At 51.6% G+C, this 114,806-nt stretch carries 116 protein-coding genes, 1 tRNA gene, 1 pseudogene, 1 CRISPR repeat array and 2 riboswitches (1 of these 121 cut by a window edge); of the genes and pseudogenes, 88 read left to right on the plus strand and 30 right to left on the minus strand.

All coding sequences use genetic code 11. The features are described 5' to 3' along the window. Positions 1-5: 5 nt before the first annotated feature. The 7 genes from HMPREF0721_RS10315 to glpK all read right to left on the minus strand — a co-directional run bounded on the left by HMPREF0721_RS10315 (position 6) and on the right by glpK (position 9,563). Entirely contained in the window at positions 6-731 is a 726-nt protein-coding gene (locus HMPREF0721_RS10315) for a hypothetical protein (protein WP_156788744.1), read from the minus strand. Then, the gene (locus tag HMPREF0721_RS10320; protein WP_169310237.1) at positions 728-3,436 is read right to left on the minus strand and encodes a leucine-rich repeat protein; all 2,709 of its coding nucleotides are present in this window, start codon (positions 3,434-3,436) and stop codon (positions 728-730) included. The genes HMPREF0721_RS10315 and HMPREF0721_RS10320 overlap by 4 nt, the downstream gene beginning before the upstream one ends. A gap of 520 nt (positions 3,437-3,956) precedes the next feature. Beyond that, the gene (locus tag HMPREF0721_RS10325) at positions 3,957-4,316 is read right to left on the minus strand and encodes a DUF1667 domain-containing protein (protein WP_006599718.1); all 360 of its coding nucleotides are present in this window, start codon (positions 4,314-4,316) and stop codon (positions 3,957-3,959) included. Beyond that, positions 4,317-5,585 (minus strand): NAD(P)/FAD-dependent oxidoreductase, encoded by a 1,269-nt coding sequence (locus HMPREF0721_RS10330; RefSeq protein WP_006599719.1) that lies wholly within the window; start codon positions 5,583-5,585, stop codon positions 4,317-4,319. Positions 5,586-5,603: 18 nt separating this feature from the next. Continuing rightward, positions 5,604-7,085, minus strand: coding sequence for an NAD(P)/FAD-dependent oxidoreductase (locus HMPREF0721_RS10335; RefSeq protein WP_040640506.1), 1,482 nt, complete (start codon positions 7,083-7,085; stop codon positions 5,604-5,606). Between the two features lie 140 nt (positions 7,086-7,225). Beyond that, positions 7,226-7,834, minus strand: coding sequence for a glycerol-3-phosphate responsive antiterminator (locus tag HMPREF0721_RS10340; RefSeq protein ID WP_006599721.1), 609 nt, complete (start codon positions 7,832-7,834; stop codon positions 7,226-7,228). A gap of 220 nt (positions 7,835-8,054) precedes the next feature. Continuing rightward, entirely contained in the window at positions 8,055-9,563 is a 1,509-nt protein-coding gene (gene glpK / locus HMPREF0721_RS10345; RefSeq protein ID WP_006599722.1) for a glycerol kinase GlpK, read from the minus strand. Positions 9,564-9,970: 407 nt separating this feature from the next. Here glpK and HMPREF0721_RS10350 point away from each other — a divergent pair, with 407 nt between their 5' ends. From HMPREF0721_RS10350 to dhaL, 3 genes are all read left to right on the plus strand, one after another. Next, positions 9,971-10,168 (plus strand): hypothetical protein, encoded by a 198-nt coding sequence (locus tag HMPREF0721_RS10350; protein WP_006599724.1) that lies wholly within the window; start codon positions 9,971-9,973, stop codon positions 10,166-10,168. Beyond that, positions 10,165-11,157, plus strand: a complete 993-nt coding sequence (gene dhaK, locus HMPREF0721_RS10355) for a dihydroxyacetone kinase subunit DhaK (RefSeq protein ID WP_006599725.1) — start codon at positions 10,165-10,167, stop codon at positions 11,155-11,157. The genes HMPREF0721_RS10350 and dhaK overlap by 4 nt, the downstream gene beginning before the upstream one ends. A gap of 135 nt (positions 11,158-11,292) precedes the next feature. Continuing rightward, positions 11,293-11,928, plus strand: coding sequence for a dihydroxyacetone kinase subunit DhaL (dhaL, locus tag HMPREF0721_RS10360; protein WP_040640069.1), 636 nt, complete (start codon positions 11,293-11,295; stop codon positions 11,926-11,928). A gap of 307 nt (positions 11,929-12,235) precedes the next feature. Here dhaL and HMPREF0721_RS10365 read toward each other — a convergent pair whose 3' ends face one another. Together HMPREF0721_RS10365 and HMPREF0721_RS10370 are read right to left on the minus strand one after the other, a co-directional pair. After that, complete coding sequence (locus HMPREF0721_RS10365) at positions 12,236-13,240, minus strand: class I SAM-dependent methyltransferase (RefSeq protein ID WP_006599728.1); 1,005 nt, start codon at positions 13,238-13,240, stop codon at positions 12,236-12,238. A 222-nt stretch (positions 13,241-13,462) separates the two neighbouring features. After that, on the minus strand, positions 13,463-14,245 hold the full coding sequence (locus HMPREF0721_RS10370) for a nitroreductase family protein (protein ID WP_006599729.1): 783 nt from the start codon (positions 14,243-14,245) through the stop codon (positions 13,463-13,465). A 172-nt stretch (positions 14,246-14,417) separates the two neighbouring features. Between HMPREF0721_RS10370 and HMPREF0721_RS10375 the strand changes: the two genes are divergently transcribed. The 20 genes from HMPREF0721_RS10375 to HMPREF0721_RS10470 all read left to right on the plus strand — a co-directional run bounded on the left by HMPREF0721_RS10375 (position 14,418) and on the right by HMPREF0721_RS10470 (position 33,212). After that, positions 14,418-15,404, plus strand: coding sequence for a helix-turn-helix domain-containing protein (locus tag HMPREF0721_RS10375; protein WP_006599730.1), 987 nt, complete (start codon positions 14,418-14,420; stop codon positions 15,402-15,404). Positions 15,405-15,693: 289 nt separating this feature from the next. After that, entirely contained in the window at positions 15,694-16,296 is a 603-nt protein-coding gene (locus HMPREF0721_RS10380; RefSeq protein ID WP_006599731.1) for a TetR/AcrR family transcriptional regulator, read from the plus strand. A gap of 78 nt (positions 16,297-16,374) precedes the next feature. Next, positions 16,375-16,974 carry an MptD family putative ECF transporter S component gene (locus HMPREF0721_RS10385; RefSeq protein WP_006599732.1) on the plus strand — a complete coding sequence of 200 codons (600 nt, stop codon included), beginning with the start codon at positions 16,375-16,377 and terminating at the stop codon, positions 16,972-16,974. Further along, on the plus strand, positions 16,975-17,679 hold the full coding sequence (locus HMPREF0721_RS10390; protein ID WP_006599733.1) for an energy-coupling factor transporter transmembrane component T: 705 nt from the start codon (positions 16,975-16,977) through the stop codon (positions 17,677-17,679). Continuing rightward, on the plus strand, positions 17,676-19,169 hold the full coding sequence (locus HMPREF0721_RS10395) for an ABC transporter ATP-binding protein (RefSeq protein WP_006599734.1): 1,494 nt from the start codon (positions 17,676-17,678) through the stop codon (positions 19,167-19,169). The genes HMPREF0721_RS10390 and HMPREF0721_RS10395 overlap by 4 nt, the downstream gene beginning before the upstream one ends. Further along, positions 19,135-20,880 (plus strand): ABC transporter ATP-binding protein, encoded by a 1,746-nt coding sequence (locus HMPREF0721_RS10400; RefSeq protein WP_006599735.1) that lies wholly within the window; start codon positions 19,135-19,137, stop codon positions 20,878-20,880. Before HMPREF0721_RS10395 ends, HMPREF0721_RS10400 begins: the two co-directional genes overlap by 35 nt. Then, a complete protein-coding gene (locus tag HMPREF0721_RS10405) occupies positions 20,877-22,631 on the plus strand; it encodes an ABC transporter ATP-binding protein (RefSeq protein WP_006599736.1) in 1,755 nt (584 codons plus the stop codon). Before HMPREF0721_RS10400 ends, HMPREF0721_RS10405 begins: the two co-directional genes overlap by 4 nt. Further along, the gene (locus HMPREF0721_RS10410; RefSeq protein ID WP_006599737.1) at positions 22,628-23,212 is read left to right on the plus strand and encodes an L-2-amino-thiazoline-4-carboxylic acid hydrolase; all 585 of its coding nucleotides are present in this window, start codon (positions 22,628-22,630) and stop codon (positions 23,210-23,212) included. The genes HMPREF0721_RS10405 and HMPREF0721_RS10410 overlap by 4 nt, the downstream gene beginning before the upstream one ends. Then, positions 23,213-23,956, plus strand: a complete 744-nt coding sequence (locus HMPREF0721_RS10415) for a class I SAM-dependent methyltransferase (protein WP_006599738.1) — start codon at positions 23,213-23,215, stop codon at positions 23,954-23,956. A gap of 20 nt (positions 23,957-23,976) precedes the next feature. Further along, positions 23,977-24,591 carry an MptD family putative ECF transporter S component gene (locus HMPREF0721_RS10420; RefSeq protein WP_040640070.1) on the plus strand — a complete coding sequence of 205 codons (615 nt, stop codon included), beginning with the start codon at positions 23,977-23,979 and terminating at the stop codon, positions 24,589-24,591. Further along, complete coding sequence (locus tag HMPREF0721_RS10425) at positions 24,591-25,286, plus strand: energy-coupling factor transporter transmembrane component T family protein (RefSeq protein ID WP_006599740.1); 696 nt, start codon at positions 24,591-24,593, stop codon at positions 25,284-25,286. The genes HMPREF0721_RS10420 and HMPREF0721_RS10425 overlap by 1 nt, the downstream gene beginning before the upstream one ends. Beyond that, complete coding sequence (locus tag HMPREF0721_RS10430) at positions 25,283-26,683, plus strand: ABC transporter ATP-binding protein (protein ID WP_006599741.1); 1,401 nt, start codon at positions 25,283-25,285, stop codon at positions 26,681-26,683. Before HMPREF0721_RS10425 ends, HMPREF0721_RS10430 begins: the two co-directional genes overlap by 4 nt. A gap of 13 nt (positions 26,684-26,696) precedes the next feature. Beyond that, positions 26,697-28,052 carry an MATE family efflux transporter gene (locus tag HMPREF0721_RS10435; protein WP_006599742.1) on the plus strand — a complete coding sequence of 452 codons (1,356 nt, stop codon included), beginning with the start codon at positions 26,697-26,699 and terminating at the stop codon, positions 28,050-28,052. A gap of 703 nt (positions 28,053-28,755) precedes the next feature. After that, positions 28,756-29,193 (plus strand): Fur family transcriptional regulator, encoded by a 438-nt coding sequence (locus HMPREF0721_RS10440; protein WP_040640508.1) that lies wholly within the window; start codon positions 28,756-28,758, stop codon positions 29,191-29,193. A gap of 42 nt (positions 29,194-29,235) precedes the next feature. Continuing rightward, positions 29,236-29,553: a hypothetical protein gene (locus tag HMPREF0721_RS10445; RefSeq protein WP_006599746.1), complete on the plus strand. Its 318-nt coding sequence runs from the start codon at positions 29,236-29,238 to the stop codon at positions 29,551-29,553. Positions 29,554-29,629: 76 nt separating this feature from the next. Next, entirely contained in the window at positions 29,630-30,655 is a 1,026-nt protein-coding gene (locus HMPREF0721_RS10450) for a metal ABC transporter substrate-binding protein (RefSeq protein ID WP_006599747.1), read from the plus strand. Between the two features lie 35 nt (positions 30,656-30,690). After that, complete coding sequence (locus HMPREF0721_RS10455) at positions 30,691-31,446, plus strand: metal ABC transporter ATP-binding protein (protein WP_006599748.1); 756 nt, start codon at positions 30,691-30,693, stop codon at positions 31,444-31,446. Continuing rightward, on the plus strand, positions 31,443-32,276 hold the full coding sequence (locus tag HMPREF0721_RS10460; RefSeq protein ID WP_006599749.1) for a metal ABC transporter permease: 834 nt from the start codon (positions 31,443-31,445) through the stop codon (positions 32,274-32,276). Before HMPREF0721_RS10455 ends, HMPREF0721_RS10460 begins: the two co-directional genes overlap by 4 nt. Beyond that, on the plus strand, positions 32,276-32,770 hold the full coding sequence (locus HMPREF0721_RS10465; RefSeq protein WP_006599750.1) for a hypothetical protein: 495 nt from the start codon (positions 32,276-32,278) through the stop codon (positions 32,768-32,770). Before HMPREF0721_RS10460 ends, HMPREF0721_RS10465 begins: the two co-directional genes overlap by 1 nt. Positions 32,771-32,933: 163 nt before the next feature. Beyond that, positions 32,934-33,212, plus strand: coding sequence for a hypothetical protein (locus tag HMPREF0721_RS10470; RefSeq protein WP_040640071.1), 279 nt, complete (start codon positions 32,934-32,936; stop codon positions 33,210-33,212). 66 nt (positions 33,213-33,278) lie between these two features. Here the strand turns inward: HMPREF0721_RS10470 and HMPREF0721_RS10475 are convergent, their stop codons facing one another. The 4 genes from HMPREF0721_RS10475 to HMPREF0721_RS11950 all read right to left on the minus strand — a co-directional run bounded on the left by HMPREF0721_RS10475 (position 33,279) and on the right by HMPREF0721_RS11950 (position 35,612). Further along, positions 33,279-33,620: a hypothetical protein gene (locus tag HMPREF0721_RS10475; RefSeq protein ID WP_006599752.1), complete on the minus strand. Its 342-nt coding sequence runs from the start codon at positions 33,618-33,620 to the stop codon at positions 33,279-33,281. Positions 33,621-33,744: 124 nt separating this feature from the next. Beyond that, positions 33,745-34,566, minus strand: a complete 822-nt coding sequence (locus HMPREF0721_RS10480) for a substrate-binding periplasmic protein (RefSeq protein WP_006599753.1) — start codon at positions 34,564-34,566, stop codon at positions 33,745-33,747. Positions 34,567-34,659: 93 nt separating this feature from the next. Beyond that, positions 34,660-35,487: a tyrosine-protein phosphatase gene (locus tag HMPREF0721_RS10485; RefSeq protein ID WP_006599754.1), complete on the minus strand. Its 828-nt coding sequence runs from the start codon at positions 35,485-35,487 to the stop codon at positions 34,660-34,662. Continuing rightward, the gene (locus tag HMPREF0721_RS11950; protein ID WP_006599755.1) at positions 35,460-35,612 is read right to left on the minus strand and encodes a hypothetical protein; all 153 of its coding nucleotides are present in this window, start codon (positions 35,610-35,612) and stop codon (positions 35,460-35,462) included. The genes HMPREF0721_RS10485 and HMPREF0721_RS11950 overlap by 28 nt, the downstream gene beginning before the upstream one ends. A 104-nt stretch (positions 35,613-35,716) precedes the next feature. Between HMPREF0721_RS11950 and hemW the strand changes: the two genes are divergently transcribed. From hemW to HMPREF0721_RS12160, 19 genes are all read left to right on the plus strand, one after another. Then, positions 35,717-36,889 (plus strand): radical SAM family heme chaperone HemW, encoded by a 1,173-nt coding sequence (gene hemW / locus HMPREF0721_RS10490; protein WP_006599756.1) that lies wholly within the window; start codon positions 35,717-35,719, stop codon positions 36,887-36,889. Positions 36,890-37,043: 154 nt separating this feature from the next. Then, on the plus strand, positions 37,044-38,087 hold the full coding sequence (gene hrcA, locus HMPREF0721_RS10495; RefSeq protein WP_006599757.1) for a heat-inducible transcriptional repressor HrcA: 1,044 nt from the start codon (positions 37,044-37,046) through the stop codon (positions 38,085-38,087). Positions 38,088-38,129: 42 nt separating this feature from the next. Next, positions 38,130-38,690, plus strand: coding sequence for a nucleotide exchange factor GrpE (grpE, locus tag HMPREF0721_RS10500; protein WP_006599758.1), 561 nt, complete (start codon positions 38,130-38,132; stop codon positions 38,688-38,690). A gap of 74 nt (positions 38,691-38,764) precedes the next feature. After that, positions 38,765-40,612, plus strand: coding sequence for a molecular chaperone DnaK (gene dnaK, locus HMPREF0721_RS10505; RefSeq protein ID WP_006599759.1), 1,848 nt, complete (start codon positions 38,765-38,767; stop codon positions 40,610-40,612). 168 nt (positions 40,613-40,780) lie between these two features. Next, positions 40,781-41,935, plus strand: a complete 1,155-nt coding sequence (dnaJ, locus tag HMPREF0721_RS10510) for a molecular chaperone DnaJ (protein WP_006599760.1) — start codon at positions 40,781-40,783, stop codon at positions 41,933-41,935. A gap of 660 nt (positions 41,936-42,595) precedes the next feature. Continuing rightward, positions 42,596-43,693 carry an FAD-binding protein gene (locus HMPREF0721_RS10515; protein ID WP_006599762.1) on the plus strand — a complete coding sequence of 366 codons (1,098 nt, stop codon included), beginning with the start codon at positions 42,596-42,598 and terminating at the stop codon, positions 43,691-43,693. A gap of 743 nt (positions 43,694-44,436) precedes the next feature. Beyond that, positions 44,437-46,197 carry a type II CRISPR RNA-guided endonuclease Cas9 gene (cas9, locus tag HMPREF0721_RS12630; protein WP_006599765.1) on the plus strand — a complete coding sequence of 587 codons (1,761 nt, stop codon included), beginning with the start codon at positions 44,437-44,439 and terminating at the stop codon, positions 46,195-46,197. Next, complete coding sequence (gene cas9 / locus HMPREF0721_RS12635) at positions 46,172-48,484, plus strand: type II CRISPR RNA-guided endonuclease Cas9 (protein ID WP_006599766.1); 2,313 nt, start codon at positions 46,172-46,174, stop codon at positions 48,482-48,484. The genes cas9 (HMPREF0721_RS12630) and cas9 (HMPREF0721_RS12635) overlap by 26 nt, the downstream gene beginning before the upstream one ends. Further along, entirely contained in the window at positions 48,481-49,380 is a 900-nt protein-coding gene (cas1, locus tag HMPREF0721_RS10535) for a type II CRISPR-associated endonuclease Cas1 (RefSeq protein ID WP_006599767.1), read from the plus strand. The genes cas9 (HMPREF0721_RS12635) and cas1 overlap by 4 nt, the downstream gene beginning before the upstream one ends. Then, positions 49,358-49,663 (plus strand): CRISPR-associated endonuclease Cas2, encoded by a 306-nt coding sequence (gene cas2, locus HMPREF0721_RS10540; RefSeq protein WP_006599768.1) that lies wholly within the window; start codon positions 49,358-49,360, stop codon positions 49,661-49,663. The genes cas1 and cas2 overlap by 23 nt, the downstream gene beginning before the upstream one ends. Next, positions 49,660-50,337, plus strand: a complete 678-nt coding sequence (gene csn2 / locus HMPREF0721_RS10545; RefSeq protein ID WP_006599769.1) for a type II-A CRISPR-associated protein Csn2 — start codon at positions 49,660-49,662, stop codon at positions 50,335-50,337. Before cas2 ends, csn2 begins: the two co-directional genes overlap by 4 nt. A gap of 59 nt (positions 50,338-50,396) precedes the next feature. Then, positions 50,397-51,165: a CRISPR direct-repeat array (repeat unit 36 nt; unit sequence GTTTGAGAACCTTGTTATTTACGATACTTCTTTAGC). A gap of 126 nt (positions 51,166-51,291) precedes the next feature. Next, positions 51,292-51,365, plus strand: a tRNA-Gly gene (locus HMPREF0721_RS10550). A gap of 361 nt (positions 51,366-51,726) precedes the next feature. Next, on the plus strand, positions 51,727-52,329 hold the full coding sequence (locus HMPREF0721_RS10555; protein ID WP_040640073.1) for a hypothetical protein: 603 nt from the start codon (positions 51,727-51,729) through the stop codon (positions 52,327-52,329). Positions 52,330-52,333: 4 nt separating this feature from the next. After that, positions 52,334-52,570 (plus strand): helix-turn-helix domain-containing protein, encoded by a 237-nt coding sequence (locus HMPREF0721_RS10560; protein WP_006599773.1) that lies wholly within the window; start codon positions 52,334-52,336, stop codon positions 52,568-52,570. Position 52,571: 1 nt separating this feature from the next. Beyond that, positions 52,572-52,796, plus strand: a complete 225-nt coding sequence (locus HMPREF0721_RS11955; RefSeq protein ID WP_156788745.1) for a hypothetical protein — start codon at positions 52,572-52,574, stop codon at positions 52,794-52,796. Positions 52,797-52,995: 199 nt separating this feature from the next. Further along, positions 52,996-54,468 carry a flippase gene (locus HMPREF0721_RS10565; protein ID WP_040640512.1) on the plus strand — a complete coding sequence of 491 codons (1,473 nt, stop codon included), beginning with the start codon at positions 52,996-52,998 and terminating at the stop codon, positions 54,466-54,468. Positions 54,469-54,647: 179 nt separating this feature from the next. Continuing rightward, positions 54,648-55,418 (plus strand): NifB/NifX family molybdenum-iron cluster-binding protein, encoded by a 771-nt coding sequence (locus tag HMPREF0721_RS10570; RefSeq protein WP_006599777.1) that lies wholly within the window; start codon positions 54,648-54,650, stop codon positions 55,416-55,418. Continuing rightward, on the plus strand, positions 55,415-55,846 hold the full coding sequence (locus tag HMPREF0721_RS10575; protein ID WP_006599778.1) for a C-GCAxxG-C-C family protein: 432 nt from the start codon (positions 55,415-55,417) through the stop codon (positions 55,844-55,846). The genes HMPREF0721_RS10570 and HMPREF0721_RS10575 overlap by 4 nt, the downstream gene beginning before the upstream one ends. 343 nt (positions 55,847-56,189) lie before the next feature. Then, positions 56,190-56,438 (plus strand): hypothetical protein, encoded by a 249-nt coding sequence (locus HMPREF0721_RS12160; RefSeq protein WP_050786998.1) that lies wholly within the window; start codon positions 56,190-56,192, stop codon positions 56,436-56,438. 110 nt (positions 56,439-56,548) lie between these two features. Here the strand turns inward: HMPREF0721_RS12160 and HMPREF0721_RS10585 are convergent, their stop codons facing one another. Further along, on the minus strand, positions 56,549-56,776 hold the full coding sequence (locus tag HMPREF0721_RS10585) for a hypothetical protein (protein WP_040640074.1): 228 nt from the start codon (positions 56,774-56,776) through the stop codon (positions 56,549-56,551). A 739-nt stretch (positions 56,777-57,515) separates the two neighbouring features. After that, positions 57,516-57,687, plus strand: a riboswitch (Lysine riboswitch). Between the two features lie 96 nt (positions 57,688-57,783). Here HMPREF0721_RS10585 and asd point away from each other — a divergent pair. The 16 genes from asd to HMPREF0721_RS10665 all read left to right on the plus strand — a co-directional run bounded on the left by asd (position 57,784) and on the right by HMPREF0721_RS10665 (position 74,280). Then, entirely contained in the window at positions 57,784-58,872 is a 1,089-nt protein-coding gene (asd, locus tag HMPREF0721_RS10590; RefSeq protein ID WP_006599784.1) for an aspartate-semialdehyde dehydrogenase, read from the plus strand. A 59-nt stretch (positions 58,873-58,931) separates the two neighbouring features. Further along, entirely contained in the window at positions 58,932-59,822 is an 891-nt protein-coding gene (dapA, locus tag HMPREF0721_RS10595) for a 4-hydroxy-tetrahydrodipicolinate synthase (RefSeq protein WP_006599785.1), read from the plus strand. Beyond that, the gene (dapB, locus tag HMPREF0721_RS10600; protein ID WP_006599786.1) at positions 59,822-60,589 is read left to right on the plus strand and encodes a 4-hydroxy-tetrahydrodipicolinate reductase; all 768 of its coding nucleotides are present in this window, start codon (positions 59,822-59,824) and stop codon (positions 60,587-60,589) included. The genes dapA and dapB overlap by 1 nt, the downstream gene beginning before the upstream one ends. A gap of 49 nt (positions 60,590-60,638) precedes the next feature. Continuing rightward, positions 60,639-61,370 carry a 2,3,4,5-tetrahydropyridine-2,6-dicarboxylate N-acetyltransferase gene (dapD, locus tag HMPREF0721_RS10605; RefSeq protein ID WP_006599787.1) on the plus strand — a complete coding sequence of 244 codons (732 nt, stop codon included), beginning with the start codon at positions 60,639-60,641 and terminating at the stop codon, positions 61,368-61,370. 93 nt (positions 61,371-61,463) lie between these two features. Next, positions 61,464-62,666 carry an aspartate kinase gene (locus HMPREF0721_RS10610; protein WP_040640075.1) on the plus strand — a complete coding sequence of 401 codons (1,203 nt, stop codon included), beginning with the start codon at positions 61,464-61,466 and terminating at the stop codon, positions 62,664-62,666. Between the two features lie 10 nt (positions 62,667-62,676). Next, entirely contained in the window at positions 62,677-63,159 is a 483-nt protein-coding gene (locus HMPREF0721_RS10615; protein ID WP_242821872.1) for an ACT domain-containing protein, read from the plus strand. Positions 63,160-63,243: 84 nt separating this feature from the next. Then, positions 63,244-65,925, plus strand: a complete 2,682-nt coding sequence (locus HMPREF0721_RS10620) for a L,D-transpeptidase family protein (RefSeq protein ID WP_006599790.1) — start codon at positions 63,244-63,246, stop codon at positions 65,923-65,925. 178 nt (positions 65,926-66,103) lie between these two features. After that, a complete protein-coding gene (epsC, locus tag HMPREF0721_RS10625) occupies positions 66,104-67,060 on the plus strand; it encodes a serine O-acetyltransferase EpsC (protein WP_006599792.1) in 957 nt (318 codons plus the stop codon). After that, positions 67,060-67,926 carry a shikimate dehydrogenase gene (locus tag HMPREF0721_RS10630; protein ID WP_006599793.1) on the plus strand — a complete coding sequence of 289 codons (867 nt, stop codon included), beginning with the start codon at positions 67,060-67,062 and terminating at the stop codon, positions 67,924-67,926. The genes epsC and HMPREF0721_RS10630 overlap by 1 nt, the downstream gene beginning before the upstream one ends. Before the next feature lie 148 nt (positions 67,927-68,074). Next, a complete protein-coding gene (locus HMPREF0721_RS10635; protein ID WP_006599794.1) occupies positions 68,075-69,376 on the plus strand; it encodes a phenylacetate--CoA ligase family protein in 1,302 nt (433 codons plus the stop codon). A gap of 12 nt (positions 69,377-69,388) precedes the next feature. Further along, complete coding sequence (locus tag HMPREF0721_RS10640) at positions 69,389-69,826, plus strand: ACT domain-containing protein (protein WP_006599795.1); 438 nt, start codon at positions 69,389-69,391, stop codon at positions 69,824-69,826. 55 nt (positions 69,827-69,881) lie between these two features. Continuing rightward, a riboswitch (FMN riboswitch) is annotated at positions 69,882-70,016 on the plus strand. A 90-nt stretch (positions 70,017-70,106) separates the two neighbouring features. Next, positions 70,107-70,688 (plus strand): ECF transporter S component, encoded by a 582-nt coding sequence (locus HMPREF0721_RS10645; protein ID WP_050786999.1) that lies wholly within the window; start codon positions 70,107-70,109, stop codon positions 70,686-70,688. A 189-nt stretch (positions 70,689-70,877) separates the two neighbouring features. Then, positions 70,878-71,702, plus strand: coding sequence for a nitroreductase family protein (locus tag HMPREF0721_RS10650; protein WP_006599798.1), 825 nt, complete (start codon positions 70,878-70,880; stop codon positions 71,700-71,702). A 111-nt stretch (positions 71,703-71,813) separates the two neighbouring features. Continuing rightward, entirely contained in the window at positions 71,814-72,722 is a 909-nt protein-coding gene (locus HMPREF0721_RS10655; protein ID WP_242821873.1) for a DUF4268 domain-containing protein, read from the plus strand. A gap of 96 nt (positions 72,723-72,818) precedes the next feature. Further along, positions 72,819-73,679, plus strand: coding sequence for a putative ABC transporter permease (locus HMPREF0721_RS10660; protein WP_006599800.1), 861 nt, complete (start codon positions 72,819-72,821; stop codon positions 73,677-73,679). Next, the gene (locus HMPREF0721_RS10665) at positions 73,666-74,280 is read left to right on the plus strand and encodes a GNAT family N-acetyltransferase (protein WP_006599801.1); all 615 of its coding nucleotides are present in this window, start codon (positions 73,666-73,668) and stop codon (positions 74,278-74,280) included. Before HMPREF0721_RS10660 ends, HMPREF0721_RS10665 begins: the two co-directional genes overlap by 14 nt. A 51-nt stretch (positions 74,281-74,331) precedes the next feature. On the opposite strand, the gene HMPREF0721_RS10670 is transcribed toward HMPREF0721_RS10665, so the two are convergent. Further along, positions 74,332-74,904: a TetR/AcrR family transcriptional regulator gene (locus HMPREF0721_RS10670; protein WP_006599802.1), complete on the minus strand. Its 573-nt coding sequence runs from the start codon at positions 74,902-74,904 to the stop codon at positions 74,332-74,334. A 154-nt stretch (positions 74,905-75,058) separates the two neighbouring features. Between HMPREF0721_RS10670 and HMPREF0721_RS10675 the strand changes: the two genes are divergently transcribed. From HMPREF0721_RS10675 to HMPREF0721_RS10765, 18 genes are all read left to right on the plus strand, one after another. Next, complete coding sequence (locus HMPREF0721_RS10675) at positions 75,059-75,409, plus strand: cyclophilin-like fold protein (protein ID WP_040640078.1); 351 nt, start codon at positions 75,059-75,061, stop codon at positions 75,407-75,409. Between the two features lie 269 nt (positions 75,410-75,678). Continuing rightward, on the plus strand, positions 75,679-76,434 hold the full coding sequence (locus tag HMPREF0721_RS10680) for a carboxymuconolactone decarboxylase family protein (protein ID WP_006599804.1): 756 nt from the start codon (positions 75,679-75,681) through the stop codon (positions 76,432-76,434). Between the two features lie 13 nt (positions 76,435-76,447). Continuing rightward, a complete protein-coding gene (locus HMPREF0721_RS10685; protein WP_006599805.1) occupies positions 76,448-77,287 on the plus strand; it encodes an aldo/keto reductase in 840 nt (279 codons plus the stop codon). Between the two features lie 13 nt (positions 77,288-77,300). Then, positions 77,301-77,780, plus strand: coding sequence for a flavodoxin (locus HMPREF0721_RS10690; protein WP_006599806.1), 480 nt, complete (start codon positions 77,301-77,303; stop codon positions 77,778-77,780). 81 nt (positions 77,781-77,861) lie between these two features. Continuing rightward, entirely contained in the window at positions 77,862-78,731 is an 870-nt protein-coding gene (locus HMPREF0721_RS10695; RefSeq protein ID WP_040640080.1) for an aldo/keto reductase, read from the plus strand. Positions 78,732-79,277: 546 nt separating this feature from the next. Next, on the plus strand, positions 79,278-79,955 hold the full coding sequence (locus HMPREF0721_RS10705) for a hypothetical protein (RefSeq protein ID WP_006599809.1): 678 nt from the start codon (positions 79,278-79,280) through the stop codon (positions 79,953-79,955). Between the two features lie 37 nt (positions 79,956-79,992). Then, positions 79,993-81,174 carry a LuxR C-terminal-related transcriptional regulator gene (locus tag HMPREF0721_RS12735; protein ID WP_006599810.1) on the plus strand — a complete coding sequence of 394 codons (1,182 nt, stop codon included), beginning with the start codon at positions 79,993-79,995 and terminating at the stop codon, positions 81,172-81,174. Positions 81,175-81,360: 186 nt separating this feature from the next. Next, positions 81,361-81,858 carry an InlB B-repeat-containing protein gene (locus tag HMPREF0721_RS10715; RefSeq protein ID WP_006599812.1) on the plus strand — a complete coding sequence of 166 codons (498 nt, stop codon included), beginning with the start codon at positions 81,361-81,363 and terminating at the stop codon, positions 81,856-81,858. Positions 81,859-81,864: 6 nt separating this feature from the next. Beyond that, a complete protein-coding gene (locus HMPREF0721_RS10720) occupies positions 81,865-82,527 on the plus strand; it encodes an InlB B-repeat-containing protein (protein WP_006599813.1) in 663 nt (220 codons plus the stop codon). Between the two features lie 267 nt (positions 82,528-82,794). Next, the gene (locus HMPREF0721_RS10725; protein ID WP_040640081.1) at positions 82,795-83,019 is read left to right on the plus strand and encodes an AbrB/MazE/SpoVT family DNA-binding domain-containing protein; all 225 of its coding nucleotides are present in this window, start codon (positions 82,795-82,797) and stop codon (positions 83,017-83,019) included. Beyond that, the gene (locus tag HMPREF0721_RS10730) at positions 83,016-83,741 is read left to right on the plus strand and encodes an ABC transporter ATP-binding protein (RefSeq protein ID WP_006599816.1); all 726 of its coding nucleotides are present in this window, start codon (positions 83,016-83,018) and stop codon (positions 83,739-83,741) included. The genes HMPREF0721_RS10725 and HMPREF0721_RS10730 overlap by 4 nt, the downstream gene beginning before the upstream one ends. Next, positions 83,738-84,478 carry an ABC transporter permease gene (locus HMPREF0721_RS10735; RefSeq protein ID WP_006599817.1) on the plus strand — a complete coding sequence of 247 codons (741 nt, stop codon included), beginning with the start codon at positions 83,738-83,740 and terminating at the stop codon, positions 84,476-84,478. Before HMPREF0721_RS10730 ends, HMPREF0721_RS10735 begins: the two co-directional genes overlap by 4 nt. A 36-nt stretch (positions 84,479-84,514) precedes the next feature. Further along, a complete protein-coding gene (locus HMPREF0721_RS10740; protein ID WP_006599818.1) occupies positions 84,515-85,315 on the plus strand; it encodes an SGNH/GDSL hydrolase family protein in 801 nt (266 codons plus the stop codon). Positions 85,316-85,776: 461 nt separating this feature from the next. Further along, positions 85,777-86,745 (plus strand): NAD-dependent epimerase/dehydratase family protein, encoded by a 969-nt coding sequence (locus tag HMPREF0721_RS10745; RefSeq protein ID WP_006599819.1) that lies wholly within the window; start codon positions 85,777-85,779, stop codon positions 86,743-86,745. Positions 86,746-86,801: 56 nt separating this feature from the next. Next, positions 86,802-87,203 carry a pyridoxamine 5'-phosphate oxidase family protein gene (locus HMPREF0721_RS10750; protein WP_006599820.1) on the plus strand — a complete coding sequence of 134 codons (402 nt, stop codon included), beginning with the start codon at positions 86,802-86,804 and terminating at the stop codon, positions 87,201-87,203. 86 nt (positions 87,204-87,289) lie between these two features. Beyond that, positions 87,290-87,469, plus strand: coding sequence for a DUF6440 family protein (locus HMPREF0721_RS10755; protein ID WP_006599821.1), 180 nt, complete (start codon positions 87,290-87,292; stop codon positions 87,467-87,469). Positions 87,470-87,499: 30 nt separating this feature from the next. Continuing rightward, complete coding sequence (locus HMPREF0721_RS10760; RefSeq protein WP_040640082.1) at positions 87,500-87,913, plus strand: EamA family transporter; 414 nt, start codon at positions 87,500-87,502, stop codon at positions 87,911-87,913. 32 nt (positions 87,914-87,945) lie between these two features. After that, the gene (locus tag HMPREF0721_RS10765) at positions 87,946-88,236 is read left to right on the plus strand and encodes a hypothetical protein (protein ID WP_156788747.1); all 291 of its coding nucleotides are present in this window, start codon (positions 87,946-87,948) and stop codon (positions 88,234-88,236) included. 17 nt (positions 88,237-88,253) lie between these two features. On the opposite strand, the gene HMPREF0721_RS10770 is transcribed toward HMPREF0721_RS10765, so the two are convergent. Next, positions 88,254-89,159: an alpha/beta hydrolase gene (locus HMPREF0721_RS10770; RefSeq protein ID WP_006599824.1), complete on the minus strand. Its 906-nt coding sequence runs from the start codon at positions 89,157-89,159 to the stop codon at positions 88,254-88,256. Between the two features lie 364 nt (positions 89,160-89,523). Between HMPREF0721_RS10770 and HMPREF0721_RS10780 the strand changes: the two genes are divergently transcribed. From HMPREF0721_RS10780 to HMPREF0721_RS10790, 3 genes are all read left to right on the plus strand, one after another. Next, positions 89,524-89,763 carry a hypothetical protein gene (locus HMPREF0721_RS10780; protein ID WP_006599825.1) on the plus strand — a complete coding sequence of 80 codons (240 nt, stop codon included), beginning with the start codon at positions 89,524-89,526 and terminating at the stop codon, positions 89,761-89,763. Beyond that, a complete protein-coding gene (locus HMPREF0721_RS10785; protein ID WP_006599826.1) occupies positions 89,744-90,058 on the plus strand; it encodes a YbjQ family protein in 315 nt (104 codons plus the stop codon). The genes HMPREF0721_RS10780 and HMPREF0721_RS10785 overlap by 20 nt, the downstream gene beginning before the upstream one ends. Before the next feature lie 150 nt (positions 90,059-90,208). Continuing rightward, positions 90,209-91,432: an ImmA/IrrE family metallo-endopeptidase gene (locus HMPREF0721_RS10790; protein ID WP_006599827.1), complete on the plus strand. Its 1,224-nt coding sequence runs from the start codon at positions 90,209-90,211 to the stop codon at positions 91,430-91,432. Positions 91,433-91,712: 280 nt separating this feature from the next. On the opposite strand, the gene HMPREF0721_RS10795 is transcribed toward HMPREF0721_RS10790, so the two are convergent. Continuing rightward, positions 91,713-92,243, minus strand: coding sequence for a helix-turn-helix domain-containing protein (locus HMPREF0721_RS10795; protein ID WP_169310238.1), 531 nt, complete (start codon positions 92,241-92,243; stop codon positions 91,713-91,715). A 28-nt stretch (positions 92,244-92,271) separates the two neighbouring features. Here HMPREF0721_RS10795 and HMPREF0721_RS12165 point away from each other — a divergent pair, with 28 nt between their 5' ends. The 8 genes from HMPREF0721_RS12165 (at position 92,272) to HMPREF0721_RS10830 (ending at position 102,912) form a co-directional block, all read left to right on the plus strand. Further along, the gene (locus HMPREF0721_RS12165) at positions 92,272-92,454 is read left to right on the plus strand and encodes a hypothetical protein (protein WP_169310239.1); all 183 of its coding nucleotides are present in this window, start codon (positions 92,272-92,274) and stop codon (positions 92,452-92,454) included. A 345-nt stretch (positions 92,455-92,799) separates the two neighbouring features. Further along, positions 92,800-95,688 (plus strand): Cna B-type domain-containing protein, encoded by a 2,889-nt coding sequence (locus HMPREF0721_RS10800; protein WP_169310240.1) that lies wholly within the window; start codon positions 92,800-92,802, stop codon positions 95,686-95,688. Between the two features lie 91 nt (positions 95,689-95,779). Then, a complete protein-coding gene (locus tag HMPREF0721_RS10805) occupies positions 95,780-96,634 on the plus strand; it encodes an AP2 domain-containing protein (RefSeq protein ID WP_156788748.1) in 855 nt (284 codons plus the stop codon). Positions 96,635-96,944: 310 nt separating this feature from the next. Continuing rightward, positions 96,945-97,220: an HU family DNA-binding protein gene (locus HMPREF0721_RS10810; protein WP_040640085.1), complete on the plus strand. Its 276-nt coding sequence runs from the start codon at positions 96,945-96,947 to the stop codon at positions 97,218-97,220. Positions 97,221-97,296: 76 nt separating this feature from the next. Continuing rightward, positions 97,297-99,900, plus strand: a complete 2,604-nt coding sequence (locus tag HMPREF0721_RS10815; protein WP_006599833.1) for a Cna B-type domain-containing protein — start codon at positions 97,297-97,299, stop codon at positions 99,898-99,900. 168 nt (positions 99,901-100,068) lie between these two features. After that, positions 100,069-101,199: a hypothetical protein gene (locus HMPREF0721_RS10820; protein WP_006599834.1), complete on the plus strand. Its 1,131-nt coding sequence runs from the start codon at positions 100,069-100,071 to the stop codon at positions 101,197-101,199. A gap of 36 nt (positions 101,200-101,235) precedes the next feature. Then, positions 101,236-101,463, plus strand: a complete 228-nt coding sequence (locus tag HMPREF0721_RS10825) for a hypothetical protein (RefSeq protein WP_040640086.1) — start codon at positions 101,236-101,238, stop codon at positions 101,461-101,463. A gap of 198 nt (positions 101,464-101,661) precedes the next feature. After that, positions 101,662-102,912, plus strand: coding sequence for a hypothetical protein (locus HMPREF0721_RS10830; RefSeq protein ID WP_006599836.1), 1,251 nt, complete (start codon positions 101,662-101,664; stop codon positions 102,910-102,912). A gap of 181 nt (positions 102,913-103,093) precedes the next feature. Here HMPREF0721_RS10830 and HMPREF0721_RS12885 read toward each other — a convergent pair whose 3' ends face one another. The 4 genes and pseudogenes from HMPREF0721_RS12885 to HMPREF0721_RS10845 form a co-directional block, all read right to left on the minus strand. Then, positions 103,094-103,240 (minus strand): rubredoxin, encoded by a 147-nt coding sequence (locus tag HMPREF0721_RS12885; RefSeq protein WP_242821897.1) that lies wholly within the window; start codon positions 103,238-103,240, stop codon positions 103,094-103,096. A 60-nt stretch (positions 103,241-103,300) separates the two neighbouring features. Then, a pseudogene (locus HMPREF0721_RS10835) lies at positions 103,301-104,482 on the minus strand (anaerobic nitric oxide reductase flavorubredoxin); the annotation flags it as partial. Positions 104,483-104,521: 39 nt separating this feature from the next. Continuing rightward, positions 104,522-105,163 carry a cupin domain-containing protein gene (locus HMPREF0721_RS10840; protein WP_006599839.1) on the minus strand — a complete coding sequence of 214 codons (642 nt, stop codon included), beginning with the start codon at positions 105,161-105,163 and terminating at the stop codon, positions 104,522-104,524. A gap of 29 nt (positions 105,164-105,192) precedes the next feature. After that, the gene (locus tag HMPREF0721_RS10845) at positions 105,193-105,957 is read right to left on the minus strand and encodes an SAM-dependent methyltransferase (protein ID WP_006599840.1); all 765 of its coding nucleotides are present in this window, start codon (positions 105,955-105,957) and stop codon (positions 105,193-105,195) included. Positions 105,958-106,216: 259 nt separating this feature from the next. Here HMPREF0721_RS10845 and HMPREF0721_RS10850 point away from each other — a divergent pair, with 259 nt between their 5' ends. Further along, positions 106,217-108,454, plus strand: coding sequence for a Cna B-type domain-containing protein (locus tag HMPREF0721_RS10850; protein WP_207635248.1), 2,238 nt, complete (start codon positions 106,217-106,219; stop codon positions 108,452-108,454). A 150-nt stretch (positions 108,455-108,604) separates the two neighbouring features. Here HMPREF0721_RS10850 and HMPREF0721_RS10855 read toward each other — a convergent pair whose 3' ends face one another. The 9 genes from HMPREF0721_RS10855 to pglZ form a co-directional block, all read right to left on the minus strand. Then, entirely contained in the window at positions 108,605-109,108 is a 504-nt protein-coding gene (locus HMPREF0721_RS10855; RefSeq protein ID WP_006599842.1) for a GNAT family N-acetyltransferase, read from the minus strand. A gap of 34 nt (positions 109,109-109,142) precedes the next feature. Beyond that, positions 109,143-109,508, minus strand: a complete 366-nt coding sequence (locus HMPREF0721_RS11630) for a GNAT family N-acetyltransferase (RefSeq protein WP_006599843.1) — start codon at positions 109,506-109,508, stop codon at positions 109,143-109,145. Positions 109,509-109,711: 203 nt separating this feature from the next. Then, positions 109,712-110,068 carry a DUF1304 domain-containing protein gene (locus HMPREF0721_RS10865; RefSeq protein ID WP_006599844.1) on the minus strand — a complete coding sequence of 119 codons (357 nt, stop codon included), beginning with the start codon at positions 110,066-110,068 and terminating at the stop codon, positions 109,712-109,714. Beyond that, positions 110,059-110,271: a hypothetical protein gene (locus tag HMPREF0721_RS10870; RefSeq protein ID WP_169310242.1), complete on the minus strand. Its 213-nt coding sequence runs from the start codon at positions 110,269-110,271 to the stop codon at positions 110,059-110,061. Before HMPREF0721_RS10870 ends, HMPREF0721_RS10865 begins: the two co-directional genes overlap by 10 nt. A 165-nt stretch (positions 110,272-110,436) precedes the next feature. Then, on the minus strand, positions 110,437-110,946 hold the full coding sequence (locus HMPREF0721_RS10875) for a hypothetical protein (protein ID WP_040640089.1): 510 nt from the start codon (positions 110,944-110,946) through the stop codon (positions 110,437-110,439). A gap of 69 nt (positions 110,947-111,015) precedes the next feature. After that, positions 111,016-112,134 carry a cysteine desulfurase family protein gene (locus HMPREF0721_RS10880; protein ID WP_006599847.1) on the minus strand — a complete coding sequence of 373 codons (1,119 nt, stop codon included), beginning with the start codon at positions 112,132-112,134 and terminating at the stop codon, positions 111,016-111,018. Between the two features lie 13 nt (positions 112,135-112,147). Continuing rightward, positions 112,148-112,348: a hypothetical protein gene (locus tag HMPREF0721_RS10885; protein ID WP_006599848.1), complete on the minus strand. Its 201-nt coding sequence runs from the start codon at positions 112,346-112,348 to the stop codon at positions 112,148-112,150. Next, complete coding sequence (gene brxL / locus HMPREF0721_RS10890) at positions 112,335-113,798, minus strand: BREX system Lon protease-like protein BrxL (protein WP_006599849.1); 1,464 nt, start codon at positions 113,796-113,798, stop codon at positions 112,335-112,337. The genes HMPREF0721_RS10885 and brxL overlap by 14 nt, the downstream gene beginning before the upstream one ends. A gap of 14 nt (positions 113,799-113,812) precedes the next feature. Then, a protein-coding gene (gene pglZ, locus HMPREF0721_RS10895; RefSeq protein WP_006599850.1) for a BREX-4 system phosphatase PglZ crosses the window boundary here: on the minus strand, positions 113,813-114,806 show its 3' end. It continues 1,307 nt past the right edge of the window; 994 of the gene's 2,301 nt are visible here — the last part of the coding sequence; its start codon lies beyond the right edge, outside the window — the gene reads right to left on this strand; the stop codon is at positions 113,813-113,815.

Genomic DNA, 114,806 nt, shown 5'->3' on the forward strand with positions numbered 1-114,806 from the left:
CGTTTTTATTTTTTATGTGAGGCATCGGGCTTCGGATTTTTCGGCCGGAGATTTTTGCAGCCAAAGCCACCCAATAGAGCGCTGGCTGCCAGTAAAAACAGCCAGGGCGCAGCATCGTTAGCATCCCCAGTATGGGGAGATCGAGCTTTTGGGAAGTGAACCGAAGTTGCGGTCGGCCGCTGAAATGGTATTGATGTGTGAGCCGGTGTCAGGGAGATGTTAAAATTGGTGGTAATCACACCGCCTTGATAGGCATCATCCGATTTGAATGCCAAAAACAGGGTGTGCCGGCCGGGTTTTAGAGTCCTGAGATATTTGGGGTCTAACGTGAGGATGGTCGATCCGGATTTTAAGGCGTAATGTTTTGGATCTATGCGATGAGCGGCATCCGTCCCATTCAGATAGGCCGAGGTGAAGTTGCGAAGATTGCTGTTGACCCGAAAGCGCAGTCCGACCGGGTTTTGGCGTGTCCAGGCGTTATTGGGACTTTCAAGCAAGGTCAGCGGTTCCCTTGGATCGTGGCCAGCCGGCACCAGGACGATATCGCCGAAAGCGGGCAGCTCGGCACGGATAAAGCGCGCGAGGCGATTGGCAGTCAGATTGGTGTAATGGTTGCCGTTTTTGAGATAAACGTCGTAGGCGTATTTTTCTTGTTCGGGGGTCAATTCGATAACGGCTTTTAAGGGAGCGTCGGGCTTGTCGAGGGTCTGGCCGTTGTCAGTGGCGCTCACGCGCAAATGGAGGCTTTCGCCGGCATCCGGTTTTTTTCTTTTACTGTGAGGACGAAATGGTGATTTTGATTGCCTGCGGTCAGCAGATTTTCCAACTGCTGAATTTCAATTTTGCGGTTATTTTGGGTGGTTTTCTGATAATCCAGGTCGACAAGCTGAACGTTGTTGTTCTTGGCGAGAGCCGTGATGCTTGCGTTGGGATGGTGGGTGAAGACGGTGATTCGGTGCCCGATATTCAGGGAAAACACATCTCGACCGAGGTTTGTGCCGCCGGGGATATAAATGGAGCGAAGCTGGTTGGCTGATTTAAAGGCCTCATCGCCGACGGATTTCAGCGAAACGGGCAGTTCCAGATGGGTGATCTTCGACCAGGCGGCGAAGCCCTGCATGCCGACGCTTTTGAGGGTTTCGGGCAGATAAAGCTCTTCAGCATTGGGGAAAAAGGCAGAACCGCAACGGGCGACATCGGTGATGTGGCGCGAATAAATCACATGCTTGGCATTATCCAGACCGGAAACCGCGTAGCTGTTAATTTGGGTGACGCCGTCCGGGATTTCGATAGATTTGAGGTTTTCGAGTTCATAGAAGGCCAGACCGCCGATCTTTTTGAGCCGCTTGGGGACATTGATTTCTTTGAGGGATTCGCAGCCGAGAAAAGCGGCGTCATCGATGGTTTCAATGCTGTCGGACAGGTGAATTTTTTCAACTTCAAAGCAGTTGGCAAAGGCGGCGCTGCCGATGCGTTGAACCCCTTCGCTCATGGTTACGGATTTCAGGTGGTCATGGACGCTGGCGACGCCGGGACCGATAGCAGTGGTCCCTTTTTCGAGGCGCAGGTCTTTAATGCCCGGCGCGGCATAGACAAGGGTGGTGCCTTCGTAGACGCTTCCTTCAAAGTCGTGGTATCGGGCGTTGCCCTTGGCAAAGACGATCTGTTTTAAAATGGACGTGTTGTGTGCATCGTTTATATCGAAAAGCTTGGGGAAGCTGCCGTTGGCCGGCCCTTTAAAGCTTGCCGGAAAGGCGATGCGCGTCAAAGCATCGGTGCTGGTAAACGCTTGGGTGTCGACGCTTTGAAGCCCCTCGGGAAGCTCGAGGGAGTGGAGACCGGCGCTGGCAAAGGCCGATCGCCCAATGGTGGTGAGCGCGCTGCCCTTGGCGAAGGTAAATTTAGATAGAGCAGTGGTAAAGGCAAAGGCGTAGTCGCCAATGGTCCGGCATTTTTTTGGCAGGGTGAAGCTTTGCAGCTGGCTGCAGCCCGAGAAGGTGGCCGGTTCAATGCGGGTGACGGGGCTATCCGCGGGAATTGTTACGCGCTTGAGTGCCTTGCACCCTTTGAAAGCGCTGTCGCCAATCGCGGTGACTGAGGCCGGAACGCTCAGACTGGTTAAGGCCGTGCAGTTTTCAAAAGCGCTGCGGCCGATATGGTCGAGTTCCGCGGCATTAGAAGTATCCACCGATACGAGGGCGGTGCAGCCCTTAAAGGCGCCGTCTTCAATAGCGGTTACTTTTTTCCCTAAGGTGATCTGGGTGATGGCTTTACCCTGGAAGGCGGAGGCGGCTATTTTTTTGACGTTGTCCGGGATGGTGATCTTTGTATCGTGGCCGTAGTAATCGAGGAGAACGCCGTTTTTATCGATTTTGAACAGCTCACCTTCAGCAGCTTTGACCGTCACGTTGACCGTGGCGAGATGGCCGTCGGCTGCAGCGGCCATGATGGTGAGACTGCCGGTTTTTTTGGTTTGGATGCGGCCGGTATCGTCGACGCTGGCAATGTCGGGATTGCTCGAGATGTAGTGCACCCGCGTATCAGTGGCATCAGCCGGTGCTTTTTTTAGGGTCAGGGTGTGGCTGTCGCCTGCCTGGAGCGTGAGACTGGAGGTGTCAAAGGCGAAGGTATTCAAAAATCGAAAAGCGGATTTATTTTTAAAGTTGATCTTCGTTTGGTTATTTTGGGCATAAATGGCATCGTATTTGGTTTTGAGCGTGGAGGGATCGCCGCCATAATAGGTGGTGGCCGTCCAGGTTTCGGTGGGATTGGCGGGAATTACCGTCGCGTCATTTTCAAAACGCACCCAAGTAAAAGCGGAACCCATATCGTCGGTCAGGCAATCGCCGATCGCGGTAACGCTGGCCGGCACATTTACCCCGCGCAGATTATAGCAGGAAGAAAACGGAGTCTTGCCGATGGTCTTCAGGCCATCGTTGAGGTGAACGGCATAAAGCTTACTATTGTAATAAGCGCTGTTGCCCAATGTTTGAAGACTGGCGGGCATTTTGGCAAATTCGATGCCGCTGGAATAAAAGGCTTTGTCGCCGATGCTTGTGATTCCTTCAGGCAGCGCGACATATTGAAGGGCTGAACAGCCATTAAAAGCATTGCTGCCGATTGTTTTAAGCCCCTTTCTCATCGTAACCGTTCTTAGCGCGGAGCAATGATAAAAGGCGCTACTGTCGATGGTTGTGACGCTGTCCGGGATTTTAACCTCGGTGATGGGTTTGCCAGCAAAAGCTGAAGCGCCGATGGTTTTAACGCCGTCTGGAATGACGGCGACGGTGCCCGATCCGGTGTATTGGGTGAGTGTGCCGCTACTGTCGATGGCAAAATCGCTGTCGGCCTTTGCTGTGGGCACAAATATCTGGAGCATCGCCAGACAGAGAATCAAGGTGAAGATGCCGATTCGGTTGTGTTTTAATATTTTCATCATGGACCTTCCTTCAAAAAGATTTAGCAGAAAAATAAGCCATGGCTAACAAAACTTAAAATTATATTAACAGCTTGACGGAGGGATGTCAATATTTTCAGGCTTAAAAATTTTAGAGAGGACTACGAATTGCCATTAAAAAACACCTTTGCCAATAATGGCAGAGACGTCAGGTTGAAATCTGCAATTTATCTTTACGACACGCGATTAATGGCCTCCATCTGGACGGGTTTATCTGCGCGGCCGGCCACCGCAGGTGAGTGGATTACAACACTCACACATTTGCCTTGCCGGACCAGGTCCGTTAAAACGTCGCTGATAGCGGCCTGGGTGTGTGCGTCCAGGCTGCCGGTGGGCTCGTATGTCAGGATGATCTCGGACTCATAGGAAAGGGCCCGGGCGATGACGGCGCGCTGCTGACGTTTTAAATTGAGGTGATTGCATAGATCGGCGGCCGCCCAAAAAACTTAAAAAGGCCGTCACAGATTATCTGTGACAGCCTTAAGGATTCACCTTTGACCTAAACCGCGGGCATGGTCTTAGTGGCCACGATGTCGATACCGGTGCCGCACACGTCTTTGAGCACCACGTCGCCCATTTTTACCGGGGCCTTCACGACAACCTTGGCGAGTTCCGTCATGCAGTCGAAGATCTTGCCCTTCGGAATTTCCCGGGCGGTTTTCACCGGCAGGCGGTGAAGCATGGCCCCTTTGATGACCACCGTCGACGGCACAATGCGTCTTGGGTCGGTCATTTCCTGGATGCCGTAGCGTTCGCCGTTCTTGCAGGAGTTGCCCGTGACCGTCCAGTTGTCGCCTTCCCCCTCAACGGTCAGGTGGCAGCCCATCGGACAGGCAATGCAAGTCATTTCTTTTTTCATTTATTTAGCCTCCTTCGGTTCCACGACGAATTTGAGTTCGCCGTCGGGATATTGTTCCAAAACACTCTTCTTGATTTTGAAGTTGACCATTTCCGCCGGCACAAACTTCTGGGCACGCTTGGTGGCAATCTTTTCGCCGCCGATATAGGCGTTGATCACCGAGTCGGTGCAGACATTCCGAACACGCATATAGCAGTTGACGTCGTCATCGAGGTTGGCCACGGTGATTTTTTCCGGCACCACGTTGCCGATGCCGTCGCCGTTGACCGTTTCGAAATTAACGTCTTCTTCCAGATGACCCTTCACGTAGCGGGCCGCGCCTTTGCCGGCAAGGGCCGCTTCCTGGGATACGAAGTCGACCAGATCGTGCACGTGGACGACGTTGCCCGCGGCAAAGACGCCGGGCAGATTGGTTTCGCACAGCTCGGAGATGGACGGCCCGCTGGTGCGGCGGTCGATTTCGACGCCGGCGCCCCGGGAAATTTCATTTTCCGGAATCAGCCCCACCGAAAGCAACAAGGTGTCGCAGGGAACGGTTTCCGTCGTGCCCGGGATGGGCTTCAGGTGTTCGTCCACTTGGGTGATGTCCACCGCTTCCACCCGGTCTTTGCCGTGGATGAAGGTGATGGTGTGGGACAGCTTGAGCGGAATGTCGTAGTCGTCCAGGCACTGAACGATGTTGCGGGTCAGGCCGTTGGAATAGGGCATGATTTCGCAGACCGCCTTGACATGGGCGCCTTCTAAGGTCATGCGGCGGGCCATGATCAGGCCGATGTCCCCGGAGCCCAAGATCACGACTTCCTTGCCCGTCATATAGCCTTCCATGTTGATGAAGCGCTGGGCGGTGCCGGCGGTGAAGACGCCGGAAGGTCTGAACCCGGGAATGCCGATGGCGCCGGCGGTTCTTTCGCGGCAGCCCATGGTGAGGATCACGGACTTGGCCTGAAGCGCCATATAACCGTCTTCTTCGTTGATGGCGTGCACGGTTTTCACGTCGCCGTCCGCCGTCAGGTCGAGCACCATGGTGTTGAGCTTGTAGGGAATGCCGGCTTCCGCGGCCATGTCGATGTAGCGTTCGGCATATTCCGGGCCGGTGAGCTGTTCTTTAAAGGTGTGCAGGCCGAAGCCGTTGTGGATGCATTGATTCAAAATGCCGCCGAGTTCGCGGTCGCGTTCGAGAATCAGAATATTGTCGACGCCTTCTTTTTGGGCTTCAACAGCAGCAGCAAGACCGGCGGGGCCTCCGCCGATGACTATAATATCGTACATAGTAAGACTTCCTCCCCGTTATTGATTATTTTTCGTTTTGCCATTGAGGATATAGCTCGTATCCTTGGCGTCGTACATAATGTCTTCCATGTCGCAGCCGAGCTCGCGGGCGAGAATTTCGACCACGCGGGGCGAGCAGAAGCCGCCCTGGCAGCGGCCGGCCCCCGGACGGCAGCGTTTCTTCACGCCGTTGACGGTGGTGGCGCCGGCGTTGCGGTGGATCACATCGACGATTTCCGCTTCGGTGATGGATTCGCAGCGGCAGATGATCTTGCCGTAGCGCGGATCGGCTTCGATGGCTTTTTTCTTATCTTCGTCGGACAATTCGTTGAAGATGAGATGCGGCCGGGCCTTCGGGTTAAAGCTTTCGTTGATCGCCGGGGTGACGCCTTCCCGTTCGAGCATCGGCAGAATGATGTCTTCCACACAGTAATAGGCGGCAGCCGGGGCGGAGGTCAGGCCGGGGGATTCGTAGCCGGCGAAGTTGACGAAGTTCTTAACCGGGGATTCTTCGATGATGAAGTCGCCGTCGGTGGTGGTGTAGGTGTCGGCCACCGGAGTATTGCGCGTTCCGGCGTAGGAGCGGATGATTTTGTTGAAGTATTGGCCGAGGGCCGGGCAGTTCTTCAGCGCGTTTTCCTTGATGTAGTCGAGGCGGTCCCGGGTGGTGTTGATGTCGCCCTTTTCCACCGGCATGGCATCCGGCCCGATGAGCAGGTTGCCGTGGACGGTCGGCGAGACAAGGATCCCTTTCCCGACTTTGGTCGGGCAGGGGAAGATGACGTTGTGCACCAGATCGCCGATTTCCTTGTCGAAGATGAAGTACACCCCGCGGCGGGCCAGCAGCTTGAAGTAGGGATCGCCGATCATGTTGTAAATATCGTCGGCGTAGACCCCGGCCGCATTGACCACAAATCTCGCTTCGACGTCTTCGGCTGTGGTTTCGATTTTGAAGGTGCCGTCGTCTTTTTTGGCGATATTCGTCACCAGGTGGTTGAGCTTGAGTTCAACCCCGTTGTCAATGGCGTTTTCCGCCACGCGAACACCCAGCTCGTAGGGGGAGACCAAACCGGCCGTGCCTGCGTAAAGTGCGCCACAGATGTCCGGGGCCAGGTTTTCTTCCATTTCGTGGACTTCGTCTTCAAACAGGATGCGCATGTTCGGCACGCCGTTTTCCAGGCCGCGTTTGTACAGCTCCTGCAGGGTGTACATTTCGTGTTCCGTGTGGGCGACGACCAGGGAGCCGGTACGCCTGAAGGGAACGCAAAGATCCCGGCAGACCTTTTCGTACATGATGTTGCCCGGCGCGTTGAAGCGGCCCTTTAATTTGTGGGGCACCGCGTCGAAGCCAGCGTGGACAATCGCTGAGTTGGCTTTGGTGATCTGGTTGGCCACATCATTTTCGCCATCCAGCAAGACGACGTTCAGCTGATAACGGGAGAGCTCCCGTGCTACGTAGGACCCGGCAATACCGGCACCTATTATAGCGATATCATACATAATAAAATCCTCCTTGATGATAAATAAATTTATAAATAAAAAACCGCACAAGACTTCACGCATTTAATCATCCGTGAAAAAAGTGCGGCTCTCCATTGCCCGTTGATTGATTTAGTTGTTGAGGTCGTGCGTCGATGGGGTCAAGACCGCAGGTCTTTCGCGTATGCTAAGAGGGAATTGAAAGCGTCCCACAAAGGCTTATGCGACGTAGAGGACGACAGGCTGCCCGCTTCCAGGCAGGTTCTGACTTCGTCTTCGGTTTCGATAAAGCCGCCGGTGATAATCGGCAGGGACAGTTCTTTGTGGACCCGTTCAATCACCTTGGGAACGAGCCCGGGCAGAATCTCGACGGCATCGGGTTTGATCTTGCGCGCCGAGTTAAGGGTGACATCCATCGCGGACGAATCCAGAAGGAAAAGCCGCTGAATGGTCATCAGGCCCTCTTTGCGCGCCTGGGTGATCAGTGCGTTGCGGGTGGAGATCACGCCGGTGGGGCGAATCTTTTCCCGCAGGTAGCGGATGAAGTAATGGTCCTCCGCATAGCCCTTGAGCAGATCAAGATGCACAAAGGCGTATTTGCCGGCTGCATTCACGAGGTCCACCATGGGTTTCAAGTTGTAAATATTGCCGGTGAGTAGAAAGACGACCTGGCAGGGAGAATCCACCGCGGCGTGAATATCTCGCGGATTGCGAATCGCGGCGATCACCGGATTTGCTTCAAGCAGATGCTGACATTTTAAAGTCGCCACCTCGGACCTCCCGTAAGCTATCAGATAGTGATTTGAATATAAAACCGTGTGAAGGCGGGGAGGTTAGCTCAATCCGTCCTGCGTCTGAGTGATGGCTGCGAGATAGCCTGGGCTAACCCTCCCGTTTCACGCACAAACTCTCCGACAGGAAGCCCCGTCGGAGAGTGATGTCTGTCGTTTTATTGAATACGACCAGAATGATAATTGAAATGAATCGCTTTTATTCTTCGACGTCGTCCGGATCGATCCAGTGCATGGAGCGACCGACGGCCTTGGTCCAGCCCTTATAGAGTTTGGCTCTGGTGTCGGCATCCATCATCGGTTCGAAGGTTCTGTCGATATTCCAGTGATCGATGACGTCCTGCTGGTTGTCCCAGAAGCCGACTTCGAGACCGGCGAGATAGGAAGCGCCTTCGGCTGTGGTTTCGACGATGGACGGACGGTCGACCGGCACGCCGAGGATATCCGCCTGGAATTGCATCAAGAAGTTGTTGTTGCAAGCGCCGCCGTCGACTTTCAGCGTCTGAAGCGGTGTCCCGGAGTCTTTTTCCATCGCGTCCAGAATGTCGCGGGTCTGATAGGCGAGGGATTCGAGGGTCGCGCGGATGATGTGGTTCTTGTTGGCGCCGCGGGTCAGGCCGACGATCGCGCCGCGGGCATAAGCATCCCAGTGGGGAGCGCCCAGGCCGGTGAAGGCGGGAACGACATAGACCCCGTTGGTGTCGGCCACTTTCTTCGCGAAGTGTTCGGAGTCGGGCGAGGTATCGACCAGGCGCAGCTCGTCACGCAGCCACTGAATGGCGGCGCCGGCGACGAAGATGGAACCTTCAAGGGCGTAGTTGACTTTGCCGCCGAGTCCCCAGGCGATGGTGGTCAGCAGACCGTTTTCGGATTTAACCGGTTCTTCGCCGGTGTTCATCAGCAGGAAGCAGCCGGTGCCGTAGGTGTTTTTGGCCATGCCGGCTTCGAAGCAGGCCTGACCGAAGAGCGCCGCCTGCTGGTCGCCTGCGATCCCAGTGATCGGGATTTCGCCGCCGCCGAAGAGGGTGGTGGTCCCGAACATGCTCGACGAGGGCTGGACATCCGGCAGCAGGGACATCGGGCATTCGAAGGTTTCGCAGAGCTTTTCGTCCCATTTGAGGGTCTTGATGTTGAAGAGCATCGTTCTGGACGCGTTGGAGTAGTCGGTCGCGTGGACACGGCCTTCCGTCAGTTTCCAGAGCAGCCAGCAGTCGACGGTCCCGAAGGCCAGTTCGCCGCGTTCGGCTCTTTCGCGGACGCCTTCGACGTGGTCGAGAATCCACAGCAGCTTGGTGGAGGAGAAATACGGGTCGAGAATCAGCCCGGTATTGTCTTGCACGTAATCTGCAAAGCCCGGAATGGCCTGGAAGCGATCGGCATAGGACGCGGTCCGGCGGCACTGCCAAACGATGGCGTTGTAAACCGGTTCACCGGTCTTGCGGTCCCACACGATGGTGGTTTCACGCTGGTTGGTGATCCCGATGGCGGCAACATCTTCGGCAGTGGCGTTGATTTTGGCCATCGCTTCGGCACAGACGGCGTTCTGGGTGGCCCAGATCTGCATCGGATCGTGTTCGACCCAACCCGGATGCGGGTAGATCTGCGGGAATTCGTGCTGTGCGACACTGACAATCTGACCGTCGTGATCGAATAAGATTGCTCGCGAGCTGGTCGTCCCGGCGTCGCACGCCATTACATATTTTGCCATAATATAAACCCCCTATGTTTATAATATATGAATTTATTTAACGCGCATGCGCGGTTAAATCACGGTGACGGAAGACGCATCGGAAGCCTTGCGGCGATGGAGAAATGGGTCGAAATGTCCGCGTCCGAATGGTGAAAAGCGTTCATAAAAAAAGGACAGTACTCAAATAATACAACGCGTCGTTGTTGGTACGGCCCTACTCCATTTCCTCCTGCCAGATTATGAAAGACATCCTCCGTCTTTTTTGTATTCCCATCATATCACATTTAAAAAAGTGTGTAAAGGGTTTACACCTCAAAAAAATTATTTCTAATAATGTTTCTAAATAACCCGTCGGCGCCATCTGCGTTTTGATGCGCGTGGCAGGCCTTCGAGGTGCGTTTTGACGCCGAAGGAGCATTCATCTTTTGGCCGATGCGATTAAAATCAGCGGCCGGAAAAAGCCAAATGCACCGCCGATAAATACGGATGATTTTTGGGGCGCGCAGCGAGAGGAGCGGCGGCGAAAAAATTCGCGGGATTTTGAAAAGAAATCTGCTAAGAAAATGATTACGTGTTATAATGAAATCAAATTAAAATCTCCAAGGAGGATTTTTACGAGATGAAGAAATTTATCAACGACGTCGAAAATGTCGAAAGCGAAATGCTCGACGGGATGTGTCTGGCAGAGCCGGATAAGGTCAGACGCCTGGAAGATTCCAACGTCATCGTTCGCGCCAAGAAAAAGGAAGGCAAGGTCGCTGTGATTTCCGGCGGCGGCTCCGGCCACGAACCGGCCCATGGCGGTTTCGTCGGCACCGGGATGCTTGACGCCGCCGTGCCCGGCCCGGTCTATACCTCGCCGACCCCGGACGAAATCCTGAAAGCCATTGAAGCGGTTGACGCCGGCAAAGGCGTTTTCATGGTGATCAAAAACTATACCGGCGACGTGATGAACTTCGAAATGGCCGGCGAAATGGCCGACGGGGTCGAAATCGCCCAGGTCGTCACCAACGACGATGTGGCTGTGGAAGATTCGCTTTACACCACCGGCCGCCGCGGCGTCGCCGGGACGATCTTCGTTCACAAAATCGCCGGGGCTGCGGCTGAAGCCGGCAAGAGCCTGGCGGAAGTTAAAGCCGTGGCCGACAAAGTGGTCGCCAACACCCGCTCCATGGGCGTCGCCCTGAAGCCGTCCACCGTTCCGGCCGCCGGTAAACCGGGCTTTGAACTCGGCGAAGACGAAATGGAACTGGGCATCGGCATCCACGGCGAACCGGGGACCTCCCGAGAAAAACTCCAGCCGGCCGACGCCATTGTCGATCATCTGCTCGACAAAATCATGAACGACGATGTTGACTACACCGACGGCTCCGAAGTGGCGGTCATCATCAATGGCTCCGGCGGCACCCCGCTGATGGAACTGTACATCCTGAATAAACGCGTCCACGATGTGCTGGCCGGCAAGGGCGTCAAGATCGCCAAGACCTATGTCGGCAATATCATGACATCTTTGGATATGGCGGGCGCCTCCATTTCGCTGTGCAAACTGGACGACGAAATGAAAGCATTGCTTCTGGCGCCGGCGGATACGGTCGCCTTCACCCAGGACTAATCGCCCAATCAAAAACATGACGAATGGCAGGCCTCGGGTCTGTCATTCTTTTTTGGCGCATTGTGGGCCGGCGGCGTTGCAATCTTTCGCCGATGGTTTATAATGGGGTCAATACTCAAGAAAAGAGGTAATCACATGGCAGTGACAAAAGCAGATATTTTAGCATTTATCAAAGCGGCGGACGAACGCATTGAAACCCATCATCAGGAGCTGACCGATCTCGACCAGGCGATTGGCGACGGCGACCATGGCATCAACATGAACCGCGGCTTCAAAGCCGTGATGGAAAAGCTGCCCGGTGTTGAAGATAAAGCCATCGATGCGATTTTAAAGCAGGTCGGCATGACGTTGGTGTCCACCGTCGGCGGGGCTTCCGGCCCGCTTTACGGCACCGCCTATATGCGCGCCGGCATGGCGATGAAGGGCAAGGAAACCCTCGCGGCGGAAGATATTTCCGCGATGTTTGAAGCGGCCATCGGCGGGATTCAGCAGCGCGGCAAGGCCGTCGCCGGCGAAAAAACCATGCTCGACGCCGTGATGCCGGCCAAGGAAGCTTATGACGCGGGGATCGCCGCGGGCAAGAGCATCGCCGAGGCCCTGGCCGACGCAGAAGATGCCGCCTGGAAGGGTGTGGCCTACACCAAGACCATCATCGCGACCAAGGGCCGCGCGAGCTATTTGGGCGAACGCTCCATCGGCCATCAGGATCCGGGCGCGACGTCCATCACCTACATGGTGCAGGCGGCGAGAGCCGTTGCCGAAGCCAAATAATTTTTAACCGATGCAAGTTTTAAAGCCGCCTTTTCAGGTCTTTTGCCAATCGTCAGGCCTGAAAGGGGGTTTGTTTTGTGTTGGGGCAGCGCTTTGATTTCATCCCTGATGCAGTCGCGCAGCACAAAGAATTCAGACCGGCATCAAAATACTTTGGTTGTTTGTGAGTTTTGATGGATTCGGTATGGATCGTTTTTTAATTTCATCTTGCTTTGTTCCGTCCAGGTTGTCGGCACCAAAAATCCATGTGTGGTATTTTTTATCTTAAATTGATAAATCTCTTCATAAAAATGGCAAATTTAATCTGCTATTCATTTCTCAAAATATGGATATCGTGCATTCCGGTACTAAGAAGTGCGCTGCGATTTTCCACAGAATGAAACCCGCCAATTTTTGCTGCATCGGCAACTTGACCTTTTATGACACCTATCGGCATTCCCTGTAAATTAAATGCCATATAACCTAAAATCATATCCCATGGTTCGGAATAATCCGGTTCAATTCCCTCATTTAAACACACAACAACGCCTCCGGGATTTAATGCCTTTTTTAACTTTGCGAAGAAATCCGCACCGCCTGCAATGGCAAACAGCATAACGGCGGAGCAAATTATCAGATCATACCCGTTGCCGATATCATCGTTTATAAAGTCCCCGGTTTTAACGGAAATGCTATCTTGCAGATTGGAAAGCTTTACACTTTCTTCGATAAGCGGCTGCATATCCGGTCTATCAAAAAGAACGCCGGTACGATTACTTTCATCCTGTATAACTGCAATTCCAAGACAACCTGCACCACAGCCCAAATCCAATATTTTGTGAATAGATTTATACTCGGGAAGGGATCGAAGAATTTCTAACAGTTCATATTGACGTACCCCCGATTGAGCATCACGCATCGCATTGCCATAAGCTGCAAAATCCATAGATTGTTGTGTCTTTTCCTGCGGTTTGGGACCTTCCTTCACCTGCTGTGCCACATTTCCAAGGCTCATTCCTTGATTATTGCAGAAAAACATCAGCACGCTTCCCATATAGGCAGGCTTTCCCTTGATAAGATATTTTGCAGTCTCCGGCATATTACAAAATGTATCTCCCTTTCGTTCAATATAACCAAGGCTGTACAAGCCTTTCAAAAGATTGAAGGTGTTGCCTTCATCCCAATTCATTTTTTCAGACAACTCTTTTGCAGTGATAGGCTTCTCTAAATTAGAAAAGACATCTAATTCGATAGCACCCTGTATCAGTTGCTGATAAGCTGAGAGATACGGTAACGCTGTAAGCTGTTCATAAATATTTGTTTTGTTAATCATAGTAATTTACCTCTTTCTTTATTTATAATTTTTTATGACATAACTTTTTCATTCTATATTATTTGGCAAATACCGGTTTATCAGTAGATGGCAGATTGTGGGGTTTCAAGCTCTGCAAAACCGTCCGAAAGTCTCTTTCTTGCAACTTCAATATATGGATGTACAATGGCTTTTGCAGGACAGTGATGATAACACTCGGCACATAAAATATAATTCTTAGGATTACGCACCATTTGTATTGTGTTGCTTATCACTTTCCTTCCGTTTATCATCAAAATAATAATGACCCTCATTGCCATACTCCCAGCTTCCACCTCCTGCTCCTAATTCAAAATGCAATTTAGCAATTCCAAGATCAATCATCGCGGTTTCCGTCGGCATTGTAATGGAAGCAGTTACCTGTCCATCCTTATATTTGAATACAAATGGGCGTAAATTTCTTGCTGTCGGTGCAAGATAAACGGCATCCATACCTCGCAAAAACCACTCCGGCACAGGCTCCTCCGCTTCTATTAATGCCTGCTTTGTTTTATGCTGCTTGTTCATCCCATATTCCATCATTCGTTCTTTCAGTGAATGCTTTTTATCCGAATATCCGATTGCTATCACACAATCTAATGTGTCGTTTCCCTTGCATAATGTCATCGCGGCTTTTTTGTCATAACTGGTTCCCACCCAGCAGGTAGATAGTCCCATTGCGGTTGCTTCAAGAATTATTTTTTCGCCGAAACGACCTGCTTTTTCCATACGATCTGGAAGATCGTCACTTCCAATCATGGCAATGTAGTTTTGAACCCCCACAAATAGACCATAGCTTTTACGAAATCCGTTAAATAGTTCTCCTCCGTTTCCAATGACCAATTTCATATTCAGTCCGGATTTTCTATTGTACAAAGCAATGCTATTTTCAAGCTGTTTCACATACTTAAAGTTAATAGGAACATCTTCGTATTTTCTGCGGGAACATCTTTTTTCCATGGCGGAAAGATATTTTTCGATTTCCATAGTTGATCTCCTTTCACACAAAAGCTTGAAATGTCTTATTTTTAATATATAATTTGATTAGCCATGTCTAATTTTGCTTTATGTTACGCATCCGTGTCCTCAGTGTCAACAAAAGAATGTAACGGTTAGCTATCAGCCTAAAGGATTTGCCGAATGGAGAAAATATAATTTTATGAGCAAGCAATTAGAAAAAATGTACAGAGATATTTTTGCAGGCAGGGGTGTTATTCCATGTGAACCCGTACCGGGATTTAATCCGAACGGCGAATTTTATAAAATGAATCCGGAACTTGGTAAAGGACACTGCTGGGTATATCAATGCAACCCATACGTGACTATCACCATTATGAATCAGATTCACTATGAAGATACCTGTTGTGCTTTTAATCAACCGGAATATATTTGTGTCGGTTATTTCTACTCCGTTTCCGGTGAAATACTGACGCCTTACCGTCGTTTGACATCCGGAGCAATTCAGGCGTATGTAGGGAAAAAAAGTGAATATCGTATGATACTTCACAAACAAATTCCTATCAATAGTGTAAGCATTACCTTTATGCCCGAATATTACAAGAAACATTTAAGTGAACAATATCCTGACATTTATGAAAATCCTTCAGAAGCATTCATGCAGATAGACGGCTGTCCTGATTTTCCCGAACTGGTCATGGTTTTTAATCAAATCAAAAGCTATGTGGGAGACGGTATATCTGCAAAACTGTTTTATGAAAGCAAAGTGAATGAAGCACTTTCCATAATTTTCGAAAAAGCAAAGAACCGGAATAGGGAACGTATTAGACATAGATTTTTAATACTCAATGATGATTTGGATGCCGTCGTATCTGTGGCTAATTATATTAACGACCATTACGCTGCGGATATTAGGATCGATTTTCTTGCACAAATTGCATGCATGAGTAAAGCTAAGCTAAAATACATATTCAAGGATGTATATCATATGAGTATTCAACAATATATTGTTACACGCCGTATTACATATGCTGAACATCTCCTTAGAGATACGGTGCTTCCGATATCTCAAATTGCTGAAATGGCCGGTTACAAATATATAAGCAGCCTGTCCGATATGTTCAAACGGCATACAGGCATGAAACCTACCGAATACAGAGAAAAAATGCAAATGATAATAGGTGATTGATCAGGTTATGTCACGACATGCGCCATTAAGGAGAATGGACAGATATCGTTACAGTGAAAAATATAAAGGAAACCGAGGAAATAAGCGTATAAAGCGTCGGATACTAATTGAGCAGGGCTTATGAAAAAGCGTCACAGTTATAAAATTGCGGCGCTTTTTTCTTTTGCATTTTTAAAGAAAAAAGATAATAAAATAGACTCATATAGTCCGAACTATATTGACCAAAAATAAAAAACATGTTAATATACCAGTGGTATATACCACTGGTATATTAACATGGAGGTATTCAATGAAAATATCAGAAACACAACAAAATATATTGAAGGTCGGCAAGCGTGAGTTCTTGGAAAAGGGCTTTAAGGATGCATCTCTTAGAAAGATTGTAGCAGAAGCAGGATTTACAAAAGGAGCCTTTTATGGATATTATCCGGACAAAGCAGCTTTATTTGAAGCACTTGTTTCCGATGCAGCAGATGGTTTAATAGAGCAATTCAAAGCCGCACAGGATGCTCATTTTGATTTAATTCCTGAAAATAAAACTGATAAGAGCATGGAATTATCTACAAAATATCTTCTGCATTTTGTGAATTACATCTATGATCATTTTGAAGAATTTAAACTTGTCATTTGTTGCTCCGAAGGTACAAAATACGCAGATTATATTCATGAACTTGTAGAACTGGACGTATCTCGCACAGAAAAATATCACGCTCTGCTTAAAGAGAAAGGCAAGATGACAGGAAGTGTTAGTCATGAGCTTCATCACATGATTACCAGTGCATATTTTACAGCTGCATTTGAAACAGTTGTTCATGACATGACAAGAGAACAGGCAATTAAATATGTTAAAGAACTTGCTGTTTTTTTAATTCCGGATGGGAAGGACTTTTAAGGCTTACATAAGCCTTAAAAATTTTTACACTTTAGTTAGTTGATACTAATATTATTATTTGAAAGGATGTAGTTAATTATGAAGAAAAATGAAAATATACTATTAACAAGAGATTATATTTCAATAGGCATTTTTTCACTTATCTATTTTGTAATTGCATTTGTTATAGGTGGAATTGCACAGATGACGCCTGTAACTTTTCCGTTTATGCCTATGATAGTTGCTTTATTTGCAGGCAGCGTTTTTATGCTTTATACCGCTAAGATTCCAAAACGAGGTTCGCTCTCTATCCTTGGTATACTTGCCGGCATCTTGTTATTTGTTACCGGTATGTTTTGGATGATGTCTGTCTTCTTCGTTATATTCGGATTTATCGCGGATTTTATTTGCTCTACAGGAAATTTCAAATCATTCCGAAAGAATTTACTTGCATATTGTATATTTGCGCTATCTCCAATGGGTGCCTATATCCCTATGGTTATAATGCCTGCACAATTTGATGAATTTATGCGGAGAAAAGGAGATGTTTCTTCTTTTGAAGGAATCATCAACGCTATTAGGGGAAATTGGTGGATTATTCCTTTGATGATTTTAGGAACCATTATTTGTGCCGTAATTGGAGGCTTTATCGGTAAAAAATTATTAAAAAAGCATTTTGAAAAAGTGGGGATCATATAAATGGTTTTGGATCCCAGAACAAAGCTTCTAATTTTAGCAATAACAAGTATTTCCGTTTTTCTGAATGAAAGTATGGTCATAGAATGCCTTTTTACAGCAATACCAATATTGTTACTCTTACAGGCAAAAGAGTTTCGGACTGCTTCAAAGTACGGCTTATTTTTTGTCGCGTTATTGATGATACAGTTATTTGTGATATTCAAATTGCCTGTTACAGTAGGAGGCATCATATATATGTTTGATGTCTATATAAGAAAACTGATTCCTTGTTTTATGCTTGGTGCGTTTTTAATACACACGACAAAGGTAAGCACTTTTCTTGCCGCACTCAGTCGATTGCATTTATCTAAGGGTTTTACGATTTCGCTTTCTGTTACATTGCGATATTTTCCGACCATGGCTGAGGAGTGGAACTACATCAAGGATGCGATGGCTCTTCGAGGTATAACTGCCTCATTAATAGGATTTATGCGTCATCCTATCAGAGTAATGGAGTATGTGTATGTACCAATGCTGGTATCTGCCTCCAAAATTTCTGATGAAATCACACAGGCAGCGATTACAAGAGGCATTGACCATGCAGGAAGACGTAGTTGTATGGAAAAAGTTTATTTTTCAATTTGGGACGCTCTGATTGTAACGATATATATAGGAATTATTTGCATGATGTTTTTTGATTTTTTACGAGGAGGTGTATTTCTTTGATTGAATTTATAAAAAGCTCTTTTTCCTACAAGGATTTGGAAAAAAGCTCTTTACGGGAATTACACTTAAACATTCCAAAAGGTCAGTGTGTTCTTTTATGCGGTGCATCAGGATGTGGAAAGACAACTCTTACAAGGTTGGTAAATGGACTGATTCCCCATTTTTTTGAAGGCAGACTTTCAGGAAAAGTAACTATAAACGAAATGGATATTGCTGAAACTGAAATTTCAACTATTTCTGATGTCGTAGGTACCGTTTTTCAAAATCCGCGAACACAATTTTTCAATACAGATACAGACAGTGAAATTGTTTTCGGACTGGAGAACAGAACTCTTGATTCTAAAGAATTAAAACAGCACTTTGAAAAAGTTGTCAAGGATTTGCATATAGAAAAATTAAGAGGACGCAGTATTTTTGAACTTTCCGGCGGAGAAAAACAAAAAATTGCATTTGCATCTGTATATGCTACAAACCCGGATATTTTTGTATTAGATGAGCCTTCTTCTAATTTAGATTTTCATTCAGTGATTGAATTAAGAAAGCTGATTGAAAAAATAAAGAAACAGGAGAAAACGATTATTATTGCCGAACATCGCTTGTGGTACCTAATAGATATTGCAGACAGAGTTATTTTAATGAAGGACGGTCAAATTTTCAAGGACATGAGTATGCAAGATTTTAGAAAACTTTCTTCTGAACAGATACAAAATATGGGGCTTCGGTGTCGGAATTTTTCTGAAATAAAAACAAATATCAGTGCTGAAAAAAGTTCCGAACGCATTTTAGAACTGAAAGATATCAGTGTTAAATATAGAGATCGTATAATCCTGCAAAATATTTCCTTTGCTGTAAATGGCGGAGAAATCATCGCAATTACCGGTGCAAACGGAGCGGGAAAAACCACGCTGGCACGTACTATATGCGGACTGATAAAACAAAATTCAGGAAATATATTTATAAACAGCAATAAGTTGCCTGCAAAAGTACGCACAAAAAAATCTTACATGGTTATGCAAGATGTCGGGCATCAACTGTTTACAGATAGTGTAAAAACTGAATGCACACTTGGAACTAAAACCATAGATGATGCTTACGTTGATGAAACGTTATCGATGTTATCTCTTTCAGAATTGAAAGACAGACATCCCTTGTCACTCTCAGGAGGGCAAAAGCAGCGGCTCGCAGTAGCCATCAGTTTACTCTGTGATAAAGAAGTTCTTGTTTTCGATGAACCGACCAGCGGTCTCGACTTAAAAAGTATGCAAGAAGTAGGAGCTATGGTTGAGCGACTTTCCGAACAGGGAAAAATTTTGCTCGTTATTACACATGATATTGAATTTATAAAAACAATATGTTCAAGAGTTCTGGTTTTGTCAGGTGGTCAAATGATTGCTGATTTAAAGGGAAAAGAAAAGGAAAATATAGAAAATTATTTTTTAACAGGAGGATATCGGAATGAATCAAAAAAACACATTACATCGCTTGTTTGAGTTTGCCGAATCTTGCAAAGGATTACTTACTGGCTCAGTTGTTTTTGCTGTCCTTGGAGCAGGTTTTGGTATCATTCCGTACATTGCGGTTTCACGAATTATTATTCAAATATGTGCTGGTGATTATAGTTTGAAGGCAATCATATTGATGGCGGTAATTGCACTTTTGGGTTATCTCTTACAACTCTGTTTATCAACCATTTCTACAATACGATCTCACAGAGCAGCGTTTACTGTATTGAAAAACATTCGTTCTGCACTTACGAAAAAACTGTCACGAGTACCTATGGGATTTGTTTTAGATACGCCTTCCGGAAAATTCAAAACTATGATTGTTGATACTGTTGAAAAATTGGAATTGCCTCTTGCACACATGATACCGGAATTGACTGCTAATATCATGATTCCTGTTTTGATGTTTATCTATTATATGGTACTTGATTGGAGACTGGCACTTATTGCCGTGGCAACATTTCCAATCGGAATGCTTTGCTATATGGGTATGATGAAGGACTATGAAATGCGTTATTCGAGAGTTCTTGCAGCAGCCAAAGCCATGGATGCCGCTACCGTTGAATATATAGGAGGGATAGAGGTTGTTAAAGTTTTTAATCAAAGCAGTGCTTCTTATCGCAAATATGCTGAAGCGGTAAAAGAAAATGAAAAATCCAAATCGGAATGGTTCAAAAAGACAAATCCATACTATGCTGCAGGTATTGCAATAGCGCCTTCAAGTTTGATTGGAGTTCTCCCTGTCGGAAGCTTATTTTATATAAATGGAAGTATAAGTGCGGGAAGTTTTATTTCTTGTATTATTTTGTCCATGGGGCTAATTTCTCCGCTTATTCAGGCATTACGATATACAGACAGCTTCGCTATGGTAGATGCCACAGTTAAAGAAATCGGCAATCTTTTAGATACGGAAGAAATGAATCGACCGGAAAAACGAGTACAGCTTGATGGAGAGAAAATAGAATTCTCAAATGTCTCCTTTTCTTATAACGATAAGGAGGTTTTGCACAACATTTCATTTTCAGCAAGTGAAAATGAAATGACAGCTCTTGTAGGACCGTCAGGATCAGGTAAATCAACCGTCGCACGATTGATTGCATCTTTTTGGAATGCAGGCAGGGGAATTGTAAAAATAGGTGGTATTGATGTACAAAATATACCGCTTTCACAGATCATGGAACATATTGCATATGTCTCTCAGGACAATTACTTGTTTCATCTTTCCATACGGGAAAATATAAGGATTGGAAAGCCTGATGCTACAGATAAAGAAATAGAGAATGCAGCGAAAAAAGCAGCCTGCCATAATTTTATTACATCTCTTCCAAATGGTTATAACACTGTCGTGGGAGACAGCGGAAGCAGCCTTTCGGGAGGAGAAAGACAGCGCATAGCTATTGCAAGAGCCATATTAAAGGATAGTCCTATAGTAATTTTAGATGAAGCTACAGCATTTACAGATCCTGAAAACGAATCGATTATCCAGCATTCTATAAGCCAGCTTGTAGCCGGAAAAACACTGATTGTTATTGCGCATCGTCTTTCCACTATTACAGCGGCGGATAAAATCATCGTTATGAACGAAGGAAATATTGAAGCTGATGGAAAACATCATGAGCTTATTGAAAATTGTGATCTCTATAGAGAGCTTTGGAATGCACATATAACTACCCTTGATACTAAGGAGGTGTCAGCATGATTAATATGTTCAAACAACTCTTAGCTTTTTCCGGTACGGAAAGAAGAAATTTGATCCTGTCATTTGTTTTTCATATGTTTAATTCTTTATTTGAGATGCTTCCTATCATGGCTGTACTTACGGTTTTGAATGGAATACTGTTGTCGCTTTCAAATGGCATCATGCCGGTTAAAACGATATGGATTTCCTTTTCGATTATGCTTTTAAGTATTTTAGGACGCATTTTCTTTACAAATCTTTCCTCGGTAAAAAGAACTCTCGGAAGCTTTTCTATGTGTTCCGGATGGCGCATGGAGCTTGGTGAAAAATTAAAACGAGTCCCTATGGGGTATTTCAATGAGCATAGACTTGGAGATATCACGGCAGCAGTTACTACAACACTTGGAGATCTTGAAACCAGCGCAGTTACCGTTATGGAGGCGGTAGCGGGAGGATTTATTCATGCTGTAGTGATAGGAATATGGCTTTTGTTTTATGAATGGGAAATTGGCGTCCTAATGTTTATTGGACTTATTGTTTCCCTTTTGATATATGCAGAAACACAAAAAGCCGGTGTGAAATATTCTCCGCGCAGGCAAGCGGCACAGGCAGGACTGGTGACAGGTATTTTAGAGTATATACAGGGAATGACTGTGGTGAAGGCGTTCGGACTTGCCGATCGTTCGGACAAATCCGTGGACGCTACAATCAATGAAAGTGCAGAGGCAAACATTGCATTGGAAAAAGTTTTCTCCAGCTTGGCTGCCGTCTTTCAAATGATATTCAAATTTGCCAGATTTGCGATTCTCGTTGCTGCTCCGTACTTACTTATGAAAGGAGAAACGACACCTGAAAAGTGCCTTCTTCTTATTATCGCAAGTTTTATGATATATACGACCGTAGAGCTTGCCGGAAGCACCTCTGCTGTTGCAAGAGTTGTAGACGCCTCTTTAGATAGATTGGAAACTGTATCAAGAATGCCGTTTATTGATGAACATGGAACAGATCTTACGCCGAAAACTTACGATATTTCCATTTCGAACATCTCTTTTGCATATGACGAAAAGGAAGTTATACATGACGTGAGTTTTTATATCCCTCAGGGGACAAGCTGTGCAGTAGTGGGTCCTTCAGGCTCAGGAAAGACAACTCTTTGCAGTTTAATTGCACGTTTTTGGGATGTAAAAGAAGGTGAAATTCTTTTGGGCGGCGTTAATGTCAAAGACTATACTTGCGACAGCCTTCTTAAGAATTTCTCTATTGTATTCCAAAGAGTGTATCTTTTTGAGGATACAATCGAAAATAACATTCTTTTTGGAAAGCCGCAAGCAACAAAAGCCGAAATGATTTCAGCGGCAAAAAAGGCGTGTTGTCATGATTTCATCTCTGCACTTCCTGACGGTTATCAAACAAAGATTGGAGAAGGAGGTTCGACACTTTCCGGCGGTGAAAAACAACGGATATCTATTGCGCGAGCAATTTTGAAGGACGCCCCTATTGTGATTTTGGATGAAGCCACGGCGAGTGTAGATCCTGAAAATGAACGAGAATTGCAGCAAGCTATTTCGGAACTGACAAAAAACAAAACGCTTCTTATGATTGCTCACAGGTTGAATACAGTACGAGGAGCAGATCAGATTCTTGTTCTTGAGGATGGAAGGATTGTCCAAAAAGGGAAACATCATGAACTTATGCAGCAAGAAGGGCTTTACCGAAACTTTGTGGAGATCAGGGAAAATGCAATCGGATGGGAATTAGGAGGCCGGGCATGACATACAAAAGGTTTTATTCAGAAAAATTGGACTCACATATTTTGGAGAATATCGATGCCGAACACAAAGCAAAAATGAAGCTTCTTATGGAAGAAATCAACCGAGGAACATGGACAAAAAAACAAAAAAAGAGGCAACAAAACAGCATAATTTCAAATATAGCTTTATACAGATGCTTTATAGATAATGGAGTATCAAAAAGCAAAGCAAAGGAATTGGTAAAAGAATATTCATTTCATATTGCCCGAAAGGCCCATAAGCTTTTGGAAACGTTTTTTTGTATGCCGGGTTTTTTTGGATTATTTCGCTTTTTTATGAAAAAAGGAATGTCTGGTGATGAAATATGGGAAAGTAGAATTTTATCGAATGACAACAAGTACTATCGCGTGGATGTGCTTAAATGCCTTTGGGCAGATACTTGCAAGTTTTTTGAATGTCCGGAACTATGTGAGATTTTCTGTTTATGTGATCATATTGTATTCGGAAATATAAAGGGATTTGCATTTGAACGAAGTCAGACTTTAGGTATGAACGGTGAAAAATGCGACTTTTGTTTTATAAACAAGAAAAGGAACAATTAGATGAAAAAAGCTGAAAAAATATGGTCTAAGGACGCCCCAAAAATGAAAGCATTTCTTCTGCAAGAAATAAAAGAAACAGGATTGGCATGGAAAACTTTGATAGAGCAGTACCTTGAAGATTATCAAAATGGAAAAATTTTAGATGTCGGCTGTGAAACCGGATTTATCTCATTGCTTCTTGCACAAATAGGTTTTGAGGTCATCGCAATAGACAATAATGCCGCAATGCTCAAGGAGGCTGAAAAAACATCTGAGGAGTTGGGATTTTCAAATAAAATCACTTTTATGCTTAAAGACGCAGCGTCAATGGATGATTTTACCGTTAATACTTTTGATGCAGTGATTTCAAGACATGCTTTTTGGCTGTTTAATAATCCGAAAAAGGTTTATGCGGAATGGTACAGAATTTTGAAATCAGGAGGTTGTATGTTGAACTTAGATGCTAATTGGCTTTTTCCATTTTGGGGAGAGGAACAGGCAAAACTCTTCCGGTCAGATGAAAACATTTTAAAGGAACGCTATGGCGAATTTCAGGATTATTATCATGATACAGATATGATGGAGGAATTGAAAAAATTACCTTTGAGTTATACGAAACGTCCTGAATGGGATTTGAAAATATGTAAGCAGATAGGATTTAAAGACATCAAAATGGAAATTCTTTCTCAAGAAAAGTACTGTAATCCCTTTATGGCACTCAGATATCGTACTATGCCGACATTTTTGATTAAAGCAAAAAAGTAACATTTATGGAGGAAAAACAAATGACAAATGAAAAAAAACAAGTATTAAAATGGGAAATTAAAGATGTGATTACTGTGGTTCTTTTGAGTCTCTTTCTTATTTTTATTCAATTTCTTGTAAATATGGTATGCATGGCGAATCATTTCGTCAGTATGGTTTTATCAATCGGCATTACGATGCTTTTGTGTGCACCGGTGTATTATTTGCTTTTGTGTCGGGTAAAAAAGCACTTTGTTACCATTATTTATATGAGTATCATAGGCATTATATATATTCTGATGGGAAACTGGTATCTTTTTCCGTATTTTGTTGCAGTCGGCGTTATATGTGAGATTATCCTGTGGAAAAATTGCTCGAAAAGAAATCCAAAACAAGTTATGGCGGCATGGACTGTAGCGAGTCTTTTGTATAATGGCGTCAATTTACTTCCTATTTGGTTCTTTTGGGAAACCTATTACAGCTTTGCAAAAAGCAGCGGAATGGATCAAAGCTATATAAACTCATATGTCCACTACTATAAAGAGCCGGGATGGATTATATTCATTGCGATTTTCACTACAATATGTGGGTTAATCGGAAGCCTGATAGGTAAAAAAATTATTGGAAAGCATTTTGAAAAAACAGGAATCTTGTAATGAACGGAATTTCATTATCTGTCATAACAAAAATATGGGGGTTCCTTTGCGTGATGATTGCTGTTTCCCTGGGGAAAAATGTCATCCTTAGTTGTATGCTTACAATTATCGCTTGTTTGTATCTTGCTGTACAGGGAAAACTGAAAATCATATTTAACTATGGCGTATTTTATATGATACTTGGGGCTTTACTTTACACTATAAAGTACTATGGCTTTCATTTATTTATTTTTTCTGAATTTTATGTACTGATGCTCTGGAATCTTTCACCTGTTATTTTGATATCGTGGGACTTGGTTACAACACCCCCTGGAAAGATTTCAGCATTCCTAAGCAGCATTCACATTCCTACCTCTGTTATTCTGGGGGTACTTGTGGTATTCAGATTTCTCCCAACCATAAAATCGGAGCTGAGGAGTGTGTTTTTGTCCATGAAAAACAGGAATTTAACAAATATCAAACAAATAATTAAAACACCTGCAAAGACATGCGAATATGTGCTGATTCCTCTTCTCGTCAGAATTTTAATGATAGCAGATCAGCTTTCTGTCTCTGCCATTGCAAGAGGTTGCGAATCTCCGGGAATACGAAGTAGCTATTATGAGAATAGGGTCGGAATAGCAGATATATTCTTAATGATTTTATGGGGAGTTTCGGTATCGTGTTATTTGTGGATTGGAGGCATTAAAATATGATCGATTTAAAGAATGTTTCCTTTCGGTATTCTGATAGTAATTATGGTGTTACAAATATAAATTTAACGATAAAAGCTGGTGAATGCGTGGTTATTACAGGGAAATCCGGCTGTGGAAAAACGACAATGACACGGCTTGTCAACGGTCTTGCTCCAAAATATTACAAGGGAACAAAAACAGGTAATATACAAATTGCAGGCAAAAATATTGAAATGATACCGGTCTATGATATCGGCAGAGCTGTCGGCAGCATATTTCAAGACCCGCAAAGACAATTCTTTTCGTCAGAGCTTGAAGGAGAAATTGCATTTGGTTGTGAAAATTATGGTTTCTTAAAATCCGACATTCAAGAAAGAACCAAAGAGGCCATTCATAAGATGAGATTAGAAAGTATAGGAAATATATCTCTAGATTTACTTTCAAGCGGTGAAAAACAACGAACAGCCATAGCCTCTGTATATGCTTTGCATCCACAGATTTTTGTATTTGATGAATCAACAGCGAATCTGGATAAAGGTGGTATCGCTCAAATGAAAAATATTCTTGTGGAGTTAAAGCAAGCCGGACATACATTGCTAATTGCAGAACACCGCATAAATTGGATAGGAGAACTTGCAGACAGATATTTATATATGGAGGACGGGCAGATACAAGGGCAGTATTCATCCTTGGAACTTAGTACAATGAATGAACGTGAACGCATTGCAAAGGGTCTCCGGTGTTTTTCAAATACACCTTTTGCAAAAATACCCGCCCCGTCTCGAACAGATAATATTGCAATAAGAGCAGAAAATATATCTCTCAAAAAAAGCAAAAAACAGATATTGAAAAATGTAAACATTTTTGTTAATGAAAAAAGAATCACTGCCATTACAGGAAGTAATGGTGCTGGAAAAACAAGTTTAGCTTTAATTTTGAGCGGATTGGAAAAATTAAAAGAGGGTAGCATTTACCTTTATGGAGAAAAAGCAAGATACCGAAAGCTTCGTACAAATATTTATTATTGTTCAAATGATACAGGAACACAATTTTTCACTGAAAGCGTTTCAAAGGAGCTGTTGCTTGGCTCGAAACACAGTGCGGAGAACTTGGAAGCGGCAAAAAAACTGCTTAAAAATATGCATCTGTACGACTATAAAGATTCCCATCCGACCTCATTATCGGGAGGACAAAAGCAACGACTTGCAGTATGCTGCGCACTGCTGTCAGGTGAAAAAATCTTGATACTTGATGAACCTACCAGTGGTTTGGATGCGGAAAATATGTGTTTAATAACAGAGGCATTAAAAACAGCAGTAAAACAGGGAAAAACAATTTTGGTCATTACTCACGATGAGGAATTTATAGCTGCCTGCTGTGAGTACAGAATAAATATGGACAAAATATTAAAAAATTAAGGAGGGTTTTAGAATGGATGTTCGTGATAAATTACTTACGGAAAATCCTTGGAAATTGATGATTCATCTTAGTTTACCGGCAATTTTAGGTCAACTAATTGTAGGGCTATACGCCTTTGTTGATTCAATCTATGTTGGGCAAATGGTGGGAACTGATGCTATGAGTGCAGTTTCGGCGGCATCACCGTTTGTGCTTATCAATAACGCGATTGCAGTACTGTTGGGAATAGGCTCAGGCTCTGTACTTTCACGAGCAATCGGGAAAAAAGATCAAGAAATCGTTGATAAGATTATAGGAAATCTTACTTTTTTGGTAATTGTGTTGTCATCAGCAGTCATGATCATAGGCATTACATTCGCTCCTGAATTTTTGCGATTATCTGGTGCCGATGGTGATGTGTTGCAAATGGGGGTTTCCTATTTAAGAACAGTATATCTCGGCTCAATATTTGTAAATTTTATGCAAGGTGCAAATATGGTAATTCGGGCAGAGGGGCGTATGAAAGTTGCGATGGGAATTATGGCAGCCGGCGCTATTATCAATATTATATTAGATCCTATATTCATTCTTCTTATGCCTTCTCGGGGACCACAAGCTGTTGCGGTCGCAACTGTGTTTTCTCAATTAATTCAAGCTTTGGTAACCTTAATATACTTCTTGAAAAAAAGCCCGGTGGTTCGTTTTCATGGAATAAAGCCTGCAAAAGACTTAGTACCTGAAATATTTTCTGTAGGGATGAGTGCTATGCTCATGCAAATTATGATGCTTGTTCAAATGACAGTTGTATATAATACGGCGGTGCAATTTGGTGGAGAAAAGCAAATAGCACTTATGGGAGCAGCTCAAAGAGTGATGCAGCTTGCTTTTGTTCCGATATGGGGAATGAGTCAAGGAATGCAGCCTGCTGTTGGAACGAATTTCGGAGCAAAAGAATTTATACGAGTTAAAAAGCTTACGAATGTATTTATTATAGGTTCTACTTGTCTTGCGGGGTTTTTCTTTGTTATAATCGAAATTTTTTCAGCACAAATACTATCTGCGTTCATTACAAATATATCCATTGTAAATGTAGGATTATCTAACTTTCGACTTATGTATTGCCTATTTCCTACTTATGGAGTGCTCATAATGACAGTTACTTATTTTCAGGCTATCGGAAAAGCAAAACAGGCGGGAATAGTAGTCATGTTGAGACAATTTGCACTTGTAGTTCCTTTAGTGTTGGTATTGCCTCGTTTACTAAAGGGTAATGTCCTCGGAGTATGGTTAGCCTTACCTTTGAATGATATCATTATCATTTTAATTACAATTATATTGCTAATTGGTGAATATAAGAATCTTATGCAGCTTGCACAAGGATCTGTATAATGTCGTGAAAAACAATTTCCTTCAAAATCGGTACAACAATTTGCGGTCCAGGGCATTTTTGAAGTTAATCGCATTGCGTTAGGAATACCGACCGCGAAACGATATCCCTCAAAAACAATGAACCCCCAAATAATCCGCAGGATATTTTTTGATGGATTTCTTCGTTAATAATAAAATCGGGAATCTCATTTACATGCTTATTCCAGAGCCAAGCCATTCGCCCGTCGCCTGATACTTAACCTAATTCTTTTCAGTCAAGAGTTTATAATTATTCATACTTTATTTCCTTACTCCACCCATAAAAATTCTTTACAATAATTTTTTGCCATTTTTTTGTATTTTCGCCAGATATTTCTATTTCTGCGATGCCTTGCAATGTGTCATCGTCGATTTTTTTTAAAAGATGCTCTACAAATACGCTTTCCCTTCTCCATTTGATGATGGCGGCCACAATATGAGTAAATATTTGCCCTATGATTATAAGATTTTACAAATAAAATGACAGCATTAAATGTTAAATCGATCTAAAATTTCATTGCGGATTGATTTGTAAGCTTTAAAAGCGGTGCATATGCGTTAAGATTTTAAATGTGCAAAAATCAATTTGAAATTAAATTTCATATTGACAAATGACGGCGCAGCGCTTAAAATGAAACATATTTTCAAATTCAAATTGAGACGGATTGGAAGCTTGAGGGCCGATATGGGGAGCAGAGGACAATACAAAACCAGACAGCGGGATGAGATTCTCGCAGCGCTGAAAAGTTTGGGGACCGGTCATGTGACGGCCGGCGATGTTTATGCCTATCTTTGTGCGGCGGGTCGGCCGATCGGGCGCACGACGGTTTACCGCCAGCTGGAGCGTCTGGTGGACGAAGGCGCGGTGGAAAAATACAGCGGTGGGGGCCGGCATTCGGCCTGCTTTGAATACGTTGGCGAGGGAGCCCACGCGGCCGGCGGCACCTGTTATCATTTAAAATGCGAGCGCTGCGGTAAGCTGATTCATTTGAACTGTGACGCGCTGGAGGTGATCTGCGACCATCTCTCTGCGGAGCACGGCTTCGCGCTGGATCCGAAGCGCACGGTTTTTTACGGGTTGTGCGAGGCGTGTCGGAGTCAAAAAGAAAACGGCGCGCCGTAGTCCGGGCGCCGGATTTGGGATTTCACAGGAAAGGAGCACACGATGACAGCAAAAGCGTCCGAAAGAACCGTTTTAAGCGCGCGCCGCATCGTCAGCCTGCTGATCGCGGCGACGGTCGCTGCCTTTTTGTTTTTTGTCATCGCGGAAGCGGGGCACGACTGCAGCGGCGATCATTGCCCGATTTGCGCCTGTGTGGCCCAGTGTGAGCATCAGCTGGCCCTTTTGGGTGCCGGCGGCAGCATCGCGGCTGCGGTGACGCCCTGTGGCCTTTGGCTTTTGCTCGTGCTGGCGATGCGGGCGGCGGGGCGCCCCGCCGCAGGTCAGACCCTGGTGACGGCCAAGGTGCGCCTGGACGATTGAGCTTCGGAGGTTCAAACGAAAAAATCAAATCGAGAGCAGCAGACACCATTCATTTTCAATTTCGGAGGTTTAACAAATGACAACAGCGAAACAAAAACGGGGCATCAGAGCCCTGATCGTGCTCGTGCTGATGGCGGCGCTTTGCTTGCCGCTGCTGGCAACGGGCTGCGGCAAAGCAAACGAATCGAAAAAAAGCACAGCCGGCGGTAAAAAGTTAAAAGTGGTCGCCACCGTTTTCCCGGAATACGATTGGGCGAAGCAGATCCTGGGCAAGCGGGCGGCTGATACCGAACTGACCCTGCTCCTGAAGAACGGCACGGACCTGCACAGTTATCAGCCCAGCGCCAAGGATATCGCCAAAATTGCCAACTGCGACGTGTTTATCCACGTCGGCGGCGAATCCGACGGCTGGGTAAAGGACGCGCTGAAGGAAGCCAAAAATAAAAACATGCAGGTCATCAACCTGATGGAGGTCATGGGCAAGAACAAAAAGCAAGAGGAAGTGAAGGAAGGCATGCAGGCCGAGAAGGAAGACGAAAAAGAGGGCGAGGAAGGCGAAGAAGAAGTCGAATACGACGAACACGTGTGGCTGTCGCTGAAAAACGCCAGAACGCTCTGTGCGGCCATCGAAAAGGCTCTTGCCAAGGCCGACAGCGCCCACGCTGACACCTATGCGAAAAACCTCAAGGCCTACGACGCCAAACTGGCGGGGCTCGATAAGGATTACGCCAAAACCGCGGCCTCGGCGAAAAATAAAACCCTTGTCTTTGGCGACCGTTTCCCCTTCCGCTACATGGTCGACGACTATAACCTCGATTATTATGCGGCGTTCGTCGGCTGCTCGGCGGAATCCGAGGCGAGCTTTAAGACCATTGCTTTCCTGGCGAAGAAGGTGGACGCGCTGAACCTGAAATACGTGATGACCATCGAAAACAACGACCACAAGATCGCCAAGACCATCATCAAAAACACCAAGAAGAAGAATCAGAAAATCCTGACCCTCGATTCCATGCAGTCCACCACGTCGAAGGACATCAAAGGCGGGGCCACCTACCTGAAGGTGATGCGGAACAACCTCAAGGTTCTGCGGAAGGCTCTTTGATTTTTAACCGATTTTGATATGGACAGGAGAAACGGATGAACCGTCAGAAAGCAATCATTCCAACAGCGCCAGCGGCGGCGCCGGCGCGGCAGATCGTCTGCGAGGACGTGACGCTGGGCTACGGCTCACAGGCCGTGGCATCCCACATCGCCTTTGAAGTCCGCGCGGGAGATTATCTGTGCATCGTCGGGGAGAACGGCGCCGGCAAGTCGACGTTGATGAAAACTTTGCTGGGGCTTGTGCCGCCTCTCGGGGGCCGCATTGTCTTTGCTCCGGGGCTGAGCAATCGGGACATCGGTTATCTGCCTCAGCAGACCGAGGTGCAGCGGGATTTTCCGGCTTCGGTGCGGGAGATTGTGCTTTCCGGCTTTCAGCGGCGGGGACTTCGCCCTTTTTATACCCGGGCCGAAAAAGCCCGGGCGGCAGCGAACATGGCGCGCATGGACATCGCGGATATGGCGCGCCGCTGCTATCGGGAGCTTTCCGGCGGGCAGCAGCAGCGGGTGCTTTTGGCCCGGGCCCTGTGCGCTGCCGGCCAGATGCTCCTGCTGGACGAGCCGGTGGCGGGGCTTGACCCCAAGGTTACGACGGAAATGTACGCCCTGATTGCCGAGCTCAACCGTCAGGGGCTGACCATCATCATGATTTCCCACGATATCGATGAGGCGGTGACCTATGCGAGTCATATTCTCCACGTGGGGAGCCGTCCGTTTTTCGGCACCCGGGAGGCGTATCTGGCCAGCGATATCGGCCGGCGCTTTGTGGATTGGCGGGGAGGTGAAGCCCGATGATGACAACCATCAGCCTGTATATGGGCCACGCCTTTGTGCGCTACGCACTGGTGGTGGGGGTGCTCATTGCGCTGTGCTCGTCGCTGATCGGCGTGACCCTCGTGCTCAAGCGCTTTTCCTTTATCGGCGACGGGCTTTCCCATGTGGCGTTCGGCGCGATGACGGTGGCCACCGTCATGAAGCTGACCAACAACATGGTGCTGATGATGCCGGTGACCGTCATCAGTGCGATTCTGCTGCTGCGCACCGGCCGGAATGCGAAGATCAAAGGTGATGCGGCCATCGCGATGATCTCGGTGGCGTCGCTGGCCTTTGGCTATCTGGTGATGAATGTTTTCTCCACCTCAGCCAATCTCTCCGGTGATGTGTGCAGCACGCTTTTCGGCTCCACGGCAATTCTGACCCTCTCCCATGAAGAGGTGGCATTGTGCGTGGGGCTGTCGGTGCTCGTGACGGCGGTCTTTATCTTCTTTTACCATCATATTTTCGACGTGACCTTTGATGAGGCCTTCGCCCGTTCTGCAGGCACGCCGGTGGATGCCTACAACCTGCTCATCGCAGTGGTGATCGCGGTGATCATCGTGCTGGGGATGAACCTGGTGGGCTCGCTGCTCATTTCGGCGCTGATTATTTTTCCGGCACTGTCGGCCATGCGGGTGTTTAAAAGCTTTCTTTCGGTAACGATCTGCTCGGTGGTCGTCTCGGTGGTCGGCGCCTTTTCGGGCATTTTGATTTCGGTGTGCGCCGGGACGCCGGTGGGCTCCACCATCGTGGCCGTCGACCTCGCGGTGTTTGCCGTTTTCTGGCTGGTCGGGAAGGCGGTGGGCTGATGAGATGGATGAAAGGCGCACGGCGAAGAGGGGCGGCCCTGTTGCTGCTGTCTGTGATGTTGACGGCGGTGCTCGCCGGCTGCGGCGGTGCACCGTCCGACACTGCCGGCGCGGCCAAAGGCGGTGAGACCGACAGCGTCGCCGCGGCCAACCGGAAAAAAGAAACTCTCGACCTTTCGGTGATGAGCAGCACCGCGGTATACGCCGAGGTGTCCAACATGATGCAAAAGCCCAAGGCCTACGAAGGACGGCGGGTTCGCATGAAGGGCCGTTTTAATGTGCTGGAAGAAAACAAGCGGGTATACTTTTCCTGCATCATCCAGGATGCGACGGCGTGCTGCTCTCAGGGCATCGAGTTTGTCCTCGCCGGCAAGCACGCCTATCCGGCGGATTATCCGGCCAAGGACAGCGAAATCACCGTCGAAGGTCGGTTCAAAACCTATCGGGAAAAGGGCGCGCTCTATTGTCACCTAGTGGGTGCCAAGCTTTTGTAGGGCGCTACAAGTGAAACAGAAACACAGAATCATTAAAAAAGAAGGCGCAGGCCTTCTTTTTTGATGACCAGGGATCTTTAAAAATACCGGCGCCAATCTTGACGTCATTTGTGGCAGCGATATAATGATATCAACAATACACGAAAATAAGGAGGGGATTGTCATGAGAAATCAAAATGAGCGAAAGGACCAGAAGGACTCATTAGAAAAGCGGGTGACGGCAACGTCTGACGGGGCGGCCAGACAGGCAGCCGAAGCCAATCCGTCGGCTAAGATGCCGGAGCGATTTGGCCGGGGCGCGGCGGAGGAACAAAAGTGCGAGGAGGCGACGACGCCGGCTGAACGTTTTGAACATGGCAGTGAAAATCCAAAGTCAGACGAAGCTCCAAAGACGAAAGGCGTGACAAAGCCCAGACGCTTCGGCCGGGGACCGAAATCCTGAAAGACCGGCAAAAAAAAAACGATCCGCTCACTCAGTGAGCGGATCGTTTTTTTGCCAAGCCCGGATTTAAAAAGTTTCGTTAATCCAGGGGGAAATCTGCCAGACGTAGCGGGTATCTTCCGGATCGTTGAGCGCTAAAATGGCGTAGTTTTTGCCGATGAAAACGGCCTTGTCCCCGGGCGCTTCCTGATATTCCACGCCGGTATCGCCGTAATAAACGGCCTCGGTCATATCCTTCAGCGGGACGACGGATTTCTGATCGTATTGCCGGAAGCGGTTGAATTCGCGAAAGGCTTCCGCTTGCATCGCCTCGCTCAGCAAATGCTTCTGAGATTCTTCCTTGACATCGATAATTAAAACATCGGTGGCATCTTCGGTTCTGCGGACCAGTGCTAAAACGTATTTCATGATGAGGCCTCCCCTCCATGCGATCGTTTTTTAAATTATAAACTATTTTAAAAGGCTTGTCACGAAGGGCGGATTAAAAATTAAATTAAAAAAGCCCTGCATCTGCAGGGCCGCCAATGAGGGCTTAGTCGTAGGTCTTGATCTTGTTGTTGATCTTCTGACGGGTCAGGTCTTTGCCGAACCATTTTTTGGTCAGTTTGCCGTAGGTGCCGTCTTTTTTGAGGGCTTTGAGCGCGTCGTTGATTTTGTCGCGCAGGGCGGTGTCCTGCTTGCGGCAGACAACGGCCACCGGCTCGTTGGACAAAGTGCTCGAAGAGACCTTGTAGGTATTCGGCTGCTGTGCCACATAGAAGTTGGCCACCGGTTCATCGGTCATGATGTAGTCGATCTGGCCGCCCCGCAGCGCGGTGAAGGCGTCGATCATGGAGTCGAATTCCTTGAGGGTCATTTTGTTGCCGTCCTTTTTGAAAGCCTTGGCCGCGTAATCCGCGGTGGTTTCGAGCTGGACGCCGACTTTCTTGCCGTCAAGCTGCTTGATATCCGTGGCCTGGGCGCCGCCGGCCGGGGAGACGATCACCACGCCGTTGCCCAGATAGGAATCGCTCATGGCGAAGCTCTTCTGGCGCTTGTCGGTGTTGGAGACGCCAGCGATGATGCATTCATACTGGCCGGAATTGAGCCCGTTGAAGATCCCGTCGAAGGAGGTGTTGGTCCATTTGGCCTTCACGCCCATTTTCTTGGCGAGGGCGCGGCCGAGGTCCACGTCGAAACCGACGAGCTTGTTGTTTTTATCCTTATATTCGAAGGGGGTGTATTCGGCGTTGGTGCCGATCTGCAAAACCCCGTCGTCCAGGGCGCTTTTTTGTTTGCTGCCGCAGCCCGTCGCAAAACCGATCACCGCGACGAGGCAAGCGGCGAGGGCAATCACTGTGAGTTTCTTTTTCATGAATGAACTCCTCTCTTAAAACTCTCTTGATTATAAAACAAAGGCCGGCAAAAGACCAGCCTTTTATGGGTAAATATGCAGGAAAATTTTATTTTATACAACGTCGTCGACCGGCGCGAGCAAATTGGTGCGGATGGCGGCGAGATCCGCCGAGGCGAGGTCCGTCTGCTCGGTCAGGTAGCGCTCGACATCGCCGAAGTGCCCGCGGATAAAATCGAGCTGAGATTTAAGCCAGGCCGGCCGCACGCCGAAGAAGTCCCGCAGCTTGGCCCGTTCCTCCGGCGCGGCCATGTTAAAGCCGGTGGCCATGATGGTGCCCAGGCTTTCGTAGGCCCGCTCGAAGGTGAGGTTGCTCAGGGTGTAATCGGAGAGGATCACGGACTCCGGAACGCCGCAGATCAAAAGGATCAGCGCCGTCATAAAGCCGGTGCGGTCTTTGCCGTTGGTGCAGTGATAGAGCAGCGGAAAGGCCGCGGGGTCTGTCATCAGGTGGAGCACCCGGGCAAAATCCCGGGCCTTGTGTTCGACCTGGTAGCGGTAAATCTCCCGGAAGAAGCGGTCGATGCCGTCGGGATCGTCAAAATCGATGTCCCGGGCGGAGACCGGAATGCCCTTCAGCACCGGCAGGTTGATGTAGTCCGCGGTGGCGGGCAGACGGTCGCGCTGTTCGCCCGCCCGGCCGGTGTCGCGGAAGTCAATCACATGGCGCAGGCCGATGGCCTCGAGGGCGGCGATGGCGTTGTCATCCCAGTTTGAGAGCGCCTCGGCGCGAAATACCAGCCGCCAACGCAGCTTTCGGCCGTCCCGGCCGGTATAGCCGCCGATATCCCGGAAGTTGATGGTGGTCTCGGGCAGCAGGATGCGGCGGTCGAGCTGAGACTCGTCGCAAAGAATCAGGTGCTCGGCGTCGTGATAATCCACGGGCGCCGGCGGCTCTTGGTTTTTCCCTTTTTAAAACGGGTCCGCCGGGCGAGCATGGCGGCGCCAAAGGCCGCCGGACCAAACCCGGCGAGGGCTGTCGTGATTTTGCGGATGATTTTTTTCACAGAGGGTCTCCTTGGGTGCGTTGCAATGAATGGTTGTTTTCATTATTATAGCATAAACCGCGCCGGGGCCATCGGGGCCGCGGCGCAAAATTTTGGAGGTGCCCATGCAGAAGGATCGACAGGGAATCGGCGTTTATGTGCACATTCCCTTTTGTGTGCAGAAATGCCGGTATTGCGATTTTTGTTCATCCCGGGAGAATGCGGCAGCCATCGGCCGGTATTTTGACGCGCTCGTCGCCGAGATCCGGGCGGATGCGGCCGCGGCGGACCGGCGGGTAGCGAGCCTTTATGTCGGCGGGGGCACCCCGTCCTTTGTGGACGCGGCGCAGATTGCCCGGGTGGTGGCGGCGCTGGAGGCGCGCTACGCTTTTTCCCTGCGGGATGCCGATATCGAGGCGACCATCGAGGTGAACCCTGCCTCGGCGATGGCCGATAAGCTTGCGGCCTATCGCAGGATGGGCTTTAACCGGCTGTCCGTCGGCTGCCAGAGCACCGATGATCGGCTGCTTGCGCTGATGGGGCGGGCGCACCGCGCGGCGGATTTTTTCGCCACGGTGGACGCGGCAAAGGCTGCCGGGTTTGAGAACATCTCCGCCGATGTGATCTTTGGCCTACCGGAGCAGCATTTGGCCGACGTTGCGGCGACCATGCGGGACCTGCTCGTCCTGCCGCTGACCCATCTTTCGGCCTACAGCCTGATCGTTGAGCCGGGGACGGTGTTCGACCGCTGGGAGCGGGAAGGCCGGCTCGCGCTTCCCCCGGAGGACGAGGAGCGCGCGATGTATGAGACGGTGCGCCGGATGGCGGCGGATGCCGGGATGGCGCCCTACGAAATTGCCAATTTTGCCCGTCCGGGCTATGCGAGCCGGCACAACAGCCGGTATTGGAGCTTCGAGCCCTATCGGGGGTATGGATTGGGCGCGGCTTCTTTTGTACGGCCGGCGGCCCTGCCCCTGGGGGACGGAGATTGCCGGCGCTTTGCGAACACATCGGACTTGGCGGCTTATGGTCTCGCGCCGGGTCGGGCGCTGGCGGAGGATCACCGGCTGTTTCTGGCCGAGGCCAAGGGCGATTTCATGTTTCTCGGGCTCCGGCGCACCGCCGGCGTGCGCGACGCGGTTTTTCAGAAGCTTTTCGGCGCTTCCTTTTTTGAAGAATACGGCGCGGCCATCGCCGGGCTGCGGCGGCAGGGACTTGTCGAGGTGGCCGGTGATGCGCTGCGGCTGAGCCGCCGGGGATACGACCTGGCCAATCAGGTGTTCATGGCCTTTGTGTGAGCCGGCTTAAATTAAACTGTAAATTTTTCAGAAAAAACGTCGGAAAGGGAAATTTACGCCGGAATCTTGTTGACAATTCAAAATCCCGGTGCTATATTAAACACAGATATTAGCACTCATACAAAAAGAGTGCTAATAAAGAGGCGGTGATAAGATGAAGCCCAGAAAAAAGAAAATACTCACGGCGGTGATTCAGGAATATATCAATACGGCCGATCCGGTCGGCTCGCGGCCCCTCTCCAAGCATCACGAGCTCGGGGTCAGCCCGGCGACCATCCGCAACGAGATGGCCGACCTGGAAGAGATGGGCTATTTGATTTCACCCCACACCTCCGCCGGGCGCATCCCGACGCAGAAGGCCTATCGCTATTATGTGGACGAGATCATGCAGATCCGCAAGCTCGCGGAGAGCATGCGCCGGGACATCCATCGGGGGTATCTCAAGGCGGGCCGGGAGATCGATCACGCCATCGCCCACACGGCCGATGCCCTGTCGACCATCACCAACTATACCTCGGTGGTGCTGTCGCCTCGGGTTTCGCGGTTCAACTGCAAGCATGTGCAGATCGTGCCGCTGATTCGCAACCGGGTGCTGATGGTGGTGGTTACGGTGGAGGGCATCGCCAAAAATGTGGAGGTCACCCTTTCCCAGAATGTGGATAATGAAATGGCCCTGCGCCTGTCCAACGCGCTTAACAGCATGCTCAAAAACATCGCACTGCAGGATTTCGGCACGGACATGGTGGACAGCATTGCCGATTTGACCCGGGCAGAGACGGCGGTCCTTCGCGAAATGCTTCCGGTCCTTCAGGAGACCCTCCTCGAAGAGGAGACCGAAGTCACGGCGACGGGGTTTAAAAATCTGCTCAACTACCCGGAATTTAACGACGTGGACAAAATCAAGAATCTGGTGGATGTGGTCGAGGCTAAGCCCCTTTTGGCGAAGGTGATGGTGAACAGCATCACTCATACCGGTGACGACCGCAATCAGATCATCCACATCTCCATTGGCGACGAGAACGATAACCAGCATCTGAAGGAATTTTCGATCATCACTTCGACCTACGAGATGAACGGCAGCCCGATGGGCGCCTTTGGCGTGATCGGCCCGACGCGGATGAATTATTCGCTGGTGTCTTCGGTGCTCGACGCCATCCGGGAGGAGCTCAACGACAACATCAACAAGCTATTGGAATAACCGCGGCGATGACCGCGGCGCAAACACACAAAGGCAGGAATCATGGCAGAAGAAAAAGAACCATTAACTCAGGAAGCCGAACCGACAACATTGGAAGCGGAACCGACGGTGGACACCGAGCAGACGGCCCGGGCCGAAACGCCGGAAGCACCGCAGGAGCCCTCCAAGGCGGACACGGCTCAGGAAGAAAATTACAAAGATCAACTGATGCGGCTGCGGGCGGACTTTGACAATTACAAAAAACGTACGAGCCGGGAAAAGGCCGACATCGCAGCCTACACCACCGAAGGCCTGCTCAAGAAGCTCTTGCCGGTGGTCGACAATCTGGAACGGGCCCAGGCGGCGGCCGAATCAGACGAGGACAGTCAGGTGGCCGAAGGGGTCAGGATGGTCTTTGACGAGCTGATGGGCGTGCTCAAAGACGAGGGCCTTGAGGAAATCGAAGCCGAAGGCCAGCCCTTCGACCCGAATTTTCATCACGGCGTGGCCGTGGCAAACGATCCCGAATCGGACGACCAGGTGGTGCTAAACGTCTTTCAGAAGGGTTATACCTACAAAGACCGGGTGGTGCGCGCCGCGATGGTGCAGATCAATCAAAAGTAAGTGAAAAATCCGGTGCTTTTCAGCGCGATTCACAATAAAAAATATCCATTCAGACCATTTCAGGAGGCAATCAAATGAGTAAAGAAAAAATTATCGGTATCGATTTAGGAACAACCAATTCTTGTGTGGCAGTGCTCGAAGGCGGCGATCCCGTCGTCATTCCGAATGCGGAAGGGGCCAGAACCACCCCGTCGGTCGTGCAGATCAAAGACGGCGAACGCTTGGTGGGCCAGGTGGCCAAGCGCGGCGCCATCTCCAATCCGGACGGCACCATCTCGTCCATCAAACGCCACATGGGCTCGGATTACAAAGTTAATGTTGAAGGCAAGGAATACACCCCGCAGGAGATCTCCGCGATCATTCTGCAAAAACTGAAGGCCGACGCCGAAGCCTATCTGGGCGAGGAAGTGAAAAAGGCCGTGATTACCGTGCCGGCCTACTTTAACGACGCCCAGCGTCAGGCCACCAAGGATGCCGGCAAGATCGCCGGTCTCGAGGTGGAACGCATTATCAACGAACCGACGGCCGCATCGCTGGCCTATGGGCTCGAAAAGGACGCTTCCCAGAAGATCATGGTCTTCGACCTGGGCGGCGGCACCTTCGACGTCTCCATCCTTGAGCTGGGCGACGGCGTGTTTGAAGTCATGGCGACCTCCGGGAACAACCATCTCGGCGGCGATGATTTTGACAACAAGGTCATCGACTGGATGGCAGCTGAATTCAAGAAGGAAAACGGCGTCGATCTGAAGGCCGACAAGATGGCGCTCCAGCGTTTGAAGGAAGCGGCAGAAAAGGCCAAAATCGAACTGTCATCCACGCTGAAGACCGAAATCAACCTGCCCTTTATCACCGCGACGGCAGAAGGGCCGAAGCATCTGCAGATGGATCTGTCCCGGGCCAAGTTTGACGAACTGACGGCCGATTTGGTGGACGCCACCCGCGGCCCGGTCAACCAGGCGTTATCCGACGCCGGCATCTCCGGCGCCGATCTGGGCCGGGTGATTCTCGTCGGCGGTTCCTCGCGGATCCCGGCGGTGCAGGCGGCCGTGAAGGGCATTACCGGCAAGGATGCGGATAAATCCGTCAACCCGGACGAATGCGTCGCCGTCGGGGCGGCCATTCAGGGCGGGGTGCTCGCCGGCGAAGTCAACGATGTGCTGCTCCTCGACGTGACGCCGCTGTCGTTGGGGATTGAAACCCTTGGCGGCGTGAGCACCAAGCTGATCGAGCGGAACACCACGATCCCGACGAAAAAATCCCAGGTGTTCTCCACCGCGGCAGACAATCAGACGGCGGTCGACATCCACGTGCTCCAGGGCGAACGGGAAATGGCCAGAGACAACAAAACTTTGGGCCGCTTCCAGCTGACGGGCATTCCGGCGGCGCGCCGCGGGGTGCCGCAGATCGAAGTGACCTTTGATATCGACGCCAACGGCATCGTCAACGTGTCGGCCAAGGATATGGGCACCGGCAAGGCGCAGAACATCGTTATTAAATCCACATCCAACATGAGCGAAGCTGATATCGACAAGGCCGTGAAGGAAGCGGAACAGCACGCGGCGGAAGACAAGAAGGAAAAGGACCTCATCGAGGCGCGCAACAACGCCGATTCCGCCGCCTATCAGGCCGAGCAGTCCCTGAAGGACATCGGCGACAAGGCCACGGCCGACGAAAAGGCGAAAGTCGAAACGGCGATTGCCGAGCTGCGGGAAAAGGCCCAGGGTGACGACCTTGAAGCCATCAAGACCGCGACCGACGCGTTAAACGAATCCCTTTATCCGATTGCGCAGAAGATGTATGCCGATGCGCAGGCGGCGCAGCAGCAGGCCGGCCAGGAAGCGCCCCAGGGCGGTGCCCAGGATCAGGGCGCGGCAGGCGGCGACGACGTCGAAGACGCGACCTATGAAGACGTCACGGACTAACCGAACGGCATTAATCACAACAAAAGATCTGCCGCAGGGCAGGCGGAGAAGGGCAGCTTTTTCAGGGCTGCCCTTCTTAAACAAAGGCGATTTTAAAATGCCGGCTTTACAGATGCGGCCGGATGGCATAAAATGGGGCGGCAACAAACGACGTGAGGTGAGAACGCGATGAGTAAAGAAAAACGCGATTATTATGAAGTGCTGGGCGTGGATAAAAACGCCAGCGCAGACGACATTAAAAAGGCCTACCGCAAGCTGGCTTTAAAATATCACCCGGACCGCAATAAGGGCGATAAAGAGGCGGAAGAAAAATTCAAGGAGGCCAACGAAGCCTACGAGGTGCTCAGCGACGACGAAAAGCGCCGCAACTATGATCAGTTCGGCCATGCCGGCGTGGACGGTCAGGGCTTTGGCGGCTTCGGCGGCGGTGCCGGTTTCGGCGGCTTCGAGGATATTTTCTCCGATATTTTCGGCGGCGGTTTCGGCGGCTTCGGCGGCTTCGGCGGCAGTGCGGGTTCGGCCCGGCGCGGGCCGAGCCGGGGCGCCGATATGCGCATCAATCTGCATTTGAGTTTTAAAGAGGCGGTGTTCGGCACCACCAAAAAGATCAAGATCAAGCGGCGGGAAGCCTGCACCCATTGTCACGGCACCGGCGCGAAGGACGGCTCCGGCGTGAAGACCTGCGACCGCTGCGGCGGCACCGGCCAGGTGACGATGCGCCGCCAGACGGCCTTCGGCATGATGGCCCAAACCACCGTATGCGATAAGTGCCACGGCGAGGGCAAGATTATCGAAGAGCCCTGTGATTATTGTCACGGCAGCGGCCTGGAAGAAAGGGAACGCACCATCGAGATCAAGATACCGGCCGGGGTCAACAACGACTCCGTGCTGCCTCTGCGCGGCCAGGGCCACGCCGGGGCGAACGGCGGCGGCAAGGGCGATATTCTGGTGTATATGAGCATTGCGGCGGATCCGCTCTTCAGCCGGGAAGGCGACGACATTTATCTGGACATGCCCATCACCTTCAGCCAGGCGGCCCTCGGCGGCAATGTGGATGTGCCCCTGGTGGATGGGACGACCAAAAAAATCAAAATTCCCGAAGGCACCCAGACGGGCAAGATTTTCCGCATGCGGGGCATGGGCGTGCCCAATGTCAACGGCTATGGCAAGGGCGACCAATACGTTACCGTCAAGATCGAAACCCCCCAGAAGCTCAATAAGCACCAGCGCGAGCTGCTTAAGAAGTTTGACGATTCGCTGGAGAGCAAAAACAAACAGCGGGGCAGCAGCTTTTGGAATAAGGTCAAAGAAGCGTTTCAATAATTGGGCAAGCAATGAAAAGCGGCGGCGAATGAAAGATATTTCCCCTTTACTGAACTATCAGTAAAGGGGATTTTTTATGCCCGATAGTTATGAACTTAGGATTGAACGCATTGAATAGTAGTGAACAATAAAAATGGTCGGAGACATCAAGCAGGATAAAGGAAAACGACTTTCATCAGATTCACGAGTGGGTCAGCGTCGGCGGCGTCTGATATCATAATAGAACAAAATACGATGATGGATGCGCATGTTATAATCATTAAGGTTTTTAAGAAAGATCCGTCATAAAATTAAAAAAGATCGGATCAATCAGGCCTTAATTCGCGCCATGCGATCAATTGGCCTATCGGGGAATCCTTATTGGAACGCATTTTGTTATTGACGATGCTTGTTTAAGAATTTTGGAAGATCCTATAATGGATCCCGGAAATCGGAGCTATTCATCTTTGCGTTGCCCCTCCTTGAAGAGGATAGGCGTTGGGGATTTCGGTATTCCGATGCAAAAATGGTTAAGACCGACTTCTTTGGAGCAAGACCAGCGATCTGCGCCAAAAGCAGTCCCATCGAGATGACCTGCAAAGAAACTTAATCTGGCGGCATTAAAGGTAAATTTCGGCTTGAGATAGAAGGCTTAAATTTTAATAATCGAAAGAATAAATTATGAAAAATCATGAAGGTATGAGCTACGATATCGTAATCGTTGGAGCGGGACCTGCAGGTTCTACATTTGCAAGAGAAATTGGCAATAGGGGATTAAAGGCTGCGATCATAGATGGACAAAGCGTTTCTCCAAACAAACCTTGCGGCGGACTGTTGGCCCCTGATGCCCAAAAACTTATGGCGGGATACGACCTTGTGCTTCCCAAGGAAGTTTTGGCAGATCCACAGATTTTTTCAGTAAGAACGATCGATCTTGAGAAGAATATTGAGCGCTTTTATCAAAGATATTATCTTAATATGGATAGACATCAGTTTGATGCCTATCTTCTGTCATTGGTTCCCGAAGAAGTTGAACGGATTAACGGAAGAGTGATGAAAATAACTAAAATGAAGGAAAGCCATCAGCGCAGGGAATCCGACGACGGAAGATTTAAATTTGATGTAATAACGGAAGGCGGAAAAGCGGCTACCCTTACTTCCAAATATGTGGTAGGCGCAGATGGGGCGGCTTCAGTGGTACGAAAATCATTTTATAAGATTCCTATATTACGATATATGGCCATTCAGCAGTGGTTTAAAATCGATATGCCTCCTAAAACATATTATTCTTGTATATTTGACGAAAAGACAAGCGAAAGCTGCTCATGGACCATACACAAGAACGGCTATTTTATATATGGCGGCTGCTTTAAACCCAAGGGCTGCAGACCGGCATTTGAAACGCAGAAAAAAAGACTTTCAGCGTATTTGAACTACGATTTTGGTGAACCAATAATGACGGAAGCCTGTTTGGCGTGCAGACCGAGGCGCATGAAAGACTTTGTCACCGGAAAAGACGGCGCATGGTTAATTGGCGAGGCGGCAGGTTTTATCAGTGCCAGTTCATTGGAAGGAATTAGTTTCGCCATAAAGAGCGGAAGCATGCTTGCAGACGCTTTTAACCGAGGCAAAGGCTCCCGTGAAATAACGTCAATCTATAAGAAAAAGGCCCTTTCTTTAAAGTTAAAACTGTTGACCAAAGTGATTAAACATAAAGTGATATTCACCCCTTGGATTAGGAAAATAATCATGAAAAGCGGCATCCAATCGATAAAATAGGGTTGTCTTTGAGTCCGCCTATTTAAAGCGTGCCGGCGTGCACAATGACCGGAATAAAGGCGATGCTGCGAAATCGGTTTTTGTCCTTTGCCAGTTGATTGCAAGGGACTTTTTTTATTTGGCGAATGGCCAAGCCAATGCCAGGGCTTTGAATCGTACACTTCGCATGGAATTTTATGACCAGGGCATTTGCGATGTCGACGGTTCAGTTGATCGAATGCCTTTTGGATGTATTCATCTGGAATGTTTGTGAGATCTTTCCCTTTTGGAAAATACTTTAACCCATTGACTGACGTTTTCGTTGAAAGCGCGTTTTGAATTTTCCTGATTTTAGGACGGCCTTTGCAAACACGATTGCAGCAGAAGGCCAGAGGTCGTTTTTTAGTTCTGGCAATCGTCTGTATATTCGGGATAAAGAAAACCATGCGATGGCTGCGGGGTTCAGCAAAGCTTAAACGGTAAACGGAAAACTGCGCTATTTTATGTTTTGACGGTTAAGAAAAAATATTTTTCATAATATAAAAGAAACAATATAATGATTGATAAAAATGATATAATAATAAAGGTTTTCATAAAAGCGTATAAAGTGCATAAAAAAATCTGCATTAGCAGATCTTTATTCGCACAATGCGATCAACTGTGATGTCGGATAATCCTTATTTGAACTCACCTTGTTATTTACGCATTAATTTTAGCATATAAAATAAAAAGATGTCAATTAGAGATAGAAAGGAAAATTGAAAATGACATACTATCTGGGGTTGGATATGGGAACGGGTTCTGTCGGCTGGGCCGCAACTGATAAAAATTATAAATTGATTCGCGCGAAAGGGAAAGATCTTTGGGGCGTTCGCCTTTTTCAAACAGCGAAGACAGCAGCGGAAAGAAGGAGTCATCGTGTTGCAAGACTGCGAAGACAGCGGGAGAAAGTGAGAATCGGGTATTTAAAAACTATTTTTTCCGATGCAATTAATAAAGTGGATCCCGGTTTTTTTCAACGTTTGGATGACAGCTTCTTTTATGCGGAAGATAAAAATATCAATCAACCGTACGCTTTGTTTGCGGATACCGGATATACAGATGTGGATTATTACCGTGATTATCCAACCATTTTCCATTTAAGAAGTACCTTGATTCATGATACATCGCCCAAAGATGTGCGACTGGTATATTTAGCCGTTCTCAATATGTTTAAACACCGAGGACACTTTTTAGCATCTAATTTGTCGGAAAATGGTGTTGATGATTTTGGAGACATCTATCAGCAGTGGTGTAAATCTGTGCCGAAGCCTGTCCAGATATCGGATCCCGAAGCGAAGACAGAAAAAATCGAAAATATTCTTTCCAAGGCTGGCATTTCCAATACCAGGCGGTTGGAAGCACTCTTAGAAGTCTTTGGTATCAAGAGAAGAGATGCTTTTGCAGAAGTTTTAAAGCTGTGGTGCGGTCTCAAAGGGAACCTCAGTAAAATTTGGTCAGAGACTGATTTTAGTGATTTGGACAACACAAAACCAGCATTGTCATTTAAAGACAGTAATTTAGATATGGTTTTGTCCCAATTAGAAGAAATTCTTCCAGACGAAGATTATTCATGGTTAATGCTAACAAAACAGATTTATGATTGGTCTCTATTGTCTGGAATGATGAAAGATGCAAGTGGCAAAAGTTATGATTATCTGTCGGATGCGCGGGTTGCGTCCTATCAAAAGCATTCGGAAGATTTAAAAACACTGAAACGGTTTTATCATGATAATCATTTATCTGCGGCTTACGATCAGATGTTTCGGGTCATGGGAAAAGATAATTACAGTGCCTATGCGGGATCGGTTCAGTCAAAGAAGGAAGTCGTTCGTCGTGGTGCATCATGTGGCATCGAGGAACTTTATAAGCGAATAAAGAAAGATTTAAAACCGGTACCAGACTGCGAAACAAAACAAATCATTTTAGAAAATATTGAACGCGGAACTTTTTTGCCGAAACAGTTAACCCGAGATAATGGAGTTATTCCGAATCAGATCCATGTGCATGAGCTTAAAGCAATTTTAAAAAATGCAGAAAATTATTTGCCTTTTCTTAAAGAAGGCTCGGAACTAACGAATAGTGAAAAAATATTGCAGCTGTTTCAATTTCAAATTCCTTATTATGTTGGACCGCTCTATTCGGATGAAAATAATTATGCTTGGGTCGTTCGAAAAGAAGGGGGGCGTGTTTTTCCTTGGAATTTTGCTGAAAAAGTTGATGAAAAAGCTTCAGCGGAAGGTTTTATATCGGAATTGGTTGCCCGTTGTACTTATTTAGATAATGAAAAAGTACTGCCTAAGGCATCTTTGCTTTATGAAAAATTTATGGTCCTTAATGAACTCAATAATTTAAGGATAAATGGTGAGCGCATTTCGGTCGATATTAAACAGGAACTTTATCAAAATTTGTTTACACGCGGCAAAAAAGTGACCCTCAAAAAAAGTGAGGGATTATTTGGTGGCCAAAGGATATTTTGCCTCTGATGAAGAAATCGATTTTTCCGGCGTGGACGATGGATTTAAAAATACGTTGAGCAGCCACCAAAAGTTTAAGGAGATTTTTGATGTTGAAGTGCTGAATGATTGGCAGAAATCGATGTCAGAAAAAATTATTTTCTGGGCAACGGTGTACGGTGACTCGAAAAAGTTTTTAAAAGAGCGATTAGAAGATGCTTATGGCAATGAGCTTGATCAAAAGCAAATCAAACGTATTTTAGGCTTGCGATTCAAGGATTGGGGACGTTTATCAGAAGCCTTTTTAAATCTCGAGGGAAAAAATTCAAAAACAAATCAGTCTCAAACGATTATAGAGGCGCTTTGGAATGGCGATGGGACAAACAATTTTAATTTGATGGAACTGCTTAGCAGCCAATTCACCTATCGAGACACGCTTAAAAAAAGAGCACTAAAAGGCGAAAAGACTTTAACGAATATTACCTATGAAGATCTGTCAGATCTCTATCTTTCACCATCCGTAAGAAGAATGGTGTGGCAGACAATTTTAATAGTCAAAGAATTACGGCAAGTATTGGGGGCCGGCCCTGCTAAAATTTTTATTGAAATGGCACGGGACGTCACGTTGAAAGCGGGCACTCGGACAACCAGCCGGCGTCAGCAATTACTTGATTTGTATAAAAATGTTCAAACGGAATCCAGAAATTGGGTGGAAGAAATTGAAACACAGGAAGAGAGCCGATTTCGCTCCAAAAAAATATTTTTGTATTATACTCAAATGGGCCAATGCATGTATACGGGTGAACCGATCGTTTTTAAGGACTTGTTTAATCGGAATCTGTATGATATCGATCATATTTATCCCCGACACTTTGTAAAAGATGATAGCTTGATCAATAACTTAGTGTTAGTTAAAAAACAAGCTAACAGCCATAAAAGTGATACCTTTCCCATTGAAAACAGCATTCAGCAAGCGCGTCGCGATTTTTGGAAATGGTTATCGGAAAAGGGGCTGATATCTCGGGAAAAGTTCAATAGACTGACGCGGCGAACCAGCTTTTCAGACGAAGAACTGGCGGGTTTTATCAGCCGCCAAATAGTTGAAACACGTCAAGGAACGAAAGCCGTTGCCCAGATTTTTGAGAATGCCTTACCGGACAGTGAAGTTGTTTATGTGAAGGCGGGAAACGTCAGTGATTTCAGGCATCATTTTAATCTATTAAAATGCCGGGAAATTAACGATTTGCACCACGCGCAGGATGCTTATCTGAATGTGGTGGTGGGGAATGTATACCACACAAAATTCACGAAAAATCCGATTAATTTTATTAAAGGCTATCGAAAGGACCGCAAGGCATATGCTTATCATATGGATCAGATTTTTGATCACCCGGTAAAACGTAATGATATCATCGCCTGGCAGACCGATAAAAATCAAAGCATTGCGACGGTTAAGAAGGTGATGGCCAAGGGGACCCCGCTGGTCACCCGGATGAGCTATGAAGAACACGGCGAGTTGTCGAATCAGAATATTTGTAGCGCAAAAGCAGCCCAAAAAGCAGAAGGAAAAGGCTATTTACCCATCAAAAATTCGGAGCGGTTGTCAAATACGCAAAGATATGGCGGCTATAATAAATATGCAGGCAGTTATTTTTTCCTGGTCGAGCATACTTTAAAAAAGAATCGGGTCAGAACGATTGAAACAATGCCCTTATTTTTGCGAGATACGATTAAAACTTCGAAAGACTTGTTGAAATATTGTTGCGAATCTTTAAAATTAGAAGCCCCCTCCATTCGCGTAATGAAAATAAAAATGGGTTCACTTTTAAGCGTCAATGGAGCTTTTGTGTATTTGACGGGAAGAAGTGGGAAGAAACTAATCACGCCTAATGGCTTTCAACTGATACTCCCTCAAAAATGGCAAGATTATATTCGATTATTGATTAAAACAAAAGATTCACCTGACGATGTAGAGGGAATAAGCGGGGGAAAAAATATCGAGTTCTATGATATTTTGGTGGAGAAGCATACAAAGACATGCTTAAAGAACAGACCTAATCCCATAGGGGAAAAATTACGAGAATGGCGGAACGATTTTATAGCTTTAGACAATCAGAAACAATCCGATATTTTGCTGGAAATTCTGAAATTGACAACATTCGACAATTCGGGTGCTGATTTGAGAGCGATTGGCGGGAAGAATCAATCAGGAGTGAGTACGATCGGTAAAAAAATATCAAGTCAAAAATCCGTGGTGCTTGTTCATCGGTCTGTCACCGGAATTTTTGAAAAACAGGTGGATTTATTAAGCATATGAGTTGGCGAACCATTGTCATCACTAGTAATGCCAAATTGGACTATCAAATGGGTTATTTAGTGGTGAGAAGTCAGAAAACGACAAAAATATTATTGTCAGAAATCGGCACCCTGGTCGTGGAGAGCACAGCGGTTTCCATGACGGCTTATCTTTTGAGCGAGTTGACCAAGCACAAAGTTAACGTCATTTTTTGCGACGAAAAGCGCAATCCGTCATCGACCTTGCAAGCATTTTATGGCTGTCATGATACCAGTGAAAAAATTCGCAAACAAATCAAATGGACAGATTATATCAAGTCAGCCGTATGGACAGAAATCGTCACGGAAAAGATCAGAAAACAAGCAGCATTACTGAATGCGCTTGAAAAACCGGAAGCCAAAATACTCAAAGGCTATGTCGGTCAGGTGACATTAAAGGACGCAACGAATCGGGAAGGGCACGCCGCAAAAGTATATTTCAACGCATTATTTGGGAAAAAGTTTACCCGTTCGTTGGAGTGTTCGATTAATGCTGCATTGAATTATGGTTATACACTTATTTTATCCGCTGTTTGCAGGGAGATCGTGTCGAATGGCTACATGACACAAATTGGCTTATGGCATGACAACATGTTCAATCCCTATAATTTGGGTTCTGATTTGATGGAGCCTTTCCGACCATTGGTGGACCACGAAGTGTATAATATGCAGCCTCAACAATTTGAAAAGAATGAAAAACACAAAATGCTGGATTTATTAAATCATACCGTACAAATAGATCGCCGCGATGTATTTTTGGGAAATGCAATTAAAATTTACGTTAAATCGGTGTTCGATGCCATTAATGATAAGGATATTGCCCTGATTAGGTTTTACAAAGATGAGTTATCGTTTTATGCGCGTGATCATTTTATTTGATTTACCAACGACCACGGCTGCTGATCGGCGAGATTATGCACAATTTCGAAAATTTTTAATTAAAAACGGTTTTTTTATGATGCAGGAAAGTGTGTATTGCAAATTGGCCCGGAATACGCCGGCGGCAAATGCCATTATTGAGGGAGTGCGCAAGCATAAACCCACCTCAGGATTAGTGCAGGCCATGAAAGTAACAGAGAAGCAGTATGCCGCAATGGAATATATTGTAGGATCCAGCTCAAGCGAGGTGCTTAACACAGATGAACGATTGGTATTTTTATGATTTTAGTGAATGAAAAATATGATTTAAAAATAGAGATGCGGGAAAATAGATCATGCTGCCTTGTTGTGGAAAAACCCGAATACCTGGCAGATATGATGATGGATTTAATCGCACAAAGCCAAGGAGATGAAGGCGGTTTTGTGCTATCGGATCATGGCAGCCTTTTGCCAATAAAACATTATTTGGATTTGCAAACAGATATTTTTCATTTGGATTTAAATCAGCGCAAAGTGATGAAGGGGATCTATGCCGCATTAGAAGAGGTAGCTCAAGAAGAAGTTGAAGCCAAAGGTGAAATTACAACTGCGATTATTTCTGTATTGGAGCGGGTCACCAGCCGTGCGGCTTATGATAATCTGACATTTGATTTTGATTTTGAATGGGAAAATTTATTTAAATTTTTTCATCTCCGCATTGAGGAACAATCGTTATCTTTAGAAGAGAAACTTGCAGAGTATTTTAAAATCCTTTCTTTAGTCCTTCGGAAGCCGATCTTATGTTTGCTTCATGCACATATCTATTTTTCAGAAAAGCAAATCCGTGAATTGATTCAACTGAGCAAATATCAAAAACTTCAGTTGTTATTTATTGAAGCACGGGAACCTAAAAAAATTCCGGATGAAGATGAAGATATTTATATCTTAGATCAGGATCGGTGTGTTATTATTAAATAAAGAGATCGTGAATAAGCTGTTACCTGCAGTCATAAGGTTCGGTGAGAATCGATTTTGAGGTTTGAGAACCTTGTTATTTACGATACTTCTTTAGCTTCCTGGATCATGATGCACAGCGGATCGATGGTTTGAGAACCTTGTTATTTACGATACTTCTTTAGCGGCGCACCATGATACAAAAATATCACACCAGTTTGAGAACCTTGTTATTTACGATACTTCTTTAGCAAAATCATGGCTAAGTATAATTCATACACGCGTTTGAGAACCTTGTTATTTACGATACTTCTTTAGCAAATGAGAACCGTGGTAAACATAGACTCCGGTTTGAGAACCTTGTTATTTACGATACTTCTTTAGCTTTTCAGCGTCGCTGATATCCTCATTGGGCGTTTGAGAACCTTGTTATTTACGATACTTCTTTAGCAAAAGGTCTTTGAAATCATCAATAAGACATGGTTTGAGAACCTTGTTATTTACGATACTTCTTTAGCCCACATAACGGGCCTTATCTTCCGGCAACAGTTTGAGAACCTTGTTATTTACGATACTTCTTTAGCGTACATGCGCCACGAAGAAGTGAAACAAGAGTTTGAGAACCTTGTTATTTACGATACTTCTTTAGCCAAGGGATCCGCGGCTGCGGCGTGCCCCGGGCGTTTGAGAACCTTGTTATTTACGATACTTCTTTAGCCCTGACACCCACAAGCGAGCTTGAAAGCTTCAGTTTGAGAACCTTGTTATTTACGATACTTCTTTAGCGATGGCCAGTGTTTTAACCGGCACCTGCCGGTTTGAGAACCTTGTTATTTACGGTACTTTTTTGACATAAGAAATATTTATTTGATGATATGTTGTATTGTACTTGTAAAACGGATCAAAACCCGCCCTGCGAAAAAATTTAAATTTTGCTTGATGCCCGCTCGATTCTTTGCTATAATCGTTCGTGTTCAAGCGGGTATAGCTCAGTGGTAGAGCCCTGGCTTCCCAAGCCAGTCGCGAGAGTTCGATTCTCTTTACCCGCTCCATTTTCTGAAATTTGAAACCCGCATTTGTTGTAAGGCTTTGCGGGTTTTTAATTTATACAGATTGTGCATTTGCTGGCAATAAATATAAATTATTTTAAAAAGATAATTTTTATCATTATTTACAATCTTTTTTTCAAATAATTTGTTTTTAACTTCCGAGTTCAATAAAAAATCAGGATCATGTCTCAAATCCCGAAGTATAATCTTTAACAAAGGGAGCCTTAAAGGGCTTTTTTATGTGTAGTGCTATCTTATTATTTTATCATCATCTGCGTGACATACGAAAAAATTATCGTTTTTCGATAAAATAATGATGATAATCGTTAAAATATATGCTATCATTAACAAAAGGGAGGCTCGTATGAAAAAACGCAGGGGAAATGTTATCCGATATGAAACAATAGGGATTTGCATCAAAGCATTGACGTACGCACTTTTGATTGCATTGATAATAAAATTGCTTGTCGGAATTTGGATAATGACAAAATCGCAAAACAATTTTATGGTAAGAAAACAATTTAGATTAACAATGATATTCTTGCCGCCTGTCTTTTCACAAAATTTGTTAGGCTATCTTTTCACTAAAAAAATCGATATTTATCCCAAGACGGTTTTTATAATTGCATATATGGCCCAGATTGTCCGAATAGGAATTCTTTTCTGCATCTGTCATTCGATTTCAAAATGTTTTGATAGAGTATTGAATAATGAGACGCCATTTTATTTGGGGAGCGAAAAGATGTTTTTTAATGTTGCCGTGCTTGTAGTTTGTTACTGGATAGTGCCGTTTCTAATTAAATATTTATCATTTTTTATAAGTGGATATATTAAAGGATATGTGTACGTGGATGTAGGGAATAATCATTTAATATTCATTTTCATAATGATAATGTTACTGGGGTTTTTATTTAAAACACAAGAATTTGGGAAGTTTTTGCAAAATGAATCAGACGAAACGTTGTAAATAAATGGGAATTGTTTTGAGATTAGACCGAATTATGGCGGATAGAAAGATTTCTCTATCGGAATTGTCAGAGAAGGTTGGCATTACCAATGTTAATCTCTCAAAAATCAAGACGGGAAAGGTAAAAGCAATTAGGTTTTCGACATTGGATGCTATTTGCAGAAGTTTGAATTGTCAACCTGGGGATATTTTAGAATACCAAGATGACGAGGAAATAAAAAAAGGATCAGGAGGGAAATGAAATGCAATGGATCAGCAATCCAGAGAAGAAAAATGTTATTTTTAGAGGACCTTCTTGGTGCCCTCGTATGGGCGCAGCATGCCGCGGTAATAATCCGCCTTTTTGTAGTATAAAAACATCACACTGCAAAAAATTACAGGCCTGTGCGATATATTTCCACGGCAAGCAGGAGAAGCAAATGGAATGGTTGAATCATCCAGTTCTCAAGGTCTCGCATCCATTGTAAAGCTACAAATAAATTATTTTAAAATTTATTATATACTTTATCATAAGGGAAAAATTTATGGCATGGAATGTTTTAATTCAAAAAAGGGACAAAATTATTATTGTGGTAACATATGATGATTCTATATATCCATTTTTTGATGAGATAATAAAATCAAAATAAAATGAAAAAAACAAAAAACAAAAAGTGGGATTCAAACATGGGCAAAGGATCCATAAAAAGAAATTTTCTGCTGAACAGCCTTTTGACGATTTCGTCTTTTATTTTCCCGATGATCACGTTCCCATATATTTCTCGGATATTGTTACCGGCGGCCATCGGCAGGGTCAGTTTCGCCACGTCCTTAGTGACGTATTTTAATTTGATAGCGCAGCTGGGGATTCCGACCTACGGCATTCGGGCTTGCGCTCAGGTTCGCGATGATAAATTGAAATTAACGCGGGTTGTTCAGGAGCTTTTGACGATCAATTTGCTGATGAGCGGGCTGGTGTATCTTTTATTTTTCGGGTTGCTGATTTTGGTGCCGCAGCTACAGGACGATCGAACGCTTTATTTGGTCATGGGTTCAGCCATTTTATTTAACGCGCTTGGAATCGACTGGATGTATCAAGGATTGGAGCAATATGCCTACATCACAAAGCGGTCGATCCTCTTTAAATTTCTCGCCCTCATCATGATGTTCGCTTTCATTCATCAGCCGAAAGATTATATTATTTATGGCGGCATTTCCATTTTTGCCGCTTCCGCTTCAAATATTTTGAATTTTATCAATGCGCGGAAATTCATAGCGATGCAGTACGTCGGCGGGTATCGATTCAAAAGGCATTTTAAAGCGATCGGCATCTTTTTTGCCATGTCGTGCGCGACGATTATTTATACCAATTTAGATACGATAATGCTTAAATGGCTGACGACCAATACCGACGTCGGCTATTATAATACGGCGGTAAAAGTCAAGACCATTTTGGTGGGCGTCGTGACTTCTTTGGGCGCCGTTTTATTGCCCCGGGCATCTTATTACGTTGGAAATCACATGCTAGAAGATTTTCGCCGGGTTAGTAAAAAGGCCATTAATTTCGTTATGGTTTTTGCCGCGCCCGTCAGTCTTTATTTTATTCTTTTTGCAAAACCGAGCATTTATTTAGTGTCGAGCGGCGCTTTTGCCGGTGCGATTAAGCCGATGCAAATCATTATGCCGACGGTGATGCTGATTGGCATCACCAATATTCTGGGAATTCAAATATTGGTGCCCCTGGGGCGGCAAAAGACCGTCATGTGGTCAGAGATAGCCGGCGCAGGCGTGGATTTTCTGGTCAATTGGCTTCTCATTCCCAAGTATGCATCGGCCGGCGCGGCATTCGGAACCCTGCTGGCAGAAATCGTTGTTTTAATCGTACAATTTGTTTCGCTGCGCCGCGAAATTAAATTGATGGTTCGGCAGATATATTTTGGAAAAATAGGTTTGGCGTTGCTGGCCGGCTGTATTTTTTCTTTTTGGATCTTGAAGATTAGCCCGATCTTTACCGCGCATTTTGGCAACATCGTGGGAAATCTTATCGTTCTGGCCCTATCCGTCAGTCTGTTTTTTGCTGGGTACGTCATGATCCTTTTGTATTACAGAGAGCCGATGACCCTCTATATCAAGGACCAGATCACGGGCTTTCTGCCCTGATTGGTCCTGGCTGGGAAAACCGACAGAGCTTGCCTTACAACTTTAACGGCTCAAAAAATTGATTTTTTTGTGCGGAGTCTGCCGGCGTAGGCGGGAGGCGATCGGCGGCTTCAAAATAGTTATTGACATATGTCGAAAATGTGCTATAATCAAAGACAAGAAAACCAAGAGGTGGCAAAATGGCGAGACCCTGCAAAAAAAGACGCATCGGCGGCACCCCCGGCTGCAGGCGCTTCGGCCCCGGCCGGGGCGGCTGTCCGGCCGAAAGCGCGGTGACCCTGAGCGTGGAGGAATACGAAACCCTGCGCCGCATCGATTACGAGGGGCTGAGTCAAGCCGACTGCGCGGCGGTGATGGCGGCGGGGCGCACGACGGTGCAGGCCATTTACCGTTCGGCCAGGAAGAAGCTCGCGACTGCCCTTGTGGAAGCCCGACCGCTGATCATCGGCGGCGGCGATTATATTCTAACGTCGGTCGCAGCGCCGATCAGCAAAGGAGAAAACATGGAACAACGCATTGCAGTCACTTATGACGACGGACAGATTTTTCAGCATTTCGGGCACACCAGCCAGTTTAAGATTTACGACATTCAGGATGGGGCGGTGGCGGAAACCGCCGTGGTGGATACGAACGGCCAGGGGCACGGCGCCCTGGGCGGTTTTTTGAAGAACGCCGACGTGGACGCGCTGATTTGCGGCGGCATCGGCGGCGGGGCGCGCATGGCGCTGGCGGACGCCGGCGTCGCGCTTTATGCCGGCGTCTCCGGGGAGGCCGACGCGGCGGTGGCGGCCCTGCTGGCCGGCACCGCCGCCTATCAGACCGAGGCCAACTGCGATCATCACGGGGAAGGCCATCACTGCGGGCACCATCATCGCCACGGCGAGGGACATCCCCACGACGGGCAGCACCATTGCGGGCACGCCGGAGCCCATCGGGAAACGCAGGCATGATGAGCGAAGACACAAGGATCCGGGCAGAACGGGCTGTGACCTTTAAGCACAGCGGGCATAATTGTTGCCAGGCGGTGCTTTTGGCTTATGCCGATCGGCTTCCGCTTTCGGAAGCCGTGCTGGATAACATCGGCCTGCCCTTCGGCTCGGGCATGGGCACCGGGGAAGGCACCTGCGGGGCGCTTTGCGGCGCCGAGATGGCGGCCGGGCTTTTAGGCCTCGGTTCGGCACGGCAGGGAATTTTCAGACGGTTCGTCGACGGCACCGGGACCGGGGCCAGCGTGTGTCGGGATTTAAAGGGAATCGCGACCGGCCGGCCCTTGTGCAGCTGCGACGATTGCGTGCGCCAGGGGGTGACGGCGCTGGCGGCTGTTTTGAACGATGCCGAGGATGCGCCGCAGGCCTCCCCTCCGATTAAAATCAGATAACCAATGGTTCAAAAGCCGCGTTTCGAATGAACGCTGAACTTGCAGGACGAAAGTAGACACGAAAAAAGCGTGTCTACTTTTTTCATGCTAAAATATTTTGAGAAGGGAGATCCATCTGAACGGAAAAAAGAAATGGGTCGCGGGCACTGGCCGGCAGACGTGAAACTCAAAGCGGTTAAGCAGCATTTACAGGCGCATCGTTTTATCCGGTCGACGCCTTCAGCAATGAGCTCCCCGCTCATAGTGTTGCAGACAGACCCGGTCACAGCAAACCATGCGATGGCTGTCTTGCTGTCCCCAGTAAGCTTGCGGACACTAAAAAAGAGCAGAGCTCCCAATTGCTTTGCACGCCGCCCAGGAAGCCGTCTGTTCATCCCAGACCCGCTGCCCGGCGCATAAAGATTATGGCATCATGCGGTCCATGTCGCGAGGCGGCACGCCGTCAGCCGACACCCCCGCCATCGAAGCGTTGAATGGTCGGATCAAGGAAGAACTACACCGGAATTTTGATCTTGCTCATGCCGATAATGTCCCGGCGCTTCTGGCCAGTATGCTGCCTGCCGCAACGAAGAACGGGCTGCATCTGCCCTGAATTACAAAAGCCCTGTTCAATACAGAATCGAACAAGGCTTTTGATGCTTTTTTAGGGTCTACTTTTTGTTGATATGTTCACCGCAAAAAGGCTGCGAGGCTTTTGTTATTTTAATCGTTTGAGAATGTTTTTTTAAAAATACTTGCAGCCATGACTGCGTTCCAAAGAAGAAAAATCGCAATTATTTCCCGCAGGTTAACAGCCGAGTGCCAGACGAAAACGCGCAAACCCATTAAAATTGTGAGTACCGCGTTGAGCAGTAAAAATCCCGCGATTCTAAGCCCTTTTTCATGCAGATTATTTTCGGCGAGGGCGGTGAACACGCAAACTAAAAGCATGAGTCCCTCGAAAACAATCAGGTGCCGGATCCAGACGGACCAATGCACCGGCGCATGCAATAAGAAATTGCCGACCGCAGGAATGAGCAGACAAAATCCGGCGAGAAAGATAAACTAGTTCTTTCGAGCGGCCAATAGTTGTTTAAAACGGGGTGATAACATGGGCATTTTCATCAGTGCCTCCAGCGACGGGACCAATGGGCGCGGCCGTAATATTTCTTCTTCTGAGCGTTTTTGTAGAAGTTGCAATAATAATGGTGATAAATGCGGCCGCCAGATCGTTGAGTGGTTATTGTTCCAGCATAAAAATATGAATTTTTCACTGGATCAATTTTTTTATGTATTTAATGAAGTCACCTTCCCCTGAATATGTAAGATGCAGGGGACGACTCATCGAGTGATGCTTTATTTTTCAAGCATTTGAACGCGAATGACCCTATCCCGCCCTCTTACAAAAATCGATGCTTTTTGTATAAACAACCTAACTTTAAAAAATAATAAAATAATAACGGCGATACGTCAACAAAAAGATAAAAAAATGCCCACAAAAGATAAAAACACGTTAAGAATTGATGAAAGCAAACATGAAAAAGCAGTCTGTCCGCAGAAGTCGATGGCGCCGGTTTTAAACGACCGCACATAAGCGTTTGCCCAAAGTTGTAAACTTTGATTTAAATTTTTCTTCCGGGGCTTTTCAAGGCGGGGGCTTTCTGATAGAATAAAAACCATCAATCGAATATGGAAAGATAGAGGCGCGTTTTTTAAGAGTATGCGGGGTGATCGCGGCAGGGCGAAGGGATCACCGCGGAAAGGAAAAGACGCCGAAGTGTCATCTGCCTGCTGTGGTGATTGCTGGGTCCGTCGAGAACATCGCCGGGACTGTCGCCGTCAGGCGGGGGGCTGTCAAATACAAACAAACATAGGATTTGATTTTGTGCGGCCGGTATCTTTACTGGTCTTTTTTTACGAAGGGATTTAAATTGGGATCACAGGTAAGGAGGATCGCCATGAAAAAATATAAAGTCGGAATTTTGGGCGCCACGGGCATGGTGGGCCAGCGTTTTGTGACGCTTTTGGTCGGGCACCCGTGGTTTGAGATTGCCGCGCTGGCCGCGTCGGCCAGGTCCGCGGGGAAATCCTACGGCGAGGCGGTGGCCGGCCGCTGGAAACTTGAAGGGCCGATGCCGGAAGCCGTGGCGGCCATGCCGGTGGCGGACGTGCAGGACATCGACACCATCGCGGCGCAGGTGGATTTTGTCTTCTCTGCCGTCGATATGAAAAAGGACGAAATCCGCGCCGTTGAAGAGGCCTATGCCAAGCGGGAAATCCCGGTGGTTTCCAACAACTCGGCCCACCGCTGGACGCCGGACGTGCCGATGGTCATCCCGGAAATCAACGCCGATCACTACGCTGTTATCGGCGCGCAGAAAAAACGGCTGGGCACGAAACGCGGCTTTGTCGCTGTCAAGCCCAACTGCTCCATCCAGTCCTACACGCCGGCGCTGGCCGCCTGGCTTGAATTCGAACCCACCGAGGTGATCGTCTCCACCTATCAGGCGATTTCCGGCGCGGGCAAAAACTTTGAAACCTGGCCGGAAATGGCGGGCAATATCATTCCCTACATCGGCGGGGAAGAAGAAAAATCCGAGCAGGAACCGCTCAAGGTTTTCGGCCGGGTTGCCGGTGACCATATCGAAAAGGCCGACGGCATGGTGATCACCTCCCAGTGCATCCGCGTGCCGGTGCTCGACGGCCACACGGCCGCTGTCTTTGTGAAGTTCCGCAAGCATCCGACGAAAGACGAGTTGGTCGGCGCGCTCAGAAACTACAGCGGCGAGCCCCAGACGCTTAAGTTGCCTTCGGCGCCGGCGCAGTTCATCCAGTATCTGGAGGATGACGACCGACCGCAGGTCGCGAAGGATGTCGGCTTCGAGAACGGCATGGGCATTTCTATCGGGCGGCTGCGGGAAGACCGCGTTTACGACTGGAAATTCGTCGGCCTTTCCCACAACACGCTGCGCGGCGCGGCCGGCGGCGGGGTTGAAGCGGCGGAATATCTTTGCGCGAAAGGCTATATCGAACCCAAAGAAGCGTAACGAACGCGTCGGGCATCGACCGCACGGCCGATGCCCCATCACGAATTAAGGAGGAAGCAATGGCTACTATTTTCACAGGTTCCTGCGTCGCCATGATCACCCCGTTTGATGCAAGCGGGCAAGTGGATTACGACGCGATGAAGGCCAATATTGAACGGCATATTGCCGAAGGCACCGACGCGCTGCTGATCTGCGGCACCACCGGCGAAAGCTCGACGCTAAGCGACGACGAGCACCGCGAAGTGCTCCGGGTGGCCGGGGAATGCATCGCCCGCCGGGTGCCCTTTATCGCGGGCACCGGCTCCAACGACACGGCTTATTCCGTCGGGCTGACCCGATACGCGAAGACCGTCGGCGCCGACGCGGCGCTGGTGATCAACCCGTATTACAACAAAACCACCCAAGAAGGGATCTACCGGCACATCAAGGCCATCGCGGACAGCTGCGAGCTGCCGCTGATCATCTATAACGTGCCCAGCCGCACGGGCTCCAATATCCTGCCGGCGACCACGGCCCGTCTGGCCAAGCTGCCGACGGTGCAGGCCATCAAGGAAGCCAGCGGCGACATCAGCCAGATTGCCGAAGTGATCGAGCTGACGGAAGCCGACGATTTCGACGTGTATTCCGGCAACGACGACCAGACGCTGCCCATCATAGCGCTGGGCGGCAAGGGTGTGATTTCCGTGACGGCCAATATCGCGCCGAAGGCCATGCATGAACTGGCCGCGGCCTGCCTGGCCGACGACATGGCGAACGCCCGGGCCCACATGCGTGAGACCAATATCCTCAACCGGGCGATGTTTTATGAAAACAATCCGATTCCGGTGAAGACGGCCATGGCGCTGATGGGGCTCGACACCGGTGTGATGCGGCTGCCGCTGGTGCCCATGGGCGAAGCCAACAAGGCCCGCCTGGTGGAAGCGCTCAAGGCGTACGGAGGGCTGATCTGATGATGAAGGTGATTATTTCCGGCGCCGCCGGCCATATGGGCCGGGTGGTGGCCGATTGTGCGGCTGCGGCCGACGACGTGACCGTGGTGGCGGGGCTCGACCAGAAGTCTGGCGATGCCGGCGCCTTTCCGATTTACGCAGATTTCGACGCCTGCACGGAAGACGCCGATGTGATCATTGACTTTTCGCACTTTTCCGCTTTTCCAAAGGTGATTGCCTTTGCCGAAAAACGCCGGCTGCCGCTGGTCATTGCGACCACTGGCCTCACGGACGAAAACGAGGCGCGCATCGCCGAAAAGGCCAAGCTGTTCCCGATTTTCAAAACGGCGAACATGTCCCTCGGGATCAACGTTATCGCGGACGTGCTTCAAAGAATCTCGGGGCTTCTCACGCCGGGCTTCGACATCGAAATCGTCGAGAAGCATCACAACCGCAAAGTGGATGCGCCCAGCGGCACGGCCATTTTGCTGGCGGACGCCGTGAATGCCGGCATTGAAGCGGACGGCGGCGCTCCGAGGCGCTACACCTATGGCCGGAGCGGCCGCGACTGCAAGCGCACCCCGGACGAGCTCGGCATTCACGCCGTTCGCGGCGGTACCATCGCCGGCGAACACACCGTGCTTTACGCCGGGGATGACGAGCTGATCGAAATTAAGCACACGGCACTTTCCCGAAAAATTTTCGGCAACGGCGCTCTGACGGCAGCCCGTTTTCTCATCACGAAATCCAACGGCCTTTACGATATGAGCGATGTGATCGGCGCGTGACCTGCGGATCACCGGCAAGACAGAAAAACCATTTTGGAGAGCAGCAACATTGACCAACGAAGAAATTAAAGCAAAATACGATTTAAAAGATCCCTATCAGATCGCGAAATACATCAAGGAAGTGCAGAAGAGCACGCCGGTCAAGGCGTACCTGCGCGGCTATCTGCGGGAGCGGGACCTCGACGGATTCAATTATTTTGGGATTCCCTCGGCCTGCGTGGTGCTGGGCGAAAGCGACGCCGTGGCCGAACTCATCGAGGCGACCGCGTCCAGGCTGACCTTCTGCCAGGTGGAAAACGCGGCCCGCAATTCCGCGGTGCCCTTGCTCGACATGACGACGGTGGACGCCCGAATCGAACCGGGGGCCTATATCCGCGAAGGGGTGCAGATCCACAAGAATGCGGTCATCATGATGGGAGCGGTGATCAACATCGGCGCCGTCGTGGGCGAAGGGTCGATGATCGACATGAACGCGGTGCTCGGCGCGCGCGCCACCGTCGGCAAGAACTGCCATATCGGCGCGGGCACGGTACTCGCCGGCGTGCTGGAGCCGCCCTCCAGCGATCCCGTCATGATTGAGGACGGGGTGGTCATCGGCGCCAATGCCGTCGTGCTCGAAGGCGTGCGCGTGGGCGCCAATGCCGTGGTCGCCGCCGGGGCCGTGGTCACCGAAAATGTGCCGGCCGGCGCGGTGGTGGCCGGCAGTCCGGCGAAGATCGTCAAGGAAAAGGACGAAAAAACCGAATCGAAAACCGAATTGCTCGGCGATCTGCGCGGCTAAGCGCCCGGTCGCCGGCCTTTTAAAGGCGGTGCTTCGGCGCCGCTTTTTGTGGTGTTAAGGAAGAAATCAAGACAAACGCAAAGGGAAAATCCGATGAATACGATTGTTCAAAAATACGGCGGCACGTCCATGGGGACGATCGACCGCATCAAGAATGTGGCCAGACGCATCATTGCCAAGAAGGAACAGGGCAACCGCATGGTGGTGGTGGTTTCGGCGATGGGCAAGAGCACCGATCAGCTGGTGGCCATGGCCTACGCCATCAACGACAGGCCGCCGAAGCGCGAAATGGACATGCTGCTCGCCACCGGCGAACAGGTTTCCATCTCCATGCTTTCCATGGCACTGGCCGAAATGGGGCAGAAGGCGATCTCCTTCACCGGGCCCCAGGTGGGCATCAAAACCAAAGGCGTCCACGGGCGCGCCCGCATCATGGACATCGACACCACCAAGATCACCCAGGCGCTGGCCGACGACAGCGTCGTGATCGTCGCGGGCTTTCAGGGGGTGAACGAGAACGACGACATCACCACCCTGGGCCGGGGCGGCTCCGACACGTCGGCGGTGGCGCTCTCCTGCGTGCTGCACTGCCCCTGCGAAATCTACACCGACGTGGACGGCATTTACGGCGTCGATCCAAGGCTTTATCCCCCGGCGAAAAAGCTCGACGTGGTGAGCTACGACGAGATGCTCGAGATGGCCAGCCTCGGCGCCGGCGTGATGCACACCCGTTCCATCGAGCTCGGCCGCAAATACAACGCGGACATTACCGTGGCGTCGAGCATCCACGATGTGCCCGGCACGCTGATCACGGCCAGTGCCGCCGCGACCCAAAAACCCATCACCGGGATGGCGGTCTATAACGACGAGATGATGGTCTCGATCAAAAATGTGCCCTACGACGTGAACATCTCGGCCCGGCTTTTTTCGGCGCTGGCCGCGGCGGGCATCAACGTTGACATGATCAGCCAGACCTCGCCCATCGCCGATCGGATGCACATTTCCTTTTCGGCCTCCCACGACGATATCGACGCGCTGGAAAAGGCGCTGGCCGAATTCCAGGCGGCTTATCCCCAGACGGCCGTCGACCTGCGCGAGGACGCGGTGAAGATGTCGGTGGTCGGCAGCGGCATGAAGGCGCATCCCGGCGTCGCCAGCAAATTCTTCAGGCTGCTGTCGGCTCAGCACTTCCCGATTTTGATGGTCACCACCTCGGACATCCGCATTTCCTGCATGATTCCGGCGGAGGCCAGAGAGCGGGCGGTCATGGCGGTGGCCGACGGTTTTGAATTATAAGGAGGGCGATGTGGTTAATATTGAAAAACATCCGGTGGACAGCCTGTCCATCGACTGCGAAAGCCTGATGATTTCCCTGAAGGCGGTGCCCTTCAACAAAAATATCATGAGTCGTCTGCTGGACGATCTGGCCGCGGCCGGCGTCAACGTGGATGTGATTTCCCGGACGGCACCGGTGGGCGAGACCTTTGACGTGTCGCTGCTCGTGCCCGAGCGGGATATGGCCAGCGTGCGCGAGATCGCCAATGATCTCGGCAGCGATTTCAAGATGATCGGCATCACGGTCAACAAGAACATCACCCGGCTCAACCTGCACGGCATCGGCATGCGCACCCAGTCCGGGGTGGCGGCGCGCTATCTGCAGGTCTTCGCCGACAATGACATCCAGGTGATGATGGTTACCACGTCGGAAATCTGCATCTCCTGCATCGTCCGCAACGAGGACGCCAAAAAGGCGGCGACGGCGATTCAGGCCGCCTTTCAGTTACAATAATGTTACAGAATTTGGCCGCTGACGTCGTGCAAAGCGGGATGGGGTATGGTATAATTTTTCCAATTTTGAAGTAGGAGCAGAAAGATGGCTCAAGATGAAATGAAAAAAAACCCGGCGGCCGCCGAGGCGCCGGTCGAAGCGCAGGCAGAACCCACGCCCGTTAGCGAAGCATCTCCTCCGGAGGCCGGCGGCGACACCGCTCGGTTTTTGGAAGAGGGGGACGCGACGGAAATGCCTGACGCGGGTGTCGAAGCGGCCGACGCATCAGCAGATGATGCCGAAAGTGCCGCCGATGAGGCAAACGCCGCCGATCGTGAGGACGCAGCGGCGGATGTCCCCGATGCGGCGGATGAAGAAACGCAGATCGCGGAGGCGGTCACCGAAGCGCCGGACGAAACGGCGTCGGAGGCGGCGGAATCGGCCGATGAAACGGTGCCAGCCGAAGAGGAAGCGCTGCCGGAAGAGACGGCAACTGAAGCTGAAGCGGTAGACGCATCGACGGGCGGCGAAGCCACCGTCGAAACGGCAACAGAAGAAGACACGGACTCCGACGGCGCGGGCGCGCCTGAAGAAAGCGCGGATAAGGCCGCGGATTTAGACGAAAGGGCCGGCGGCACCGACGCGGCGAATGAAACAGCTTATGACGAAGAAACATTGGCAGAAGATTCGGACGCGGGCGACACCGACGCTGACGAAAGCGCGATAACCGAATCGTCAGACGCGGAGGCGGTTACCGAAGAGCCGGACGAAACGCCGTCGGAGGCGGCGGAATCGGTCGATGAAACGGTGCCGGCCGAAGAGGAAGCGCTGCCGGAAGAGACGGCAGCTGAAGCTGAAGTGGTAGACGCATCGACGGGCGGCGAAACGGCAACGGAAGAAGACACGGACTCCGACGGCGCGGGCGCGCCTGAAGAAAGTGCGGATAAGGCCGCGGATTTAGACGAAAGGGCCGGCGGAACCGACGCGGCGAATGAAACAGCTTATGATGAAGAAACATCGGCAGAAGATTCGGGCGCGGGCAGCACCGACGCAGACGAAAGCGCGATAACCGAATCGTCAGACACGGAAGCGGTCGCGCCATCGGAGATGCCCGGGACCCCAGCCGACGCGTCGGAAGAACCGGCGGCGGCCGAGGTTTTGGAAGCCGGCGAAACCACCGCATTCGATGCGGAAGCAATTGCGAATAACCGCTTGCGGGAACAGGCGCAGGATTTAACCGAGCCGGAAACGGCCGAGTCCGCTGCGGAAGCCGTTTCCGCCGAACCGGCAGCGGCCGATAATGCCGAAGCGGTTGCGGCCGACGACGCAGGAACGACCGAAACACCTGCGGCTGAAGGGCGGACCATCGATCTCGGCGCGGCCGAGACACCTGCACCTGCGCCGCCCGTGAAAAAGCGGAAAAAAGGCGGATTGATCGCCGGCGTGGCGATCGCCGTGCTCGCGGTGATTTATTTTGCCGGCGCAGCTTTTTATCACAGGCATTTCTTCGCCGGGACGACGATCAACGGCGTGGCGGCGGGGAACCGGTCGCCGGCGGCCGTGCAGGAAACGGTTCAGAACAAGGCAGCGACCTATCGCCTGGTGCTCAGGGGCAAAGACAACCATGTGGAAAAGGTGACGGCGGGTGCGCTCGGCATTGCCTATAAGGGGGATGCGGCCCTGCAAAAGCTTTTGACCGGGCAGAACAGCTTTGCCTGGCCGGCGATGTTCTTCAGGAAGGATCAGCATGCGGTTTCCGCGCTCCGCTATGACGAAACCAAGATGGACCGGGTGGTCTCGATGCTCAATCTGGTTACCGGCGATCAGGTGACCGACGCGCAAAACGCGCGGCCGGTGGTTGAAGAAGACGGCGATGTGCGCATTAAAGCCGCGGTGACGGGCAACCGGCTGGATAAAGCCCGGCTGAAGACCGCCATCCTTAAAGCCGTGGCCACCGGCGATGAAACCATCGACCTGAAAAAGGACCGCTGCTATGTCGAGCCGAAGTATCAGAAGGATTCGCCGGCGGTCAAGCGGGCCGCCAAGGTGATGAGGCGATACGCCAAGGCCAAGATTACCTATCTTTTCGGCACGGACAGCGAGGTGGTGGACAGCAAGGTGTTCGGCTCCTGGCTTACCGTGGACGGCGACATGCACGTGACGGTGGACGAGGCCAAGGCGGCGGATTATCTGTATCAGCTGGCGCTGCGGACCAACACGGCCTACGGCAAGCACACCTTCAAAACCACCGGCGGCAACACCATCACGGTGAACGGCGGCAGCTATGGCTGGCGCATCGACCGGGAGGCCGAGTTGAGGCAGCTCGTCTTTGATATCAAGTCCAGCAAGGCGGTCAACCGTGAGCCGGCTTATAAACAAAGAGGCAAGACCCGCAAAAGCATCTACGAGGACATCGGCAGTTCCTATGTGGAGGTGTCGATTGCCCAGCAGCACATGTGGGTTTATAAAGACGGCCGGCAGGTGGTGAGCACGGCGGTGGTCACCGGCAACACGGCTGCCGGCCACGGCACGACCCCCGGCGTGTACTACATCGCCTATAAGGCGCGTCACGCGACGCTTAAGGGGGAGGATTACGAAACCCCGGTGTCCTACTGGCTGCCCTTTAACGGCGGCCAGGGCATTCACGATTCCTGGTGGCGCGGCGCCTACGGCGGCACCATTTATCGGGGCGGCGGCTCCCACGGCTGTGTGAACACCCCGCCGGGCCAGGTGCCCGCGGTCTACGCCAATGTGGAAACCGGCACGCCGGTGGTCGTCTATTATTAAAACGCAGACAGCGCTCCGGCGCTTACCCCGCAATGCGGGGTTTTTTTAATGGCGGCGAATGCCATTGACGCCGCCGGTTCAGAAAGGTACAATAAAAATCAAAACGACAAACGGCAGCCGGTGCCCGGCTGCCCGATTGAAGGCATTGAATGCAAGGCGAAAATAAGGAGAAAATGCGGTGAGCAGAAAATTTAACAGGCAGATCACCCAGCTCAACAAAGAGATGGTGGCGATCTATCGGGAAGATGACGCCTATATGTCTTACACCTCGGCGGCGCTGCCCCGGCGCAGCGAAGTCATTTTGCTGATTAACGAAGTGCGCGAGCTTTTTTATCCCAGGCATTTCGGCAGGCGGGAGCTTTTTGACTGCACCCTGCAGTATTATATCGGCGATCTGATGATGACGGTGGAAGAGCGGCTGCACCGGCAGGTGCGTCTGGCCCTGATTCGGGCCAACGACACCAAGGATCCGGCGCTGCGGGTGGACAAGCCCCTGCTGGAAGACCGGGCGGAGGAAGTCAGCTGCGAATTCATGAACCGGATTCCGGCGGTGCGGGAGATGATCACCCTGGATGTGCAGGCTGCCTACGACGGCGACCCGGCGGCCAAGGATCTCGACCAAATCGTGTTGACCTATCCCGGGGTCTTCGCGATGATGGTGTTTCGCCTGGCTCACGAGCTCGAGCGGCTCGAGGTGCCGATAATTCCCCGGATGATGACGGAATACGCCCACAGCCGCACCGGCATCGACATCAACCCCGGAGCGACCATCGGGAAATCCTTCTTTATGGACCACGGCACCGGCATCGTCATCGGGGAGACCACGGAAATCGGCGACGAGGTCAAGCTCTATCAGGGGGTGACCCTCGGCGCGCTGTCCACCCGGGGCGGGCAGTCCCTGCGGGGAGCCAAGCGCCACCCGACCATCGGGGACCGGGTGACCATCTATTCCGGGGCGTCGGTGCTCGGCGGCCGGACGGTGATCGGCCACGACTCGGTGATCGGCGGCAACTGCTTTATCACCCAGCCCATTCCGCCGTGCAGCAAGGTCTCCATCAAGGACCCGGAACTGCAGATGGATAACGGCACGATCGAGGCCTACCACGACGATTTCAACTGGGCGGAGGATCATTGATGACGGCGCGCCCGGCCATTGACGGCGCGACCCGGCTGATCGGGCTGCTGGGCAGCCCGGTGGCCCACTCCAAATCGCCGGCGATCCACAACGCGGCCTTTGCCGCGACGGGCGTGAACGCGGCCTATCTCGCTTTTGAGGTGGCGCCGGAGAAGCTTGCGGCGGCGGCGGCGGGGCTTGTGGTCCTGGGGGCCGCGGGCTGGAACGTGACGATGCCCCACAAAACCGCGATGGCGGCGCTTTGCGATGAGCTGTCGCCGGCGGCGCGCATCGTCGGCGCGGTGAACACCGTGGTGGTGCAGGACGGCCGGATGACCGGACATATCACCGACGGCTCCGGCTTCACCGCGGCGCTGACCGACCGCGGTTTCAATCCGGCGGGCAAGCAGGTGGCGCTTTTCGGCGCCGGGGGCGCGGCCCGGGCCGCGGCGGTCCAGCTCGCCCTTGACGGGGCGGCGCAGCTTGCGATTTTCAACCGGACGGTGGCCAAGGCCCGGATGCTGGCTGAGACGATTGCGGCCGAAACCGGCTGTGCGGCGCGGGCCTATGCCCTGGATGACGCCGAGGCGCTCCGCACGGCGGTGACCGAGGCAGACCTGGTGATCAACGGGACGAAGCTGGGCATGGCGCCCCACTCCGAGACCTGCGTGCTGCCGGACGCCCGCTGGCTGGCCCGCCGGCCGGTCGTGGCGGATTTTGTCTATAACCCGGTGCAGACGCGGCTGCTCGCCATGGCGGCGGCGGCCGGATGCCCGACGCTGGACGGTTTGGCGATGCTTTTGTGGCAGGGCGCCCAGGCCTTCGCCCTGTGGACGGGCCGCCCGATGCCGGTGGCCGCGGTGCGGGCGCAGGTCTTCGGCGCTTAAGGCCGCCGGCCGGCTTGACATCTTTCGGACTTTTAAGTATTATGGATACAATGTTACGCGTGGAATCCCTGTGGCAGAAGTCACGGGGATTTTTTAATGACAGGCGCCAGCTTTTGGCGGCAGGTTTGCATCAGCGGAGGAGGAAAGTGTGAAATATTGGAATGAAACCTTTGAGTGCATGCCCCGGGAGCAGCTCCGGGCGCTGCAGCTGGACCGGCTGAAGAAGACGGTGGACAAGGTCTACGCCCGGGTGCCCTTTTATCGGGAAAAGCTGCAGGCGCTGGGCGTCGGGCCGGAAAGCATCAACAGCCTGGACGATATCCGCCGGCTGCCCTTCACCACGAAGGAGGATCTGCGAAACAGCTATCCCTACGGCATGCTGGCCGAGCCCCTGTCGCAGATCGCCCGGGTGCAGGCCTCGTCCGGGACGACGGGCAAGCCCGTCTGCGACGGTTATACCCATAACGATCTGGCCATGTGGGCCGAATGTGTGGCCCGGGGGCTCACCGGTACCGGCGCCGACGAGCACGCCGTCATCCACAACGCCTATGGCTACGGCCTGTTCACCGGGGGCATCGGGATTCACGGCGGCGCCGAGCGCATGGGCGCGTCCGTGATCCCCATGTCCAGCGGGAACACCGCCCGCCAGATCATGCTGATGCAGGATTTCAAGGCCACCCATCTGACCTGCACCCCGTCCTACGCCAGCTATCTGGGCGAGGCCTTCCGGGACGCGGGCATCGATACGGCCGCGCTGCCGCTTAAGGCCGGAATCTTCGGCGCGGAACCCTGGTCGGAAAACATGCGTAAAACCATTGAGGAAAGCCTGGCCATCAAGGCCTTCGATATTTACGGTATGTGCGAAATCTGCGGGCCGGGCGTCGCCATCGAGTGCGAAGAGCAGGACGGTCTGCATTTCTGGGAGGACTTTTTCTATTTTGAAATCGTCGATCCGAACACCGGCGAACCGGTGCCCGACGGCGAAGAAGGGGAGCTGGTGATCACCACCCTGGCCAAGGAGGGCATGCCCCTTTTGCGCTACCGCACCCACGACCTGACCCATATCGTCGACGAGCCCTGCCGCTGCGGGCGCACCCACCGCCGCATCGCGCGCCTCTCCGGCCGCACCGACGACATGATGGTGATTCGCGGGGTCAACGTCTTCCCGACCCAGATCGAATCGGCCCTGCTCGACACCGGCGACGTGGAACCGCACTATCAGCTCATCGTGCGGCGTGAGGGCGCCCTCGATACGCTGGAGATCAAGGTGGAACTCAAAGAAGACACCGATATCAACTCCGTCACCGAGCTGGAGGCCATGAAGGCGAAGATCGCCGACCGGGTGAAATCCATCATTCAGATCAAGTCCAAGATTACGCTGGTGGAGCCCAAGAGCATCGCGCGCAGCGAGGGCAAGGCCAAGCGCGTCATCGATCTGCGCAAAATCTGAGGAGGTGTCAAAATGATCAGACAAGTTTCGGTTTTTATGGAAAATCAGGCCGGCCAGCTCGGCAAGGTGCTGCGGGTTTTGGCCCGGGCCGAGGTGAATATCCGCTCGCTGACCATCGCGGAAACCTCGGACTACGGGATTCTGCGGCTGATTCTGCAGGACACCGACGCGGGCCTCGCGTCGCTGAAGCGCGCCGGCATCCTGGCCAACGTGACCCGGGTGCTCGCGGCGGAAGTGCCCGACAGCCCCGGCGGCATGAGCGCCATCGTCGACGTGCTGGCGGAGGCCGGCATCGGCATCGCCTACGCGTATTCGTTTTTGCCGAAGAACACCAAGAACGCGGTGATTGTGCTCAAGGTGATGGACGCCGACAACGACGCCGCGGCTAAGGTGCTCACCGAGGCGCCGGGCATCATCCTGCTCGAAAGGGACGAGCTGCTCGATCGCTGACGCGTGCGGTTGACAAGCGCCGAGAAAATGACTATACTGAAACCAATCAAATATCAGTCTGTTTCAGGGCGGGGTGCAATTCCCCACCGGCAGTGATGCGAAAGCGAGTCTGCGCGCCGGGGCTTCGGCTCCCGGCTGATTCGGTGCAAATCCGAAACCGACGGTATAGTCCGGATGAAAGAAACGGTGCACGACCTTGTTTCCCATGCCCTGGTTTTTTGCCGGGGCTTTTTTGCGGGCGGGTTTTTCTGCGCTTCGAGACAGACAACAGGAGGATCCAATGACAACCCAAAATCGCAAAACAAATTTTCTGGTTAAAACGGCCATTCTCGCCGCCATGTCGGCGCTTTTGGTCTACCTGATTCACTTTCCGATCATTCCGGCGGCGCCCTTTCTGGAATACGACCCGGCGGATATTCCCATTCTCATCGGGACCTTTATGTTCGGGCCGCTCGGCGGGCTCGTCATCACGGCGGCGGCCTGTGTGGTGCAGGGGCTGACCGTGTCGGCGTCCAGCGGGATCATCGGCATCCTGATGCACTTTTTTGCCACGGGCAGCTTCGTGATCGTGGCCGGCCTGATTTACGGCCGCTTCCATACCCGCCGGGGAGCCGTCGCCGCGCTGCTCGCCGGCATCGTGACGATGACGGCGGTGATGTGCGCCTGGAATCTGATCATGACGCCGATCTTCATGGGCACGCCCCGGGCGGCGGTGGCGGCCATGCTGGTGCCGGTTATCATTCCTTTCAATCTGATTAAGGCGGGGATCAACGCGCTCGTCACCTTCGTGGTGTACAAATCCGTGTCCCGTTTCGCCGATGCGGATTTTAACCGCAAAAAATCTCAGAAAGCAAAAGCCTGAAGGACCGGGCTTTAAGGGAACCGCCCCCGAAACGCTCGGAGGCGGTTTTTTTGCGCTCTGTTTTCAGGCGAAAGAGGAAAGCGGGATTGAGGGCGTGCGATGTTTTTTGAAAATTTGGGTTGGCAAAAGCGGAAATCATCGATAGACTGGAGACATGACAAAAATACCGATTGAGGAACGAGGTTGAATATGGCGGAAAATAAGCGATGGACAGACGTGATCCGCGCGCGCAAAAGCGTGCGCACCTTTGACGGGCGGGATTTGAGTCCGGCGCATCGGGCGGCCCTCGAACGCGCCATGGCCGAGGCGCCCCGGCTGCTGACAATTCCGGTGCGCTTTCAATGGCTCGATGCCGAGGCCGATAAGCTGAGCAGCCCGGTGATTGTGGGGGCCAGAACCTATCTGGCCGGCAAAGTCAAAAGGCAGCCCCTCGCGGCGGCGGCCTATGGCTACAGCTTTGAGCATCTGCTTTTGAGCGCGACGGCGCTGGGGTTGGGCACGGTGTGGATCGCGGGCACCCTCGACCGGCCGGCTTTCGAGGCGGCCGTGGCGCTTCAAGCCGACGAGGTGATGTCGGCGGCGAGCCCGGTGGGCTATGCGGCCAAGCGCTCGATCCGGGAGCGGGCCATGCGAAAGGCCGTAAAAGCCGACACGCGCCTGCCCTTTGAGCGGCTGTTTTTCGCCGGTGACTTTGCGGCGCCCCTAACCCCGGAAACGGCGGGAAACTGGGCCGATCCGCTTGAGATGGTGCGCCTGGCCCCGTCGGCCGTCAATAAACAGCCCTGGCGCGTCGTGACCGACGGGCAGCGCGTTCATTTTTATGAATGCCGTTCCCGGGGGATTTCCAAGGGGGATGTCCTGGACATTCAGCAGGTGGATCTGGGCATTGCCCTGTGCCATTTTGAGCTGGCGGCAAGAGAAGCCGGTCTGAGCGGACATTTTGCCGCGGCCGATCCCGGCATCGCCTGCCCGGATCACACAACGTATGTTTTAACGTATGAAGCGGACGCCTGATCAATCTGTTTTCTGCGGCGGCCTGTGATAAACGAAGCGCATGCATATCGGGATGAAGCGGTTTGAAAAATGAATATGAGAAATGGAGCGGTGGTAATGCATCTGAGAAAATTGGAAGCGATTGAGAATTTGCGGGAAGTCTGGCCGCATGAAGCCTTGGACTTTACTCCGTGGCTGGCAGAAGACGATCATATCGTCATTTTATCGGAGGCAATCGGCTTGGAGATCAGCGTCGATGAAATAGAATCGGCCGTCGGAGGTTTCAGCGTGGATATTTTGGCATCGGAAACAGGAACCGAGCGCACCATTATCATTGAAAATCAATTAGAAGATACCGATCACGACCATTTGGGAAAACTCATCACCTATGCGTCTGGAAAGTCGGCGGATATTATCGTCTGGGTGGTCAAACATGCTCGGGAAGAGCACCGATCGGCAGTGGAATGGCTGAACCGCCATACGGACGATCAAATCGGGATTTTCCTTTGTGAAATCAAGTTGTATCGCATTGGCAATTCCGATCCGGCGGTTAAATTCGAGGTAATCGAAAAGCCAAACGACTGGACTAAGGAAATTCGAAAAATAGCGGCTACCAGCAAAACGGAGCAACTGAGGCTGGAATATTGGCACGCGTTTCAGGATTATGCCTTTCAGAATGATGATTTTTCCAAACAATTTAATCGAAGAAAGCCTTCAAAAGATAACTGGATAGATTACAGCATTGGCAGCGCAGCCTGTCGCATAGTGGTTTCCCAGGTGCGTACCAGTTGTCAGTTGACGGTTTCGCTTTATATTGATGATGATATGGCCCTTTTTCAAACATTGTTTGAAAATAAAGACAGCATTGAAGCCGAGACAGGTTTGTCACTTGATTGGCGGCCACTGCCAGGGTATAAAGCCAGCCGGATTCTCGCCACAAGAACTGTTGACTATGACGACCGTATGCAATGGTCGAAGCAGTTCGATTGGTTGATGACCGTCATGGTAAAAATGAAAAAAGCATTTGCCAAATATTTATAAAAAATTCCTGTTTGCTAAAGGATTGGCCACGGACCCGGGGGATCAAAGAGGGGATGACCCGGCCCATGCAGGACAGCGAGGAGAAACCATAATAAGATGCCGATTTCACAATATTTTGTCGAATTTATTTTTTTCAGTTTTTTGGGATGGGTCTGGGAATCCGTTTACTGCACCATCAGTGAGAAGCGCTGGCAGGACAGGGGCTTTCTCTTCGGGCCGGTGTGCCCGATTTACGGCGGCTGCGTGGTGGCGGCGCGTCTGGTGTTCGGCGGGCTTTCCCAGATCAGTCCGGGACCGGCGCCGCTGTGGCAGATTTTTGTCATCTGCACCGCGGGCAGCGCCGTCGCGGAATACGTCACCTCCTGGGTGCTGGAGTGCCGCTTCCACGCGCGGTGGTGGGACTACAGCCGGCTGCCCCTCAACCTGAAGGGGCGGATCTGCCTGCCGGTGAGTTTGTGCTTTGGGCTGGCGGGGATCGCCGTGGTGCGTTATCTGCTGCCCTGGACGTCGGGCCTTCACAGCGCGGTTCCGCCGATGGTTTACGAGGGGCTGGCCATTGGCTTCGCCCTGCTTTTCGGCGCGGATTTTGCCTTGACCGAGGCGAGCCTTTCCGCCCTCATCGAGGACGTCGAGCGCATTCATGCGGAATTTAACACCAAAGCCCAAAAGACCTACGAAACCGTGAGCCGCGTGCCCCAGCGTCTGGAGAACGCCGGCATCGAAAAGCGGGAAGCCATCGAGGCTCGCATGCGAAACGGCGAAGCTCGCCTTCGGGAGGCCGTGGAGCACAATGCGGCCCGGCTCAGCTGGGCCCAGCGCCACACCCTAAGCCGCATCCACAGCTTTAAGCCCCGTCGGCCGGAATTCAATTTGGGCGAGGGGCTCAAGGATGCCGCAGCACGCCTGAAAAAACAGCGCCGGGCCGTCAAAGGGGAGGATGCCGATGAATCACGTTAAAACGATGGCGATCCGCATGGCGACCCCAGCCGATGCCGAGGCACTGCTTGCGGTTTACGCGCCCTATGTGCAAAACACGGCCGTCACCTTTGAAACGGCAGTGCCCGTGGCGGCCGATTTTCGCAGGCGCATTGCGGCCACCCTGCCGCGCTATCCCTATCTGGTGGCCCAGGACGCGCGGGGCGTCGCCGGCTATGCCTATACCGGAGCGTTTGTGGGACGCGCGGCCTATGCCTGGTCGGCGGAAGTTTCGATTTATCTTGCGGCCGACCGCCGGGGCCGCGGCTGGGGGCGAAGACTTTACGCTGCGCTCGAAACCCTCAGCCGGGCCCAGGGCATCACCAATCTTTACGCCTGCATCGGAATGCCGGCCGATCCGAACGATCCCTATCTCACCGATGCCAGCGCGACCTTTCACGCGCATCTGGGCTATCGGCGGGCGGGGACCTTTCGCCGGTGCGGCTATAAATTTGCCCGCTGGTACGACATGATCTGGATGGAAAAAATCATCGGCGAACACCGTTCGCCCATGCCGGCGCCCGTCCCCTTCGGAAAACTTCCGGCCGGGACGGTGACGGCGGCCCTGCGCGAGGCGCTTTAGCCATCAAAAAAAGTCCTGAGGCTTCAGGACTTTTGGCGTTTTTTTGGCGCCTTATTTTTGGCGGATTGCGTTGATGTCGTCGTAGAAGAGCTGTCCCGAGAGCGCGATCAGGCGCTCGAGGGGAACGCGCTTGCCGTCGGCCACCCACTGGCGGTAAAGGTTGAGGGAGCCGATGCACAAATAGGTATTGATCAGGTGCTGTTCGTCCTCGGGATAGGCGGCGTAGGGATTGTGCCGGGCGCGGTTGTGTTCCCGGATCGCGGTGAACAGCGTATCGGTAAAGGCCTGGTAGGCCGGGGTGCAGACCATTTTTTCCACATAGGGTTCCTGGCGGGCCATGAAGGTGAAGAACACCCGGTTGACCTCGGCGAAGGGGGCGTCCGGCGGCAGGGTGTCGATGGCGGCGTAATAATCCTCGGCGAGGCCGAGGAGCAGATCTTCGAAGAGCGCCTCGATGCAGGTGTAGTGCAGATAAAAGGTCTTGCGGTGGATTTGGGCGCGCTCGGCGAGCGCTTTAACGGTGATGGCGGCAGGATCCATCTCGAGGATCATCGCCTTGATGGCGGAGTGAATGGCGGCAAGTGTTTTTTGGACCCGCAGATCGCGGGCGGTGGTTTCCGGCATGGCAGCCTCCTGAAAAATGTCCAGTTTTTAAAATCCGTGGCATAAACCCCGGCAGCCAAAAACTGGTCATGGTATTTGGGAATTATCGCTATTATAATGAAGACAGATCAAAAAAGCAACGCGCGGACAGCGCGCGTGTGAAAGGAGGCGCGCGGTGACGACCATCACCATTAAAGCCGGGCGGATCACCCTGTGCGCGGCCCTCGGCGATTCGGCGGCGGCCCGGGAATTTGCAGGACGGCAGCCCTTCACGGTGACGATGCGCGATGAACCCGCGCGGCTGGCCGGCCGGGTGCCCCGGGGACGATTCGATCCAGAGAACTGCTGCCGCAGCCCCAGGCGCGGCGATCTCGTGCTTGGCAGCGGCGCGCTCTATCTTTATCGCGAAGACGCGCCGCCGGAGCCGGGCTTTTGCAGGCTCCAGCGCATCGGGCGCGTGACGGCCGAAACGCTGGCCCGGCTGGACGCGCTCGAGGCAGGCGCGCTCACCTTTGCCCGTGCTTAAGCCGGCATCGTGCCGGGATTCAATCAGGAGAAAAAACATGCGTCCACAAAATCAATCGAAAAAAATCGTTCAGACGGCCGGGCGGGAGGCCCTTGGGAGCTCTGCGCCGGCCTTTGCCCATGACGACGAAATGTCCTATGCTTGATGGATACAAATACAATTTGACGCACCTCAAAAAGGATGCCTTTCGGGGTATTTGGCACCCTTGCAGGGGGGAGTAGCCCGGAAGCTTATAAGATACAAAGAAGTGTGAAAGGAGCAAATACGATATGAAAGAGCAAAGAGCAGGCAGAGATAACCTCGGAGCGATAGCTCCATTCTTCGGAGAGTTGAACGATCTCACGCTGTTCGGGAAGGTCTGGGCAAGGGAAGATAAACTTTCTGCCAGAGATAGAAGTATGATTACAATCGCGGCACTGTTTGCCGCTGGACTTTACCCGCAGTTGAGAGCACACCTGCAACTTGGCAAAGAGCACGGAATTACCAGAGAGGAAGCGGTTGAGGCTGTCACCCAGTTGGCATTTTACTGTGGATGGCCGAAAGCATGGAGCACTTTCCCGATGATAGCTGAAGTATGGCCGGAGGAAGAGGAAGCAACCGGCGATGCGGTAAGGGACGCATATCAGAAGACCATCATGTTCCCGATCGGTGCGCCGAACGATGCCTATGCTAAATATTTTGTTGGACAAAGTTATCTGGCACCGGTTTCCGGGAAGCAGTTCCCGATTGCAAATGTAACCTTTGAGCCGGGCTGCCGGAACAACTGGCACATCCATCATGCCGATAAGGGCGGCGGGCAGATGCTGATCTGCATCGGCGGACGCGGATGGTACCAAGAGGAAGGCAAAGACGCAGTCGTCCTAACACCCGGAACAGTTATCGAGATCCCGCCGAACATCAAGCATTGGCACGGTGCAGCTTCTGATTCATGGATGAGCCATCTGGCATTTGAGATTCCGGGAGACAATCCAAGTAATGAATGGCTGGAGCCGGTAAGTGACGAAGCCTATAACAGGCTGAAGTAAGGAGGAAAATGCTATGCAGTACATTACATTGAACAATGGCGTAAAGATGCCCCAGTTAGGATATGGGGTTTACCAGACACCGCCGGAAGAGACAGAAAGGTGCGTCAGTGAGGCTATCGAGGTGGGATACCGCAGTCTCGACACCGCGCAGGCGTATGATAACGAGGCAGGCGTTGGAGCGGCATGGAAGAAGAGCGGGATTGCCCGCGAGGAATTTTTCATCACGACAAAGGTGTGGATTACCAATGCCGGACAGGAAAAGGCGGCAAAGTCCATCGACGAGTCGCTAAAAGCGCTTCAGACTGATTATGTAGATCTCCTTTTGATTCATCAGCCTTTTGGGGATTATTACGGAACTTATCGTGCAATGGAAGAGGCTTATAAGGCGGGAAAGACCAGAGCCATCGGTGTATCCAACTTTTATCCGGACAGATTCCTTGATATCGCGCACTTTGCCGAAGTGAAGCCGGCTGTGAACCAGATGGAGACCCATGTGTTCCAGCAACAGAAAGTCCTCTCCAAATATCTCAGAGATACCGACACAAAGCTGATGTCATGGGGGCCTTTTGCAGAGGGAAAGAATGACTATTTTAACAATCCGGTGTTAAAGGAAGTAGGTGCATCCCACGGAAAAACTGCGGCGCAGACTGCACTCAGGTTCCTGCTTCAGAAGGATGTTATTCTGATTCCGAAATCCGTGCATAAGGACAGGATGGAGCAGAACTTTGACATTTTTGACTTTGAACTTAGCGCAGATGAGATAAAGAGAATCGAAGAACTGGATGGCGGAAAGAGCCTGTTCTTTGACCACCATGACCCGGAAACCGTATCGTGGTTCATGAGCATTTTATAAGGAGAACACGATCATGAAAAAGATTTTAGTCAGTTACTTTTCGGCGACGGGCACGACGAAGACCCTGGCAGAAAAAATGGCCGCGGCGATCGGCGCCGATACCAAGCCCATCGAGCCGGCGGTGCCCTACACCGCGGCGGATCTGCAATGGACCGATCCGAACAGCCGCAGCAGCATCGAGATGAAGGCCGACAAAGCCAAAAGGCCGGCCCTGAAAGCGGCGGCCGATGTCGCGGCCTACGACGTGATTTTTCTGGGTTTTCCCATCTGGTGGTACACGGCGCCGACCATCGTGAACGCTTATTTGGAAAGCGGGGACTTCGCCGGCAAGATGGTGATCCCCTTTGCGACCTCCGGCAGCAGCGGCATGGGCCGGGTGCTGGATGATTTAAGGCCCTCGGCGCCGGATGCCGACTGGCGCGCGGGGCGGCGTTTTGACGCCGGCACTTCGGAGGCGGCCCTGGCCGACTGGGCGAAGATCGTGCTCGGCTGACTTTGCCTGTCAGGCGATGATGCGCGCTTTAATCCGTGCATTCGGACGGCACAGCAAATGGAAATTAAGAAAGGAAATGCGATGAACGTTTTTGAAGAAACTTTGACATTAAACAACGGTGTGGCGATTCCCAGGCTCGCCCTGGGCACCTGGCTGATCGACGACGCGGCCGTGGCCGACGCGGTGAAAGCTGCCGCGGCCATCGGCTACCGCCACATCGACACGGCCCAGGCCTATGGCAACGAGCGGGGCGTGGGCGAAGGGATCCGCGGCTGCGGCGTGCCCCGGGAAAAACTTTTCGTGACGACCAAGGTCGCGGCAGAGCACAAAACCTACGACGCGGCGGCGGCCTCCATCGACGCATCCCTCGCCAAGATGGGCCTCGCCTATTTGGACATGGTCATCATTCACAGCCCCCAGCCCTGGAAAGCGGTCAATCAGTCGGACGACCGGTATTACGAAGGCAACCGGGAAGCCTGGCGCTCTCTGGAGGATGCGCTTTCGGCCGGCAAGGTCCGGGCCATCGGCGTCTCCAATTTTGGCGAAGGCGATATTGATAACATCCTCGGCGCCTGTCGGGTGAAGCCGGCGGTCAATCAGGTGCTGGCCCACATCGCCAATACGCCCAAGGCGTTAATCGATCGCTGCCAGGCCCAGGGCATCGCGGTGGAGGCTTATTCTCCGGTGGCCCACGGCGAGGCGATGAAACGGCCGGAGATTGCTGCTATGGCCGATAAATACGGGGTGAGCGTGCCGCAGCTGTGCATCCGATACGACTGGCAGCTCGGGCTCATCGTGCTGCCCAAGACGGCGAACCCCGACCATATGCGCGATAACGCGGCCATCGATTTCGCCATCAGCGATGCGGACATGCAGACCCTGCTCGGTCTCGAGACGATGACGGATTACGGCGACGCAGGCTTCTTTCCGGTTTTTGGGGGCAGGCTTTAGGCAGCGGCCGCAGGCAAAAGCAATCAGCAATTTTCCCCCGCCCGGTGCGGGGATTTTTGATGACCGCAAAAAAGCGCCGGCGGGATGCCGGTGCCGGCTGGCCGTTTCAGGCGCGGCGGCAGCATCAGCGGTGTGACTTTGAAGGAAGAAGACGGCACCCGTATTTATCAGCTGAGGATTTAGCCGCGTGCGCGTGTTCGATACGGAATGAAAGGTTCGCAGCTTGCGGACGACAGCCACGGTTTCCGGCGGATTTTTGACGTGCAGGGACCAAAAGAACGGCGGAAGCAAAGAAGGGAAAAACCGAAGCGCCGTCGCAGCGCGACACCTCAAAGCGGCAAGTCCGAGAAGGGATTTGCCGCTTTTTGTTGTCTGCGCGTGCGGGCATCGCGTTCAAAGGGGCCGGCGGCCTTGCTGCGGACAGAGACTTAATTTGTCATGAATTCTTTAAACGAAATGCTGAAAAACTTGATTAAATTCAAAAAGTCAGTATAATCAAAGTACAATAAAAACGTTTTCAAAACGTCTTGAAAGGGGTGAGTAGTTATGAAGCGCAATGGGTGGAAACTGATGATAGCCCTGCTGCTGGCGTTCGCGCTGGCGGGATGCAGGGTCGCGGCAAAGCCGGAATCGGCGGCCGAAAACACCCTGGCCCAGGTTTTTAAAGCCTTGAAATCCGGAGATGCGGAGAGGCTCGAACGGCTGACGGACGATGACGACGTGGATATTGACGACGATAAGGCAGATGACCCGGACGATGACGGCCCGGACGATGATTCGGACGACGATATCGACGAATTCGATCTTGACCTGGACGATGATGACGAAGCGCCGCTGTTAAAGGTGCTGGGGCGCCACGTCAAATACAGGATACGCTCGAAGAAGAAGGTGGCCGACGACCATGTACGGATCAGGGTCACGGTGACCAATGTGGACATGACAAAAATCGTGCCGGCATGGTATCAGAAGAGCGTGGCCTACGCCGCGGCGCATCGGGGCAAGGATCACGACGAAGCGGCTATCCGCACGCGGATGGCCAAATCCCTGCAGACGGCCGCGGACCGGCAGGCGAGGGATCCGAAAAATATGGCGACGCGCCGGGTGACGGCCGATCTGCAGAAGATCGGCGGACGGTGGCGCCTGGTCGATCCCCGGGATACCTTTTTGGACGCGGCCCTCGGCGGCTATATCACTGCGATGAACAAGCAGCAACCATATGATTGACGAGGCGCAAAAATAAAAATCAGGAAGAGAGGCGGCAGTGAAGACGAGCCAGATGATTCGGGAGGCCTGCCGGCAGCAGCAAATGCCCCTGGCAGAATTGGCCAGACGCATCGGCCAGAGCCGGCAGAACCTTGACAAGAAACTGCGCCGGAACACGCTGACCCACGAGGAAATTCTTCGGATCGCGGCGGCGCTCGGCGTCGTCTTCCGTCAAAGCCTGTCCAGCCGGGGGCCGTCCTTTCTGCCGCTGTTAAACACGGCCTTTGCGCCGGGGGAAGCCTGGGCGGCCATTGAAAGCATGAACGGGGCGATGGGCGCCATCGCCCGGGCGGAGTATTATTATTTCGCCAGGCGGCATCGGGAGGCCGCGCGCCTGGCGGCGTGTCAGCTGACGGCCAGGGAGCGGATGGTCACCCAATCGGCCAACATCATTTACGGTTATGCCAATTTGACGGAGGGAGATATTTCCGCGGCCAAGTGGGGAATGCGCCAGCTTCGGGAAGCGTGCCGGATTCTGAAGGGAAGCGATATGCCGGAGATGCGGGCCGTCGGTGTGATGGCGGCCTACACCACGGCGGTGCTTTTGCATCTGCCCGTCGCCGATGAGGTGCCCATCGAATCGGCAATCGGCCCATTGCCCGTCGGGCTCAAACTCTTTGCGTATTATGCGTGGGCGCATCAAAAATATCTCGAGGAGGCCTATTGTGAATCCCTCGGCATCGCGGCGGCAGCATTGATGATGACGGACCAGCCCTATCCCATCGCGCAGATTTATTTGCATCTGATCTGCGCGATGAATTTGATCAGTCTGAAGCGCGGAGCCGAGGCGAAGGTCCGGTTTGAGGCGGCCTGGGAGCTGGCCGAAGGCGACGGATTCATCGGTCCCTTTGGGGAGCATCACGCGCTTTTGGGCGGTCTGGCGGAAACGTGCCTGAAAGAGCGGCATCCCGAGCATTATAAGGCGGTGGTTGCCTTTGCCGGCGCCTTTGCCCGGGGATGGCGCAAGGTGCACAACGACGTTTCGCCGGTGCCGGTGACCGAATCGCTGACCGTCGTGGAATTTGCTGTTGCGATGCTGGCCAGCAAGGGCTGGCAGAATGCGGCCATCGCCGAGCACATGGCCATCTCGGTGAATACGGTTAAAAGCATGCTCTCGGTGGTGTATCAAAAGCTAGCAATCAGCGGCCGGGGGCAGCTCAAACAGCACTTACTCAAATAAACGGCATAGGCTTGGAAATTTACAATAAAAACGACCTGATCTTTTTGCATTTTGAGTGATGACCGTCAACAAAAGTTATGAAATAATAAAGAAAAGATGGGGCGTTGTGACGAACGACCGAGCAGGCGCGGTGCGGCAAAGGGCGGCACCGCCGAACGATGCGCATGTGCAGGAAAGGAGTAAGTGATGAAATTGAAGAAAAAAATGGCGATCCTGGCGATTGTGATGATCGCCGTGCTGGCGCTGCCGCAGTTGGCGTTCGCTGCAGAACCGGCGGCGCCGGACAGCGGGGCCGCCCAACCGGCCGTCGAGCAGTCGGCTCCGGAAACCCCGGCGACCCCCGCCGTCGCCCCGGCACCGAAGAACGACACGGCTGTTCAGCCGGCGGCAGAAAAACCGAAGACATCCGCAGAGGCAGAAGCGCCGGCCGCGGCGCCGAAAAAAGGACTGCCGGAAGAGCGGTCAGCGATGACTTACAAGGTTCAATTTGATTCGCGCGGCGGCACGCCGGTGCCCGATCAGACGGTGGAGCATGGCAAGAAAGCGGTAAAGCCGGCCGATCCGACCAAGGAAGATCACGTTTTCGACGGCTGGTATTGGGGCGGCAGAAAATTCGATTTTGATATGCCGATCACGACGAATCTGAAGCTGACAGCCCATTGGAAAGAACTGAAAAATGTGTAGATTCCGGTGAACCTGGAAGTTCGCCAGGGCGGCAATGTGAAGCCGCCGGCCAGAACCTTTCACGTGAACGTGATGTCAGGCGGCGAAACGATCACGGCCACCGGCACCGCCGTTGCGACCGACGGTGTGGGCATTTATAAGGGCACCCTGCATCTGAAGGTGCCGGAAGATATCAAAAAAGTGCATCTGGTTTTAGCTGAGAAAAGCGGCGAAAACTGGGAGGTGGACGATCGGAGTTATACGGTTGATTTGACGGCGGAAGATCTCGCGGATGTTATCTGGGTCAATACCTACACCAAAAATCAAATGATCATGCACACCATCATCTTCGATCTGAATGGCGGCGTGCTCGAAGGCAAGACCGGCACCCTCGTCTTTAAAATGGAAGACGGCACCATCATGACCATTCTCGATGCGCCGACGCGCAAGGGCTATCGTTTCCTGGGATGGGAAGGCTCGTGGTATCACCCCGGCGATCACTACAAGGTGACGGGGGACCACCGCTTTGTGGCCCGCTGGCAGCGCATCCATCCGGCAAGGACGGTAAGCTGGCATTTCCGTGCGCCCCGCACCGGCGACACCCAGCCGCCGATGGTGCTTTGGGGCGGCGTGATGGCTTTCATGGGGATGACGGCCTGGGCGCTCTATTGTGAAGGCAAACGGCAATAATTCGGGATTAAAAAGCAGCCTATTCCGGGCTGCTTTTTTCTTGGCGGCAGGGTGCCGCCGCCGATGCAAAATCATTTCGCCATGGCCGCATGAGGCTGAAAATGGAGACCGGGGATTTCCCCGGCTTGGGATACGGCGCGTCGCGTCGTTTTTTTGATGCCCGGCGTGAAGTGGTTTGTCGAGTGTTTTTTATTGACATAAAAGTGAATTATGTTATATTAATAGTATAAATCATACAAATCATATTTTATGTTCGGAGGTAGGAAAATGGATCACCCGAAAGGAAAGTACGCTTGGACAGTTAAGGTGGGGGAAAGGGGGCAGTTCGTGATCCCCAAGGAGGCCCGCGATGTTTTCGACATTCACCCTGGGGACACCTTAATCGTGCTGGGGGATATCCATCAAGGCATCGCCATTCCGCCTAAAAGCATGTTCGCCCATATCATCAACACGGTTTTCGGCGGTGAGGCGCCAAAGGAGGATGAAAAATGAATGCAATTGCTGCGGCGCAGCTCACAAAAAGATACAATCGTATCGCGGCCGTCGATCATCTTGATTTGACGGTTGAACAGGGCGAGCTATTCGCCTTGCTGGGCGTGAACGGCGCGGGGAAAACCACGACGATTAAAATGCTCTCCTGCCTGATAAAGCCCACGGGCGGCGATGCTTTGATGCTTGGGGACAGCATTCTTTCAAAGTCCCGTGCCGTCAAGAAAAAGATCAATCTCTCGCCGCAGGAAACGGCGGTCGCCGCCAATCTGTCGGTTTTGGAGAACCTGGAGCTTACTGCGGGAATATACGGACAGGACGGCAAAACGGCAAGGAAAAACGCGTGCGAAACAGCGCAGAAATTCGGCCTGGAAAATGAATTGAGCAAAAAGGCCAAACACCTGTCGGGCGGGATGCAGCGGCGCCTTTCCATTGCCATGGCGCTGATTTCGGATCCGCAGATTTTATTTCTCGACGAGCCGACCTTAGGGCTGGATGTGCTGGCCCGCCGTGAATTATGGGCATCCATTAAAGCCTTAAAGGGAAAAGTGACGATCATCCTCACGACGCATTATATGGATGAAGTGGAAATGTTATCGGACCGTGTCGGCATCATGGCGCGGGGCAAATTAACGGCGATCGGCACGGTGGCGGAATTAACGGCGCAGACCGGCACGGACAGGCTGGAGGACGCCTTTGTCATTCTTTCGGGAGGTGCGCGATGAGGATGCTGTTATTCGCAAAACGCAATGTGAAAGAGGTCCTGCGTGACCCCGTCAATCTCTTTTTCGGTCTGGGATTTCCGCTCGCGTTGCTGGCGCTGCTGTCCATGATCAATGCCGCTATTCCCCCCGAAGCGGAAAATCCGATGTTTCAAATAGAAAATCTCGCGCCTGGTCTGGCCATGTTCGGGAGCGTGTTCATGGCGCTGTTTGCGGGGATGCTGTTATCCAAAGACCGCACTTCCTCTTTTTTAATGCGGCTGTTCGCCTCGCCCATGACGTCCGGGGATTTTATTTTAGGATACACGCTGCCGATGCTCGTTATAACGATCGGGCAGGCGGCGATCACCTTATTGGCGGCGGGCGCTTTGGGACTTGAAATAAATATCCATATCCTGTTTGCGGTGGCCGTGACCGCGCTGACCTCTCTCCTGTTCGTGGGAGCGGGGCTGTTTTTCGGCAGCCTTTTGAACGATAAGGCCGTTGGCGGCGTCTGCGGGGCGCTGCTGACGAATGTCGCCGGGTGGCTGTCCGGGGTGTTCGTTCCGATTGATTTAATAGGCGGCGCCTTCAAAAAGACAACCAACGTCCTGCCCTTTTATCACGGCATGGAAGCGATACGGGCAGCTTTAAGCGGCAGCGCCGGTCAGATGCTTCCCCATTTGGCGGTTGTCATGGGCTATGCCGTCGTCATTTTCGCGCTTGCGATGATCGTTTTTAAACGTAAAATGAGCGGCTAAAAATAAAAGGCTTTTATTCGGGAGCAGGTGGGGAAAATGAAAATAATTTGCATAGGAGACAGTTTGACCTTTGGGAATGTTGGTTACTCATACATTCATTTCCTGAATAAAAATTCAGGCCGTCAATACAGCAATAAAGGCAGAAACGGGGATACGGTAAGAGGAGCGTATAACAGGTTGAAAAGCCTGATGGGCAAGTCCAAAGATGATTCGGAAATGTATATTCTCGGCATTGGCACGAATGATGTGCTTTTGCCATACCTGAGGTCCGTTTCCTTGTTCTGGTTTTTACAGATGAGCTTGCGCTGCAGGCTGATGAGATGCATTGAAGATGATGCGGTATTCTGCCGGGAATACCGTAAGATTTTGACGCTTTTGTATAAAAAGAATAAACGGGTGATCCTCTTTGGGATGCCCTTTATCAATTTAAAGAACTTTCCGCATGAGCGCCTGATAAAAAGAAATAAATGCATAGAAGCATTGGCTGAAAAATATCACTGCCCGTTTGTTGATGTGTACAGACTTCAAAAGGAAAAGATCCGCGCCGACCGCCGCATATATACGTGGAAATACAGATTCATAGTAAGAGTTGCCGATGCGGCGATCATGACTTTATTGCCATTTACGAAAGATTATTTTGCCAAAATCAGAGGGTTAACGACCAGCGTGGACGGCGTGCATTTCAATTCCGAATCAGCGAGCGTTTTAGCCGCGGAAATAGAAAAGCATATCCTTGCGAATAGCGGGGGGAGCATGAAGAAAATAAAAAAAGGGTATTTTACGAGCGGCTGGAGAGATAAGGCTGTGACAGATGGGAGAAACTCAGATGATGCTTAAAACGGAAAGATTGATTCTGCGTCCGTGGGAAGAGAGGGACGCGGAGCACTTGTAGAAGCACGGCGATTCCCGGAATATGGGACAAGGATATTGGGGACGTTCTCGCTGAAATTTTTAAATGATAGCAATATGGAGACGGTCGCACGGATGATTGAGGACGGCGGATTTCTGCGGATGTTCGCAGATTATTGATGAATGGTTAAGAAATAGCAGTCCTCATACAACAAGAGCAGTTACAGAGGCTTTAAGAATTTGGACAAGCAGTCAGTATTTTAAATTTAAGCTTCTATATTATATCGCCGCTTTTTCGGGGCATCGATTTTGTTGCCGCCTCTGCCGGGAACGGTCTCTTTTGCGTGCGTATCTTTTGCCCTGCAGTTGAAAGGATGATATAATCATGTTAACGATAATGTCGAATGTCACCACAGGAAGCCCGAAGCGGGCAGTGAAGGAGGTGCGGGATGAAGCAGCGTTATCTGGTAACGGGAGCCGGCGGACACCTGGGCACGATGGTGGTGCGGCGGCTGGCGGACCGGGGCATGGCCGTTCGGGCGCTGGTGCTCCCCGGCGAGCGGGTCCCGGCGGGGGCCGAGCGGATCGTCGGCGATGTGCGCAGCCGCGAATCTCTGGCGTCCTTTTTTGCGCGGACGGACGGCGAAGCCCTGGTGCTCGTCCATTGTGCGGGCATTGTGACGATCGCGTCCAGGCCGGATCCGGCGCTTTGGGCCGTGAATGTGACGGGCACCGCCAATATGTTGGCGCTGGCCCGGACCCATGCCGTGTCTCGGATGATTTATGTGAGTTCGGTGCACGCGATTCCGGAGACGCCGGGGGTGATCGCGGAGAGGCGGGACGTCCTGCCGGAACAGGTGACGGGGCCCTATGCAAAGGCCAAGGCCGCGGCCACCCGCCTGGCTTTTGAGGCCGCAGACGCGGGGTTTGCGGTCAGTGTGGTGTATCCCTCGGGAATCATCGGCCCGGGGGACAGCCGCGGCAGGAATCATTTGGTGCGCACGGTGGCGGCGATGGCCGCGGGCCGGATGCCCGTGAGCGTGGTGGGCGGCTACGATTTTGTGGACGTCCGGGATGTGGCGGCGGGAATTTTGGCCTGCGCGCAGCAAGGAGCGCCCGGCGAAGGCTATATATTGAGCGGGCACGCCGTGTCGCTGGCCGGCCTTCAGGCGAGGGTCTGCGCGCTTTACGGCAGGCGGCCGCCGCGGTGGGTGATGCCGGCACCGGTGGCAAGAATCGGCGCCGGCCTTTTGGAGCGGCTGTCCGGGCGGCGGGCGGTGTGCACGCCCTATGCCATCGATGTGCTGCAAACCAACGGCCGCTTTTCGCATCAAAAGGCCACGGCGGCCTTTGGCTACGCCCCGCGGCCACTGATGGCGACGCTGCGGGATACGCTGGCGGACAAAGGTTTGCTTTAAGTATTTGTGATAGGCTGGGGCCATTCAAGTGATTGAGAGAAAGGCAGGATTATCAAATGGCAGATTTGAAACAGGTTGAACAATTTTTAAACGATGCGGGCGTGTATTTTCTGGCGACCCTCGACGGGGATCAGCCCCGGGTGCGGCCCTTTGGCACCGCTCATCTTTTCGAGGGCAGGCTCTATATTCAAACGGGCAAGGTGAAGGCCGTTTCCCGCCAGCTGCACGCCAACCCGAAGGCGGAGCTTTGCGCATTTAAGGACGGCAGGTGGCTGCGGGTGGCCGCGACCCTCGTGCCGGACGAGCGGCGGGCGGCCAAGGCGGCGATGCTCGACGCCTATCCGGATCTCAAGGCGATGTATTCGGCCGACGACGACAACACCGAGGTCTTTTACCTGAAGGCGGCCAAGGCGACCTTCTGCTCCTTTACCGCCGCGCCGGAAACCGTCACCTTTTAGGGCGGCGCTTCGGCGTCGGCTCCGCAGTTTTGAAATGCGGCCGGCGCCAATCAAACGCCAATCAAAATTGAAAAGAGGCGAATCCAATGAAAAAGAACGATCGTTTCGAACGGGTTTATCAGCAGGGCAAGCTGACCACGGCAGAAATCTGGGTGGATCTTGAAACAGGGGTGAACTATCTGTATATCGGCGAGGGTTATGGCGGCGGCCTGACGCCGTTGCTCGACGCGGCCGGCAAGCCGGTGGTAACCCCGGTCCGGGCGTGAGCCATGCATCGGCAGAAGGGAGGCGCGCCTATGTGGCTGTTGTTTGCGGTGCTGTCGGCGGTGTTTGCCGCGCTGACATCCATTTTGGCTAAAATCGGCATCGAAGGGGTCGATGCCAATCTGGCCACGGCCATCCGGACGGTGGTGGTGGTCGTGCTGGCCTGGGGCATGGTGTTTTTAACGAACGCCCAGGGCGGCATCGGCGCCGTCAGCCGGAAGAGCTGGCTGTTTTTAATCCTGTCGGGCCTGGCAACCGGCGCGTCCTGGCTGTGTTATTACCGGGCGATTCAAATGGGATCGGTCTCCAAGGTGGTGCCCATCGACAAGCTGAGCGTGGTCATCACGCTGGCGCTCGCTTTTGTGTTCCTGCACGAGCAGGTGACGGTCAAATCGGTGGCGGGCTGTGTGCTCATCGGCGCCGGGACGCTGCTCATGGTGCTTTAGCGGTGCCCCGGATGGGCGAAAGGGCGTTATTTTTGAAGGAACGCTTGTGGAACGGGCTGCTCACGCTCGGCTATCTGGCCGGTTTCGGTCTTGTGGCCTGGCGAACGGCCGGGGTGATGGCGCTGGCTTTCGCGGCGCTGCTCGCCGGTTTGCGGGATGCCCGCCGTTTTGAAAACGAGGCCGCTGTGTTGGTGCACCTTTTGATGGCGGCGGCCATTGCTGCCTTTATCGACCGAACGGCCGGCTTCATTCTGTTTGCCCTGGGCGCGGCCGTCGCCGGCGTGATTTTGCGGCGGCTTTCCCGGGCGTGCCGGTCATCGTAATCGGCCGTCAAAAAAAGTCAGTCTGCGGACTGACTTTTTTGATTGGGGCGTTTCGCGTCCCAGAGGAACGCCGCGAGGTCGCGGTCGACGGCGAGATTTTCGTGCAGGCGGCTGTGCTGGCCGTCTTTGCCGGTGATTTTCACCTCGCGGTAGGCCCGCGCGTCGGGACCGGCCAGGTAGCGCATCGAGCAGGAGGACGCATTGGAGACGACGCCGTCGGAATGGGTGCCGTCGTCCAGATCGCCGTAAATATTGAGGACGGCGGTTCGGGTTTTGGGATAGATGGCCCGCAGGGCCAGAAGCTCGCGGTAGTAGGCGGTCATTTTTTTCGGTTGGCCATCGGCCAGCAGCCGCATTTGATTGACGGCGTCGTCGGCGCCGAGCACGCCGTTAAAATGGGCGCCCAAAGCGGCTTGCCGGTCGAGCCTCGGCAGGGCGGGATCGCGACCGTATTGCAGCAGATAATAGGCGATGGACATGTTGCCCACCGAGTGCCCCACGGCGTTAAACCGCTCGATGTGATAGGCCTGCTGCAGCGCGACGACGACGTTTCTCATCCACTGGCCCAGAATGTAATAATTATTCTGCCGGGAATTGAGATAATTGACTTTCACGATGGGATTGCGGGGATGCTTTGGCAGCCGGCCGCGCAGATGCACCTTGCCCGAAGGCATGACGTCCGCGCGGATAACGGCATTGGTGATACCCTGGCGCTCCATATAGCGAACCATTTGATTTTCGGTGAAGCTGCCGCTGCCCCAGCCGTGGAAAAAGAGGGTGGGCGCGCTTGAAACAGTATAAGATTGAGCAGGTTCTTTTCTTCGGGAAGCCGCTTCAGACAGCTCCAGACGGCGGGAGCCCAGGGCGTAGCCGGCGACGATCAGAAGGAGGATCAGCACGAAAAAAATTTTTCTTTTGGTCATGAATGGGATCCTTTCGTGGAATGCTGTTAACAGCATAGCCTTTTCGGCCGCAGAGTGCAATGAAAATTGACAATCGGCTCCCGGGCATCGGGCAGAGAGGCGCCGGGCTTTTCAGGAATTAAGCTGGGATTAAGCGTTCGCGGTCACAATGTAAACGTCAAGCTGCCGGTCGCGGGGCAAATGCCGAGGGGCATGTTGTTACTGTTTGCCGTGCTGTCGCGGCAGCCGTTTTGGCGCTCTTCGGAGCGTCTTTTTTATGGCGGGCAGCGGCCGGCAGGGGGCAGCGGCTTAAAACTTTAAAAATTTTTAAGGAATGCTTGCTATGCTAAATATATAAGCTGCTTCGCGGCATAAGGAGGCTGCCATGATGGATAAACGGCGTGTGCACCGCCGCAAGATGATCGCACCCATCGTGATCACGGCGATTTTTGTGGCGTATTTTATTTTATATTTCGCATTGCTGGTGACCTGGGTGCCGGGCTTCTGGCCAAAGGTTTTGCTGGGGGTGTTTCCCCTGGGGCTGGTCATTGCCCTGATCGGCGTCTGCGTGTCGCGGATCCGCGAGATTCAAGGAGGAGAAGAAGATGATCTTAGTCACTACTGATTACATCACGGGAAAAGATTTGGCCATGCTCGGCATGGTGAAGGGAAGCACGATCCAATCGAAGAACATCGGCCGGGATATTTCCCAGAGCCTTAAAACCATCGTCGGCGGAGAACTCAAGGCCTACACCAAGATGATGGACGAAGCCCGGGCGCTGGCGACCAAACGCATGGTGGCCGAGGCGGAAGCTTTGGGGGCGGATGCCGTCGTGAACGTGCGTTATGCCTCGTCGGCGGTGATGCAGGGCGCGGCGGAAGTCATTGCCTACGGCACGGCGGTCCGCTTTGCCGGATAAGTGCGGACGGCACACGAACACCCTTCGGGGTGTTTTTTTGATGGCATTTTGACCGGAACGATAAAAAAATCCCGCACGATAATCCATATAGTGGTAAAATATAGAGTCATAAGCCTATAAATATCCATAAAAAGAAAGGAGGGCGAGCCAATGGCTGCCGATCGAGCGGGCGGGACACCGTCATTTACGCGCTATGCCCGGACGCATTTTGAACTGCTGGTCGCCCGGGCGATGGCGTCGGTCGCGCCGGGCCCCTTTGCCATCGAAAAGGCGAAGGCCTGCGCCGCCGGTGCGCGGATGCTGGTGGATCTGCGGGTGAGGGCGCGGGCGGGGTGCTATATTGTGAGTTTCTGCGGAGATATCCGCCGCCATTTCGCCGATGCGGGCCAGATCGCGGTGCGCCCGGGCGAAACCCTGCCCTGGCGCCTGGGGCATCTTTCGGACGAGCTGTTGCCCCGGCTTTCTCCGGCGGATATCGAGGCGGAGGGCCGGGCCCTTTCGGCCAGACTTTGCCGGGGAATGCGCCGGCTGCCTGTACGTCCGGCAGGGATGCTCGCAGGCGAGGCGCTTCACTGCATCCAGGCGCTTCTGCCGGGGGACGGCCGGGTGCTGGGCATGATCGCCCTCCTGCCCTGCGCGTTGGGAGGCCGAACGCTGCCGGCGGGCACGCTGGTGGTGGATCCCCGGGCGTCGGCGGCGAGCCGACGGGTGACGGTGCTGCACGAATGGGTGCACTGGCATTATCATCAGGCGGCGGCCTGTCTCGCCCGGGATCAGGGATGTGGGGCCGCATCGCGCTTTCGCCGGCGGGCGGCACCGATGGACGCGGCGGAGTTCCAGGCGGAGGGCATTGCTCTGGCCGCGCTGATGCCTCGGGATGACCTGGCGGCACAGATAAATGCGCGCTCCCGGGCCCTTTATGCCAGGCGAAAAGCCCGGGCGCCGGGTGTGCCGCTGGGGCGCCGCCAGATGATCGGCTGCCTGCTGCCGGAGCTGGCCGCCCATTACGGGGCGGATCCCCGGGATGTGCTGCCCCGGCTGATGGCCTGGCGGGAGATGAACGACGGGGAGCTGGCCGAGGCCTCCTGGGTCTCGGCGGATTATATCCACCAGTTGTGCAACGAGAAAAAAATGCGCCGGCGCGGGCGCATACGGGTGGGTTCAGAGGTGGCGGTGAAGCTGGCCATCGGGCTGCGCCTGCCGAGGCGGCTGGTGACGCCGTTTTTATCGGCCTGCGGGGTGCGCCTGATGGCGGACGATCCGCTGGAGGGCTGGTATCACGATTTTCTCTTTGAGTTTTCCGGGCTTTCCGTGGCCGACTGCAACGCGATTTTAAAAGCGGCGGGGCTTAAGCCCTTCCGGGAAAGCGCGTGAAGGGCTGGGTCGTCTGCCCGTTTTTTCGCCGCCGTCCGCGCGGCGGAGGAGGGCGCGCGCCCTTTGTTCTCGCAAAAGACCGTTAGAAGACCGCTGAGGCGCGCTCCCAAGCGCGCAAGGCTAAGACGCCGCTCAATTGACTGAAGGCGGATTATCATCAAATAGGCAGGACGCGTTTTCATGACGCCCCGTCCGGGCTGCAGGTTTCGCCCAATCAAAAAGACAACCGAGAAAGGCATCTCGGTTGTCTTTTTTTACTTGGCCTCGGGTCGGGTTGGCTTTAGGTGCGCCGGCCCGGCAGGGGAGGCGTGCCGGTCAAGCGGGCCGGGTCCATGGCCAGATAGTCAAACAGAGGCGTTCGAACCAGTTTTAAAAAATCGTCTTTAAAAACCTCGGGCGGCGCGGGGTTTTCCCTGCTGATCCAGATTTTGATGATGGACATGATCGAATTGACGAGAAGCTTCAGCAAATCCTCATCGGAAAGATTAAAGGCCTCGCTCCTCGTGGCAACCCGCGGCAGTGCCCATTCCAAACAGACATCCACCATAAAACTTTCCCATGTCGGATCGATGGACGTGATATAAAAACAGCGGACTAACTTTCGCTTTTTATAAAAAACGGGAATGATGGTGTTGGCGACGAGGACGAAAGGATTCATGGTCTGCTGTGCCGAATGATATTCCTTATAGGCCTGATGGAGGTCGGCGTCAATCAGCTGCCGCAAATAGAGAACAATTTCACGGGGATTTTTGAAATGCTTTTGGTAGATGGCCTGCCGGGAAACGTGGGCCCGTTTTGCGATTTCACGCATTGTAAAATTTGTTTTTTTAGGATGCTCCATGGCTAAATTTAAAAATGCATTGAGGATGTTTTCACGTGTGTTTTTCGGCACATTGTTCAACTCCTCCCTGCAATTAAACGATTTATTAAAATATAATGCAGATAGAGCCATCGAACAAGTTAAAAAACTTTACACACTGTCAAGTTATTTGGGTTGTTCAACAAGCCCTAAGATGATTTAATAGAAATTAAATATTTTAGAAACAATAAAGAATAATAGGTGATAAGAAAAAAAGTAAAAGAAGAAAAATTGATGAAGGTATTTTTAATGTAGATCAAGCAGCGGATTTAAAGAAAATTGTAGTGATCGTAGTGTGTATTGAAGAAAGGAGCAGAATGTGAAATATCTAAAGCGCACAAGTATTCTATTGTTCGTTATTATGGCTTTTGGGTTATTGGCAGGAGGGGCGGCAACGGTTTTTGCAGAGGCTAAACCCGTTAATGTTAAAATTACGAAATTTGAGATTCAGAATTCTGATCATACGACAGCCACAAAGCTTTTTCATACGGATCGCTTTTTATTAAAGATGAATTGGGACGCGACGCATCTTGGCGCCAATATCCATGAAGGTGACTATTTTGATGTTACGTTGCCGGACAACATGCGATTCCCGTCAGATACCACCGCAAGAGATTTTGACCTTAAAGATACCGACGGCACGGTGGTTGCAAAGGCGCATGTCACGCCGGGGCCGAACGACGAGGGCGGCAAAATTCATGTGACATTCACCAATGCGATGGAAAACAAATACAATGTTAAAGGGACCATGTATTTGGCTGCCAAATTCGCAAAGGGCAAAATCAAATATGATGAGAAAAACACATTCAGTATCACAGTTAATTCAGATGTATCAGGACAATCCCATACACTTAATGGCGGCGTTATCATTCAGGGGCCGACAGTAGCAAAAGACGAATATATCAGTAAATGGGGAGGTTCTGTCGAGGGCAAGCCGAATCAGGCAAGGTGGCATGTACGCCTCAACCACCTCAAGGCGAATATGCATAATGTCGTTATAACAGATACGATGGGAGCTTCCGGAGAATCCCTTATTCCGGGAAGCTTTAAGCTCCAAAAAGTTACATTTGACAAATATGGCAATATCCTTTCTGTAGATCAGAATGTTGAAGTTGGCGACAAACTGAAATTTGGCGCGGGCAACAAGTCCTTTGAACTCAAACTGGGCGATATAGGGACCCAGCAGTATCACCTTGAGTATGATACGACCTATACACCGGGAACAAAGCTCAAAAATAGTGCAAGGCTTACTTCTACCGAAAAGAACGCTGTGGCTGTGACTACTTATCAGTCGGCTGACTCCGGCGGGACGGGCAGCGGCGATCTTGCCAGCAAGATCAAGCTGAAAAAGGTTGATGCGGATAATAGTAGTATTCTGCTTGCAAATGCCGTATTTACTGTAACGGCTCCGGACGGTTCTACCTTTGATTTGACAACGGGGGCCGACGGAACGGTGACTTCCGGCGTTCTGAAACAGGGCAGTTACAAAGTAAAAGAAAAGACGCCCCCTGTTGGATATAAATTGAATGGCCAGGAATTTACCTTGAAGGTCACGCCAACCGGCGGCGCGCTGCAAACCATCACCGATAAGAAAAAAAACATAGAGATCAGCGGTGAAAAAACCTGGAACGACGCCGGCGATCAGGATGGCATCCGGCCGAAGAGCGTCACCGTGAATCTGCTGGCCGACGGCAAAGAAGTGGATCAGAAAACCGTGACGGCGGCCGATAACTGGCAGTATCGTTTTGCGAATCTGCCGGAATATAACGCCGGAAAGAAAATCGTTTATACTGTGACCGAAAATTCGGTGAGCGAATACAACACAAAAATAAGCGGCTATGACATTACCAACAGCTACACGCCGAGCAAGACCAGCGTGACCGTCACGAAAAGATGGGACGACGCTGGCAATCAGGACGGCATCCGGCCGAACAGCGTTAAAGTTCAGCTCTATGCCGACGGCCAGAAATCCGGCGATGAAGTCGAGCTGAACAGCGGCAACAACTGGACGACCACCTGGGGCAGCCTGCCGGAAAAGGCGGCGGGCAAAACCATCGAATACACGGTGAAGGAAGTCGGCACCGTCAATGGCTATACCACCGCCACGGGCAAGGACAGCAGTAATGGCAGCATCATTATCTGCAATAAACACATGCCGGAGAAAACAACGATTTCCGGAAAGAAAACCTGGGACGATGCGGGCAATCAGGACGGCAAGCGGCCGAGCAGCATCACCGTGAACCTGCTGGCCAACGGCACCAAGAAGGCTGAGAAAAAAGTAACCGCAGATAACGGTTGGAAATATGACTTTAAGGATCTGCCCAAATATCAAGACGGGAAGAAAATAGTCTACACCGTGACCGAAAATTCGGTGAGCGAATACAATACCAAAATATGCGGCTGTAACATTACCAACAGCTACACGCCGAAGAAAACCAGCGTGACCGTCACGAAAAACTGGAACGACGCCAATAATCAGGACGGCAAACGGCCGAACAGCGTTAAAGTTCAGCTCTATGCCAACGGTCAGAAATCCGGCGACGAAGTCGAACTGAACAGCGGCAATAAATGGACGACCACCTGGAACAACCTGCCGGAAAAGGCGGCGGGCAAAACCATTCAGTACACGGTGAAGGAAGTGGGGACCGTCAGCGGCTACACCACGGCGATTGACGATCAAAACATCGGGGATATCCGGATTACCAACAGCCACACACCGTCGGTGACGTCGGTATCCGGGACCAAAACCTGGAACGACGCCGGCGATCAGGATGGCAAGCGGCCGAGCAGCATCACCGTGAATCTGCTGGCCGACGGCAAAAAAGTGATGTCGAAAAAAGTGACGGCCGCCGATAACTGGCAGTATCGTTTTGCGAATCTGCCGGAATATAACGCCGGAAAGAAAATCGTTTATACCGTGACGGAAGATGCGGTGAAGGATTACAGCACCAGCATTGCCGGCAATGACATCGTGAACAGCTACACGCCGAAAAAGACCAGCGTGACTGTGACCAAGCACTGGAATGACAGCAACAACAAGGACAAGATCAGACCGACGAGCATTCGGGTTCAGCTTTATGCGGACGGCGAAAAGGTCGGCGACGCCGTCAAATTGAACGCGGATAATCAATGGACCAAGACCTGGGCAAATTTGGCGCAGAAAAAGAACGGGAAGCCCATCCGATACACCGTTAGGGAAACGGGGGTTCGCGCGGGCTATTCGGTCAGCGTCAACGATCAGGATCATGGGAATATTGTCATCACCAATTCGCACACACCAAAAGCCATCGTGCCTGAAACGGGGGATCATAGCCGAACGGCCCTTTACCTGAGTGGCGTCATCGCATCCGCCGTTGCCCTGCTTGCTTTGGGCATTAAACGTCGTGTGATTCAGTAAACGGGCTCTGTAAAATGACGGATGTGTAATCAAACAAAAGGGGTAGGCCGAGCGATGGCTTACCCCTTTATTTGTGAAAGGGGTGGAACAGGTGGCGAAGCGAAAAAAAATAGCGGCCGGCGATCGCTTTGGGCAGTTGACCGTCATGGCGCCCCTTCGGGATGAGAGGGGCCGCCGCAAATGGCGGTGCCGCTGCGACTGCGGCCGGATCACGGAAGTTTATCAGTCCAATCTGACGTCCGGACGGACGAAGAGCTGCGGCTGCCTCGGCGAAAGGCTTCGCCGTCAGCACGTGGATCTGACGGGCAGACGCTTCGGAAAGGTGGTCGCGCTGGCGCCGACGGACAAACGGCTGAACGGCTCGGTGGTGTGGCACTGCGTCTGCGACTGCGGGACCCATTTCGAGACCTCCGAACGAAATCTGGTGCGGGGGTTCACGACGCACTGCGGCTGCAGCCGGAAGAAAAGAAAGAAAGTATGGAAGAAGGATTTAACAGGGCGTCGGTTTGGCGAGCTGACCGTTTTAGAGCCGACCAGCCGGCGCACCAAAACCGGATCCATCTATTGGCGCTGCCGCTGCAGCTGCGGAAAGACGTGCGAGGTGTCGGAGAATGCCCTGGTTCACGGGCGCACGATCAGCTGCGGACACGTCCGGCAGCAGATTCGCGAAAGCGTGCACGACCAGCTGCATTTTATAGACAATACCTGCGTTGAGGCGCTGATCCGCAAAATCAGAAGCGACAATACCACCGGCCACACGGGGGTTTATCGCAAGAAAAACGGCAGGTACTGCGCAAAAATTACATTCCAGGGAAAGACCCATTACCTCGGCACCTACGATAACCTTGAAGAGGCCGTCGCCGCGCGAAAACGCGGAGAGGAAAGCTACCATCAGCCCTTTTTGGAAGCGTATTACCATCAGAATGCGCCGAAGAGCTCCGAGTGAAATTTGAAAGGAGAAGCGGCGGCCGGGTTCGCACGCGCCCAAGCGCGACCGATAGGAACAATTGAAACCAGAGTGCTGTAAAATTGAAAGACAACGGCTTAAGAATCGGGCGGCGACAGCCGCTGCCAATGGTTTGAACGGAAAGGGGCGGAGAATTTTTCACGATTTAAAGAGTAAATATTTGTACATTGCTAAATTAAAGAAATCTTTATGATATACTAAAAAAAATTACTAAAAAATCTCAAGCAAAGATCGGACTGAAAAATGCAGGAATAACGGCACCAGTGTCTCACGAATGGAGAGCGTAAAAGTGAAAAAATCAGAATTTGTCAGCGCAATGGCAAAAAACGCGGGCTTATCTAAAAAAGATACCAGAAAGGAATTGGATGCTCTGATTAAGATCATCATGGAAACGGTCAAAGAAGGCGAAAAAGTTTTATTGATGAACTTTGGCACCTTCGATTGTTATTATCGGCAGGGAAGACCCGGAAGCAACCCCAGGACCGGCGAGCCGATTGACGTCGCCGCCTGTTATTCCCCGCGGTTTAGGGCCGGCAGGGCTTTTAAAAGAGCGTTGAAAGAATAAAGGAAGAATAAAAGCGGCGTAGGAAAATGTGCGGCTGTCGTTTGGACGGCGCGTTGTTTGGCAGAAGGGATGAATTATGAATCGATCGGAAACCGAAAAGCGGATGATCATCATCGGACTTGCTTTTCTGATATTTTTGAGTTTTGGATTACTGAAAGCAACGGTCAGAGCTGCTGACGCGCCGGAAAAGACAGATGTCACCATCACGGATCTTAAATTTTTAGATCAGGATCAATCGGCGGTATCGCGGGGATGCGATTCAAGGCCTTATTATTTGGAAATCGGCTGGGATGCCAGCCGGTACGGCACCACGTTAAAAGCCGGAGACGCGTTTACCATCGCGCTGCCGGATCAGATCCGGATTCAGGACAGCGCGGCTGCGACGCATTTCAAGCTCTACGCTGCCGACGGCACGACGGTTGTGGCCGATGCGGCCGTGACGCCGGGGAAGGACGGCGGCGGGACCGTCAAGATCACTTTTACAAATTATGTTGAAAGTCATTATCAAGTGAAGGGCACAATCCGTCTGCTGGGGAGTTTTATCGCCGATAAAATTCAATGCGATAAAAATAATGTCTTCAAGGCGGCGATTGGCCAATCCTCGAAGGAAACGACGCTTTGCATGATTAAAACGGAAGCCGATGTGAAAGAAACGCTTTCCCAGTCGGCCGCCTGCGCAAAGGACGATACGGCGCAGTGGACGGTTCGGCTTAATTGTGCCAAGCGGGAAAATAAGAACGTGACGCTGGGCGGCACGCTGAACAAGGATCAGAACCGCGGGGTTCATTACATGGACCGTTCCTTTGTGCTGCAAAAAGTGGCCGATTCGGAAGAGGAGAAGACTGCGCAGGGAACAGAGTCCGTCAACATTTCCGATAAAGTTAAACTGAGCGGGGACAAAACCAGCTTCACCTGCGATTTGGGAGAGCTGGATGCGTCGCGCTATCAGCTGACCTATCAAACGGGCGGCCAGGCGGACCGGCCGGTGAAAAGCACCGTCAAACTGGCGGGGGAAGATGTCGACACCCAGGTCAATAACGTTTATCAGCCGGCCTCCGGCAGGGGAACGGGCGAAAAAGATGCGCAGATCACCCTGGAAAAAGTCGATGCCGAAAATAATAACAAATTGGAAGGGACCGTCTTCCAATTGACACGGCAGGGCGATCCGCAGGTGACAACGATCACGACACAGGCCAATGGGGAAGCCGTTGCCGGCCAATTGACGGCCGGGGAGTACGTTGCTCGGGAAATTGCCCCGCCAAAGGGCTACGCCGCCAACCGTCAGACGACGGTGTTTCGCGTTGCGTCCGGGCAGCGGGTCCGGAAGGATTACACCGGGGAGCGCATCAGAACGAGCCTTCGCGTCATGAATACCTTTGTCGGGCCCCGCTCGACCCGGGCCAATGTTCGGCTGCTGGCGGACGGCCGGCCCTATGCCTCGGCGACGCTCACAAGAAGAAATGGCTGGCAGCATCAATTTCGCCGGCTGCCCAAATATGACACCGGAGACGGCCACCAGATCAGATACCGGCCGATCGGGAACGTTCCGGGCTATGCCTCGCAGACATCCGGGAGTCACGAAAGGGGCTACACGATCAAAAACATCAACACGGCGAAAAAGGACGTGTCGGCGACGACGAAGTGGCACGGCAGCAGGACCGGCGACTTTGCGACGATCCACCTGATTGCGGACGGCGGCGAACAGCGGGAGACGAAAACCGTCACGGCGAAGGAGCATTGGCGGACGGCGTTTACGGGTCTGCCGAAATATGACGGCAACGACGGCCATAAAATTAAATACACCGTGCGGGAAGAGCCCATTAAAAATTACAACGTCGCCGTTTCCGGCTCCGAGGATACGGGCTATGTCATTAATAACACCCTCACGGGGCAGCTGACCATTCCCGTAGCGGAAGTTTGCCAGGGCGGCAGCAGAAAGAAAATAAAGGTGCATCTTTTAGCAGACGGCAAAAAGAAGCGCAGAAAAACGCTTTGCAAAAAGAACCGCTGGCAGACAACATTTAAGAAATTGCCCCAGTATGCCAAGAAAGACGGCCATCGCATCAACTATACCATCGCGGCGAGCAAGGCTCGGGGACACCGGCCGATCATAACCTATAATCCCGTCTATGGCTATTCGGTCACCATGGTCAGCAGGGAAAAAATAACCATTCCCGTGAGGAAGAAATGGGTCGGGCCGGCCACCAAAAACGCGACGGTGAGATTGCTGGCCGACAATAAAATCATCGCGGCAAAAACATTGACGGCCAGAACGAATTGGCGCACAGAATTTCGCGGGCTGCCGAAATACAGCGTCATTGACGGTCACAGGATTATCTATACCATTTCAGAAATACCTTTAAAAAATTATACGAACAATATCTCCGGAACCATGTCAAAGGGCTACACGATTACGAACACGATGAAGGGAAAAGCCTCCATTTCGGTGACAAAGATCGATGAGAAAATTGAGCGGCGTTCCATAAAGATATATTTGATGGCCAATGGGAAGGTGGTCGCGATGCGCCGGCTGACCCGGGCCAATCGCTGGCAGACGGTTTTTACCGGATTAAGGGCCCGTCAGGGAAAATCCAGGATGCGTTATACGATCAAGGCAGGCGCGGGCGCCCGCTACCGCATAACGGGCAATGCACGAAACGGTTATTGCCTGACACGTTAGACTTTTTCAGAGAAATCACGGCGAGGTCATCGGGTGGCCGTGCTGTATTTCTAAATAAATCCTCTTTATAATTGCTCGCTTTATGCGAAAGCAGCCTCCTTCTCGGCGATTTTTCGGGGAGGAGGTTTCCGGGCGGGTAAGCAATCAAAAAGAAAGGGAAAAAAGAAGATGATGGGTATAAAAAAAATTCAAAAGTATGCGGTGCTGATAGCGTTGACCCTGGGCATGGGGATCGCCCTGTTGGCGGGATGCGGCCTGAAGCCGCCGACCTTTGGCACGGAGGCCAAGGGCTATGACAAATTTGAACAATTGGAAGAATCGTCCATCGGGCTTAAAAGCGGCGGCAAAATCCAGGCCTTTGTTCCCAAGGGGGGCAGCAAATATGCTTCCGACACTTATTTGACGGGATCGGCTAACGGCGTTGCGCTCAATCTTCGCAGTGTCGACGCTTCTCTGGTAAACAGTGCGGGCGGTTTTAAAACGTATTTAAAAAAATACGGTTCGCTGTCAACCCCCAATTTAAACGCGGCCGTCGATACCGTTGGCAAAAAGGTAAGCAAATCGAAAGACGGCAATACCGTTTATCGCAAGGGTTTTCAGGTGTTATCAAGATATGACAATACCTATTACAGCCAATGCCAGACGGAATTTGTGACCAAAATTGTCAACAAGAAGGGCGAAACGACCAATTATGTCGTTGGCACCATCAAGGTCAATTCATATGATTCAAACGACAAAACGGATAAAACGGTGGACGAATTGTCTGCCTACTACAATATAAAAGTCTACTGGGATGCGAAAAAAGCCAAAAGCCGGGCGAAACATTATACGAACAATCCGCCGACGACCAAGCGCATTCTGGCAGGGAGCTTCACGGTTCCGATTCCGACAGGCTGGCGTCTTGACAGCGGCAGATCGACGGGCGCGGTAAGTTTTTATGGTCCCAACGGAACGTCGACGGCGTCTCAGCATTTATTGATCGCAAGAAGTTATATTAATTCGCAGACGCAAAACTATTCCGACGCGGATTTTGAAAATTATTTTAGGAATGCACTGCAAAGCCGTTTTAAAGGCATGACGGTCGAGATGAAGGCGACGAAAAGTCCGGTATCGCCGGGGAAGGCCTATCAATTCGTGATGTCCCGCGGCAATGCCAGGATCAACGGTTATTTCTTTTTCAGCAAATATAATATGTTGATGATCTATAATGTGTCAAACGGCAATATGAGCAATGATCAGCAGAATGTGCTGAATACGGCGTTTAACGGCATCGTCGATTACGACAGCCTCAGGAAATAAGACGGCGGCAAAATCACTGCAATTTGAGGACTTGCATTGTTGATCGTCTCCGTTGTGCTCCAGGCGAAAAGCTATGTCATCGGGCGGCCGGGCAAGAATCAATGCGCCCGGACCGCAGACATCCGAACCGAGATGCCGTTTATCGAACGCATCGCCAAAGAAGGATCGCCGATCGGCCGCAGGCATAAAAGCGCAGCTTCCTGGACAGGACAAAATCAATCTGTCCGGGAAGTTTTTAATAAGATCAATTCAGAATCAGGCTGAAGGCCGGATAGCGATGAAAAACAGGAATGTCGCTTTAAGACACAGGACGAACAAAGCAGCGCCAGACGGATCAGCGTGTCTGAGCGGCGGATGTGAATGATGGATGAACCCGAATGGAAAAATACAGACACACTTATTATTAGAAGCAGGGGAAAAGAAACGATTTTGGCATGGAGGCGTTGACATAAGGAGCATAAAATGATTAAGAGGCTACGCGCGAAGGGCGATTATGCGCTTTGGGTTTATTCGGCTCAGACAGCATTGCAGGCCATGGGCTATGTCGATATTAAAATTAATGAATACAATGATATCTTTGCGGAGAGCATAGGCGGCGATCGTGTGCGGATGGCGCTCAGTGAAGAGCCGAATGGCCGGGTCGCGTTTATGTTTGACGCGGATGATGCGGAGTTTGCCCAGAAGTTTAAAACGAAGGGGAACCGCAGTTACCAGGAAAATCAGACAAAATTAAAAAAAGCGCAGGATCAGAAAACGTCAGCGCCGAAGCATGAGCGTCCTTCGCACATTTTTGAAAGAAGTGCGGAAAACAGCCGAAGAAAATCGGTCTCGCCGGCGTCGAGGCGGTCCACATCGCCGCAGCCGTCCCGAGGGCTGCCCAAGAGATCGCTGGCCCGCGCGCCTGAGCAGACCGATGCAGATCTGTTCGCAAAGGCGGATAAGCAGCCCAGAAGGCCGCCGGTCCGCGCGCCCGAACAGGCCGATGCAGCTCTGTTCACAAAAGCGGATAAGCAGCCCAAAAGACCGCCGGCCCGCGCGCCTGAACAGACCGATGCAGATCGGTTCGCAAAGGCGGATAAGCAGTCCAGAAGGCCGCCGGTCCGCGCGCCCGAACAGGCCGATGCAGCTCTGTTCACAAAAGCGGATAAACAGCCCAGAAGACCGCCGGCCCGCGCGCCTGAACAGACCGATGCCGATCATCTGTTTGCGAAGGCGGATAGACGGTCCAGAAGAGCGTCGGCCCGCGCGGCTGAACAGACCGATGCAGATCGGTTCACAAAAGCGGATAAGCAGTCCAAAAGACCGTCGGCCCGCGCGCCTGAACAGGCCGATGCAGATCTGTTCACGAAGGCGGATAGACGGTCCAGAAGACCGTCGGCCCGCGCGGCTGAACAGTCACAGCCGGCCGCCCGGGCTGACGAATCAGCGTCAGCAGCGTCAGAGCCGCACGAGGCAAAGGAGCATTACAGCGATCCGTTTGGAAGTGAAAGGCTGTCGACGTTGCAATTGGATAAATTGAACGAACTTTATGAAGAGTTTGAAAAAGATGAAGTTGAAGATGATGACAAAGACGGGATGGAAATATTTGAAGCCTTTGATCCCTTTGCCTTCATCGATAATCCGAGGTTTTATTTCTACGTGGGAAAAATGGCCAGAAAAATAGTCGTCGGAGTTATCATCTTTATCTTCGGCTATTTTCTGGGGAATCTGTAGCAATGGGGCGGCTTTTATTTTTAAATGCGTTACAGCCTTATCGGAAGGGCTGGTGAAATAACGGGGAATTATTTCACCAGCCTTTTTTTGATGGGGAATAAGCCGGCGGCGCGGGGCCCCTGCGGGCCGTGTCCGGCCGCCGGCAGCCAAAAGACAACCCGCGGGTTGTCTTTTTTGGCCTTTAGGCCGGGTTAAATTTGGATTTGGGCACGCCGCACACCGGGCAGCACCAGTCGTCCGGCAGATCGGCGAAGGGGGTGCCGGCGGGGATGCCGCCGTCCGGATCGCCCTTCGCCGGATCGTACACATAGCCGCAGACGCTGCACACATAGCTCGGGCCGAAGTCTGCGGCGGGGGTGTCGCTCTCGGGCCGGGCATCTCCCGCCGCGGCCCGGGCAAAGCCCTCGCCATAGGTCCGGCAGGCCTCGGTGGCGGCGGCATCGGGCACCCAGAGGATTTTGATGCCGTCGTCAACGATCTCGAAGCCCGCGGCGGCCAGCTGCTCGGTGATCTGGGCCGGGGCGTCGCCGCTCCAGCCGTAGCTGCCGAAGGCTGCGGCTTTTTTGTTTTTGAACTTCAGGCCGCGGGCCATCTCGAGGATGCCGCCGATGGCATGGGTCAGGCCGTAGTTGACGGTGGGCGAGCCGACGAGGATGGCCTTCGAGTGAAAAATTTCCGTGAGGATGTCGTTTTTGTCGTCCCGGGCCGCGTTCATGAGCTTCACGGTGACGGCCGGATCCGCGCGCCGGATCCCCTCGGCGATGGCCTCGGCCATTTTGCGGGTGGACTGCCACATGGTGTCGTACACCAGGGTGATTTGATTTTCCTGGTAGGCATCGGCCCATTTCAGGTATTGGTTTACGATCCAGCCGGGGTCGTTTTTCCAGATGACGCCGTGGCTCGGGCAGATCATGTCCAGCGGCAGGTGCATCGCGAGGATCTCGTTGATCTTGCGGGTGACCATCGGGCTGTAGAGGTTTAGGATGTTGGCGTAATACTTTTCGGCCTCGTAGCGCAGCGCCGAGGGATCCACCGTGTCGTCATAAAGGGATTCGGTGGCGAAGTGCTGGCCGAAGCCGTCGTTGGAGAAGAGGATGTTCTCGCCGGACAGATAGCTGAACATGGTATCCGGCCAGTGGAGCATCGGCGCCTCGACAAAAGTCAGGGTTGTCTCGCCGAGATTCAGGGTGTCGCCGGTCTTCACGGGGATAAAATGCCAGTCTTCGTGGTAGTGCCCGCGCAAAATCGCCTCGCCCTTTTTGGTGCAGACGATCGGCGTGTCGGGGATCCGGCGCATCAGCTCCGGCAGGGCGCCGCTGTGATCGCTTTCGTTGTGGTTCATCACGATGTAGTCGATGCGGTTCAGGTCGACGGTTTCCGCAAGCCTTTTGACGAATTCCCGGTCGTAGGGCCCCCACACCGTGTCGATGAGGACGGTCTTTTCGTCCTGAATCAGGTAGGCGTTGTAGCTCGAGCCGCGGTCGGTGGAAAATTCGTCGCCGTGAAAGCGCTTGAGTTCCCAGTCGACCTTGCCGACCCAGGTTACCTTGTCCGTGATTTTTTTGCCCATGGTATTGCCTCCTTCAAGGTGTTTGATGAATCGGTGCGGTTAATCCCGCATCAAAAGCAGCGCCATTTTAAAGCGGCCCGTCGCGCGCACGCTGTGCAGGCCGCCTTTGGCGAAACGGAAGTTTTCGCCGGCGGCGATGGGGTGGGTTTCACCTTCGTAGCCGATTTCGGCCTTGCCCTCGAGGGCAAAGACCAGGGCCTCGCCCGGCGCCGCGTGCTCGGCGAGGGCGCTGCCGTCGTCGAAAGCCATGACGACGAATTTCAGGTGATCGCTGTTCACCACATCCCTATTGACAATTTTGCCGTCCTGATAGGGGACGAGATCGGCCAGGGCGAAAACGTCGCCGGCTTTAATCGCTTGATGCATGGTGTTCTCCTTTGGTAAATCCATTTCTAAATAAATACTGTCCTGATGCCCTTCGGCCGCGATGCCGATATCGGTGTGCGCGGGTTTGACGGCGAAGGTGCCGGGAGCGAGGGTGATCCCCCCGCCCGGCGCGGCGAGCCGGGAGCGGCCCGCCAGCTGCAGCTGCAGCACGTCGCCCGGGTAGCGCTCGGCGCTGATATCGGTGCCCGCCGCCAGGGAAAAGCAGATGACGCCGGGGAGAATTTCCCCGGAGACGGTGCATCCCGGCACCGCGGGATTGTCTTGGGCGAGTGAAAAAACCTTGCCTGCCTGCATGGTGGCCTCCTTTTGAAAAAATGGGCGCGTCAGGCGTCGGGCTTTCGGCTCACATTGGCAATGTAGCCCAGCTGCGCCTTGTGCGCATTGAAATACGTGAACATTTTCCGGAACATCGGCCGGTTTTCTTTTTTGCGGGCGTTGCGGATGATCTTCAAAGTTCGGCCCAGCCCCTCGTCGTGAATCATGCCCGACGGGCGCATCAGCGTCATCGGGCCGACCTTTTGCCGGACGTCAAAGCCGTTTCGGGTGAAAAGATCCCGCCAGCCGGCCTGATCAAAGGGTTCGACGTGCACGTTGATCGCTCGGGAAAGCCCCGCCCGCAGCGCCAGCTGCTCGTCGGCGTCGTCGGTAAAGAGCACGACGTCGTGGGTGAGGAGCAGCCCGCCGGGGCGCAGCACCCGAAAATATTCCGCGAGCGCCGCTTCCTTTCCGCCGCCCACGAGCATGGTGAGCATCGCCTCGTTGACGACGATGTCGAAGCTCGCGTCGGCAAAGGGCAGCGCGGTGGCGTCGCCTTCCACCAGGGTGAGTCTGTCCTCAAGGTGGCGTTTGGCGATATTGCGGCGGGCGTGGGCCAGCGCGTCGGGATCGCGGTCGACGCCGGTGATGGCGCAGCCGAAGCGCTCAGAAAGCGCAATCATCGTGCGCCCCATGTTGCATGCCACCTCGAGGATGCGCGTGTCCGGCTTAAGTCCGGCCTGCGCGATCAGCCAGGCCGTGGCGTCGATGCCGCCGGGGCGAAGGGTGGTTTTTCCCATTCTTGCCAAAAATACATGTCCTGCTTCTGCCATTGTGTGACCTCCTGTCACGGCTCCCCAGGATCTTTCAGCATTTTTCCTTCTCGATGCCTATTTTACGCCGACAGGTGAAAAAAACCGTTGTTAGGCCAACAAAATACTAAAAAATCGATGGAAAACGGCGAAAGAATGCAGACGGGATTTGACAACAGGGGGCAAAATAATGTAAACTAATCACATAATAAGAAATTGTTAAGCAATCGCGCTTTAAAATTTTAGGATGAAAAAACATCAAGAGAATGGAGAAATGATGATGGAAAATACCAAAAGAGTCCGCAGGCTCGGCCGTGTGCTGTTCGCAGTGCTGATGGGCATCCTTTGTGTGCTCGCGCTGTCGATGGCGGCTCCGGAGCCGGCCAGGGTGCACGCGGCGGGAGACGCCGTTTATTTGAATGGCGCAGGCGGCGACGATGCCAACGACGGGACGACGGCAGAAAGTGCCGTTAAGACCTTTGCCAGGGCCAAAGAACTGGCGGCGGCCGACCAGAGCGTTCAGACGATTTATATCACCGGCACGGTGCCGATTTCCGGGGAGCTTTCCCTCTCGGGCACCAAGGCGGTGATCAAACGCGACCCCGGATTCGATGGTTATCTGATGCGGGTGAACAGCGGTGCCGCGGCCACCCTTTCGGACATCACGCTGGACGGCAACAGCCAGGCGGCGACAAAGACAAAAAAATCGCTCGTTGATTTGGCGGGAACGTTAAATATTCAAGGCGGTGCCGTGCTCCAAAACAACAAGCTGACGGATTTGGGATACTTTAGTGCCGCAGGCGGCGCTTTGGATGTGGATAAAGGCGTCGTCAATATGACCGGCGGGGTGATTCAAAACAACACGGCCAATTTCGGCGGCGGTGTCTTTTTGGACCATGGGGCCGTCTTCAATATGTCGGGCGGCACCATTCAAAACAACAAGGCCGTGGACGGCACGGAGTCCGGCATGGGCGGTTATGCGGCCGGCGGCGGGGTGATCGTGTATGACGGGTCGACCTTCAACCTGAGCGGCGGCGTCATTCGGAACAACACATCGGATAACCTGGGCGGCGGCATCAGCATCGGCGCAGGCGTCGGCAGCCAGGGAATGGACACGCTCAACATGACCGGCGGCACGGTGGCCGGCAACACGGCCGGATCCGGCGGCGGCGGGATTCTCGTGCAGGCGGGCTACACCAATGCCTACGGCACGGCCAATATTTCCGGCGGGAAAATCACCGGCAACGCGATGAGCGCCAAGGGCACCGGCAACAACGCCTTCGGCGGCGGGGGCATCTATGTCAATGGCTATTCGAAATGGATAACCGGCTATCACAACGGCGTGCTCAATCTGACCAACGGGGTGATCAAGGAAAACAGGGCGGTGATGGAAGGCGGCGGCTATGCCTCCTGCCCCAATTCCGAGACCCATATTTATGTGAAAAACGGCGTGGCCCTTTATGGGAATCAGGCGAAATCCGCCAAGGAGATTTATATTCTGGCAAGCAATGCCTACGGTGCCCACAACGGCGATCCGGAATACAGCATTGCCCCGTCGATGCTCGGCGGCACGCCCTATAATTGGAAATACGAAAACGGCTCGGAGGTGCCGCTCAATAAACTCACCGGCCAGCTGAAGGCAATCAATCAGGAAAGCCTGTCGCTGCACACCGATGTGACGGTGGATACCGGCGCGGAAGGTCTGGCGAAGGTCGCGATCTCCGGAAACACCTCCGCGACCCGCGGCGCCGGCATCGGCTCCAACGGGACGGTCAATATGGGCCAATACGAAGAGACATCGGTCACGGTCGCCAAGCGATGGGACGATCACAACAGCAAAAACCGCCCGGACACCGTCCAGGTGGAGCTGTGGCGCAGCCAGGGCGGCGGCAAGCCGGTGTACGTGGGGTATGAAACGGTGAAGGCCGACGACAACTGGCAGCTGACCTTTGCGCATCTGCCCAAAAACGATGCCGGCGGCCATGCCTATGCGTATTCGGTGAAGGAGCGCGCCGTTAAGGGCTATGCTGCGGAAACGGTCACCGGCAGCCAAAAGGACGGCTACACGATCACCAACGGGCCGAGCACCAGCGTGAAGGTCACGAAGGTTTGGAACGACGGCAACAACCGGGACGGAAGCCGGCCGGCCGGCATCACCGTGCAGCTTTATGCCAACGGCAAACCCAGCGGCGATCCGGTTAAACTCACTGCGGCGGGCGGCTGGACCCATACCTGGGCCGGTCTTGCCCAGAAAAAATCAGGCAAGGCCATTACCTACACCGTGGACGAAACGGCGGTGCCGGCCAGATACGGCAAGGTGATCACCGGGAATGCGGCGAAGGGTTACGTCATCACCAATACGGAAAAGACAAAATTCGGGCCCCCGACCGGCCAAAAACGGCCAAGAACCGGCGACTCCGCAAATGTTGTCGCCCTTGCGGCGAGCTTCGGCATTTCGGCGGCGATGGCGACGGTGCTTGGGATCCGGGAAAAACGGCGGCGTGCCGCTGATCGATAAAGATTTTAAGCTCGGGCTTTGAACGATAGACCCGGCAAACGGCTGACAAAAAGGACTAAACCCTGCGACGACGGGGTTCAGTCCTTTTTTTGTTGGACGGATTCCGGATAATGCCCGCTTGATGCGGAGGCGCCCGCCGCGGCGGCAAGGTTACGGCATCGGCTTTGCGCCGGGAAGATCCAGCAGGAAAAACAAGCTGGGGACCTTCGGTGCGGCGACGGGAATGGGCAGTGCCGTGCGCGGGGTTTCGCGAAAGCCCATTTTGCGGTAAAAGCGGTGCGCGCGCCGGGCCCGCACGGGGGTGTCGAGCACGATCTGGGCAAGGCCTTCGGCCCGGGCCCGCGCCGTTAGGCGGCTAAAAAGGGCGGCGGAAACGCCGGCGCGCCGGCCGCGGTATGCCGGGTCGACAAAGAATTTTTTGAGCAGGCCCACACGGCCGCGGATCATCAGGCCGATGGTTCCCACGACGCGGTCGTTCGCTTCGTCGACGGCGAGCCAGAAGCCCCCGCCGCCGGGGAAGAAATATTCGGGGATATCGGCCAGCTCCGGCTGGTCCGTCAGGGAAAGCTCGGCGTGGTTTTCGCAGTTTTGCAGATAAAGCACGAGGCCGATCACCTGGTTTTGGTAGCGTGGGTCATAAGAGATGAATCGCATGGGGACTCCTTTCGTGATTCGGGGGATCAGGCGCTCAGCCGATCAGCCGCTCATAGCCCAGACGCAGATTGCCGGCCTCCGCTCCGCCGGTCAAGCGCAAAATGGTGCAGCGGGCAAAGCCGGCGTGCGCGAGGGCGGCCTGCATCGGGCGATTATCCGGGTGGGTGTCGATGCGCAGGCTTTTAGCCCCCTTGGCAGCGGCCAGCCCTGCCGCTTCATCAAAAAGAAGGGAGGCGAGGCCCTGCCTGTGCCGGCGGCGAGAAACGGCCACCCGATGCAGGACGGCAGCGAACGTCTCATCCGAGGTGAGCCACCGGCCCTCAAGCGGGCGGCGATAGGCGGGGTCCGGGTCGAGACTGAGGGCGCAGACGGCGGCCACGGCATCGCCGCAGGTGAGCACATGGCTCAAGCCGGCCCGGATGTCGGCGGCGAAGCAGGTCCGGTCCGGATAGGGGCCGCGCTGTCATTGATCGACGCCCTGACGGCGCAAAAAAGCCTTGGCCTCGGCGGCAATGTGTGCCGTGGCATCCAGATCGGCCGTCGTCGCCTGGCGAAAGCGGAGAACAGAGGCGCGGGTCATCACAATATTCCTTTCGATAGATGCTAAAGCAAGCAGCTGATGAGGGTCAAAATGGCGAGGCCGCCCTGCATCAAAATGATTTTGGGGTTGCTGGTGACGCTGCCGTAGAGTGCGACGGCCACGATAGCCGCCATCAGGCAGATCACGGCGGCCTTGCTCGCGAAGGCAAAGACAGCCAGTAAAATCAGCACGGCGATCAGCCCGTTATAAACCCCCTGATTTTTGAAGAGCAGATTGACGGCGTCACTCTCCAGGGTTTTGGGGTCCATGCCGAAGACCTTTGCCGTTCTTTCGGAGGCGGTGGCCAGGGTTTCGAGATAAAAAATATAAAAGAATTCGAGGGCCGTGAGGGTTGCTGTAATTTTGGTGATCAGATGCATGAAAAGTTCCTTTCTAAAAATAAAATGCGAAATCCGGCGGGGCGATTCGCCCCTTCGCCCATCACCACCCGGGCGCTTTCCTGCTCCAGAGCGATCACCCGGTTTTCCGGCCGGCGCAGGGAAAGACAGGTCCCGGTGAGGAAGCTGCCGGATCCACAGGCGGGATCTAACAAGACTCTATCTTTGATACAATGTAAATTCACAGAATCACCCCGGGAATAGCTTGATTTCAGGCTGTTCTCGGGGTTTTTACGCGTTTGGGATGACAAAAGCCTGCCTCGATATTTTCCTTGGACTACTGCTGCGGTCATGGTGTCGAGCCTCCTTTCCGACACCCCTGATTAGCAAAATTAAATTGTTTGGCAAAATTAAATTGTTAAGTCGTCACTTGGAAATCCGTCTATATATTTTCCACATCCCTGTTCCGGATCGCCCTTGCTGGCGGGGACTAACCGATATTCACATGGCTGCTTTGTTATTTTTATTGGAAACGGCAACCTCGCATTATCCTCGTCATAACAGCTGAGAGTAATTCCAACCTCTCGCTTCCATTCTCTAATAAAACAATCGTTGTCACACTGTTGCTTGATTAGATCCGTTATTTCCTGATCTGTTTTCCTTTCAAGAGTCCAGCGAATAATCCTTCGATCAAAATTTCTCGGTGTGCATTTACAGCTATCAAGAAACTTCTCCGTAATTAATCCTCTGTTCAGGTCAAAAGCCACCTCGTAAATATCTGCACCTCCAAAGTGCCCGTACCCATCGTAGCTCGCCTCAAAAATAGGTTCTTTGTCCGGAAGGAGTACATAAGCACTCTCGCCGATGCACAAATTCTCCTTATTTCCTGTGTCCGCATACATAAAGCTGAATAATCCCATCGTAGTTTCTCCTTTCGCTTGGGCAATAAAATGTTCTCTCTCCATTCATCACTCTACGAAAGAAGCAAGTCAACCTTTAAGAATACCAATTAAGGCATCGGCAATCTCTACGGCCTCCTCTGCTGTGTTGTCCGCTCCAAATGTAATCCGAATAGTACCCTTTGCATATGCTTCAGGCACTCCAATTGCTTCTATGACATGCGAAATTCGCATATTTACAGAATCACAAGCTGAACCTGTGGAAATACAGATTCCTTTCAAATCCAGTCGATGCAGCAGCATTTCACCATCAGCCCCATTGATCGAGATATTAACATTTCCGGGAAGATGGTCATCACTGCCATTACGGATATAATCTACTCCGCCCTGAGATAAGTGTTGCAAAAGGACATCTTCAAGCTCATGAAGCTTTTCTGTCGAAACAGCTATTCTGCCACAGCTTTTCTTAAGGGCACTTGCCATTGCTACAATAGCTGCTATATTTTCAGTCCCGGCTCTTTGACTGTGCTCTTGAGCTCCTCCGTCAGCGTACGGATGTATCTTCACGCCCTTACGAATGTATAGGAAGCCGCTGCCTTTCATACCATTGAATTTATGGGCTGAAGCTGACAGCATATCAACACCGAGCTTCTTTACATCAATCGGTATGTGACCAACAGCCTGTACTGCGTCCGTGTGGAATAGTGCTCCGCATTCATGTGAAATAGCACTTAACTTCTGTACTGGCTCAATAGTTCCAATTTCATTATTAGCCAGCATCACGGAAACAAGCGCCGTATTATTTGTGATTACATTCTTCAGGGTTTCCGGCTGAACGATCCCGTAACTGTCCACGGAAAGATAACTTACAGGCAAGCCCAATTCCTCAAGAGATCGGCAGGCATTCAGCACAGCATGATGCTCTATCTTCGATGTTATTACATTGCGTGTACTGTCTCTTGAATAAAGAACAGATTTTACAGCCCAATTGTCACTCTCAGTTCCACCAGAAGTAAAAAATATCTCTTCAGGCTCCGCGCCAATGCAAGCAGCGACGGTTTCACGAGCAGCGGCAATAGCCTTCTTTGCTGGTTTTGCAAAAAAGTACGGCTGTGAGGCGTTTCCGTACTCATCGGTAAGGTACGGCATCATTGCATCTAACGCATCTTCATCGAGCCTTGTTGTAGCGGCATTATCCGCATAAATCATTCACTTCACCTGCCTATTCGAACAGCTTGCATCCTTCATCCTTAAATTCTTCGATCTTTTCATTCAGATCCTCGACCGTTGTATCAAGATAGGCTGCAAGGCAATCCATACAAAAGAAATTTTTTACATCTAAGCCGAGAAGCTTTTTGTTAAGGCCAATAGTGTTTTTATCCAGTTCTTCTCGACCACAGCTCACACAATCAATCCTCTTCATCAGAAATCTCCCTGAGCGTGAACTGAGGCATCTGTTTTGCGGGTTTCCGATATTCATCCGGGTCGAGGATTTCCAGCTGTTTCTGTATGATCGCTCTCATCTTGATTGCCGGGCGGAGGCAGTATTGCATAAACAGATGCTGGTCTACATCTTTTGCAGAGCGGACATCAGGAAAGAAGAGTTTTAAATACGCAGTTGTAAGCCGTTTCACGGCCTCTACATGCCGTTCATACGCACCGTCAGAGACCTGCACTAACCTGTCAACAATTGCCCTATAGCTAATGTCGTCACGCAGCAAATGAAGAATGGAACAGAAGTACTCTGTGTTCAGTGCCCAGCCTGAGATTTTTAATTCCGGTTTCATCGGTGGAATATCCCATCCTTTGATAAACCCGTGCATTCTATCAACAAGGGCGCTCTCCTTAAACAAAGAGGGAAGTTCAGTGAGCATGTTTTTATACTCGTCCATATTGCTCTGCTCAATATTCCCGAGAAATACAACGCCTGCATCAGAGGTTACCGTAAAACCGTCAACATTACATTTTCCACTTTCCATATAACCCTGGAAAATGGACTGCATCTGACTAACATCCGTGAACTGAACCTTTTTCACTTCGTCTATAGCCACATAGTCATGACCCACGATAAATCCGGTTGTCCTGCGTGCCTTATCATAAAACATCTTCGGTCTTGACACAGTGCCCCCGTCAACAAGTAAGCCAAACTTGCTGATGTTTCCAAAAACATAGGATTTTCCAGTTCCCTTGGGTGCAAGCTCGATGATGTTCAGATTCTTTTCCAGAAATGGGAGCAGCCTTTGGAGCATCGCAAGCTTCTCGTGCTCGTCCTCATATCCGCTCGGGTTATAATCCATTGCGCCAAGAAGCACATCGATCCATTCCTTTATGGAAAATTCAGATCTGACGTCCTTGTAAAAATCAAGATCAATATTATAAGGAGTAAAGCTGGTGAAATCTGTCAGCTTAATCTTACCAAGAATCTTCGGCTTGGCACTGTCATCCGGCGGGCGATATCCGAGCTCGACAACTCCCCAAATTTCGTTGCTTTTTACAAGTTCATCTTTCAAGTTGTCCCAGACCGCATCCTCAATCACTGTTTCTTTATTCGTTAAGCCATAATCGGGTAACGCAAATGATACCGTCCCAGTCTTGATGTCAATATCAATATCGATCCTGGTCAGCAATTTTACTCTCTCATATTCCTTACTGACGCGGTTTTTAATACTAAGCCATTCCTCTTTTCGAGGCATATAAGTGTTAACAAAATCAAGCAGATCCTCAACATCAAACTGTCCATCGTCATCCTCGAATTTTTTCAAAACCCAATCTCGAAGGAACGATGGAAGCTTCAACGTCTTAAGGAAACTCATCTCACCCAAATCTTTATAGACGACCATCTCGTCAAAGCATTCCCGGAGCTTATCACTCACTTAAGCCCACCTCCTTACAGAAGCTTTCTCTCGCTAAAATCAGAATTCTCTGCTGTAAATTTCAGACCAGATTTCAGCGGATTATTATTATAGTAAACATTTACAGTATAAGTTCCAGCTTTGCGCAGCTCTGGCAAGGCAATTGTGAAAGTTTGTCCATCGGAGGATTCTCCTTCATATTCTTCACTTAAACCGGATATCTGCACACTGAGGTTATCCAATTTTGTCTTAGAAAACACACGGATAACTGCATCCTTTTTGCGCCTGCTGAATTTGATATTCTTATCCAAAAGCTGTATTTCAATCTCATCTGGCGAATAAACGATTTCGATGATCGGAACTACGACCTCTTCAAGAGTTGCCCCTCCGTGTACTTCGACGTTCGCTTTCCGGCCTCCCTTAAACCTGTCATAATTGGCGAGAACCCAGTAACCGTTCTCCTCTATCGCGCAGGACGGCTTTTCATCTATCTCACTGACCGGACAGCATCGACCAGAATGCTCTGCATTTGATTCAGAGCCCCACTTATTTTCCTTTTTGCTTAGCACAGATAATCTGCTTGCTCCATGATCAGATATCATAACTGCTCGCTTGTATGTGCCATTCATCAGCTTTGTCGCTATTTTTTCAATTGTTTTGCTGATGATATCGAGCTCGCTTGAAATGTATGTTGGAAGCTCGTTATTTGTAAAATCAAATTCTTCCTCGCCATGATGCTTCAGGTCATCAAGACTTTTTATACCGTTTTTGTCTGGCACAAAAGCTGCACCGCCTTCAATAAACGCATCAACAAATTCCTTATTGAATGACGTTATAGAAGGGAGTTCGCAATGACACAGGGTGGCATATGCCATCAGCCTTCTCAACCGGCACTGATCCATAATGTAGCTAAGATACTCTACTCCCATTGCATCCATGAAGTATACGACTGTACCGTTTTTCTCAATCGCATCTAACTTCGCACTGCGTGCCGGAAGCAGCAGGTTGAATTCTCGTTTTTCTGCCTGT

This window comes from Pseudoramibacter alactolyticus ATCC 23263, from assembly GCF_000185505.1.
Classification (GTDB): Bacteria; Bacillota; Clostridia; order Eubacteriales; family Eubacteriaceae; genus Pseudoramibacter; species Pseudoramibacter alactolyticus.

Coding starts and splice junctions, on each gene's coding strand:
- HMPREF0721_RS10850 (WP_207635248.1), top strand. CDS start 106,217: ATGGAAAATACCAAAAGAGTCCGCAGGCTCGGCCGTGTGCTGTTCGCA.
- dhaK (WP_006599725.1), top strand. CDS start 10,165: ATGAAGAAATTTATCAACGACGTCGAAAATGTCGAAAGCGAAATGCTC.
- HMPREF0721_RS10735 (WP_006599817.1), top strand. CDS start 83,738: ATGAGGATGCTGTTATTCGCAAAACGCAATGTGAAAGAGGTCCTGCGT.
- HMPREF0721_RS10885 (WP_006599848.1), bottom strand. CDS start 112,348: ATGAAGAGGATTGATTGTGTGAGCTGTGGTCGAGAAGAACTGGATAAA.
- HMPREF0721_RS10855 (WP_006599842.1), bottom strand. CDS start 109,108: ATGCGATTCATCTCTTATGACCCACGCTACCAAAACCAGGTGATCGGC.
- HMPREF0721_RS10695 (WP_040640080.1), top strand. CDS start 77,862: ATGAACGTTTTTGAAGAAACTTTGACATTAAACAACGGTGTGGCGATT.
- HMPREF0721_RS10430 (WP_006599741.1), top strand. CDS start 25,283: ATGATCGATTTAAAGAATGTTTCCTTTCGGTATTCTGATAGTAATTAT.
- dnaJ (WP_006599760.1), top strand. CDS start 40,781: ATGAGTAAAGAAAAACGCGATTATTATGAAGTGCTGGGCGTGGATAAA.
- HMPREF0721_RS10465 (WP_006599750.1), top strand. CDS start 32,276: ATGAGATGGATGAAAGGCGCACGGCGAAGAGGGGCGGCCCTGTTGCTG.
- HMPREF0721_RS10330 (WP_006599719.1), bottom strand. CDS start 5,585: ATGTACGATATTATAGTCATCGGCGGAGGCCCCGCCGGTCTTGCTGCT.
- dnaK (WP_006599759.1), top strand. CDS start 38,765: ATGAGTAAAGAAAAAATTATCGGTATCGATTTAGGAACAACCAATTCT.
- HMPREF0721_RS10555 (WP_040640073.1), top strand. CDS start 51,727: ATGAAAAAACGCAGGGGAAATGTTATCCGATATGAAACAATAGGGATT.
- HMPREF0721_RS10450 (WP_006599747.1), top strand. CDS start 29,630: ATGACAACAGCGAAACAAAAACGGGGCATCAGAGCCCTGATCGTGCTC.
- HMPREF0721_RS10755 (WP_006599821.1), top strand. CDS start 87,290: ATGAAAAAGAACGATCGTTTCGAACGGGTTTATCAGCAGGGCAAGCTG.
- HMPREF0721_RS10770 (WP_006599824.1), bottom strand. CDS start 89,159: ATGACCAAAAGAAAAATTTTTTTCGTGCTGATCCTCCTTCTGATCGTC.
- HMPREF0721_RS10730 (WP_006599816.1), top strand. CDS start 83,016: ATGAATGCAATTGCTGCGGCGCAGCTCACAAAAAGATACAATCGTATC.
- HMPREF0721_RS10740 (WP_006599818.1), top strand. CDS start 84,515: ATGAAAATAATTTGCATAGGAGACAGTTTGACCTTTGGGAATGTTGGT.
- hrcA (WP_006599757.1), top strand. CDS start 37,044: ATGAAGCCCAGAAAAAAGAAAATACTCACGGCGGTGATTCAGGAATAT.
- HMPREF0721_RS10375 (WP_006599730.1), top strand. CDS start 14,418: ATGAGCAAGCAATTAGAAAAAATGTACAGAGATATTTTTGCAGGCAGG.
- HMPREF0721_RS10880 (WP_006599847.1), bottom strand. CDS start 112,134: ATGATTTATGCGGATAATGCCGCTACAACAAGGCTCGATGAAGATGCG.
- HMPREF0721_RS10610 (WP_040640075.1), top strand. CDS start 61,464: ATGAATACGATTGTTCAAAAATACGGCGGCACGTCCATGGGGACGATC.
- HMPREF0721_RS10325 (WP_006599718.1), bottom strand. CDS start 4,316: ATGAAAAAAGAAATGACTTGCATTGCCTGTCCGATGGGCTGCCACCTG.
- HMPREF0721_RS10410 (WP_006599737.1), top strand. CDS start 22,628: ATGACATACAAAAGGTTTTATTCAGAAAAATTGGACTCACATATTTTG.
- HMPREF0721_RS10480 (WP_006599753.1), bottom strand. CDS start 34,566: ATGAAAAAGAAACTCACAGTGATTGCCCTCGCCGCTTGCCTCGTCGCG.
- HMPREF0721_RS10715 (WP_006599812.1), top strand. CDS start 81,361: ATGAAATTGAAGAAAAAAATGGCGATCCTGGCGATTGTGATGATCGCC.
- HMPREF0721_RS10575 (WP_006599778.1), top strand. CDS start 55,415: ATGATGAGCGAAGACACAAGGATCCGGGCAGAACGGGCTGTGACCTTT.
- HMPREF0721_RS10425 (WP_006599740.1), top strand. CDS start 24,591: ATGAACGGAATTTCATTATCTGTCATAACAAAAATATGGGGGTTCCTT.
- HMPREF0721_RS10865 (WP_006599844.1), bottom strand. CDS start 110,068: ATGCATCTGATCACCAAAATTACAGCAACCCTCACGGCCCTCGAATTC.
- HMPREF0721_RS10725 (WP_040640081.1), top strand. CDS start 82,795: ATGGATCACCCGAAAGGAAAGTACGCTTGGACAGTTAAGGTGGGGGAA.
- HMPREF0721_RS10460 (WP_006599749.1), top strand. CDS start 31,443: ATGATGACAACCATCAGCCTGTATATGGGCCACGCCTTTGTGCGCTAC.
- HMPREF0721_RS10840 (WP_006599839.1), bottom strand. CDS start 105,163: ATGCAGGCAGGCAAGGTTTTTTCACTCGCCCAAGACAATCCCGCGGTG.
- HMPREF0721_RS10875 (WP_040640089.1), bottom strand. CDS start 110,946: ATGGGATTATTCAGCTTTATGTATGCGGACACAGGAAATAAGGAGAAT.
- HMPREF0721_RS10685 (WP_006599805.1), top strand. CDS start 76,448: ATGCAGTACATTACATTGAACAATGGCGTAAAGATGCCCCAGTTAGGA.
- HMPREF0721_RS10665 (WP_006599801.1), top strand. CDS start 73,666: ATGAATCACGTTAAAACGATGGCGATCCGCATGGCGACCCCAGCCGAT.
- glpK (WP_006599722.1), bottom strand. CDS start 9,563: ATGGCAAAATATGTAATGGCGTGCGACGCCGGGACGACCAGCTCGCGA.
- HMPREF0721_RS10440 (WP_040640508.1), top strand. CDS start 28,756: ATGGGGAGCAGAGGACAATACAAAACCAGACAGCGGGATGAGATTCTC.
- HMPREF0721_RS10780 (WP_006599825.1), top strand. CDS start 89,524: ATGATGGATAAACGGCGTGTGCACCGCCGCAAGATGATCGCACCCATC.
- HMPREF0721_RS10690 (WP_006599806.1), top strand. CDS start 77,301: ATGAAAAAGATTTTAGTCAGTTACTTTTCGGCGACGGGCACGACGAAG.
- grpE (WP_006599758.1), top strand. CDS start 38,130: ATGGCAGAAGAAAAAGAACCATTAACTCAGGAAGCCGAACCGACAACA.
- HMPREF0721_RS10475 (WP_006599752.1), bottom strand. CDS start 33,620: ATGAAATACGTTTTAGCACTGGTCCGCAGAACCGAAGATGCCACCGAT.
- HMPREF0721_RS10830 (WP_006599836.1), top strand. CDS start 101,662: ATGATTAAGAGGCTACGCGCGAAGGGCGATTATGCGCTTTGGGTTTAT.
- HMPREF0721_RS10790 (WP_006599827.1), top strand. CDS start 90,209: ATGGCTGCCGATCGAGCGGGCGGGACACCGTCATTTACGCGCTATGCC.
- HMPREF0721_RS10705 (WP_006599809.1), top strand. CDS start 79,278: ATGAAGCGCAATGGGTGGAAACTGATGATAGCCCTGCTGCTGGCGTTC.
- HMPREF0721_RS10620 (WP_006599790.1), top strand. CDS start 63,244: ATGGCTCAAGATGAAATGAAAAAAAACCCGGCGGCCGCCGAGGCGCCG.
- HMPREF0721_RS10385 (WP_006599732.1), top strand. CDS start 16,375: ATGAAGAAAAATGAAAATATACTATTAACAAGAGATTATATTTCAATA.
- HMPREF0721_RS10645 (WP_050786999.1), top strand. CDS start 70,107: ATGACAACCCAAAATCGCAAAACAAATTTTCTGGTTAAAACGGCCATT.
- HMPREF0721_RS10630 (WP_006599793.1), top strand. CDS start 67,060: ATGACGGCGCGCCCGGCCATTGACGGCGCGACCCGGCTGATCGGGCTG.
- hemW (WP_006599756.1), top strand. CDS start 35,717: ATGCAGAAGGATCGACAGGGAATCGGCGTTTATGTGCACATTCCCTTT.
- HMPREF0721_RS10845 (WP_006599840.1), bottom strand. CDS start 105,957: ATGGCAGAAGCAGGACATGTATTTTTGGCAAGAATGGGAAAAACCACC.
- HMPREF0721_RS10405 (WP_006599736.1), top strand. CDS start 20,877: ATGATTAATATGTTCAAACAACTCTTAGCTTTTTCCGGTACGGAAAGA.
- dapA (WP_006599785.1), top strand. CDS start 58,932: ATGGCTACTATTTTCACAGGTTCCTGCGTCGCCATGATCACCCCGTTT.
- HMPREF0721_RS10445 (WP_006599746.1), top strand. CDS start 29,236: ATGACAGCAAAAGCGTCCGAAAGAACCGTTTTAAGCGCGCGCCGCATC.
- HMPREF0721_RS10745 (WP_006599819.1), top strand. CDS start 85,777: ATGAAGCAGCGTTATCTGGTAACGGGAGCCGGCGGACACCTGGGCACG.
- HMPREF0721_RS10435 (WP_006599742.1), top strand. CDS start 26,697: ATGGATGTTCGTGATAAATTACTTACGGAAAATCCTTGGAAATTGATG.
- HMPREF0721_RS10565 (WP_040640512.1), top strand. CDS start 52,996: ATGGGCAAAGGATCCATAAAAAGAAATTTTCTGCTGAACAGCCTTTTG.
- HMPREF0721_RS10400 (WP_006599735.1), top strand. CDS start 19,135: ATGAATCAAAAAAACACATTACATCGCTTGTTTGAGTTTGCCGAATCT.
- HMPREF0721_RS10585 (WP_040640074.1), bottom strand. CDS start 56,776: ATGCTTTTAGTTTGCGTGTTCACCGCCCTCGCCGAAAATAATCTGCAT.
- HMPREF0721_RS10795 (WP_169310238.1), bottom strand. CDS start 92,243: ATGCGTGAAATCGCAAAACGGGCCCACGTTTCCCGGCAGGCCATCTAC.
- HMPREF0721_RS10640 (WP_006599795.1), top strand. CDS start 69,389: ATGATCAGACAAGTTTCGGTTTTTATGGAAAATCAGGCCGGCCAGCTC.
- HMPREF0721_RS10455 (WP_006599748.1), top strand. CDS start 30,691: ATGAACCGTCAGAAAGCAATCATTCCAACAGCGCCAGCGGCGGCGCCG.
- HMPREF0721_RS10680 (WP_006599804.1), top strand. CDS start 75,679: ATGAAAGAGCAAAGAGCAGGCAGAGATAACCTCGGAGCGATAGCTCCA.
- HMPREF0721_RS10800 (WP_169310240.1), top strand. CDS start 92,800: ATGAATTGGGACGCGACGCATCTTGGCGCCAATATCCATGAAGGTGAC.
- dhaL (WP_040640069.1), top strand. CDS start 11,293: ATGGCAGTGACAAAAGCAGATATTTTAGCATTTATCAAAGCGGCGGAC.
- HMPREF0721_RS11955 (WP_156788745.1), top strand. CDS start 52,572: ATGCAATGGATCAGCAATCCAGAGAAGAAAAATGTTATTTTTAGAGGA.
- HMPREF0721_RS10320 (WP_169310237.1), bottom strand. CDS start 3,436: ATGAAAATATTAAAACACAACCGAATCGGCATCTTCACCTTGATTCTC.
- HMPREF0721_RS10515 (WP_006599762.1), top strand. CDS start 42,596: ATGAAAAATCATGAAGGTATGAGCTACGATATCGTAATCGTTGGAGCG.
- cas9 (WP_006599765.1), top strand. CDS start 44,437: ATGACATACTATCTGGGGTTGGATATGGGAACGGGTTCTGTCGGCTGG.
- csn2 (WP_006599769.1), top strand. CDS start 49,660: ATGATTTTAGTGAATGAAAAATATGATTTAAAAATAGAGATGCGGGAA.
- HMPREF0721_RS10415 (WP_006599738.1), top strand. CDS start 23,213: ATGAAAAAAGCTGAAAAAATATGGTCTAAGGACGCCCCAAAAATGAAA.
- HMPREF0721_RS10365 (WP_006599728.1), bottom strand. CDS start 13,240: ATGATTAACAAAACAAATATTTATGAACAGCTTACAGCGTTACCGTAT.
- HMPREF0721_RS10750 (WP_006599820.1), top strand. CDS start 86,802: ATGGCAGATTTGAAACAGGTTGAACAATTTTTAAACGATGCGGGCGTG.
- HMPREF0721_RS12165 (WP_169310239.1), top strand. CDS start 92,272: ATGGCTAAATTTAAAAATGCATTGAGGATGTTTTCACGTGTGTTTTTC.
- asd (WP_006599784.1), top strand. CDS start 57,784: ATGAAAAAATATAAAGTCGGAATTTTGGGCGCCACGGGCATGGTGGGC.
- HMPREF0721_RS10470 (WP_040640071.1), top strand. CDS start 32,934: ATGAGAAATCAAAATGAGCGAAAGGACCAGAAGGACTCATTAGAAAAG.
- HMPREF0721_RS10815 (WP_006599833.1), top strand. CDS start 97,297: ATGAATCGATCGGAAACCGAAAAGCGGATGATCATCATCGGACTTGCT.
- HMPREF0721_RS10390 (WP_006599733.1), top strand. CDS start 16,975: ATGGTTTTGGATCCCAGAACAAAGCTTCTAATTTTAGCAATAACAAGT.
- HMPREF0721_RS10380 (WP_006599731.1), top strand. CDS start 15,694: ATGAAAATATCAGAAACACAACAAAATATATTGAAGGTCGGCAAGCGT.
- dapB (WP_006599786.1), top strand. CDS start 59,822: ATGATGAAGGTGATTATTTCCGGCGCCGCCGGCCATATGGGCCGGGTG.
- HMPREF0721_RS10570 (WP_006599777.1), top strand. CDS start 54,648: ATGGCGAGACCCTGCAAAAAAAGACGCATCGGCGGCACCCCCGGCTGC.
- HMPREF0721_RS10370 (WP_006599729.1), bottom strand. CDS start 14,245: ATGGAAATCGAAAAATATCTTTCCGCCATGGAAAAAAGATGTTCCCGC.
- HMPREF0721_RS10670 (WP_006599802.1), bottom strand. CDS start 74,904: ATGCCGGAAACCACCGCCCGCGATCTGCGGGTCCAAAAAACACTTGCC.
- HMPREF0721_RS10560 (WP_006599773.1), top strand. CDS start 52,334: ATGGGAATTGTTTTGAGATTAGACCGAATTATGGCGGATAGAAAGATT.
- HMPREF0721_RS10760 (WP_040640082.1), top strand. CDS start 87,500: ATGTGGCTGTTGTTTGCGGTGCTGTCGGCGGTGTTTGCCGCGCTGACA.
- HMPREF0721_RS10820 (WP_006599834.1), top strand. CDS start 100,069: ATGATGGGTATAAAAAAAATTCAAAAGTATGCGGTGCTGATAGCGTTG.
- cas1 (WP_006599767.1), top strand. CDS start 48,481: ATGAGTTGGCGAACCATTGTCATCACTAGTAATGCCAAATTGGACTAT.
- HMPREF0721_RS10650 (WP_006599798.1), top strand. CDS start 70,878: ATGGCGGAAAATAAGCGATGGACAGACGTGATCCGCGCGCGCAAAAGC.
- HMPREF0721_RS10420 (WP_040640070.1), top strand. CDS start 23,977: ATGACAAATGAAAAAAAACAAGTATTAAAATGGGAAATTAAAGATGTG.
- HMPREF0721_RS10660 (WP_006599800.1), top strand. CDS start 72,819: ATGCCGATTTCACAATATTTTGTCGAATTTATTTTTTTCAGTTTTTTG.
- HMPREF0721_RS10785 (WP_006599826.1), top strand. CDS start 89,744: ATGATCTTAGTCACTACTGATTACATCACGGGAAAAGATTTGGCCATG.
- HMPREF0721_RS10335 (WP_040640506.1), bottom strand. CDS start 7,085: ATGTATGATATCGCTATAATAGGTGCCGGTATTGCCGGGTCCTACGTA.
- cas2 (WP_006599768.1), top strand. CDS start 49,358: ATGCGCGTGATCATTTTATTTGATTTACCAACGACCACGGCTGCTGAT.